Below are 115,343 nucleotides of genomic sequence, written 5' to 3' on the forward strand. Positions count from 1 at the left end.
CATTTTCAAACCATTGTTGGGAATACCGTCTGGTGTCCCCATGTCAGCAACAAAATGCGAGTTACTGGCCAAGTATTGCGCATTCAATAGAATTGTGTTGAGCAAGACTTGAATACTATACAGCTTGCTGTCCGTTATATAGATGAGCCCATTAAACCAGTCATTCCAATAATTGATCAATTGAAATAGGCCAACCGCTCCCAATACCGGGGTAGACAACGGCAGAACGATTCGAGCAAAAATTGTGAATTCGCTGGCGCCATCCATATAAGCTGACTCGATCACCTCGCTGGGAATATTCATTGTGAAAAATGTGCGAATCAAAATCACAAAGAATGCGCTTACAAGTAAGCCGGGAATCAGCAGGGCGAATAGCGTATTTTTGATCTGGAACACATTTGAATACATTAAGTAGGTAGGGACAAGTCCTCCATGAAACAGCATCGTGAAGAAGATAAAGAAAGAAACTGCGTTTCGAAGCGGCATATCTCTTCGTGAAATCGGATAAGCGAGTAACGTCATCACGATCAAACTAGTAACTGTCCCGATTACGGTTACGAAAATCGAGATGCCATATGCCCGAATCAGCATAGCCGGCTCCTTGAACAAGTACTTGTAGCTCTCCAGACTGAATTCTGTCGGAAACAACGTGTAACCGTTCTTGATAATCGAATTCTCGCTTGATATCGATGATGCAACAAGCAGGATGAAGGGCGTTAAACAAAGCAAGGAGATTACGATAAAGATACCATTCATCACCCATTGTTCCGTTTTCCTAGGCATCATTTCATCTCACTCCTTTTTAGAACAGTGAATTATCCGGATTAATTTTCTTAACGACATAGTTGGAAATCAGGATGATGATAAACCCAACAATGGATTGATATACCCCTGCTGCAGATGACATGCCGATGTCTCCGTTTTTGATCAGCGCCCGATAAACATAAGTATCGATAACATTGGTTGTTGGCATCAAGACACCGGAATCAAGGGGAACTTGATAGAACAGACCGAAATCTGAATAAAAAATACGGCCGATTTGGAGTAATGTCATGATGATAATCACTGGCATAATCAGGGGAATTGTAATTTGAAAAATTTGCTGCAGCTTATTGGCGCCATCGAGCGTTGCTGCCTCATAATACTCCTGATCAATACCGACTACAGCGGCAAAATAAACGACACTCAAGTACCCTGCTGTGCTCCATATCTTGACCAATGTTAAAATGTAAGGCCAATACTTGGGATCGTTGTACCACATGATTCCATCATGTCCCAGGAGCGGAAGGATCGTGTTGTTAATGAGTCCCGTTTCCATACTGAGCAACGAATAGACGAGATAACCAATAATGACCGAAGACATTAAATAAGGAAGCAATAGGATACTTTGATAAAACCGGGGTAAGAAACGATTTTTCAATTCATTCAATAATACGGCCAATGCGACTGCGACAGCCAGATTAAGGGCAATAAAGACAAGGTTGTACAAAATTGTATTCCTTGTAATGATGTAAGCATCTTCTGTTTTGAACAAATACTCAAAGTTTTTGAATCCGACCCACTCGCTGTTCATAATGCCCTTGGCGAAGTTAACATCCTTAAAGGCAATCGTGAGTCCGAACATGGGAACGTAATTATTGATGAGCAAATAGAAGACTCCCGGTATTAACATCAGATAAAGCATTTTGTATTTCTTCATCTTCTTTAAGTTCGCATTACTTACCCATGATGACATGGTTGTGGTCCTCCTTTCCGCAATGTAATGGTAATTTCGTTGCTTGTTAACATTGTAATCTTGGAGTCCCCTGCCGAGCCACTACTAAACTGACATGTCAGTAATACAATTCTGACCTTTGGGATTTACGATACTGATTTGGATTCATTTGTACCTCATGCTTAAATATCTTTGCAAAATAAGAAAAATTCGAATAGCCTACACTTAATGCAATGTCGCTTACGGACATATTGGTGGTCACGAGCAGCTCCTTGGCCATAGCAATTTTCTCTTCCACTATAAACTCCACAATGGATTTACCTGTCTCTTTCTTGAACCGTCTGGACAAATAATCCGGATGCAAATTGACATGTCGGGCAATATCCTCTCTAGAAATAGCCTCGTCAAGATGCTGCTTGATAAAGGTTAAGATTCTATCCATGACCGATTGGGTATCCTCCATTACATAACTAAACTTGATCGTCTGATCCAGCGCATATTTCACCCAGATCTGCAGATCAGTCACAGAACGTACAGCCTGCGACATTTGCTCGATCGATATCGCTTCCCCAAGAACCTGATAGGCTTGCCATTCTTTGAATTGAATAAAAGAATAAAGCATCTGTAAGAAATTCTGGAAAAATTGTTCCAGAACCTCTGCTTTCAATCCAACGACTTCCTTAAGCGAGTTCAAATAGCGTTCTGCTTCGGAAAGAATGGCGTCATAGGCGCCTTGCTCGAGCATCTTTAACCAGACGTTCATTTGCAGGACATCGATCGACTCCGAGCTCTTCAAATCCTCGCTCAAGAAAAAAACGTGGTTACTCCGATTCAGATTGCTATCCTTCATACAGATCAAGCTGTTGTATCTGGTCGCCATCTCATGGATCCATCCCTGCTCGCTTACATAACATGAAAGATCGCAGCGGAAAAATTTGTTGCAAGACTCGATGTAGATTTTACACAGCTGTCTCATATCCTCCATAAGATTCTCGGTCTGTTCACGTACAGGAAGGATCGCTACAAACATATCACTGCTCATGCGTACCAATTGGCCATGTTCATCGCCGTGAAGGATCATATGGTCCGCGGCATTCAGAAGCGCATATTCCATAAGCCTCTTATCTTGAGCATTCAACTTCTCCGCCCAGCGCTGAACGAAGATCAGAATCGGCAGGAAGGATTCCGTCTCTCGGATTGGCAGGTTTTTTCTGTGCAGTACATCCCGTATCCGCTCCGGGCTCGATAGGCTCTGATCCATCACTTCCTGCCAGAACCTCTCCATTAAAATAGATCGGTTCGTATGCCATAGATTGGCGAAATATTGGTTCTCTATCATGCTGACATGCTGTTCTCTTTTTTCACAAATCCTCTCTATCCCTCTTAGAACAACTGCTCGCAGTTCATTGAACTTAACAGGCTTGAGCATATAGTCAAGGCTTCCCAATTGGAGAGCTTCCTGCGCATAGGCAAAGCTTGAATGACAGGTTAAAAATATGGATTGCGTTAACGAATGTTGCTCTCTTACCCATGACAACAATTCAAGTCCGCTGCTCTGAGGCATCTCAATATCGCAAATCATAATGTCAATGGGATGTTCATCAAATATCCTCATCGCTTGCTTCGCACTATGAGCCACATGGATATGGGAGATCGACAGTTCTGCCCAATCCACTCCAGCTTGAACGGCTCTTACCGCATGAATCTCATCGTCAACGATCAGTAATTGATACATGTCATCTCTCCTCAGATCTCATTTTCAAGAACGAACGGGAGCCTTACCACTACCATTGCGCCCCCATCCGGATGATTGGATATTATCAATTTAGCCCTACTTTGGTATAGCAACCGTAATCGACGTCTGGCATTCCATATACCAATATACCCGTTGTTCTCATGGGCTAAGTCAACTTCTGACTGCCATTTGACTAACGCCTCTTCTGAGAATCCTTTCCCCGTGTCTCGGATTGTGATGCATAGATAGGGCTCCTGATCCTCGCATAGCTCCATGTCCACGGTTAACTGGATCGGTTCCTCCATCGTAATGGCATGTTTAATCGTGTTCTCTACGAAAGTTTGTATGATCAGCGGAGGAATCAATGCCTGGGAAAGCGATTCGTCACCGTTAATCTGATAAGTAAACCCCTCCTGAAACCTCATTGCCTGGATCTGCAAATAGTTGCGGGTGTGAGCGATTTCATCTTCCAGCTTGACGAACTCAAGATTATTCTGAAACATGAATCTCATATAGTTGATTAAGTACTCCGACATATCCTGTATTAATTGATAGTTTTGAAATTGGGCAAGGTTATAAATTGTGTTCAGCGCGTTCAGAAAAAAGTGCGGATTGATTTGCAGTTGCAAATATTTAAGCTCTGCTTTCTGTATGAACAGCTGCTCTTCATAGACGGTGATTTTTAATGCTTTGATCTCCGAAACCATGCTATTAAACACATCATTCATCAGTTCAAACTCAAAGGAAACAGGATATTGCTTAACCCGTTGGTCCAGATTGCCGTCGCGCACTCGTCTCATTACCTCTACGATCCGGTTAATGGGGAGTAAGATAATATGCCGCAGGAAGATATAAAAAATCGGCAAAATCATCAAGGCTCCTAAGATCACCAGGTACCAAAGGTGCTGAAGAAACGGGAGATGTTCCAAGATGACGCTATAAGGGATCAAGAACAACAGGGAGAAATTACCTTGCTTCGAATGTGTACTGACTTGTAAATAGTCATTCTTGTCAGTGATGGAAGCGTTGTCAATCATCGGTATGAGATTTTCTGTGACAAGCAGTGATTTCCCTTCAGGCCCTATATCCAGCAAGTCGAAAGGAATCATCAACTTCGATGCCTTCACCCATGCCCCAATATACACATCCCCAATTTTTTGTATTTTAACGATATAGTAATCTTCATTAATTTGATATGGAAACCATTTTTCGAAGTCCTTTTTCTGGAAACCCTCCCTCTCCCGAAGCATCTGAATTATCCCTGATTGGATCTTTTTTAGTTGTTCTATCGTCGCGTCGGATGGTTGATTCGTGATAAGTTCTTTATTGACCGATGAATAAATGAATAGATAATCCATCTCTTTGTAAGTATGGATATCTCTTTCCAATTTATTAAATAGATTGATTTTCGCCAAGAAATATTCGTCGCTATTCACTTTTGCAGATATATCCAGCTTAATTAAATCGTTCTCAAAAGCGACCATAGTTCGTAGATACTTATCAATCTCCTCTAAATTCCGGTCAATTTGATCCATGTATAACGCTACCAAATGGCGATTGGAATTGGCTACTTGCTCGCGAACAACTTTCATCCCGTAGTAATTATCGAAAATAAGCAGAAGCTGCAAAGGAATGACAAGCAGAAGAAAGCCCACGATCAGCTTGAATCGAATGGACTTATTCGAGAGTCTATGTATGAGTGTCATGCTTCATTAACCTCCAATATTAGTGTTACTCCAATTGTTCGACACTTCACCAAACATCCCTTTATTTACCATTTAAGATTCGAAATCCTGCATAAAAATAATAAAAGCTTGATTTCCCAAGCACTTCCCCCATATGGGGGATTTATTTTTCTTAAACTGCTGTGCTAAAATACCCTGAAAATGGATATTTACGTTGCAAGAACAGGAGTCGAATTAATATGCCGTATTATGAATTCAATGAGATCTGGACACCGCTTAAATTAATTGGAATAAGTTTTTATAGAGATGAAAATGGGAGGGCATGGGTCAAGTTCTTTCGAAAACCTAGGCGTTTACTTCATAATCGTCGTTAGACCCATCAGTCTGGACTCTTTTCACTCCTCAAAATAAAAAACCGCCATTATAGACGGTTTTTAATCGGACTATATTCTAGTCACACAAGTTTTATTTCAAGTAGATGTTAACCAACTGTGTTCCGCTGCAATTTCTTGATTCGTATAACCTCTCCCCAGCAAAGACACCACTTCTTTCTCCCGCTCGGCAACTAATGAGCCGTTCTTTTAACCTTCAGCACCGACCGGAAGATCAGCCTCAGAAGAGGCGGCACCGCAAAAAAGATAAACAACGTTCGGAACAACTGATAACAGGTAATCACCGATAAATCTGCATTTACTTCCTTGGCAATGAACGCCATCTGATCCATGCCGCCCGGCGAAAGACTAAGAAATGACGTGGCAGAAGTGATATCATGCAGCCGCGTCAGCAGCAGGCTTAACAACATTGAGCACCCGATCAGTGCCACTCCGTTCAACAGCGCGAGCAGTACAATTTTGACCTTATGCTGCAAGTTTTCCGGCTTCAGCAGCAGCCCGATGTAGCTCCCCAGCATTAGCTGCGAGAGGTTGAGTACGAATGTCGGCAATGAATGGCCTTCATATCCGGACAAATTCAGCAGTATTGTGCCGATCATCGGCCCAAGAAGGAATGCAGTCGGGAACTTGATTCTTTGTCCAAGGAGTGCTAGCAGTACGCATACGATTGCAAACAGCCATAAATGCGAGTACAAGACCTCCTGCCCTGTAGTTCCGGTGGAGTAAGTGGCTGTGGCACTGTTACTGCTTGTATTGTGAAACAGCGGGCTGAAGATGAGCAGCGGTACACAGAATATGATCATGATCAGCCGGGACACTTGCAAAAAGGTAACTATCGTCAGATCGATGCCTTTCATTTCTTCAGCCAGTGAAACCATTTGGCTCAGCCCGCCGGGAATGCTACCCATAAGCACGGTCGGAAAAGGAATACCGGACAGCAACGATATAATAAACGCGATGCCTCCAGCGCATACAAGTAATAGTGCAGTAAACAGAACCATCGTAGGCAATTGGTGCCCGATCTGCACCAGAGTCGACGCGGTGAACGACAGCCCCAACGTATAACCGATGATGATCATACCGGTATTGCGGATTGGACCAGGCCAGTAGAGCGTAAAGCCCCTCATTGCTTTGGAGCCGATTAGGACGAAAACCATCGAGCCCAACAGCCAGGGAATCGGCATATGGATCAATTGAAAGAAGAATCCGCCTAAGATGGCAATGGAACAAGTGACCAGAAACCGGAACCACCTATTCTGCTTCCATGTTAAGCTTTGAGGTGAATGACCATCGCCGTTCATTACAAACTCTCAGTCAATTCGTCAATCACGGCTTGGACATCACCTTGGAATAGGCCTCCATGATAGCAAATGACATTGTCGATCGGATAAGCTTTGAATTTGCGCAGCGACGCAAGTGCTGTACTCAGATCAGGCGTAACTGCCGGATTGGGTCCTTTAAGCTTTCCATTCTCGACGACCATTGCATCACCGGCAATGAGGGTTTTGCTGGACTCATGGTACAAGCTAATATGTCCCGGCGTATGTCCGGGCGTATGAATGACCGTAAGACCTCCGCCGAATGGCAGCTTCTCCCCGTCTGCCAGCAGTCGGGTCACATTTTTTACTTTTCCCGAAAAAGTGGTCTCGAATGCGGGCGCAAGGTCCTGAGGTAAAGACGCAATCAGCCCTTTTTTAAACTCTTCGCTTAACTTGATCATCGGTTTCAAGCCATCGATATAAGGCTGGTCGTCCACATGCGCATATACGTCCACGCCCTCGCTCTTGAACTCCGGTAAGCTGCCCACATGATCGAGATCCTGATGGGTAAGAATAATGGAATGGGGTTTCGTCGGTTCAATACCCGCTTGGGTCAAAAGTTCCATAATGGTGCCGCGACTTCCCGGCATTCCGAGATCCACTAATGCATAAGCGTGCTCGTCTCGGACGACGACTGGATGGATGACCATCTGGTTCCCACCAATCTGTAAAGTAATCTCCAACATTTCGATATGTTCATTAATTTTCATGTTATGCCAAAGCTCAGAGCCTTGGCTCACCTCCTTGGTTTTTGTGTATAAAACTCACAAGTTCATTATATGACTTTATAGTTTTTTGTGTCAATTCCTTTATTGACCATCAGGGTTAGACATGTCAGAATGTGTAGAGGTGGTGAAAATGGAAGAATTCAAAAGACAACAAATCGTTTATACGGCTATGCGCATTTTCAAAGAAAAAGGGTATTTTGCTGCCTCCATGCAGGACATCGCGGAAGCTTGCGGCATGGCCAAAGGGAGTATCTACAAAGTATTCCCCTCAAAGGAGGATTTGTTCACCGGGATCTTCGTCGAGGTTCACCGGACGTTCTTCGAAGAAGCCCGGGCGCTTGACCGGACACTTAGGTTGGAGGGGCATCCTCCTAAGGAAATTTTGCGCCGCAAGATCGTGTTTCAACTGCAATTTATGCTCGAAAATTACTTTTTCACAAGCGAATTCAAGGATTTGCCGATCACTAGCAACGACAATTTTCTGCATGAATGGCGTAAGAAACGTGCCGATCTGCTTGCCATGCACCACGAATGTTTCCATGAAGCGTATGGCGAGCCCATTGTCCCTTATCTAGGAGATACCGTGGCTATCTTCCGCGGCATGTTGAAGGAGTATTTAGCTCATGCGGTTCAAGCCGTGATTGCAGTCCCGATGGCTGATTTGGGCGGTTTCCTTACGGATCGAATAGATGCTATCGTCGGCGACTTGATTTCAAGCCGAGCGGAGCCTGTGCTCAAAGCATCGAGCGCTTATTTCAACGACATTAACCCGTTGGACAGCAGCACCCGTCAGATTAACATTGAAGCGTTTCTGAAATTCGTTGCCGTCAAGATCGAGGAACTGCCCCAGCCAGCACGCATTCGGGAGGATCTTCGAGAGGTCATCGATCTGCTTCAACGCGAGCTTGAACAACCTAAACCGAGCGGCACCCTCTTGCGGGTATATATCACCTTCCTTGATACGGTCAGCGATTTGAAACCTTATGTGCACCAGTTCAGCCTCATGCTGAACCATGCGTTAACGCAGTATGATAAATAAAATGTCGTTATCGCATCGCGACAATCAATCCCAACATTTTTTAAGGCCACCCTTTGCGGATGGCCTTAACTCATATTGACAATAACAAAATCGCTAGAGATAAAAAGAAACTATCGAAATCGTCCTCTCCAATAAACGTTCCCATATATTCAATTTATCAAAATAAGTATCAGAAACACGCATTGATATCCGAAAATCATCCTCTAACTTTTTCTGAATCTCAGCAATAATCGGTCCATCATAAATCGAGCATACTGATTCCTTATTCAGATAAAAGGTGCGAGTATCAAAATTAGGGGTGCCCGTCATCACATGCTTTCCATCAATGCTCATAACCTTTCCATGAAAAAAACCGTTTTGATATACATAAATTTCCGCCCCATGTTTCAAGAGTTCTCTTAAGTACGGGTATGCAGCTTGTTTTATCAAAGGGAAATCACTAGTAAGCGGAACTAAAATTTTTATAGAAACACCTCGTTTTCTTGCCTCCAGCAATTCATCCTCCATTTTCTTTCCTGGAATAAAATAAGGTGAGGCAATCACGATCGAATGACTTGCCTTCATGATCCAGTCTTGATACCGCTCCGCCAATCCTTTTCCGTCCGTAAATAAATACTCATAACGCGTATTTCCGTTTTTAAGGAATCTAGTATGGACAGGAAAACTGTCACCCGTGTTATTTTTCCAATCCAGCAAAAATTGTCTTTCCATTTCTTGAGCGCCGTCACCACTGATACGAAAGTGATAATCCTCCCAATGGCCCAATCGCTTATCTTGATTTAAATGTTGCTTTCCCATATTAAAACCGCCAATGTATGCGGTCGTCCCGTCAATCACAATAATCCGGCGATGATTCCGATTTTGTAACGTATAGAAGAGATGAGGCAACGTAGGCTTTCCGCTAAACGTAAATTGCACCCCAGCCTTTCGTAATCTTTCTCGCATCGATTTCTTAAATAGAAAGCTTCCCATTCGATCTGTCGATAACTTAACTTCGACCCCTTGTTTTGCCTTATCCTCCAATAAACCAAGAAATTTATTACTAATTTCATCGTTTCGGATGATAAAAAAATGTATATAAATGTACTCTTTCGACTTTTGAATATCGGAAAAGAGCGAATCATAGAAATCTTGTCCCTCGTTATACATCTGAAAATCGGCATAGAGGAAAGGAGTTTGTTTTGCCGTTGCAGCTTCTTTTACGCCTATTTCTATGTCAAGATAAACCCATCCTATGAGTAAAAAAAGTAACAAAGCTGCAAATAAAACCTTTTTCACGCAAAATTCTCCTTTTTTGTGATTACTATTATCCGGGGAGGGCATTTTTATACAACTTTGACCAATTCATGTCGGCGAATAGCTGTTATAAGCAATCGAAGCACAAATCGTTCGAATCACGCCCAAATAGTTAAAGTCAAGCATCCATTTATTACAATTCCACATAGGTTGATGTATCAAAATTAGGAGGAGATTGTTCAATGAGTTACAACCAAAACTATTATCCTAATCCTTATCATCCGCAAATGCATCATCAACCTGTTATCACTTACCCCATGCCATATCCGCATTACCAATCACATCATTATCCAATGCCTTATCATGGTTGGCACGGTGGGCAATGGCAAGGTGGTCACGGTCAAAGTGGTCAATGGCCAAGCCACCAAGGTGGAGGGTGGCAAGGTCAACATCAGCAAATGAATTCACGGTAACTGGCAAGGTGGACATGGAAGAGTACACGATAACAGATTTTTTTGCAGAGTCGTACGAATTTGCCGTGCGGCTCTTTTTAAGTTCCTCAATAATTTGTCGGTGCTCCTTATACCTTTTTTAAAATGCAACTTTTCCCAAGACGATACGTCAATACAGATTATGGAATATTAGAAGCAGTTTTTTACATATGACCAATAAAAAATTCTAATGAAATAAAAGGAGAACATCCATGAAACCAACAGTTCTTTGTATGTTTGGAGTAGCTTTCTTAGGATTTGCATTTGCAGGAAAGAATCTTTGGCCCTCAGCGCCTGCCTTTGGCTGGTTTCTTGCAATTTTCTTTTTTTCATGTTCTTTTTTTGTTGCCCTTAAAAGTCGAAAATAATATGAGGACCTGTGACAACGTAAAGCAAGTTAAAGGATTAAAACATCTGTGCTTCCTTTGTGCCATCACCAAGCCCCAATCTAGATTTGATGAAGGAGCGTTTGTAAATAAAAAAAGAGCCCTTTGGTGAAGGCTCTAAAAACATCATGCTACTATCTACTCTAATAAGGATGGTTATTTAGTTGTGGCATATCTGGGAGCTCATTAACGGAAATTATTTCAGCATCTTTCTTTTTAGGTTTTTCCCATAACTGTTCACTCCCAGGCAAATCATCAAACCAAGCAGCATCTTTAGGACAATCTAAGATCATAAATTTTCCGTAGTTCTCATCTCTGGATTGGTGATATTTTAAGTATGCTTTACCATCTTCAATTGCTAAAATCTCAATTTTACCAGAGGTATGACTCATGGATAGCCTCACTCTTTTTCCAAGACCCGAAGTTTTGGATTTTGCCTGCTCGACAATGTGATAAACTTTTTCTAACGGTAATACAAAATCACGATTTCCAGCAACGGGGCGATTGATAAAGAAATAATAAGGGGTTACTCCTGCCCAGGACAATTTATCAAGTAGTTCGGCGAGTATAGCCGGGGTGTCATTAATCCCCCTAAGCACAGGAGTTTGATTCACAACGATGGCGCCGGCATGATGCAAAGCTTCAAAAGCCAACCTTGCCTCATTCGTTATTTCTCTTGGATGGTTAATATGTGCCATTATATAGATGCGCTTCTCAACTGTAGAGTAACTTCGGATCAGCTCAAGCAACTCCGTGTCTTCATAAATCCTCATCGGATTAAAGACTGGAATTTTAGAGCCTAGTCGGATAATCTTCACGTGATCGATCTCTCGTAACGCTGTAATAATTTTTCTTAATCTGGATGTAGATAGGATTAAACTGTCTCCACCAGTCAGAAGTACGTTATTGATTTCGGGGTGAGCGGCAATGTAAGCTATTCCGGGGTCAACGTTAGCCATAGCTTCGTTCACATCATTCCGGAATAATCGCTTGCGAAAGCAGTACCGACAGTAAGCACCACATACTTCCGACACGAGTAATAATGCCGTTGTACGATATTTATGTTGACAGCCTGGAACAACGTAGTTTGTATCCTCATCGGATGCATCCCACCGTCCATACTCCGATAATTCACCTTCGTTTGGGATAATTAATTTTCGAATCGGATCGTTGCTATCATCCCAATTAATCAATTTCAAGTAATAATCATTCACACGAAATACGAACTTTTCCGTTATTTCCTTAAGCTTTTCCCGTTCCTGCTCAGGAATATCAAGAATTTTATCAATATCGGTTATATATTTCGGCTGTGCCATATATGATCCTCCTTGAATCCTTATTTTTGAATAAAATGAATAAATTCAATATATCCTCCCGTTTAAAATCCTCCTTTCTTTAGAAGTTTATGGATGGGTTTAAATAATCAAACAAAAAAGACCCGTAGGGCAAGGAATCGTAAGGAACAAATACGATCCCATTGCTTTAACGGGTCTAAAATTAAAAACCCGTTAATACGGGTCTAAAATGCAACTATTTGCATCATAAAGAAGCTTGACCCATCCACTGCTGACGAGGTTAGCTGCCGGGCTCGGGAAAGATGGTTCCCTACATAATGATTCGCCCCAAAAAATTGGTTCCCCCGCTTTCCAAGCTTTTACAAAAGCCGGAAATTAAGCGTAGCTTTATATTACACAATGGAAAAATTTACGTCAAATGATTATTCACATTTTTTTACTTTACAAATTTAATGCGTAAAATCAACATGTCACGCGCAATCTACTGCTGTTGGCCGATCAAGTAGAAGATAAATACGATAATCAGGATACAGAACAGAGTAAACAGCGTGATCTTCCAAGGGCTTCTCGGCACGCGGCCAGTGACGCTCCCCGTCTCTCCGTTCACCATGTAGCGGTACGTTTTGTTTTTGTACATGTAGGTCGCATTCCACACAGGCAATAATATGTGCTTGTAGGTGCGGTCGAAGTATCTGGTGCGGATGTCCAGGTTGCGGATTTCATCTCCGCCGATCGTACGCCGGATCTCGCTTTCCAGTTGGGCGTCAACATGGGTTTTCGCCTGGTTCCAGCCCTCCCGGAGGGAGACGGTATATCGCTCCGCAATAAACCCGCTCAAATACTCAGGCTTATAAGAGGCAAGCTGGTCGAGTTTGAAGTCATTCAGCTTGTTCAGCAGTGTGCTGTCGTATTGTCCGGAGGCCGGGATGAGCACGTCGTCGTAAAATTGTCCGTATGTGCCCTTGGTCCAGTGCCATACAGTGTAACGGACGGTTTCCGTATACGTTTCAGTCCTGCCGTTGACGACGCGGGTGCGCGTCTCCTGCCGATAGTGGTAGATGCCAACCTCCGCCGTATACGACGAATCCGTATCGGTATCGAACGTCCAGAACGGCACGTAGATGCCGTTCAGATTGGAATTGACGGACCGTTTCTTGAATTCGTTCGGGATGAACCACCTTTTTTTGCGCCATGCGTTGAAAGCTTTGGTGGCTTGGTCCCGGGAGATATGGAATGGAATGACGGATTCCGGACGGATGCTCCCCGGATTGCCCTGCGGCAGCACCTTGGGCGATCCGCAGAACCCGCACACGGCTGCGGTTTGGCTCGCAGGCAGCAGCATTTCGCCACCGCAGTTGCCGCATTTGATCATCTGCTGTTCCGTACCCCAATCCTTCAAAGAAGAGTCGTCTTCGTCGGAGAAATCGAGTTCGTGTTCCTCCGGCTCCTCCTCAGTGCCATCTCCGATAGGCTTCTCGCTGCCGCAATAGCGGCATTTCAGCGTTTGGCTGGCCGTGTCGAACTGCATCTGGCCACCGCACCCCGGACACGGGAAGGTAACCGTCTGTTCTTGCGGTGGTATTGGCTCATTGGCTCCCATCTCGAATCATCCTTTACAATTTGGTGCCGCAGCTGGAGCAGAACTTCGCTCCCGGAGTCAGCGCGCCACCGCATTCATGGCAGAAACGGTGCTCGGGGCGGGCGGTTCCGCACTCAGGACAAAATTTGTCGTTCGCCTTTAGCGAATGGTTACATTTGCCGCATTGCTCGGTATTGCCGTCTTTATCGGGTACGTCATGGGTCTGGGCCTGGTTCGGATTGTGAGCCTGAGCCTCTCCGCCAGGATTGGCCGAAACGGGCTGCTGCCCGGATCCAGTCATCATCTGGTTGATCATTTGTCCCATTGCCATGCCGGCGCCGAGTCCCGCCCCAGCTCCGGCTAATCCGCCACCGGGGTTGTTAGCCGCTTCGCGGATCGATTCGGCAGTTTGATACTTCATGTATTGATCAAGGTTTCCGGCGATGTTCATCGACGATCTGCGGTCGATCATCTTCTCGACCTCTTCGGGCAGGGAAATATTCTCTATCACGAAGCCGGTCAGTGCAAGCCCAATCGCTGCAAAATTCGACTGCAGCTTGGCGCCAGCCTGCGAACTAAGCTCATCGTAATGCATGGCCAGATCGATGATCGGGATGCCCGATTCGGCCAGCAGGTCGCTCACGCCCGAGACGATCATCGTTTTGAAGTAGCCGGATATTTGTCCTGGATTGAAATCCTCGTGCGAACCAAAAATTTCCCTCATAAACACAGCAGGATCCTTCACCTTGAACGAATAATTCCCGAAGCCGCGCGCGCGCACCATTCCGAATTCCTTGTCGCGCATAATGACCGGGTTCGTCGTACCCCATTTCTGATCGGTGATGTTGGTCGTATTGACGAAATATACATCCGCTTTGAACGGAGAGTTGAAGGCGTATTTCCACGACTTGAGCGCCGTCAGCACCGGCATATTCTGCGTGCTCAGCTCGTATTTCCCCGGACCGAACACATCGGCGATTTGTCCTTCGTTTACGAAGATCGCGGCCTGCCCTTCCCGTACCGTCAGCTGCGCCCCCATCTTAATCGCGTGGTCGTATGCCGGGAAATGGTACACGATCGAATCCGTATCTTCAATCCATTCGATAACTTCGATAAACTGGCCTTTAATAAATGAAAACAGTCCCATCGTTCATCCTCCAATCGAATCTTCTTTTTTCATGGCGGTATCGCTTTTCAATACTTTTCATTATACGGATATTTATATCGTAATTAAAGGTGTTCAGAAGGCTCAAGCTGAATAAAACTCAAATGTTTCATTCGGTTTATGACAGATAACACTTCATTCATTCTTGGTAATTCAAGCCATCTTTCGAAACCAGGAAAAAAGGAAGAAAATACAATATCCACTCCTTCTCTCTCCATATCTTCGAGAGCTTTTTTGATCTTTTCATGAAGAAAGATGTGGCGATCCGTATTACTTATAGCGATTTTTCGAATTAAAAAAGCAATAGCTGCAAGCTGGGCGTGTGATGTGATATTGTAAAGCCCTCTGATATCAATTTGTTCATCGCCTATCATCAAGTATCCCATGGTTGAAACCATCAGCTTTTCTGTACCACTGCCCTGAGGATAGCTCGAAAAGTGATCGGTGGTTATTTTTCTTTCTATCTCCCATTTTGTAAAGGGGATACGTTCGCGTGGTTTGTCGTGTTCACATAATTTTTTTGCTTCTTCGGTTACGTTTTTTGGCACAAAATTGTCCATCAGGATGATTTGATCGGCAACGGATAAAAATTCACCGCTACCTCCAATAACAAGAACGGAAGATACGCCGACAGCCTCGTAAAGCTCCCTGACACGTTCCGTAAAAGGTGTAATGGGTTCATGCTTGATTAATGATCGCATTTTGATGTCTTGAATCATGAAATTCGTCGCACTTCTATCTTCATCAATAAGAAGAAGCTTACACCCGACGTTGATTGCTTCCATAATATTTGCGGCTTGCGATGTGGAACCTGAGGCGTAGTCAGTCGAAAACTGTTCAGCCGAACTATTCGGTATCCATTTTATGAAAGGCGTAATATTAATATTTCTTATGGAACGGCCTTCCTCTGCCGATATTTCCATTGCACTTTGATCTGTAATCACAAATTCTCGTCCGTCGCCTATGCTGTGATTGTAAATCCCCGAATTTAGTGCATCCAGCATAGTGCTTTTACCCGAATAACCACCGCCGGTGATAACCGTCACACCATGTTTGATTCCCATTCCTCGTAAACCACAAATTTCAATCTCAATATCTTCCGGTGATGTAAAAGGCAAGGCACCCTCCAGTGGCCCGCTGTTGTCTTTATTTCTTGGCAAAATGCTTCCATTCGCAATAAACGCACAATAATCACTGGATTTGAGCCATTCGCGAATTCTATTTTGTTTTTTTACCAATTCATAGGCAGCATTTAATTTAATGAGATCCCACTTGGCAATTAACTCCTCCACTTCTTTTGGAAGCATTTTGCAGAGCATGCGCATAGCTTTATCATTATTCTTGAATGGAAGTTGAACTGTAATCATTAAGCATAGATACCATTTATCCGAGATGACTTCGACAAAGGATGCATTACGTTGCAACACCACATTGGTTGGACGAAAACAATAAAAAGCACCATTTTCTTTATCAGAACGTGACCGGTTATAAATCAATTCATTTAATGCCTCAATATGATCAACCCATGCTCTTAATGCAAAATCTGAAAGAACAACTTGATCCACATTCTCATCTAAGCCGAGACGATCAAAAGGTATTTTTATGGTGATACATGGTTTATCAAGAGTGAGTTTATGTGTCCGTTCAATGTAATAGGCAACATCATTATTCCAATAAGTTGGGTCAGATATCGTCCCCCCTTGATCATAGTATGAACCTTCATAAATCAGACTGTAAGATGACTGTCCGGATTGTAATGAGCGAAAATATTGAGCGAGTCTTTTAATAAAGCATCATCCTTTCAATTTTGTCCAAAAAAATAACAGCCACTCTGTAAGTGGCTGTCATACACCGGCAAGAAAACTTAAATGTTCCTTTTGCCTAAATAAAAAAAGCCCAGAGAATGGATCCCACCCTCAGAGCCTAGTGTATTCGTAAATAAATAACTAAAAAGCAATATGAGGATAAGACGTATATTTTATTGTTTTCATTGTCCTCACCTCGTTACGATTTATTTTTACAACAATAGAATAATAACATTAAGATCATTCACAATATAGGGAAAGATTAATTATAATTAACTCAATCCCATTCCAGATCAAATGAATCTTTTCAGTTCCTGACTAAGTCTGTTTGGATCGTATAAGTCATTACCGATATACAGTGACATGCCATGTTGAATAAGATATTTGGCAATACCACCGCGGTTATCGGATATGTTTTGCTGTCCTTTTGGAATTTTGGTGAAAATTAGCTCCTTATCGCTCTCAGAAGCCTTTTCAACCACATAGGACATTTGTACGCCTTTAATATCTTCTCCATTGATGTTTTGCGGGCTGCTTCTCTTCTTCATTAGAGCCGCGTAGCCTTTTCGCTGCGATTCTTTACCTTTGTCATACAATTTGTCCTCCAGCGTATCGATGTCCCATGCCACCTCGCGAAGCTGCAGAATGCCTTTCTCGTCGATATAGGAGACGTCTACCTCCTGCGGCTTGCCTTCCTCTTGCGGCTTATCTTTGTCCCATTCTTCTGTGCCGATTTTCACTGGTTTCGAATCGGGCAGCATGCTCTTAGTCGCCAGATTGGCATGCCGAATTTCAGCCAAATTGCCCTGAAAATTAAGATATTTTCCTCCCTTGCATAAGTCTTCCGTAAACATTTTCAGAGTGTCGTGATCAATCAACTTCCCTTTCTGCGCTATTTCCAGCTCCACGGCAACGTCAGACATCAATTTCGTCACCGCTTTTCTGTTGCCGGTTTCGAACACGATATTGCTAATATTTTCCGCTAACGTATCGCACATTTCTCCATTGCTGACAATCGCTTCAACAGCCGAGATGATATCCTGATAATCCTTTCTGACGGCATCAATCTTCAGCTGCTTTTCAATTTTGTTCTGCCCAGCTCGCTCATTTCTTGCCTTATTTCGTCCCGTACCGTTCTTTTCCCGCTCGTCGGCCTGATTTGCTTTCTCTGCCATCCCATCCTCTTGGTGAAGCGCCTCCCATTCTTCGCGGAGCTTCTTCATCTCAAGTTTGTATTCGGACTCATTTTCCGTGCGCCAGCGTTCATCCAGTACGGCCACCTTGCTGTCCTCATACTCGTCTTTATATTTCTCTTGGAGTGCTGCCTTGACCTTACTGTCGATGTATTCGCTGCGGTCTTTCATGGCTTTCACTTGATCCTGAACCATCTTCTTGACCGTCTCCATCTGTGTGGTCAGTTCCCTCTTGCGTTTCTCCTCGTTCTCCAGACTTTCCTTCTCTGTTGACTTCTCCTCTCCCCACTTTTTTTCCGCCTCATCGAGCTTATCCTCTTGCTCTTTCAGTTGCAGAGCCTGAGCGCCGAAAGCATTCTTCCAGCCTTCTTCATTCGCGTCAGCAGTATCCGTTTCCCTCTTCTTTTTGGAAATCCATTGCCCCCTCTCCTTTTTCAAGGCTTTAATGCCACTATCAGCATCTTTCACTCCTTCAAGACTCAGAATATACTCTTTCTTGATTTCTCCCCTGATCGAGATGACCTTCTCCAGCAATTGAATGCGTTCTTGGATATCCCTGGGATCGTCCAGGAGCTCGTCCTTTATCTCATCGGTTGCCGATTCCAACTTCTTTTTTGCCTCTATCAACTCTGCCACAAGGTTCCGTGCCTGCTTCTTTTTACCTACGGACGCTTCGGCCATCTTTTCCGCGGGGTCTCGCTTGTTCAACACATTTACTACATCTGAAGACTTGTCCCCGCCATAGGTGACATCCCCCGTTTCCTTATTGATCCTGTAATCGACCTGCCCCAGTTTAGCCGTAGTGACTTGCACAGAATCTACGAAAGCGTGTAAAGGCTTCTTGCGGAAGGTATTCTTTTTCAGCGAAGTCTCGATCAGCCCACGGATAAACTGAGCATCCTTCTCCATTAGTTCATTTCCCTCCATAATAACCAGGTCGGCAATCCGCACCGAATCCTTAATCGCTACCTCGCCATTTTGCCCGTCCAATTGCTTAACTGCCTTGATCAGTTCCTTTTCAAACGTTTCCAACTTCTCTCCTTCAATAACTTTGTGCTGCCTCGTTTCCACCGTATCCTTGCCCCAGACGACCGTGTCTCCGCCCCATTCATAACCGAGATCTATTGGGTCGGAAGCGATAGCCTCAGCCTCCTTATCCCGGCCCGATTTCTTCAGCTTATCAGCGAGCGGATCCGGGCCCATTGTACCGAATTGCACCTGGTTTCCGTCTTTGATTTGCTCTAAAGCAAACAGAATCTCCCGAATAAAACCTTTGCTGGACCTCGTGTTATCCTCTTTCGTATCTGTTTTTTTCTTGCCTGCCTTCGCCTTCGCATTAAATGCCGTAATTGTTTTATAGAAACCGTCAGGATTGAGAACGCGACCGCTGTTCGCCATTTCCTTGACTTCGCTTAAGAATCCGGTTTCCTCGGCGATACCTAGAATCGTATTCACATTCTTTTCCGTCTCGTGATAATTCTTATCCCCCTTTTTAACTTTATACATATTTTCCATCATGTCCTCTACGTCTGATTCTTCATAACGTTGAATCATAAGCTCATTCGACCGCTGCACCACGTGCTGTGCAGACTGATTGCCGAACATACGCTGCACTGCTTGATTTCCGAACATACGATGCAGGCGATGGATGCTTCCAGGGACGGAGGTAGATAATGCTTGTGTCAATGAACGGGTACTGGATTCCGTAGGTTTCGATTCGTTCAATGGTTTCGATTGGTTATGAATCGGTTGTCGGGGTATCACCATGAGATGAGCGCAGCCTCCTTGGAGAATGTAACGATGTCCCTCGGTCTTTAATTGGGTAATTTTTCCTCTTAAAGGGCACCCCTATTATCACATGGAAGTTTTCCATAAGCAACGTAAAAAGCGATATCAACATTACCAGTATTTGTAGGGAAAATAAAAACACCCTCGTCTGAGAGTGCTTATATCCCTTCATTACTGCTGATCTAGAAAGAGCTGTTTTTGCTTTATTCACGAATATAGATTCGCTCACCTGTATCTGGGTTGTAATAAACTCGCTGCTTCTCATGTGTAACGGGGTCTACGCTAACTTCCTCCGTGCGGATAAACCCATTGGGAATAACCCCAGACTTTCTTTTTTTGTAGCGTTTGTCATAGACAAGCACAGATAAGACAATGATTATCAGAACAATAACTAACTGAACGCCATAATAACCTAGGATCCAATTCATTCTCCATCTTTTTCAACCACTACGGCGGTGCCGTATGCTACGATTTCACCCATTGATTTTCCAATTTCCCCTGAATCAAAGCGGACCATCACAATGGCATTCGCGCCCATTGCCTGAGCGTTTTGTACCAAGCGGTCCATGGATTCTTTCCGGAGATCTTCTAGCAACGAAGTGAACTGTTTGATTTCGCCTCCCACCAAACCTTTGAATGCTGCTTTGATGTCAGCGCCAAGCCCGCGACTCCTAACAATCAGTCCAAAGCACATTCCTTTGAGTTCTTTGACTTTATATCCCGGAATGTTTTCGGTCGTAACGACGATCATGTGTATACTCTCCTTTAAATTTTCTTTCCATTATTTTAACACTTTAGTTCTGAAGTTATTAATAAGTTTCATTGCTCTAATCGGTCAGTCAGCACAACGAGGCTACCGATCCATGTCGGCAGCCTCGTGTCTCACCTCTTCTATTGAAGATGTAACTCTGGTAATTTTTATTTTTATCCCTAAAGGGTCAACTTTCCACCCCTCAACTACCAAAGAATAACCGTAATCTTTATCCGTTAGTTGAAAAAGAAGCCATGTATAGAGACAAATAAAATAAACAATGAAACTACAATACTTAAATACCCCCAAAATCCTTTTCTGTTTCTTTGATATTCGACTAATCCTGTCACCAACATAAATATCGCCAGTAATAACATCAAATAAGGCATTAATTCAAATTCCTTAGTAATTAGTAGATAACTGGAAATACAGATAATGATTACTGCTATAATAGCTTTGCTTATTTTTAACATAACGCTCACTCCCGTCAAGGTCGCCGAATACTTTTCCTCAGCAGCCTTCTATGTTAAATTTCATTTAACTTCCCCCGTTTTTGCCTTCAATACTTTTTGTGTTCTTTTTAACACATATTCGAAGTTATTAGGCCCAATTAGAGCCTCGCAAACGTGATGTAATCGACTTGGGCAGGCTCCGCCGATTCGATCCGAAGTGCCCGGTTGATCTGTCCACGGTGATATTGCCCATGTAAGAGGACTTGCAACAAGATGTCCCGGACGGACGTTTGAAACGGAACCCCGCTCTGGTTTGCATAGTCGATCATCTCGTCCAACTTGGATTCCTCGAGCCCTTCGATATAGACGCGATATTGCTCGGCGTTATCTTCGAACATCGGCCTGATCGCTGTCAGGTCCTCCGCTTCCTCCCACAACGAATATTTCGCGCTTCCTTTGCTCTGCAATCGGGACAGCCAGACTCGTTCCGCGACCGCGACGTGCCGAACCAGCTTCAGAAGGTCCTTGTTCTTCGTCTCACTCTTCTCGAGCGCGTCCAAGATACGTCCGTCCGCCCAGTACAGGTGGTCCATCATACACTTAATCGTCTTCATTTTGGTTTCCCCCTCTTCGTCTTAAAAATCCATGGAATGCTTACATATGATTGAATTTATCAATACTATCAAAAATTGATTTATCCAAGGAAGTAAAATGATCGCCCTCCATAAGAATAATGTCAACGTTCTTACCATTTTCTTTTGCTGTTTGAACGAAGGAGTAATTTTCTTTTAGGTGATCGTTATCCTTGTTACCGATATAAACAAATAATTTTTTTTGAATACTTTGCGTAAACTTATTCGGCGATCTCAGTGTCACTTCATTCGCATCTTTAACGTTAAACGGTGCAACCTCATCCCAGCCGCTTTTTAAAAATGTTTCTTGATCTGGTGCTGCACCATAACTCGAAATTGCTTTATATGGTGATGGCATCATAGATGTGAGCATAGAAATTGTTCCACCTGAACTATGTCCAGCTAGAAAAACTCGATCTGGATCCACTTCCTTTAATGTTAAAAGAAATTCTCCAGCCGAAATAACATCGTTAACTTCACCAAAAAAAAATTCAAAGTTTCCCGAATTTCCGTTCTCCCCTCTTAACATTGGGGCTAAAACTATATATCCTGCATCTTGAAATTTTTTTGCATCGATCCAATCATCCATCCCGAAAGCAAATCCTCCATGTACAATAGCAGGATGTTGCTCACTATCTCCAGGCAAATTAGATAACCAAGCTTTAAGGGTTAAATTACCTGACTTATACTTAATTTCCGATACACCTTTAGGAAGTGGATCGTTGATATATTCCTGAGGTGCTGGCCCCTTTGTAGAATCTACGATGTCCGATTACACTATCCGGAGCGATTTTTCAAAGTCTTAGAACCATATAATCCTCATCAAAATATTTACCGTTGTACTTTAAGGCTCTCTGTTCCACACCATATACCTTGAACCCTAAAGAATCGTACAGTTTTCTTGCAATGACATTTTCGGATATAACTGCTAGGTTAATTTGCTCAATCCCCTCGCAATCTCTTGCTTTACTAATCAGTTCAAGCATCAGTGATTTTCCCAAACCTTGCCCACTCTTTTCCGGTGCTACAAACATCCCAAAAACATTGCTTTTATGAGCAGTTTTTAAACCGCTCTCCCGTACAAAAGCTACGATTCCAACAAGCGAGCCACGATCATCAAAAGCCCCAAGTACAAACTTGTCTCTTGTTGGTTTTATTCGCTCAACAACAGTTTCAAGTGAAAATTCTACTTCTCGCTCATATGTAGAGCCAAAAGCCTCGGGGTTGATTTTCAAGGCACTTAATCGTAGTTCTTGGTACAAACTAGCATCGTGCTCATCCAAAACTCGAATATTCATAAAATTTTCCTCCTGTGTCTCTTTGGTTTCAATTCTAACATAAACGATAATCAACTTAACTACCGAATTAGTCTCCGTTAGAATTCCTACATTTAGGTAGAAGCCGTTCCAGGTAAACACTAAATGTATACCATAGTACAGGTGATTCAATCCATTTGGTTGGAGGTTGTTCGTGTGAAAAAGGTAAAATACAAAATGGGGAAATTAGGAAAGTACATTTTCATGAAGAAATATAAGATGATAAGCTCTTTTTTACCGGACACTCGAAAAGCAACTTTGTCTAACATAAAAACAATGCTGAGAATGTATGGCTCAGTCTACTTAAAACCTGATGAGGGAACAGGCGGACATGGGATATATAAAATTACTGAGGAAAAAAACAACTTTGTTTTTCACACCGGATCGAATGTACGTAATTATAACTCCTTAAATGTCTTAGTTAATTCGATTCAAAAGAAACTAATTAGGGATAAATATATTGTCCAAGAAAGAATTATTTTGTTGAAATATAAAAATCGTCCGTTTGATATCAGGGTTATGTTACAAAAGAATGAAAAAGGAACATTGGATGTTACTGGGATTATTGGAAGACAAGCAAAACGAAATAAAATAGTAACAAATTATCATTCGGGTGGAACTCCACTGCCTATAGATACCTTGCTCAAGCCACATCTGAATGACGAATCGCGGAAACAGTACATTCAAACCATTGAGAGTTTAGGGAAAGATGCAAGCGCTGTTCTTAGTAAAAGTTATAGAAGTAAACGAGCATTCGGAGTTGATATAGCAATTGATCATAAAATGAAACCCTGGGTCCTGGAGATTAACACACAGCCCGATATGAGCATCTTTAACACTTTGAAAAACAAAACGATGTACCAAAGGATTCTCAGATACGCAAAAATTAAAAGATGAGCAGTAAGTACCCGGGAGATGGTTCGTTTATGAATATTAAAAAACACCTGTTGGCAAAAGCCACCAGGTTCGAAACCCCTTTTTATGTCGTTAGCGGAAGCTCAAAAGGACAAACGATGATGATAACTGCCGGAGTTCACGGGAAAGAAATTGCCAGTATACGTGCAGCTAATAAACTTGTACGTCTACTGAAGGAAAACAGGCTCCAGATCAAACGCGGAACTCTGGTGATTGTACCGATAGTCAATCGTCAGGCTTATAAGAGGCGAATCAGGGGGATTCCCGATCTGAACCGGACATTTCCGCGAAAATGGAAAGATTCTGCCCGTCATCCGCTGTCTGCTTCATTATTTCAATTAGCTAAGCAATTTCAGCCATCGTGGTATGTTGATCTGCATGAAGCCAACGGCTTGTCCCAATTAAACCCAAAAGCGTTGGGACAGACATTGATTGCAAATCCTAATAGCACAGCAATTCCTACAATCAAGCGAGTAGCATCACATTTGAATCAATCTATTGTTCAAAAATCAAGAAAGTTTAAAGTGCGCTTGCGAAAATTACCTGGCTCAGGCCGCCATGCTGCATATCGATTGTTGAAAGCAAAAGCAGTTACCGCCGAAACGTGCTGGAGCCTGCCAATGGTGACCCGAGTAAAATTTCAGATGAAAATACTGGAATTCATATTAGCTGAAGCGAACATGATCAAATAAAAGAGAACAGGCCACCGTTGCAGTCTGCTCCCTGGTTTTTGTTGACCACTATCAATGCCTACAAACATTAAGCTCAATTCCGTTTGTAGGCGCGCACCGCAAATAGATAGGCGACGATCATTATCCCTAAGCACCACGCTAAAGCGACCCAGATATCATTGCCTACCGGTTGATTTGCCAATAGTGCACGGATGGTTTCTACGATAGAGGTCACCGGCTGATTTTCGGCAAAAGCCCGAACCACTTTCGGCATCGAGTCGGTCGGCACGAAGGCAGAACTGATAAACGGCAGGAAGATTAACGGATAGGAAAAGGCGCTTGCACCTTCCATCGTTTTTGCGGATAGTCCGGCAATGGCCGCGATCCAAGTCAAAGCCAGCGTAAACAGCACGAGTATACCGGCTACGGCAAGCCAAGACAGTACCCCTGCCGACGAGCGAAAGCCCATAATGAGCGCTACGAGAATGATGACGACAACAGAAATGACGTTGGATACCATCGAGGTCAGCACATGCCCCCATAGGACAGTGGAACGCGCAATCGGCATGGAGTGGAACCGCTCAATGATGCCCCTTTGCTTATCCATAAACAGGCGGTAACCGACGTAAGCCACCCCGCTAGCGATAGCCATAAGCAGTATGCCAGGCAACAGGTAGTTCACATAGTTATCCGTACCGGTTTCGATTGCGTCGCCAAACACATATACGAACAGCAGCATCATGGCAATCGGAGTTAGGCAGACCGTGAAAATGGTGTCCATACTGCGGAAAATGTGGCGCATGGAACGTCCAAGCATAACGCTCATGTCGCTGAAAAAATGTTTTTTTGCCGTCTCCATTTACATGGCCTCCTTTTTACCGATGATTGCGAGGAATACTTCCTCTAAAGTCGGCTGTTTTTCAACATACTCTACCTTCCCTTTCGGGAACAGCTTTTTCAGCTCCGTGAGCGTACCGCCGGCGATAATCCTGCCCTCGTGCAGAATGGCAATTCGGTCGGCAAGCTGCTCGGCTTCCTCTAAATACTGCGTGGTCAGGAATACCGTCGTGCCGCCGTCGGCAAGCTCCTTTACAATCTTCCAAACTTCGATACGCGCCTCAGGATCAAGCCCGGTGGTTGGCTCGTCGAGGAAAATGATCTGCGGTTTTCCCACAAGGCCCAGAGCAATGTCGAGCCTGCGGCGCATACCACCCGAATAAGTTGATGGCTTACGGTCAGCCGCGTCAGATAAGCCGAAACGTTTCAACAAATCGTCCGCAACTTGACGCGGATGATCCAGATGCCGCAGCTTGGCAATCATGATCAGATTTTCCCGCCCGGTCAAAATCTCATCCACCGCCGCAAATTGCCCGGTCAGACTGATCGCATGCCGTACATTCTCGGGTTTTGACGCGACGTCAAATCCGTTAACGAAGGCTGTGCCTCCGTCCTGTTTGAGCAGTGTGGTGAGAATTCTGACAATCGTCGTCTTGCCCGCTCCGTTGGAGCCAAGCAGGGCGTAAATTTCCCCCCGCTTCACTTCAAAATCGACGCCTTTTAGGACTTCTGTATCCTTGAAAGACTTTCGCAGACCTTTCACTTCAATTGCTTTTTCCATCGCGACGTCCCCCTTTTACTTTTTCTTATCCGAAACCTTTTTCATGGCTTTACTAACTTCTTGGCTAACAGATTCTTGATAGATATCAGCGTAAGTTTTTGAATCTTTGATTAGATCGTCGCAGAAAGCCGCTACGTCACTGCCCGTCACTTCGAGCACGCCTTTCCCCGAGGCCGCTCCCTCTTCAAAAAGATCGATAATCCCCGAGATCAAACCCGTCCCCTCGGTCAGCTCAAGAGGGCCGACCTTAAAGAGATATTTTTGCATCTCTTTATAAACAATCTGATAATCTTGCGGGAGCGCTTTGACACGCGCCACGAGCGCTCGCCACTCTTTTTTGCCTTCGATGATATCTCGTATTTTCATGTTATCCTCCTCCTATTTACCTAATTTTTTAGCGATATTATGGTTGAGTTGCTCGCGCCACTTGTCGCGAAGAGACTTCGCCCCTTCTTCGCCAGCCAGCGCTGAACAGAAGCCTTTGATATCGTCACCCAAAACCTCTTGGACACTCTGACCGTCCGCCGCTGATTCTTCCAGCAGGCCAAGCACACCGTCAAGAATTGGCATAAGATTGCGACCGGTGAAATCGGAGTGCGGCCAAAGATTGACATTAATTTTTTCCCATGCCGCTTGATAATCAGCCGGCAGCTTTTTAACTCGCGAATCAAAAGTCTTGAATTCTTTCGTCATGTCGCTGCCGGTGATTTTTTCCCAAAAATTCATTGTTCATTCTTCTTTAGCTCGTTAATTTTTGATGAAACGAACTCCCATTTTTCCCAGATCCTTCGCAGCTCTTCGCGCCCCGCATCGTTGATCGCAAAAAACTTTCGCGGCGGTCCCATGTCAGAGGGCTTCTTGGTGATCTCCACCAACTTGTTTTTTTCAAGTCGGATCAGGATGGTATACACCGTTCCCTCCACAACATCTGTGAAGCCGAGGGCGTTCAGCCGCCGCGTGATTTCGTATCCGTAGGTTTCTTTGCGGCTTATAATTTCAAGGACACAGCCCTCAAGCACGCCTTTGAGCATTTCTGTTAAGTTTTCCAGCACAATCACCCTTTGCTATTCTGTACGACTTGTATGCAGTATTACTGACTACTGATATAAAGTAACACGTAGTAGTTGCATTGTCAATAGCATATGCCCTGACATGGATATTAATATCAAAAGATGAGTCATTTACACTGAAAGCAATACACTCTTAGCAAAAATCAACCACTAGCCCTCGCTGGTGGTTTTTCACATTAAAAAAGCCGCTTCGTATGAGCGGCCTAACATTCCGGGCTTATTAAAGCTATTTTCACGCTTGTGGCGCCTTCTTTTTCCATAACGATCTCTTTTGCTTTTTCTACGATCTCCGACTCCACATCACTATCGATGTCGACTTGAATCGACCCTTTGTACATTTTTGTTGACCCCTGACCAGGTTTGGTAAAGTGATAATCAACCATGTAGATCATCCCTCATGCGCCTCCTAAAATTTGGTGTTTTTACATTATCGCATTCTAGACAATGAGAAGCAAACATGATATCCTTCTGATCGCAGCGGATACAGCCCCAATCGTCATAATGTCGTGGACGATGGCCGTTTAAGTATCAATCTTCATGAGCAAGAATGTTGATAAGCTTACCGAACGGGTCACGGACATAGAATCGTCGAACGCCCCAAGGCTCATCAACAGGTCCATATTCTATCGGAAATCCAGCTCTCTTCATGCCGTCTAATGTTGCATCGACATCATCGACTTCAATCGATAGATCAGGCGTAGGCGTTTCTGAGCCACCCTGTGAGGCGAAACTAATTTGAATGCTCATCTCCTCGTTTAAACCATAAGTTCTGATCCAACCATGATCCATCATCAAATCAAGTCCAAGCACATCCTGGTAAAAGCATTTAGCTGCCTCGATATCCTTCGTATTTATATTAGCGACGATTCGTTTGACCTTCATTTCAAACCTCCTAGATATAAGCAGACTTGTCCTTCAATATAAAAGAGAATCTATATTACTATCCTTCAACTAATTGATAGAATCGAATGTCCCCTCCATCTGTTTCAGCTATTAGTATGTCATTTCGCTCTTTAACACGAAAGATCTTTGTTCCGACTGCCAGTTTATTTGCAGTTCCGTTTTTAAATGCTTTACCATTATTACTTTGGTGAGTAATTTCAGTTACTTGTATGTCTTTGGATAATTTCAACTCGTCAACCCAAGGAATTCCTGCATTATATACGGTGTCCTTACACATAAAAATATTAGCATTCGGATCCATTTTTAAAACTTCTTGTACAGTTGGATTTCCAATTGTTTTAGTCTTTTCTGAAGTAATTAATATTTCATCTTTCGTGCACCCTGTTGTTGTAATGAAACACATTAACAAAAGAATAAACACAAGTATCCTCACGCACTTCCCTCCTTCAATAAAATGATGGGATAATTTTCTATACATAAGGACGCTAATATTATTCCGAATGTTGCGTTGCCCGTTACTTCAATAAAAAAGAGCAGTTGCCGGCCGCTGCATTCTGTTATTGAACTAACGTGTCCCGTTATGTTCCATTTTCAGGCTTATGCCTTAGTCCATTAAATTGGATGAAGTCCAAACGATTTTTCTATTGTTTAACATTCCATCATCCCACTTATCTTTAATCCAATTCAATTTTTCACCAAAACACATATGGAAGTACTCGGTAGACTTTTTTTTATGCTGACTGAACTTAAGTACCAAGAAGCATTCTTTTTGGGTGAGAATCACCCGTAGATACCCAAGATTATTTGAAAGTTTCATTAACAATATTTTTTCGGGGTTAGAAAATAAAGGCTTAATAACTGAATTACCGTTTTCATCAAAGCCAATCCACCGTTTAGGTGTAGATTGATCGTTAATATGGAAATATATATTCTCATCAGAAAGTATTGAACTAACACAATTCTGGATTTTTAAATTATTAAATTCTTCATAAAAACGAAAAAATTCGTCAAAACTTGTTTCTTCATCATAATTGTTCTTTTCGAAAATCATGTTGTACCAACCTGATGTGGACTCATGATAACCTAATTTAACCCGTACATATTCATGAAAAAAATGAAAAGGTAACGGAAATAAGTTCGAATACTCTTCAACAATCTTATAAACAAACTCTGCATGCGAAAAGCCATGAATAAATCCATGTAGTATTGTAAAGTTCTTCTTCCCTAAATACAAAGCAGGCTTTTCCTTTATAAAGTTCATTTCTGAAATGAAATTTGACATAACACCCTCCAAATCTTTGTTTGTTGGAGACGTTCAACCAGTCTTTGATGTTAATCTTAATTTCCACATTCTAAGTATATTTTTCCTGCTTCTGATCAACTTACTTCCTCTCCTCGGGTGCTTTGTCATTATTCATTTTTGCAAGTATCTTTTGCAAGGTTGAATTAATATTCAACAAAGCCATGAAAACAAATCCTAACATAATAAAAGTAATTATTTCTCGGGTGAAAATAGATATGCCAGCTAAAATAATTGCATAAAGTACGTATAACCCATTATTATAGAACTTCAATTCAAACACGCCCCTCCTAAAATGCAATCCATTTTTCATAATTTTACCATGTTATTATCTTGTTCAAGTAAGAATTTTACAATGCAATTGCGTTGTTCTGTCGAATCGCTTAATGACAAAAAGAGCAGCTGCCTCGGCGATCTGCTCCTTGGTAATTGCTAACGTTCACTGTTAGTTCAAAGATAACGTATGTATTTTAAAAGGAAAATCATATTCGTAGCATAAATCAGTTTATTTTCCATATCAGGTTTGGGTGAGTTATCAAGATTAATCCTTATTGAAATTCACTTTTCTTCTTTGAATTTATTTTTAATAGCTTCACGTACTTTCCTAGCTTCAATCCACTCTTCTGGAGGAGTAAAGTATTCATCATATTCTTTTAGTGCTTCTGAGGTTTGTTTCTTCCTCCACTCCGATAAATACATTAAATAGTCTTCTCCTGCTCCCATTCTCCAACCAATACTAAAAGGAAGGATTTCAGGAAAAGCAATCCATTGGGGTAGAAAAAACTCTGGAACATAGCCCTCTAAACTATTTCTGACTTCCATCAATAATTTCCCTAGCATATTTTGACCTTTAAAGTTAGCTCCATCTCCCCAATAAGAATCATTGATTGTATGTTCAATAATTGTGCAATTGCCCGTAGACAATAGAATCGATTTAATATTTTCGTGTTGATCAACTTTAGCAATTATAGCATCACGCATTATCTGTACCTTACATTCTTCCCAATCGTTTCGAAGAGGCTTTTTTCTGTCGCGTCCTAGCTTAGCCGCTTCCATAGGTGTGCTAGCCAAACGAATTTCTTCTTCATATTCAGTACCTACATATTTTTGAGCTTGAAAATAATGTTCATTTGTTGCCCACTCTTTGTTATTTATTACAATCGAATACTTCGCAAAATTCGAGAAACATCCATATGGCTTATTACTTTCATAAAACCTAATAAATCGTTCCTCTGGCTTCAGTTCTTTCATTCTTTTTTTATTTTCCTCAATCATTTTATTTATGATCTCCGGAATATCAATAGCACTCACCCCCAAAGAAATAATCCATATATATCCAACTAAAGATTAACATGATTGATACTGTTGGTCTACCAATAAAACCGATTCATAAAAATGTTGGTTTTCACCATTAATAAATACCATATTGCCACCACGCTCTACTGCCCGTTACTTCAACAGTCAAAGGCAGCCGATCGTTGTGCCGGCTGCCTTCATGTAGTCAATCAGAAATGATCCTCATAATTTAGTAATTCTCTTAGACCCTCAGTAAATTTCACCAAATACTTACTCAAGCCAATCAAGGATCTAAGAAGCTAAACTAGGGAAACTAACTCGAACACTACTTTGATTTTTTACGGTATCCTAGCGATTAGTTGCGAAACCGACCAATGTCAATAACGCGGAACGGCAGTGAGGATGATACGAAGTGTACAGATTCAGCCAATTTCGAAAAAGATGGTATCTGGCAATTTTAATGTGGATTTGTTCAAGTATAATTCACCTTTTAGGAGATACTTTTAGAGCATACATGCTGTGCGTACACTATTGAGGTTTTGCATTTAATAACAAAAATTCAATGGGCCTTTCCATCGTATGACAACAAAGACTACACTAAACATCGAGTACAGTAAACTTTCAAGCTTTTTTTCTAATTTTCATCATAAAGAATGCGAATAAAATGGATAATGAACCTATAATTTTTTGATCTACAGTAGATTGTATAAAAATAAATAGCAAACACGTAGCACTACAAGCTATCAAAACACCTTTATTGAAAAATTTAAATAATACAACCGCTGCAAGAATAGATAAGAGAAAAAAAAGTTTAGGAAACCACACAGCTCCTATAATTACTGCGACTAAGAAAAACTCAATCCATTTTTCTTTCGTAGCAATCACTCCTCTCTTAGCTAATTGCTCCATATAGTCTGTAGTCCTTTTGCAATTGTTTCATAGGCTCTAAATGCCCATTCACCTAATAAACCATAAGTCTAAGGGAACTGAATGATTAACCTAAGGTTTTAATTTCAAGTGGAGTACTAGGTCTTGCATTACAGTATAAACAGTCAATTTTACCACAATTGGGGGTTACCCATTCATCACAATACGCACAGAAGGTAGCATCATATCTATCATAGTAAAAGAGTCCATTATTCTAGAAAACACAAAAATTATTAGGCTCTGGAGCTCCACCAATATTAAAGTAATCATCAATAACAACAAGCCTTTCCTTCCTCAGTATCTTAACTTTCAACATACACCTCCTACAAAATTATTACCCTTATGTTACCACATCCTTTGTTACTAACCTGTCGTTAGCTTAACGCCTGCAGCCAGTCTACAACTTTATTTTCACGGTCTAATATTTTATTTTTCACATACAGGGTCCCCTAGAAAGACTACATTGGACAGTTATCGATGCATCGCCCAACATGGGAACATACTTTGAATCATTTTGAAGCGCATCCGATATCAGGTAAATGAGTTACTTATTTTCATAGTGTACTACGCCGTAGTTCATAAAAATACTGTACACTTGGATGTTTCAACATCATCATCTCGGTCATGTTTACAATTCTCTTTTTCCCGACTCGTCTGTCCACCAAAGCTAGAATGTTCAATAAGATCTCGTGGCTCTCTATGCTTTCATCTATAGAAATGGATAAGAACTTATTAGCTACTTCCATAAAATTTGATTTACTTAATGATGACTGTGCCGACAACATTTCCTTTGCGTATTCTGATATTTTTCTACTTCTTGCTATTACGATTAGACGATCCTCCGGAACTGTCCCCTTAGTATCTTTTCTGACTGCTTCAATTTCTTCATTGCTGATAGGAATTTGGATATTTGAATCATTCTTAATTTCCTGCTCCGTCTGATACCATCGGATTGAATTTGTTATATCACTCATATTGAGTACGTTCTTTTTATCGACCGCAATATAACAAATTCCAGCCTTATCAGGTAAATAACGGTAGCTGGTTGCGCGGTATACCACCCTTCCATTTAACGCGGGACACAGAAAACTCTCCAGATTTTGTTTCAATTTGCTCCAGGACATGTACTCCTCCTATAATCTATGTTGCATAAATGATTGAATGAATCAACTCAATTTCTTAATCAGTTTCTCCACTCGTTTTCGTTTTGTATCCTTTTCAATATCGTCGAGTCGTGAGTTAAGCGTCTTTATGAAAGAGGCTTTGTTTGTATCGTTAACGATGGATATGGCATTCTCCGCATACATGGGAAGTTGATTAGTCGGACATTTCTTAAGCTGTTCGATAAGCAATTCGAATGCATGATCCGCATAGGGTTTGACCGCACATAGTTTAATCAGAATATTGACTCCGTGATCTTTGGTGATTACCGATCCTTTGCCCGTAACGTCAACAATTTTTGCAAGTGCTGCATTTATGACTTCCGGATTTTCAAGAGTTATCGCATCTAATGCTGTCATAGCCCCCCAAACAAGTCGATTGTTCCCATGATCAAGTAATGTTACGAACTCTTTGCTGTATGCTGCAACTAAAGACGGTTTGAGACTTCCAATTTCATAGAGAACTTTAATACAATCGCTTTGAATGTTCTTGTCTTTGTTATGCAACAAGTGATCAACAAGTTCCTTCACAGCTTCTCTATCCTCTCTGTCAGCAATTTCTTTCGCCAGTTCCTGATTAGGAACTTCGTCTTTGCGGTTGAGTGACGTTGCTAATTTGTCGATTATGGTCATCGGTTTATCTCCTTCATAGTTGAGGCAACTCGCTTTATTAAATAACCTTATATGATTTAAGGTAATTGTGCTACATCAAATTACTCTCCACGATTTTTTTTCATAACCATCGAAGAAGCGGATGGTCTTTAGTTGTTTGGAACATATTGGGCTTCTACCCTCGTATGCCAATAATTTTTCAAGCACGCTCTAATGCCCGTTAGGTGAGATAAAGACTGCCATCATGCTGGCAGCCTTCCATTGTTGTGTATTAAACAAACGTTCTCAATTAGCTCAATGACGTATTGGTTATGATAAATAATACTCTAAAAAAAGCATTCACATTTAATTTTTTCTTTAAGATTCTATATTAAGGTATAAATAAATTTCTCCATTTTTTTTCTTAACTACATTGACTGAACCTAAATCTAAATCTCGAAGATCATGACCCCAGATACCGTATTTTCCGTTTGTTTCATTCCTGTTTTTAAGTTTGCCTCTCTCCATCACTGGAATTGTTTTAATGCTGGACGTATCCTCTTCTTCCTGATAAATATTATGATATATTTTACTGATCCGATTGATTAAGTCTGATCTTAATAATCTGGAATTATTTATTTCAAACACTGTGGGCTTTTTTAATGGGTAGTCTATGACTATATAGATGCTTTTATAATTTAAAACTACTTCGTTCTTTTTCCTCAATCGTGCAAGTTCATCTTCTGGTGATTCTATACTGATCCAAGGGATTAGTCCATTAGGGAAAGTATCTAAATCCTCTTGATTGGCTTTAACTTCGAATGTAATCTCCTTTAAAAATACTCCTTTATTTTCATCAAGCTCATTAGCCTTGTTGATGTAAGAGCCTCTTATTAATGATTTGAATTTTTTAATGTAATCTAACATTGTCTTACTTTCATTCATTTGTCTTTAACCATGCACCATCAACCAAGATTGAACCAAATACTAAGGTAGGTGTGCTTTCGTTTTTATCAACCTGCATAACGACCCATCCAGCATGTTGATTTCCAAGAATCAATTTTGTGGATATGGATGGACTTGGGGGAGTAACGAGTATTGGTCTATAGGTCTTTCCATTTGAAGAGACAAGCCGAAAATCATCATTGCTAATTTGAAGTGATTGGTTTTTATCAGAAGTACTCGTAAGCTTGATGGAGACTTTTGCAAGAAGAAGCTCTCTCTCTTCAGGATCAACGTTAGAGGGGTCCGATGTTTCAACCCAAACACCATGCTGCAAGTCTACTACTTCTTTCAACATACTAAGTGCTGTGTTTCCTCTCACAACATCATCCAAGCGGATGCTACCTTGGTACTGTTCAAATGGAGTAGACTTCTCAAAAATAACTTCTGTATGAATGGGCGCAGGGTTCTGAAAGGATTTACCCAAGGTCGAGGAGTCCTTCTTACCAATTAGCAACTCGCTTTGTTCACCATCCATCCAAGCATTTTCTTGCCCTAACCATTTAGCAACATCATCAATAGGAATATAGCTGCTTCCATCTACAAGCCTAACGTCCGTTATTACCTCTTTTCCATTGATAAAAAGTTTTATCCCCGGAGACGCAATGGCACCAACGGTAAAGCATGTTATTGATGCTAGGACAAATAAGCAAATTAATGTAATATATCTTCTCATATTCAAGCCTCCGATAGTGAGTTCATTTCAGCAATCGTTTTACAATTTAGTTCGTTTTCATATAAATAGGATCAGCTAAGTATGATTTGTATTCGATAATAGGCGCTTTATCATTTACGTCGACTTGAAGTACTACCCAACCAGTATTTTCTTCTCCAACGGACAAGTACGCGTCTACCGCGGGCCTCGGAGAAATGACAAGTAGACTCTCATAATTTTTACCTAGCGACGATACTAGCCTAAAATTAAGAAACCCAATACTTACCTTTTCGTCGTTGTCTGAGTTGGTCGTTATTTTAACAGTAATTTTAGCCAAGAGCAGTTCCATTCCCTCAAGGGGCTCATCATAATTTTTACCAGAGTAACCTTTGTTATATTCTTTTACTTCTTCCATAAGCTTCTTTGCTTCTGGTCCACGGACAACTTCAACGATGTGCATATCCCCTTGGTAAAATTCAAATGGTGTATTTTTTTCAAACATGACTTTGGAACCTATCGGGGCTGGAGTCTTTAGTGATTTTCCATTATCTGAAGCGTCCAAGTTACCTATATGGATCTCTCTATTACTATCATCCCATTCTAATCTTTGGCCTAGCCACTGAGCTACATCACGAACTGCTACATATCCTTTTCCATCAATCATTTTAATATTTGCCTGAACATTCTTACCGTAAATATAAAGCTTTATTTCAGAAGATGCATAGGCACCCGCTGCCGCAGATGCTATAGAGAGTGCGATCAAACCTAGTTGTAGTAATATCTTTTTTCTCATACATTTCCTCCGAAAATAGTCAATTATAATAAGTAACAATCGTGCCGTTGTACTTTTTTCAAAAAATTGTCTTATCCCAAACCTTATTTTACCATAACAGCCATCGATGAGTTGGTCAAATGAAAGCTGGCGTTAGTTGGAATTAAATTAATAACTGTGGCAGACAATTTCCACACCTTACATATGTATCCTTCCCGTTAGATGCGTAAAAGGCTGCCGATCATGCCGGCAGCCTCCCATAGCAGTATATTGAACAAACGTTCTGCATTAACTTTAATTAAAATATAGTCGGTACCATCCCCCCATCCATTCGGATAGGAGAGCCTTTGAACGCGGAGGCATAAGGACTGCAGATGAATGCGGCTAACCGGCCGATCTCCATCGGTCTTATGAACCGCTGGATCTCGGATTGCGGCAAGTTCTTGTTCATGAAATCCTTCTCTTTTGCCTCGAAGGTCATCTCTTCGTTCGAATACATGCTTTCGATGATCATTTGCACATTCTCGGAAAGCGTCGGACCGGGCATGATCGTGTTCACGGTGACCCCCGCCCCCTTGGTCAGCTTCGACAAACTCTTGGATAACGAAAGGAGCATCGATTTGGTAACGGCATAATGTGGCATCTGGCCAGAAGGCATTACGGCTTCCTCACTTGCGATAAAAAGAATGCGTCCATAATTGCCGCTCAACATGGAAGGCATATAGAACTTAGTCAGACTGTTCGCAGCAAGCACGTTCGTGCGGAAGTACTTCTCCCATACTGTATCGTCTACATTGTCATAAGACATGATCTCGTAGATACCCATGCTATTGACCAGAATATCGACTTGTGGGAACTTCTCGAGCAAAGCTTCTCTTTGCTGAGCATCCACTAGATCGGCTGCAGCATTCTGAGGCCGAGTGTCCGGAAATTTCGCCTGAATCTCCCTCACCGTGAGCTCAACCTCTTCATTGCTCCGACCATTTATGAGAACATGAACGCCTTCTCTGGCAAGTTCTAGTGCAATCGCTTTGCCAATCCCTTTAGTAGAACCCGTTACTAATGCTTTCTTATTTTTCAATCCCATATCCATATGCCTGCACTCCTTATGTTCAGTATAGGGATATGATAGCTCGTTTTCTCTATTCGGTAACTAGCGAGGAACGCCAATGTTCTTGCATTACGCGCCAATTAGCGGGAGTCTCCCCTTCCCACGAGCGGAATGCGCGGTAAAATGAATTCTGATCTTCGTAGCCTACGAGAAAAGCAATCTCTTTGATCTCTAGCGACGGGTCTGCTAAATATGCGAGCGCCTGCTCATGCCTGGTTTGCGCCAGCAACTGCTTAAAGCTTGCTCCTTCTTCCGTCAAACGGCGCTGCAAGGTGCGATCACTCAAGCCCAACTCGTTGGCTACAGTTTGAATGTCCATACGCCCCCTTGAAAGGCAACGGGAGAGAATCCATTTCACTTTATTGCTGATCTTGCGTTTACTACGTTGTTCATCCAAAGAACGATCCAAGGCGGGAGTCAGAATATCGAGAAGTTCTTCGTTATAAGAAACGAAAGGACGGTCCAGATCACTGCCGTGCAGCGTAAGCCGGTTGCCAGACGCACCTACCCGAACGGAGCAACCGAAATAAACTTCAAGTACTTCCGTGTTGCCCATATCGTGGGCGAACTCTACAGAATAAGCCGTGAGCGGCCGACCGGTTCCTCGTCGTCCTAGCTCTAAGAGATAGGCGAGTGTAATGCCTACCAATACAGGTGGTCCGGGCTCCGCGGCATGCTGCCAATCCAGTTCGACGACACCATGCTCTCCTTCTTCACGCAAACACAAGCTTTCGGGAGGGCACATTTGCTTATAACGAGTCATTCGCGTAAGAGCATCTCGGAAATCCCGGGCATGGAAGATCGCTAAGGCGGCCGGCGGGTATTGCGCCGTCTCGAATGCCGTGGCCAACTTGACAATTCCCGTGGCGGTATCGCCGACAATTTCGACATAGGCCTGCCAGATCGCATAGTATTGAGCGATCGTAACGACTGGGTCGTTGATAACGGTCAGGGGTAGATGGGCATGGCGTGCTACTTCTTGAGGGGATACCCCTAATAGACGTAAACTGGACCAGAACCCTGGTGCGAGCTTCACTCGATCGGCGGCTGTAGTTTTCATAATGGTATACCTCCCGGGGCAATGTCCAATGTCAAAAATGGCCCACGGCTGCCGTGGACCATTAAATTATAGCTTAACCATCAAGCAGCGTCACTTGTTCTTCTATCACTTATTTTTTGACACGAATTTCTTCATTAATTTGCCCAATAATCTCTAGGATACTTTTTGATCCAAGATCTCCTTCACCCCGTTTTCTCACAGAGACACTTCCGGAATTCTTCTCATTCTCACCGAGAACGAGCATATACGGTATTTTTTCGAGTTGGGCTTCACGAATTTTATACCCGAGTTTTTCATTCCTCACATCTACTTCAACACGAACCCCGGCCTCTTCTAGCGATTTCTTCACTTGCAAGGCATAGTCGATATAGTTCTCCGAAACCGGCAATAATTTCGCCTGAACAGGCGCAAGCCATAGCGGGAAAGCTCCGGCAAAATGTTCGGTTAACATACCGATAAATCGCTCAATAGATCCATAAATAGCACGATGTATAACGACCGGCCGGTGCTTCTGGTTGTCCTCGCCGATGTAAGAAAGATCGAATTTCTCGGGCATCTGGAAATCCAATTGGATTGTCCCACATTGCCAACTCCTTTTAAGCGCATCTAAAATGTGAAAATCAATCTTCGGTCCATAGAATGCCCCATCGCCTTCATTGACATGATACTCGATATCAAGTTTGTCCAGGACATTTTGTAAAGATTGTTCAGCCTGGTTCCATAGCTCCTCAGAACCCATTGAATCTTCGGGCCGGGTAGATAGTTCGACCTTGTATTCAAAGCCAAGTACTTGATAAACGTAATCAATCAAGGCAATGACACGGCTAATTTCATCCTCAATTTGTTCAGGCAAAACGAAAAGGTGAGCGTCGTCCTGGCAGAATGTACGGACCCGCATCATCCCGTTAAGGGCCCCGGAAAGTTCGTGGCGGTGCACGTGGCCAAATTCGGAAAGACGCATAGGCAATTCCCGGTAGGAACGCAAGCTGTTTTTAAAAATAAGCATGTGTCCCGGGCAGTTCATCGGTTTAAGCGCAAACTTTGTTTCGTCCACATTGGTGAAGTACATGTTATCTTTGTAATGCTCCCAATGTCCTGATTGCTCCCAAACCCGATTATTCATCATAAGCGGTGTACGCACTTCAGCGTAATCACGCTGTCTCTGTAATTCACGCGCAAAGTTCTCTAGCTCCGTACGGATCGTCATCCCTTTCGGAAGAAAGAAAGGCATTCCAGGTGCCTCTTCAGAGAACATAAACAATTCAAGTTCTTTCCCGAGCTTGCGGTGGTCACGCTTTTTAGCTTCCTCAAGAACATGTAGATGTTCTTCAAGCTGGGCCTTTTTCGGAAAAGAAGTCCCATAAATCCGCTGCAGCATCTTATTATTAGAGTCACCACGCCAGTAGGCACCCGCCACGTTCATCAGTTTGAACGCCTTGATCCGGCCTGTCGAAGGAAGATGTGGCCCCCGGCACAGGTCAAAGAATTCACCTTGATCATAAATGGTAATGACGGCATCTTCCGGTAGGTCGCGAATGAGCTCTAATTTTAAAGGTTCTTCGAGCTCCTCGAATGTCTTAATTGCATCTCTGCGGCTGACGACCCTGCGAACAATGGGCAGGTTCTCTTGGATAACTTTCTCCATCTCTTTTTCAATGGCAGCAAGATCATCAATAGACAGCGGTTTTTCTATATCAATATCATAATAAAATCCGTCTTCGATGACCGGTCCAATTCCGAGTTTTACTGCCTTATCTCCATAAATGCGTTTAATGGATTGGGCCATTAAATGTGCCGTACTGTGCCTGTATATCTCCAAGCCCTCTTTACTGTCAAGAGTAACAATTTCGACAAGACTGTTAGGCTCAATCGGTTGATTAAGATCAACGAGTTTGCCATTGATTTTTCCAGCTACCGCATTTTTCTTCAAACCTGTACTAATAGATTCTGCCACTTGTTCGATTATCGTACCTGGGGGATACCTCCTAACTGTTCCATCTGGCAATGTTACATTGATCTCCATGATTTAGCCTCCATTTCTAGTTTTCCATTATTTTTGAACGCAAAAAAACGCATCTCTCCCACCAAGGGACGAGTGCGTTCAGCTCGTGGTTCCACCCTAATTTGACCTGCAACATGTCAGTCTTTGGCTGTTCACCAAAGTAGCAGATGCAAGGTCCTTATTGGTATCCGGTATCGGGGATAAAACGGTGACGCTTACTGCCGCGACAAACGATCGACGGGTTCAACGACACGGCTACAAAGGGGTAATTTCACAACCGGTAACAGGAGAAGCTTTCAGCCTAAACTTCTCTCTCTGGACAGTTCGTGAAGGAAATCATGTCTTTGGTCAATGCCTTATTTATGTTTACGGGTATAATATTACATAGTCGCGCTCATAAAAGTCAAGGGAAAGAATTATTATAAAAAGTAAGGGGAGGAATCCTTTAGACTCCTCCCCCAATTTTATTACGTAATTACTCCAATATTTTCATCGCAACTGCTGTTAAGTCATCGATGTCTATGACACCGTCTTTATTCACGTCACCGGCTTTAAATTGATTCCAGTCACTGTCGGTCGACTTTTTGCCATACCCGGCTGCCACTATCGCCAAATCTCCGATGGCTACTTTGCCGTCACCGTTAACATCTGCGGAAATTCTGGATGATTCGAAGGCGGCAATGGCCAATGTTAAGTTGGTTACAGCTTGATCGATCTGCTGTTGAGTTGCCGAGGCTTGATCGACAACAGCTTGGGCTTGATTGATCACCGTTTGCAGTAATGCCTTAGATCCGGCGACATATTGACCATCGGCCTTGCCTTCTACTGCGGCATTGACTTTGGATTGCGCTGAACTAATTAATGTCTTAAGAGCAGCCGTATCGATAGGTTGAATCTGTACGTCGAATGTGAAGGCGGATCCCGGTATTTGTAATTCCTGACCCATACCGTTGGCAATGATCACATTGTCAATCGCTACTGCAGCTTTACTCGGTGCAGCGTTAGGTTTGGCAACGAATGTAAAATTAACGAAATTGCCATTGGCCGGAGTCACTTGGTCTTTAGCAAGCGCGGCTGTCAGGAATCTAATTTTACCCGGAGACAGCTCTTTCGACTCAATAACTTTTAAGCCTTCCGTCAGTGATTTCGCCTTTACGAATGTCAGTACATCGGGATCGAACTGTATCGTCAGATCTTGCGCAAATATTTCTTGATAAACGCTATCGGTCACTGCACTGATATTGAAACTTAAATCAAATGGCGTACCTGATACAACAGATGCCGGTCCGGTTAAAGACGCCGCTGCCGTTTCAGTCCCTGCTTCGTAAACAGCGATGGAATCCAAGTAAGTCGTCATAACCTGACCAGTAGTATCCTCAGTCAGGATGACTACATCAAGGAAAGCGATCGTGCCGTCATTCTTTGCAGGATCGTAAACAAATTCCAATGTTTGCTCAGCATTTGTAGCTTTATTCTTGTAGGTGACGTTTATCTTCTTAGCTGTCTTGTCCACAACTACGGTTACCGTATACCAGGCAAGTTTATCGCTGAATGTAGTATTTTTAACACTGGTGTAATTATTTTTCGGACGGGTGAGTTGAGCGTACGCACCCAGATTGGTGTTGTGTCTGTTTGTAAGCGCGACCAAGATATCGCCGTTGCCGTCCAATATACGCAGTTCGGCGCTTTTGGCCGTACTATTGTTCCTTGGCGGAGCGGGATACCAGTCAAAAACGACCATCATTTTGTCGTTATTGACTGGTTTAGGCAATGCCTTCCTCATGGCAAGGTTAACCACGTTGTTCGCATAAAGCTGAAACTTTTTGCTTGTGTTCCCGGCTATATCGCCATTATCGATCTGCGCGAAGATATGACCCGGTTCCGTTCTGTCAAATCCCCATAGGGAGCCGTCCTCAAAGTCGGTGTAATAAAGTCCTTTATAGCCCTCAACCGGAGGTACGGCACGGGAGAGATGATCCATAGCCTGCTGCAGAGTGTTCCTCGCCGCATAAACCGTATTCTGAGTGGCGCCAGCATTAGCTATGACAGCATTAGCTGCGTTCAGAGCCTGTGCAAAATCATTCCAATGATCGCGTTTGTAATCGCTTACACTGAATGCATTGGCCGTCGACACTAGCTCTTTAAGCGTTGTTTTGTTAACGCCGGAGCCATTCGCCACATTTCTGGCGCTGATGGTCAGCAATTCTTTATAGTCGCTTCCTACGTTTTGTGTATCCATTAGCGATATAAAGCCGGCAAGCGCACTGCTGAAGTTAGCGGCGTTAGTATCCAGGTAGTTATGGAGCGCAGTAACAGCGGAAGCTGTAATGTCGCCCGCACCCTTCCCGCTATTAACAAGTTGCTTGAGCGAATCAATATTGCCCTGTTCGTCTGTGGTCAACATAATGGTATCGTACATAACCGAACCGCGGTAGAATGGCGGCGGATTCGTGTCAATAATAAGGTCTCTCGACTTATTCGAAATGGTTATCGTGTTTGTACCATTTCTCAGCAAACTCCCGTCAAAGACGATATCCTCGCTGAGGTAGCGTCCGCTGCGGTTTGCGCTGCGATATATGGTCTGGTCGTTTTTGCCGACGTAGTTCAGCACTTTAACAACGGTTCCGTTGACCTTGATCTCCAGTATGGGCTGATTAGACACCGCAGCAAAGGCGACACGCAGGTGTGCGTCACCCGTATATGCTTTAGTTGAATTAAATTCAATCTTCCATGCACCGGTTTCGGCCCATGAACCGGTGCCGGGCCATGCTCCAAAAGCGTTCGCAGTCGATGTCCAAATATTGGGGCTGGAGCCGACGGTTTCGGTTTTTACCTGAGCGTAATACCAATCTTTTGTAACGCTGCTGTTCACGTTATAGGTTAAGTTCGCTGGTGCGTCGCGCATAAGCGAGTAGTTTCTCTTTTCGTCGCTGCCTCGGAAGCCTACCGTGGAATGGCTGGCCTTGCCGATTTGGAACAGATAGTTGTTGTCTATGGTAGGTGACCAGGTCAAGGATCCCAGTTCTTTTGTTGTACCTCCATCCGAAGCTCTAATATTTACGCCCTCATACTCAAGCTGGCCTATTATGGAACCATGCTGTGGGAACACATATAATGTATAGTCCCCTGGCCTCACATTAGGAATTCTGAAATTACCGTTCTTGTCGGCGTAAGCATAGAAGTAATAGCCATTTACCTGGCGAATTACCTCTACGCCTGGCTCGGAAAGGATCACCATGGCGCCTCCCAAGTCCCTGCCGTCGGAAGTTTCGAGCTTACCTGTAACGGTTGCTCTCTCGTCCGCCTTAGGATACAGTCCCGGAGTATTAGCAGTATCTGTTACGAAATTATAAGGCCACTTCGCTATTTCCGCAGCCGCTTGCCTCTTAGCGTCGGCTATCAGGTCGCCACCGTCGACGGAGGCAGCATCATTAAAATAAATCAGCCAAGGGCCATGAATCTTCTGCCAGCCGTTAGGCGGGTCCATATTAGCGCCGCCCATGTGGCCGCCTGTAAAGTAGTTAAGGATTAATGCATCATCTCCGTGTACCAGCAATTCCTGTTTTAACGGACCGCCGGAGAAGTACTCGGAGCTGGCATTAATCATCCAGGCACCGTAATTGTTGCCATAATGACCTACAAGAGGATTCTCGGCGTGATAACCCACAAAGTCGTATTTGGAGAAAATAGTGTCTGAATTGGGATCCTTCCATGTGGTATCCTGAACCACCGGCTTCCAGAGAGGTATTGCTTGGTTCATCTCACTATTATAGCCATTGGGAAGGAGGTCGTGGCTAAAACCATACAGCGTGCGCACTTCCGCCGCTCCGCCCCTTTGTTCCGGTGTTGACAGGATGACATAGTCATATAGACCATTGACACCCCTGCGCATGACAAAATGACGCTCCGCCTTGAACCTTTGGGTTGAAGCCGTATATGCGTATGTCAAAACGATGTGTACCTCGTCCGTAGTATTCAGAACATCCGTCACTTTTGTTACGGTAAAGCTGTCTATGTTATTAGTAATCGTAAACGGATAACTAGGTGCCGATAGTGATGCACTGCCGTTAATTTTAACATTACTTATTTGTCCGTTAGTAGTCGATATATCCATTGATAATGTACCGTTGCTTAGCCTCCACGTGTTGGCAATGCCGGGACTTTTATTCAGCACAACATCATTATTCAAAACAGTCGCGATCGTTTCCTTAGCCTCTCCATCTGCCGCCACTGCCGAAAACTGGACGAGGGCAAATGAAAGAACAAGCGCCAATAATAGCGCAAAAGACAGCCTCAACTTAGCCATTTTTTTATCCTCCTTCTAAAATTTTAGTATACTGCCAGATGTCTTGCCGACATTGGCCGCCTTTTTCCAAAGCTTCCTCCTCCTCTGGTTCAATAATGTAACTAATGTTTAATACATCCCTATTAAAACGATACGGTATGTATCGGTATAAAGCTAGTTTAAAAATCATACCTTTTTGTTCAAAAATCAGAGGTATCCGCCAAGACATAAAAAAAGCCTAGCCTGCAGGCTAGGTCTTTGTCTAAACTCGCACGTTGAAGCGTTTCTCTTACCCCGATTCAGTTAAAAGAGTCCTATGTCTCATCATGCTTCGGACGCAGCGGCCGTTATCTTTGCGAAAAGCGTCGTGTCTCTCAGCTGACGGACACCAGAGTCCTTATTTGCCAATTTCGCGGTAAAATCAGTCCCCAAGTGAGTACGTAACAGCGCTGGTGTCCGTCCCATGTTCGAAGAAGTTCTTTTTCATCGAACAAAGGCTACTCAGTCCGTTAGCGAGGACAAAAACTGCGTTAACACCATTACGTCTGCCGACCAGCTGAGTGATCAGAGGTTGTTCCTAACACTAAGCTCATTTTACAGCGTTAACTACAACCTTTTGTCCACTCCACCTACTTTAACGCTGAAAAACGATGTCTCAGCTAGAAAAACGAGGGAAACAGGGCCAGTTCCACAACTTTAAGCTTGTTTTACAGTGTTAACTTCAACCTTTTGCCCTCTCCGCCTACTTTAACGCTGAAAAACAACTTTTCAGCTGGCACATCGGGGGAACCATTCTGGACATTTCTAGTGAATTTAATTCTGTTTAAAAAGAAGCCTTGGTCACCAAGGCTTCCTTCATGTATTCGCGAAGCAAATCACATTGGAAAATCATGTGAAATTCTCTACTACTCTTTAGAATATGCGACTCTTAAGATATGGCATTCAGAATTAATCGTGCCAGAGCCGCAAGGTCTTCGATGTCGATTTTGCCGTCGCCGTTCAAATCAACATGCTTGTACAGATTCCAATCTGGATCAGCAGACGATTTGCCGTACCACTTAGCCATCACTGCCAAGTCGCCGATGCTGATTTTGCTGTCGCCATTCAAATCTCCCGGGATTCTCGTGTTGACTGTTGCAAGGAACGCCTCAACCGCACTGCTCAGATCAGACGTCGCTTGATCTACTTGCTGCTGGCTGGCAGATGCATTACCCGCCACTGCTTGCGCGCTGTCAATCGCTGCCTGCAATGCCGCTTTTGAACCTGCCGGATATTGTCCGATGCCGGTTCCTTCTACTGCCGCATTGTATTTGCTTTGAGCATCTGCAATTGCTGCATTGAGCGCTGACTTGTCAACGGTTACAATGATGACCGATGCCTTGAAAGCTTGCAATGCCGCATCAAGACCTGCATACGCTTGATCGATTTGTGCTTGCGTTGAAGATGTGTTAACCGCGACTGCTTTCGCGCTTTCGATAGCCGCTTGCAGAACCGCTTTCGCTCCCGCAGGATATTGGCCATTCCCATTTCCTTCTACAGCCGCATCATGAATACTTTGCGCGTTGGAGATGGCTTCATTAAGAACTGTTTTGTTGACATAAATAATTTCGATATTTGTCGGTATGTTTGTTCCTTCCGGTTTTGTTTCCCCGTTCGTTTCGCCATTGGCAACGGAGACGTCAGACAAGGTGAGTGTGGAGGATGTGGAATCGGTTTGCGCTAAAGCTTTCCACTGGATTTTCAGCAATGGACCATCCGAGTTCACCCCGTTGTCATGACCAAGACTTGCTGCAAGAATGCGAACTTTTCCATTCACTACCTTGGTGTCTACGACGACAAAATTGGCTCTCAGTGATTCTGCTGATAAGAATTGAACCTTGGCAGGATCAAAGCTGATCGTAATATCCTGAGCAAGAATGCCGTCTTTCACATGAATCAAGCCATAAATCGACTCGAACTTATCACCGGCAATGACACTTCCGTATACACTTAACGTTGCAGTAGTGTTTTTCGGAGCCTCAACTGTTACGTTCGCTTTCGCTTTAATCGAAGTGCCTGCAACCGTTCCGTTAATTGTGAATGTTCCGGATTGCGCATATTGCGACGGAGCTATAGCATCCCATACAACCGGTACTATCGCCGTCGGGCTATTGCTGTATACTACACTCACTGATTCAGGCATCATGGGGTAAACCCCGGACACAGTTGTCACTGCAACATCGGGTATACTTGTTATAGTCAGTGCTTTGATTTGATCAGCACTTAATGCGCTGTCAAATATAGAGAATTCATCTACCGTCCCGTTCAAGTATGGATCCGCGGAATATTGTGACTTCCCGATGTAGTTGTTTTTGGTCAACCCCATGTCGGAAGGCTTAAAGGTCATGTTGGTATTTGTGGCTGCCAAGTTGCCGTTAATGTACATCCGTGCGGTATTCCCTGATTTTGTGATTGCGATATGATACCAGGCATTTGCTGAGAGCGTCATCGATGTGGAAGTAAGTGTCTGTTCAGCAGAGCCATTCACCTTGATTGCAAACCTTGGCAAGTTATTTGTGGCCGTTCTCAGCGTGAGGAACATGTACGTATCCTGATCTTTACCGAAATCAAATATTCTGGCCCATGTCGCCATCGTCGCCGGATTTACCCATAAAGCGACTGTAAAGTCGTTAAGATCCGATACAATTCCTTCAGGCAGATTTGCATACTGACTGCTTGCGGATTGCAGCTGCAGCGCATTGCCTAATTTTCCGGACACTCTGTTTCCAGTAGCCCCGATGATGGTGGCATTATTACCTTTAACTGAGTCAATAGCCATAGCCCCGCTTGTTTCGTCAAACTTGTACCAGGCTGCGTTGCCTCCTCCATTCGGAGCGCTATTGACCGTCACCGTTACATTCGCCGAACCAGTAAGTTCGCCATCTCTAGCAATAAGCTTGAATGTGTATTCGCCTAATTCCGTTACAGTAACTTTCGTATTCATTGCGTTTGGATTTTCAAAAATCACGCTGGCTGGTCCGCTGACAAGGCTCCAGGCTACCGTAACCGGTTGTCCTTGCAAACCGTCGTTCACCACATTGCTTTTTAGATTGATCGTCGGCAAAGTGGATTGCGTGCCTGAAGTGATCGTGACTTTCGGAGCAATTTTCTCTACCTCGACAATACTTTCCGCAGTCATCCCGTTATCAGCAGCCGTGGCGGTAATAACAGCCGTTCCCTGTGAAACAGACTCAACGGTTACGCTGGCAGTTCCTGCCGCCGGATTGTAAGTGATACTGGATACGGTTGCAACCGCCGGATTGCTTGATACAACCCTCAGCATTTTATTGTCGGCATCTAATGGCTGTAACGAAACCGTCAGCACTTGAGTCGCCTTACCTTGAAGGGAAATCTTATTTTTGTCCAGAGATATGGCAGTCACAGCGATACGCGGAATAACATTTACGTGACTTTGTGCTGTAAATGAGCCATCTACTGTTGTTGCCGTAATGGTTGCTTCTCCTACCGATACGCCTGTCACAACGCCTGTATCACTTACGGTCGCAACAGTTGGGTTGTCGCTCGTCCAAATTATCCGCTTGTCGTAAGCATATTTAGGAACGATAGATGCAATTAACTGCTTGGAGAATGTTTCTTTCACCGTTAATGTGCTTTGGTCCAGTGTTACACCTTCCACTGGATAAATACCATATTCAAAATTCAGATAGTCGATATCGAGCAGATTCTGCGTTTCGGTTCCGACATATTTGAAGAAGACGTCGTGTGTGCCGAAGATGGTATCTATTTTCGCACTATAGTCTTGGAATGTCTTTCCGTCGCCTGCCGGTACGATCAGTTCGCCAACCTTAGGGCCGTTCAGGCTGTCTAAGTGGAGCTCGATGGTCCCGCCAACGCCAGAGGCAATTCTTGCGTTGAACGATACAGCACCTTCACTGCCAAAAGCCAGCTTGCCGAGGGCGTGCCATGAACCGTTGGTCACGTTGGTCAGCGCCATGTTGACGACTTCGCCCCGTCCTGAGATAACCTTCGTCGAGATGCCGCCCGAGTTCCAGCCGATGGTTTCGCCTTCGATTCGTTCAAACGGATTCATCGTCTTCAGTTGACTGACGCCTTGGCGTTCCATCTGAAGCGGTGTAATCGTTCCGTCGGCATTTATGTTGATCTGGGTGATGCTTGGGGAGCGGTAATCCCGGTTGCCGGTCTTCCCGGTGGCTAGCCGCTGGGCGATGTTGACCTGGCGAGTATGGTAGATGATGTACCACTTGCCTTTATACGTGAAAATCGCGTGATGGTTGTTGCCGCCGTCGCCATTACCAAATACGCCCGGTCCAGGCAGGATAGGACCGATATACTTAAACGGTCCCAGAGGACTGTCACTGACCATGTAGGCGATGGTGCCGGTAGGCGGATAACCCGCTCCATTCGTACCGCTGAAGTTCGAGCAATAGGAATAATAGTACTTGCCATTGAACTTATGAATACCTGAATCCTCAAAGAGCCTCGGAGCGTCGATTTCCTGCGGTGTCCCAACAATGCTGATCATATCGTCGCCCAGTTGTACCGCGCGGGCTGACTTAGGATTGTTGGCATCCAATCCGCCTATGCCACCACCGTAGTATAGGTACGCCTTACCGTCATCGTCTACAAAGACCGCCGGGTCGAAGAGCCACGGTACCTTTACCGAATCGCTGTTTGGCGTGTTTCTGCTAATGAGAGCTTTTCCGAGAGGATCATGGAATGGTCCGATCGGAGAGTCTGCCTCCAGCACACCGACGCCGTTAGCGCTGTCGGCGAAGTACAGGAAGAATTTTTCTTTACCATTAATTGTCTTGTGCGCAGCTGCAGGCGCCCATGCGTTGCTCGCCCAGGTAGTCAGACCGTCTGCAAGTTGTCTGCCGACAGGCACCTTGCCGTGGTCGGTCCAGTTCACCATATCGTCTGAAGAGATGATTAAGACGCTGCGACAGTTTGTGTAGCTGTTTGCCGTATCCGGCGTCAATTCCCATTGAGCCTGGTCATCCGTCATATAGATGTATATTCTGCCGTTGTATTCCATGACAAAAGGATCAGCGCCGTACTTGTGGGTGATCAGCGGGTTAGAATAACCCGGTACCTTCGCCCATGCGCTGCCGCTTTCCGTCGCCAACAGTCCGAATGACGCAGATACGCCGGTCACATCATAAACCGATTTGCCGCCCTTCACCTTCACATAGTCGAGCGTGGCAGTGACCGTTTTGGCTGCAGCCTGCAGATCAGCCACTTCCAGTTTCACGGTGGCAAACAAGCTCCTGCCGCTGCCATTGAAGCTCACGTTGCTACCTGTTACGTCCACGGTCAGTTGGTTGCCGACTTGGTTCCATGAAACTTTACCGGTTACTGCGCTGCTGAGAACCACATCCTTCGCCTTGAGCTCACTCGGAATGCTGAATGACGCGGAGATTTCGGAGTAAGTTCCTTCGGGCAGAGGATCCAAATTAAGTGGCATATCCACTTTCGTTCCGCCTACGCCGGCGATGCCGGTTGCACCAGACATTGCGGCGCCGAGAGGCGTCTGGGCTGTGGCGCCCTTCAACTCGTCGCTGATCCGGAAGTAATCGAAGTCCACATAGCCGCCTAAGGTCGTCGTTGCGTAGTTATACAGTGCGAATCGATAACCCATGAAGTGGTTGGTGGTGCTGTAAGACATCTGTTGCGTGTTGCCAAGTTGGGTCCAATTCAAACCATCAAGGCTGTAGTAGAAATTGCCTTTGTCCGTCTGATTCCGAAAGTCGGCGTCGACCTTCAGATAGACCTTGCTGCTACTTAGCGGAATGCTTTGCACGTCAGTGTGAGATGTCGTTGACGAGCTATTGACCATGACTAGTGTCTTGGCGTCGTTATCCATCCGCACCTCGATGGTGCCGTACCGGGCTGTGAAGAGTGACAGGCCGGCTCTATCGCCGTTTTTCATTTTGGACACATCCAGCGCGGTTTGTGCGGAGGACGTCGGACCGAAAGTCCGCTGGGTCAGCGTGTTCCGTGCATTCAGGAGGTTTGTGGCCATCTGCCCTGTGGTCAGACGCAGCCAACCCGTACGATCCGTCAGGGACCAGAAGCGGTTATCCGGATTGTGATTCCACTGCCAGGCCAGGTTCAAGTTAGAACCATTGTACCCATACTCTGGGAGAGACATGCTCAATTTTGCATCGTTGTATGTCGGCTTCTTCGCATTGTTATAAAACTCATCGGAGTACACAACGCTTTTCAAATCAAAGCTGCCCTGGATCGGCTTCGGGCCGCTCCGCGTCAGATGCAGGCCGGTATCGTCATCGCCGAACATCGGCCAACCGTTTGACCACTGGATGGGCATCACCCATGGGATTCGGCCCACGGAGCCGCTATCACGGAAGAGAATGCCGTACCAGTTCCCCTTACCGTCGTCCACGATGTTGCCCTGAGCAGGGCCGCCGCCGTTGATATTTTCCTGAGCGACCGTCTTGGCTTCAAAGGGGCCATTCAAGCTGTCACTGCGGTGGACGACCTCCGTCCGAGGTTTGCCTGACGGCCATGTGATACAGAAAATGTAGTATTTACCGTCGATTTTCTGAATATGAGCGCCTTCAGCAAGCCCGCTGGTAGGCGTGATGCCGGTAATAGGATCCGGCGCGTGGATGTTGCTTAGAATCACCCGAGGTGTGGCGCCCGGCTTGATCCCCGTCACCGTTTCATTCATCTCGATGATATAGAGCGGGTTGTTTCCGTAAACCAGCCAGTTCCTGCCGTCGTCGTCCAGCAGCAGACTGCAGTCATGGTAACGAGTATTGATCTCATACTTGCGCCAAGGCTGATTTTCCGGATCTTCGGTCTGGAAGATGTAAGTCTTGCCTGTCGTCGGAGACGGAACTACTACATAGAAGGTCCCGTTCTTATACCTCAGACTGCTGGCCCAAGTGCCATTAGAATACATATTTTGGTTGTTCTTAAGCGTCGTAGAGTCCATGTCATCCATGATCAAATAGCAATAGCTTATGGTCTCCCAATTGATCAGGTCGTAGGACTTCATGATGGGCACGCCCGGGTTCATATGCATCGTCGTGCTGGACATATAGTAGGCATCACCGACCCGGATCACATCCTGGTCAGGCACGTCCGCCCAAATGACCGGGTTCGTATACGTCCCATCGCCCTTATCAGATGAAGCAAGAGGCGTGTCCGCAAATGCTTGTTGAAAAAATGAAAAGTTGCCTACTAATGTAAAAATTAATAAGAATGCCATTAGTTTCTTAAACATTTTTTAATCCCCTTTCCAACAAATTAAAATTTCTTTCACTCCCAAAAGAGGGCCGCAACGGTTACTCTCTTTTGTTGTTCGAAACGTTTTGTATCATAGAATATACATGTTTTCCTAATCCAGCATTTTCATAGCTACAATCGCAAGGTCCTCAATGTCGATCTTGCCGTCGTTGTTCAAATCCAAGTTCTTATATCTGGACCAATCCGGATCAGATGAGGTTTTGCCATAGGCTGCTGCCACGATAGCCAAATCACCAACGGAATATCGACCATCACCGTTCACATCACCTGGTTGAGTACGAACAACTGAATCAACAAACGCTTGCAATGCTGAACTTAATTCATTCAGTGCCTGCTCTACCTGCTGCTGAGTCGCAGCCGTATTAGTTGCAACAGCTTTCGCTTGGTCAATAGCTGCCTGCAGCACTGTTTTAGAGCCCGCTGGATACTGGCCTGCACCCGTTCCCTCTGCAGCTTCATCATGCTTGTTTTGAGCATCGGCTATTAATACAAGGAGTGCAGTCTTATCAATGACGACGTTGCTAAGCTGAACCGTGTGAGAGCTGCCGCCTAATTCTTTTTCAAAGCCGGCTTCATCGGCAATTATAACTTTAGATAAGGAGATAGTAGAAGCGGAAGCTGGGGTATCCGATTTCACTTTCCAATGAAGCTTCAAAAGGTTACCGTCAAGACGGGCGTTTTGTCCGAGAGTAGCTGCAATAAATCGAACTTCCCCTTGTTTCTGAGCTTTGTCGAGAACCACTACTTCATCCGGCTTCGTAGACTCGACAGATACGTATTCCAGTTGACTCGGATCATACGTAAACGTTACGTCCTGAGCGTAAATATTTTGAGTCATGCCGCTTAGGCCATAATTCAGATCAAAGGCGGCTCCTTTTATAGCTTCTGATGGCCCTTGAAGAACGACACTCTCAGGTAATGTCACCGTGACCTGCGATTCTGCCGTTTTACCCGACCCATCTTGTGTCGCTGCCGTGATCGTTGTCGTACCGGCGCCAATTGCCGTTACGTTCCCCGATTGATCAACCGTTGCGACTGCATGATTGCTGGATGCCCATAGCAAATTCTTATTGGTTGCATTCTCAGGAGCCACTGTTGCAGTAAGCGTTCCGGTGCCCCCGGTTTTCAAATTCAATGCTTGAGGAGCTATCGTAACGCTTGTTGCCAGTACCGATGTTGGTGCAGTCGTGTCAAGGAAAGAAACATCATCGACATAAAAATCCATTAGATCATTAGTTGCACTAGGTGATTGAACCCAAGATGTCTCAACGAAAATTGCAGGTCTACTAAATTTAGCATCAGCTGGGACTGTAACTGTCCCTTCAATTGTTCCCCAGACACCTTTCGTTATCGTTGCACGCCCAAAATCTTTATACTGCCACCAGGATGTGTCTGATTCAGACATATTTACAGGATCTTCATTTCTAATCGTGAGATTAAACTGTCTTGTAGCAGGACCGGAGTCATATCTCACCTTAGCGGAATACTTATAGGTCACACCAGCCTTCACTTTTCCGTCAACGGATTGTTTGGGACCGGAACCTGTTGTTTTTCTGCCGGTGACATATAGACTATGTGAGCCGCTGTAATAAACTTGATCCGATACTGAAAGAGTTGCTGTATCATTAAAAGTCCATGGGGCTAGTCCAGCTTCAAATCCCCCGTTTTCAAGCAGTTCAGTCAGTTTTGTAACTGTTATCGTTAATTGAGTTGTTACAGTGTTACCCAACACGCCCTTAAAGCTTACAATAACATTCGTTATACCGTTAGATTTAGCCGTAATCTTACCGTTAGACACCTCTGCAATTTCCGGATGGGGATTGCTGTAGGTTGCGGTATTTGTTACGTCTTCTGTCCGGCCATCAAAATACTCTGCAGTTATGGAGAAGTTTTTCGTACCTCCGGTCCACAGTGATACGGAGCTGTTATCAGCCGTAAGTTTCTTTACTGTCAATTCACTATTCAAGTCTTTTACAAGCATATTCAGTGTATCTGTTTTACCGCCATAGCTTACAGTAATGCTTGTTGAGCCATATCCCACACCGGTTACAGCTCCGTTGCTGACACTTACAATGCCGCTTTGTGCCGGTATTGCAGTTGCCTGAGCAGTAACATCTTCACTGGTTCCATCGGTGTATATGGCAGTAACCTTCATGCTTGCCTTGTTAGTTCCGGAAACAATATCAAGCTTATGTTTATCGATGGATGCGTTGATGGCAGCAAGATCATGAGCTGCGCTCTTTTTCCCAAACTGCCAATAATCTACCTTGAAGAGATTACCTGTTGATGCTCCCCTGTATACCATGTATAGATCATGGATACCTGCAGCACCGGAAACACTTGTTGTTTTTGTACGCCAACTATTTTCACCGCCTGTGTTGGAAACGGGAAGTGTCCCGATCAATGTGCCGTCAGCACTGTCAAGGCGCAATTCGATGTTTCCACCGTCCGTACCGCTTGCCACATTAGCTGTAAATGTTCCAGCACCAGCAGCACCAAAATCAACTTTGGATACCGCTGTCCAGTCCCCATCGTCTATATTGCTGACAGCCAGATTGATGCTGCTTACCATTCCTCCGGGTTCGGTAATCCTTTCAGTGGATATTCCTCCATTCCAACCTATGGTTTCAGCCTCAGCCCTTGTATAGGGATCAAAGTTTTTGATCTGCGGAACACCTTTATAATCGCCAGTAATATTCTGGATGACACCGTTCGCATCAAAACTAACCTTATTGATGTGCGCGTTACGATACCCATGTGGTTGTCCTCCCAGTTGTGGTACCGTCCCACTTTCTGCCATAGCCTTTGCAAGGGTCTGTGCATGGTATGTGATATACCATTGACCGTTGAATTCAAAGATACCATGGTGGTTGTTACCTCCGACACCGAAGAAGGTAGCAGGGTTAGGCAATATCGTTTTGACAAAGGTAAATGGGCCCATCGGGTTGTCGCTAACCATATAAGCAATAGCACCTGTAGGTATATCCGCCGGATGTCCACTAGAGAAATTAGTACAATAGGAGTAATAGTATTTCCCGTTGTATTTGTGGATTCCCGCATCCTCAAACAACCATGGCGGATTCATGCGTACGAGAGTTCCGCCACTAGCAGCCAGATCCAAGCTGATCATATCCGCTCCAAGTTTTGCAATACGTGCTGTTCCCGGATCAGCATCCTTACCTGTCGGAATACCGCCGCCAAAATATAAATAACCGCTTCCATCATCATCAACTAGCACCGCAGGGTCAAACAGCCATGTAACATCACTAGCCCCAGGAGTACTTCTACTTACCAATTGCTTTCCAATTGGATCTGTAAATGGACCGATCGGACTATCCGCTGTGAGCACACCAATTCCACTTCCATTATCTGCAAAATAAAGGAAGAATTTCTCCTTGCCATCAATTGTTTTATGTGCAGCTGCCGGAGCCCAGGAATTATTAGCCCATTTTGCCGCACCTTGTGGACCTGCTGCAGGTATTTCTCCGTGGTCCGTCCAGTTGATCATATCATCGGATGAAACAACCGTAATCTTATTGATCTTACCGTATCCGTTATCTTTAATTGTCCCGTCCGTATTATACTCTAGTACATCATTTGTCATGTAAACATATACTCTGCCGTTATAAACCATGGCAAATGGATCGGCACCAAACTTTTGCGTAAATAATGGATTGCTATTGCCAGGCGTTTTCGCCAATGCTGGCGTGACAGAAGCTGACGCAGCCTCCACCCTTGCCGTAATTGGGCTTGAAGTGAGTGCTAGACTTAAAGCTATCGTCATAACAACCAATTTACTCCATATCTTCATCGAGCAACCTCCATCTTTTATTTGAAACAATTAATAAAACGCTTACATTTTAGATGACACTTGTAGACTATCGCCGCCTTCCTCTACCTCCTCTTGTTATTACTTGATTTGCTTTCTCCTAATAAGTTAGCTTCCTCTCCTCAGCTAATTCATCATCAGTATATCTTTCATAAAGTGGAAGTTGAATAGAATAATTTAGTATTAAAGTCGAATATTTTGGCTTGAATCACAAGACGCTTCGTCGTTTGCGAACGCCAAAATCAAAGTTTGTTCGTTAGGTGAATCAAATACTGGATGGTCTCCTCTGTAGAACGGATTGTTTGGATGCAATTTCTTTTTATTAAAGTTGGTTTTTTTGGTGGGCATTTGCATAGGGGGACGAGGATCTCACGATGTATGGAAGCGTATTCAACAGACAAATTAATCATACTTTACGACATAAAAACAAATGACGGTAACTTCACCCATGCCAAAAGTATGGTTTCCTCTAAATCATTTGTTCAGCCTCATTTCGCTCCATGACAAAGAGGGTACTTTCCATATTTCCATTTTTTTTGAATTCCTTGGTGGTCATTCCCGTAATACGTTTAAACAGTGTGGAGAAATAATGAGAGTCGTTATAACCAACGAGAAAAGCGATTTCAAACGATTTGAACGAGGTCGTCTTAAACAGCTCCATCGCTTTACGTATGCGAAAATGTGTCAAATACTCAATAAATGTACGACCTGTTTCCTGACTGAATACTTTGCTTAGATGGCTAGCACTCATCTTGACATGCTCTGCCGCATCTTGAAGCGAAAAGGTATCATTGTTGTAATTAGCATGGATATACGCCTTGACACTCCTGAGCATTTCACCATACTTGTCGTTCGTTTGCGAACGCCAGGTCCAGAATTGATTCGTAAGAATGGTCAAATACTGGATTGCATCATCTGTTGAACGGACTTTTGTAAGAATTTGCTGCAACTGCTGGAGTGTTTCTTCGGGCGCATCCCGATGCCGGTACATGTCCTTAGCGGAACGGAAGACCTCCAATGTCAAATCATTAAGAATATAATAACCAATAGAGGTCGAGGTCCACTTCATTCCATTCAATGCCGATGCGATTTCCTCAATGAACGAAGGCAATTGCGAAGGTGATCCTACTTTAAGAAAATTCACAAACCCAGCACGGTCCAAGAAAACGTAATGCTCCCTAGATTCGGAGATCGATTCCCACAGCGTGACACGGTTTTGCCTTAACAAACGCCGCCAGTGCATATCCTCAACGGCTTCCAGGAAGGAAAGGTGAATATTCATAAGCCGTTCCTGTACGCTTCCGATACCCAAAGCGATCGATACCGTGGAGGCGGGACCCTGCTCAGTACTTAAATGGAGTATTTCCTTGAAAATATCCAGCTCGTTCCTGATTTGTTCCAGCGTATCTCCTTTGATCAACCAGCAGATCTCGGTCCGGCTTCGCTTGAATTGTAACCATTCCTTGTGATCAAGGGCATGCTGAAATCGCTGAAGTAGATCATTTTCTACTTGATTTGCTGCAAGGAGTTCCGATAGTGGCCCATCTTCAATCGTTCGAACGTCTGAAATGACGGCAGCATAATACCTTGCTTGCAAATTAAGTGATACTGCTGCTCCGAGCTGAATGGCCTCAACCGTAGTGATAAAACCGCTGCACAGATCATTGAGCAGCTTCTCGCGCAAAATTTCCGTTTTCTCCCTCTCTCTCTGCTTCAGTCTGTCAATGCTTGCCTTAATTTCACGTTCTTTGTCGATCAGTTCGCTGACGGTACGCAGAAGCTCGATGAGATCTGAGGCACGGATCGGCTTCAGACAATAATCGTGGACTCCCATTCGCAAAGCCGTTCTCGCATAATCGAAATCCTCGTGTCCCGTTAAAATAATAATTTTCACGTCCGGATATCGTTCGCGCAGGATTGCGCTTAATTCCAGTCCGTTTATAAAGGGCATCATGATGTCGGTAATAACAATGTCGGGGCGTAATTGCTCGATTAAAGTTAGCGCCATTTCCCCATCGGGGGCTTCTCCGCAACAAATAAAGCCCTCTTGCTCCCACTGGATGCAATCCCGGATCGTTTCCCGGATCAGAATTTCATCGTCTACTAGCATGACCTTTTTCATGACGTCTCACCTATTTTCATTGGAATGAGAAGGGGGACTTTATACCGAACAAATTTTCGTTTTTTTGCCATTCTATCGGATTTGATTTGCATAACGGAAGAAGTCAAAGTCGGCATAACCTCCACTTTCCTTCGTGGCATAGTTGAACAGTCCGATCCGATAACCCATGAAATGATGAAGTGTATATTTCATCTGCAAGGGCTGGCCGATGGACTTCCATACTTCCCCGTCATTTGAATAATAAAAATGAGCCGTATCCGCGCTTTCTACGAAATTAAAATGGATTTTCAAATAGATCTGGCCGCCCTCATACACCAGGCTCTCAACCGTTTCCTCGCAGCCATCCTCCCCTTTGACGCACATGGCGACTCGGCGCTCTCCACTCTCATCTGCCTGAATGCAAACGGTACCGAAATCAGATGCCAGTGCCACCAGTCCGGCGCGGTCCCCCGGCTTCATCCCCTCCAAATCGATCATTGTCGAAGCGGTGCATCCGGGGCCTTCCGTCCGCTGTGTCAACGTATTTCTGGCGTATTCAACGCTGCTGGCAAGATGACCCGTCTTCAGGCGCAGCCAGCCCGGCCGCTCCGTCACGGACCACCGAGCGTTGTCCGGATTATGGTTCCACTGCCAATTAAGGACTAGCCTATTGTCGGTATACATGAAATCGTCGCTGACCACGAGCGATTTAGGCATTGAACCCGGAAGTGCCACTTCAAAGGACACGTTAGCTTTTCCATCCACACCGATGGCCGGCCAATCATTCTCCCAGGAAACGGGCAGCACGCATGGAGCTCGACCTACTGCATCGTGGTCCTGGAACAGCACGGCATACCAGTCGCCGGCAGGTGTGCTGACGATCCCCCCCTGTGCGACGCCTTTGTTATGGTAACCCATGTCGTCGTCAAGAAGCACCCTGCGCTCATAGGGTCCCAGAAGCTCCCGCGACCGATAGACCAACTGTCTGCGGCGGTGGTTGCCCGTGTTCGGCCATTCGATGAAGAACAAGTAATAAAATCCGTTCAGCTTGTACGCATGGCAGCCCTCGCACCGGAGTCCAATTCCGCTGCGTTCCGTCTCGAACAACAGTTGATTGATACCGCCGGGCTTGAGGGCTGTTGCATCGGCCGTCAGCTCCGTAATACGGATATCGCCGTTTCCGTGAAAAATAAATACGCGATTGTCGTCGAACAGCAAACTCGGATCATGGTGAAGCCCCTGAATGGTGAATCGTTCCCACGGTCCGTCCTCGATATTATTCGTCCGATACACATAGTAATTGTTCATATCGTTGCTTGAGAAGCTGACGTAGTACAGTCCGTTATGATAACGCAAACTTGCGGCCCAGGAGCCTTTGCCGTAGATGCCTTTGCCGTCCAACAAATTGTGGGAGTCGTTGTCTTCGAACGTCTCGAAGACGTAATTTACAAGCTCCCAATCCATCAGGTTTTCCGATTTCATGATCGGACAGCCTGGCATCGAGTGCATGCTAGTGCTGACCATATAATAAACGTGTTCTACCCGGATGACGCTCGGGTCTGGAACATCCGCCCAGATGACTGGATTCGTTATGATCGTCTTACTCATTGGCAACTCTCCCCACCACTGAACTTATTTCCTTAAAATTTCCCGATATTCCAAAGGCGTAACACCAGTTGATTTCTTGAAAAAACGAGTAAAAGAATGCGGAGCCTCGTACCCCACCTGAGCACCCACTTCGCCGATCTTCAGCCCGTCTTGCTTAAGCAAATCTTTGGCTTTATCCACTCTAACTTCATCGATGTACTCTGATAAATTAACGCCGCTTTCCTGTTTAAAAAGTCGTGATAAATAGGAGGGGTTGAAATGTATCACGCTGGCTAAACGTACGAGAGACAAGTCCTCGCCAATATGCTCGTCGATATACGAACGGACTTTCTCAATCACTGCAGCTGCCCTATTGCGTTCAACGCTCACTCGGAGATCGAACAAGGATTCTGCAATATTCTGCAAAAACTTGAAACTATCTTGCCAAGAAGTATGCAGATCTCTTTGCATAAGACCCGTTGTTCCAACCTTATCATGCAGCTCCCAACGGTTTATATACGATAGAAGGAGCAGTGCGATTGTATAATAAAGTTCTAACAGAAAAGGCCCCCCGTTTGCGGGTTCATCGAAAGCCGTTTCCTTCAGCTCATTAAACAGATGGAGGAATCCTTCTCTACCTCCTCCTTCAAGATAAATCGCCAAAGACTCCGCCTTCTCTCTTAGTGTTCTCGAATGAGCAGCAGTCTCGATCGGTTCAAAGCTAACCGTTTGTACCATCTGAACACCGTCGCCCGCTCGCCAATACTGTTGACTTCTCACTCGGTCGTATACCTCGTTAAGCTGTATCCATTGGCATGGGTCAGCGCAAATCGTAACGGCAAACGTGAGTCCCATAGATTCCATACAAGCTTGCTGCATCAGCTCAAATTGTCCTTCTAGAAACATTACTGTACGAGAATAGCTTTCGTCAGATCCCGTACCATTGCCATACGTCTGCTGAATGAGCCAGACAAGGCCGCCATAACGGTCAATGATACCAAGACTATTCGTTCGTTCCGCAAGGAACGTCTCCGCCAAAAATTTTACAGCAAGAGCTGTCTCCTGACTTTCGGCAAACGAATGGTGCATGTCTGTACGCTGCAGGTCACCTACCGCCACAAGGACAGGCAAAGATGGATCAAGAGCAATGCCCAGTTTACGGAAATCTACCTCTAGCTCCTCCACCGCTCGTGCCCCCTGCAGCAAATACCGGAAATAATTGCCTTGAGCGAGTGTTTCAAGCGTAGTAAGCTTCTCTCTCGACTGCTGTATGAGATGATGAAACTTTAAACTATTTTCCAGTTCATGAATGGCATCGGTTACCACCTTGATAATCCTGTCGTATCCTTCGCTCTTTAGGAGATAACTCACCCCCTGTGTTTGAGTCGCTTCATAGATATAATCGAAGTCATTATAGCCTGTCAAAAAAATGATTTTGCAATGCAGCCAAGTACTCCGAATGCTTTTCATGAGCTCGAGACCGTCCATTCCTGGCATACGGATATCAGATAACACGATGTCAACTCTCGTTTTATTCATCCAATCCAGCGCTTCTTCGCCAGAGTAGGCTTTATATAAATCAAGATCCAGATTCAATTGGCTAAATACATCAAATAGCCCGTCCGTAATGATCTCTTCATCATCAACGATCAGCATTCTAATCACGAGCGGCACCCCCTTTCAAGGGAAAACAAATCATTACTTTCAATCCCCCGAGCTCACTTCGATGAACACGCAGACCGTATGTTTCACCGAACGTAATCTTCAAACGGCGGTGAATATTCACCAAACCTGTCGTCTCCATATAATCATCACCGTTATCCAAGGAAGCCGAAATAAGCTGCAATCCATTGTCCGTTAAGCTTTCACCGTTATCTTCCACCACGATCCGGATCTCTGTCTCTTCGATCTCGAATCGGATGACAATACATCCGTTCTGTTTCATTTGTTCCAAACTGTGTTCGAATGCGTTTTCAATAATGGGTTGGACAATCAATCGAGGCAATGACACCTGTTCGATTTCCTGCGGAAGGGAATCGAATTGCACTCGGATGCGCCGCGAGAATCGTAACTCCTGAATCTCTGTGTACATTCTGGCATGGTGAATTTCTTGTTTCAGTAGAACCTCATCGGATGCATTGCGGGTCACAAACTGGAAATATTCGCCTAGTTGTGTTGTAAAGTGCTCAATTCGTTCAACGTCTCCAATTTTCGCCATCGTTTTCAGAATAAAGAAACTGTTGTATAGAAAATGCGGGTTAATTTGCGATTGAAGCTGCTTCAGTTCCGCTCGTTGCGCCATAATTTTCTGTTTATAGACTTGATCGATCAAGGAACGAAGATTTACGACCATTTGGTTGAAACGACTATATAAGTAACCGAATTCATCCTTAGATTCATGTTGGATGTTAACGTCGAGATGACCATTTTCCATACGCCGGAAACTTTTGACAAGTGTTAACAGCGGTTTATGAATAAATTTGTAGGTATAAAATGCATAGCCCCCTATAATAACAATGGCTGCAAAAATAAACAACCAGGCCCACATATAAAACTTGCCCAGTGGCTTCTTAAACAATTGTTCCGGAATGAATCGGTAAATGGACATTTTCAAATAATCAGAGCTTGCAACAGCCGTATTATAACGGCTTCCCGAGATCGTAATTGTTCCTGTATGATATATTTGAGATTCTTTTGTTTGTTGTACGGCAGCAGTCATATCCAGCTGCAAGTGCTCTATGGATCCACTCTTCAGAATGAGACCGGTTTTATCCGATATCATCAATGTTCCGCTTCCGGTGTATGTGTTAAACTGGCTTAGCGCCTCCTGAAGCTTTTGTTGATCAAGCTCAATTTCAATAATGAACAGCGGTGGATTTCCATAGGTTGCACTTTGCTTCGCCACGCTTAAGTATAGTCCTCCATTCCACTCAATAATCCCATTGTTTCGGCTGTTTAATTCTGAAGGAAGACCATAATAACGATTGGTATCGAGCTCACGAGGACCCGTGGCGGACGAAATTGTTTTGGATAACGGATAGATATGTACACTCACATTTTTGATATATGTAGAGCTGTTTTCAATCACGTAGAGCCGTTTTCGCAACGAATTAATTTTTTCAGTGCGCTTGAACACATCCATTGTATCCCAGGTCAGTGACATCTCATTGAGATCCTCATCCTCAAGTATGCCATACTGCAGCAGCTTCATCCGTTCTACCTCGTTCTCAAGATCGGTAAGATAGAAGGTGATCTGGGAGATTGCTGTTTTGGAAATGTCTTCGCTTGCCGTCTGAACGATCCAGTGATACAGGTAGACGCCAAATAAAATAATAGGCAATATGATGATCAAAAAAGTACTGAGCAGCCGAAGGAAAATCGTGTTTCGCAGTGAAAACGGTTGACGGTTAATCAAGGACCAAGCCTCCAACTTTTTTCTTTCATTATAGCTTGAAATAATGAAAGCTTCCTAAAGCATTTTTGTCATGGATGCAGCCTGCCACTTTTACCCCTTAACACTACCAAGTACAATCCCCTTCACAAAATACTTCTGCAAGAACGGGTACGCCAAAATAATGGGAAGCGAGCCCAGGAATATTTGAGATGCTTTCAGTGTTCGGTCGGAAATAAGAGCCATATTGAGCGCTTCGTCACGTGACATATTCGTTAAATTTTGTTGAATGACAATCGTCTGAATATAGCTTTGAAGCGGGTAATGACTAGGGTCCCCCATAAGAAGAAGGCCGTCAAACCAACTGTTCCAATGCTCCACCATGGAGAATAAGGCAAGCGTTGCAAGAGCTGGTTTTGAAATTGGCACATAAATTTTCCACAAAGTCGTCCAGTAGCTCGCGCCGTCCACGACAGCCGCCTCTTCCAGTTCTTTCGGCACCTCTCGAAAAAAATTCAGCAATAGGACAACACTGAATATGGGAACAGAGCCTGGCAGGACGAGCGCCCAAATCGTATCTAGTAGATTGTACTGTTTAAGAGTGGCGTACCAAGGAATTAAGCCGCCGTGAAAGAGCATTGTCATGAAGAAGATCCAAGCGTAAACCATTCGCATGCGGAATGTTGTCGATTCTTTGGACAAAGGAAATGCAACGAGGATCGTTAAAAGTAAATTTAATGGCGTACCGATCGCAATACGCTCCAAGGACACCAGCATGGATTGCCAGAACGCCTCCCGGCTAGCCGTATAAGCATAGGATGCCAATGTGAAATCGACCGGCCACAGTTTTACATGACCTGCTGCTGCTGCAGTGCTAGAACTAAACGAGACGGCGACGATATGGACTAAAGGAAGGATACAAATCAACGATACCACTATGAGAAAGAAACTATTCAGAACGGAAAACCACTCGAGCCGCTTTCGACTTTTGGGTACCCGAATATATGCGTCCGACGCTGATCTTGTTGATGGCTGTACCATAGTTTTCCTCCTCCTAGAAAATTCGATATTTCGCGAATCGATAAGCAACAAAGTAAGAACTAGATATCAGAATGAGTGAAACCAGTGATTTGAATAATCCAACCGCTGTTGCGACACCGTACTGGGCATCCAACAAACCGATCCGATATACAAAAGTATCAAGAATATCGCCGCTTTGATAGACTTGGGGACTATACAAATTAAACACTTGATCGAATCCCGCATTCAGCAGTTGTCCAAGGCTTAAAACAGACAGCAGAACGATTACCATACGCATTCCGGGAATGGTGATATGCCAAATTTTATGCCAACGGTTAGCGCCGTCAATCGTAGCAGATTCATACAAACCGGGATCTATGCCCGTTATTGCCGCTAAATAAACGATCGTCCCATACCCAAAGTTTTTCCATATATCCGAAGATACGAGAGTGAACGGAAACCAATGATTGTCCCCAAGGAAAAATATTTTCTTAAAGCCAAACGCACCCAACAATTCGTTAACAATTCCGTTGGAAGGCGATAAAATATCGATAAGTATGCCGCCCAGGACGACCCAAGAGAGGAAATAGGGCAAATAAATGGTCGTTTGAACACTTCTCTTGATTACCTCATTCTTCAATTCGTTGAGAAGAATGGCAAATACAATCGGCACGATCAAGCCTAGAATAAGCTTAAGACTTGAAATAAACAGGGTATTCCACAGAACCTGAGCAAAGCTAGGCAGATTCATAACATAATTGAAATTATCCAAGCCGATCCATCGCTGATGACCGAAGAGGCCTTTCGCTGGAATGAACTTCTGAAATGCGATAATAATTCCTGCCATGGGGACATACGAGAATAGAACAATTAGTACCAGTCCCGGCAATATCATCAGATGCAGCGGAAGTTCTCTCCATATTTTCCTCGTTCCCATATTCATCCTCCATCATTTGAAGCAAAATAAGCAGAGGAAGGAAGATTAATCCTCCTCTGCCCGTTGCTACTTCTTCGTTGTCATGTACCAGTCATTTACTTCTTTCGTCATTTGCTCTCCGCCTAATTTCGCCCAATCTTTTGCAAATTTATCAAATTCATCGATAGACGCGCCCATGATAATCTTGGTATATGTCTCATTCATTAACTTTTCCAAAGTCGATTTACGTTCGACCATCGTAGGCGTAGGTGCACCCACAAACTTATCCATCAGGAACTGATTGTTTTTGTCGTATTGATCAACAATCCCTTCAGAGCCTTCCGGGCCATAAATGCGTTCCCATCCCCACAGCGCAAACCCTTCTTTCGATCCCGAATTGAAAGCTTCTATCTTCTCTTGAATGGTCTTGGCTTCCCCTTTCAATGTTGAGAAGTTGCCAGCTTTTCGGGCCGCATCGATCGCTCTAAACGCCTCTACGTTCTTTTTTACCGGAGAAGGCGTTACCGGAGACAGCTGCCACACGCTCTCAGCTTCCGGCGGTGCGTAGTATTTGTCAAACTCGGCCGTTGCGCCAAAGTTTTTTTCCAGATGCATATTAAACAGCTTAATAACGGCTTCAGGATGCTTGAATCCCTTCTTAACCGCAAAAAACTTTGTCGTACTGAACTTCAGAGGCACCTTGGGCATATCGCCTGATTCAGAAACGATCGGATATGCCCGCCATTGTGCATTAGGGTCGTTGTTCTTGTTCAACTGAAGCGGCCAAATGGAATTCCACTGTTCGCCGTATTCCATTCCGATCTTTCCAGCGGCGATTTGCTCAGATACCTTGCCTCCGTCTTTAATGCCGAACTCCTGATCCAGCTCTCCGTTCTTGAACATGCTCTGCAGAGTTTGAAGCGCTTTCTTCACTTCCGGTTGAACCCCGCCAAAAACCAATTTACCGGATGCGTCGGAGAGCCACATATTCGGATAAGCCTTGTACCCGGCCATGAACCCTTCCAATCCCATGGCTCCGCCCCACAAGCCTTTGTTTAATCCAAGGCCAAAGGTATCTTTTTTCCCGTTACCATCAGGATCGTTTTCCGCAAAAGCTTTCGAAATCGCCTGCACATCAGCCATCGTCTTTGGAGGCTGTAGCCCTAACTTTTGAAGCCAATCCGTACGGATCCAGATAAACATGGCGCGTTCGACCGAAGAATCAACCTGTGGGATCGCCATCAGTTTGCCGTCGATTGTAGCAGCATCGAAAGGACTACTCCCCTCTTGCGATAAGATTTCTTTGGTTAGCGGGGAAGAATATTTCTGATATAAGGCAGTCATATCTTCAATTTGGTCGGAATCCGCCAATTGCTTCAATTGCGTTGCATTGACTGGAATAACATCAGGCAAATCGCCGGAAGCTAAAGTTACATTAAGTTTCTGCAAGTATTGATCTGAAGTATCGCTTCCCTTTACGACCCAACTGTTTTTAATATTGATGCCCAGCTGTTCCTTGTATAAACGGCTCCAACGGTTATTATCAAACGTTTCACCCTTTAGCACACCGAGCACATTATTTTCCACGACATCACTGAGATTTCGAACAAACGTCACGTCGATCGGCGGATCATACTTACCAAGCGGGTCTGCATTTGCACCCTTCATATCATTAGTTCCGGCAGTGCTCACCGCTTCTTTTACAGCCTCTTTCTTCCCAGTACTCGTCGATTCGTCTTGGCCGTTGCACGCCGACAATAGCGTAGTCATTACTAAGATTGAAACGGATAACGCTTTCACTTTGCGCTGCTTTTGTTTCATGAACATCCCCCAATTCCTAGTCTTTAAAAATATCATCACAGCGATGCTGTGCTATATTTTTATTATAGATTTCACACAAGAACCGAACAATGTGCAACTCTTTACTTTCCTTACCCACTGTTGTCATTGTGTAAGCGCAATCATCTTGGGTTGCAGAATGGGAATCACCTACAAAACTAGGAACCCTTGCAATACAAGAAGAACCTAGCCTGCGGCATGGTCCTTGTCTAAAATCATTTGTTTGAACATGGGGAGGGAATTGGTTACGGGAATGTTATGTTTCTTCGCGCTTCGGACACTACAGCCGTTATCTTTGCGAAAAGCGTCGTGTCTTTCTGGTAACGGACAGCGGAGACTGTATGTGCCGATTTCGGGTCGAAATCAATTCACAAGTACGAAAGTAACAACGCTGGTGTCCGTTGCATGTTCGAAGAGGTTCTTTTCCATCGAATAAGGGCTTCTCTGTCCGTCTTCTCTACTTCTACCTCTACCTCTACCTCTACCTCTACCTCTACCTCTACCTCTAATTTCACTTCACTCCTACTCCTACTCCAACTTCTCTCCCACACTGCGCTCTCTTACATTCCCCCACTTACCTTAACGCTCTGCAGCACCCCACATCCCACACTAGTACCCAAACACGCTAGAAGTTAGTCGCCTACTAGCTCTCATTGGATGAATTCCAATGAAAACGCATTGAACTCGTGTTATTTCCTTATTACATTGGATGAAATCCAACGAGAGCAGCTTAAATAGCGCTAAAACTTGCCAATTTCATCACTTCGTTGGATTTTGTCCAATATGATTGCCATTTAGGCATCCAAAATCGCATTTTCGTTGGAATTCATCCAACGAGACTTTGTCTCCTCTTGCGTAGCCCCCCCACTTCGCCCCAACTCAATTAGAAAAACCGTCAGTTAAGCGTTATCGTAGCTAGCCATTTAATCCAATTTGGAGTATAGCGGGCCTGAAATATTTCCCTACCTTCTCAAGCTCATTCATTACGTATCTTATTCTATTTTCATCTAGAAACCAGTTATCCTTGGAAGTACCTGTCTTGTCAATCACTGGACTTACATAAAAAATTGTCTCCCTTGGAAAAATTATTTGATAGGTTAAAAGTGCTCTACGCGCGTGATAGTTTTTACAGACCAACACTACTTTTTTAGGGTTTAACCCTTTATCTTGTAATACTTTTAAAGAGAATCGTGCATTTTCAAAGGTATTCGTTGCTTTATCTTCTTGAAGTATTGCTTGTGGTGAAATGCCTAACGACACCCCTACATTTCGCAAAAACTCCCATTCTGTGGTTTCAAAATGTTGAGTGACACCACCAGAAGGCAGGATCAACGGAGCGATGCCTTGTTGATATAACATTGCGGCTCTTTCCATTAATTGAGGATGTCTTGAGCCTGGAACTAATATTACATCTGAATGACCCAACTCGGTTTCGAAAAACATAAAATCACTAATACAGTCAAATGGAAATGACATATAAAAACCTCCCTTCTAACCATACGAGATAGATTAATTTATAAATCTTGCTTAATCACTCTATTTCACAATATGAAATATTTCAACAAACGTGAGTTACCCATGGAACACAGATTACACAACTATCAATTTCTTAGCGCGATCCGTCGGGAGTGTCAAAATAACATAAAATGAAAAAGCCGCATCACATGCGACTTTTAATGAAGCTTTATTTCAAGCTACTTATGGCTCCTCAAAGGGGTAACTCAATACTATTTGCTCGCATCAAAATGATAAATTAGTTGTACAACGCCTGAGGAGAACGTTCTGGTATTAACCATTTTTAAATTCAACCTCTGTTTTATATCCACAAAAAGCGGCTTCCCTTCTCCCAAAACAACAGGGTGAACAGATAATCTAAATTCATCAACAAGCCCTAAATTGATAAAAGTTGTAATCAAACTTGCTCCACCATATAGCCAGATGTCTTTACCAGGCTTATTCTTTATTATATTTACTTCTTCGAGAATATGATCATTTATGAATACCGCTTTATTATCAGCACTCTTTTGCGTCCTGGAAAACACATATTTTTCTTTACTATGAACCCCTTCCCATAATTCTTTTTCAAAATCCGTAGGTTCGACTTCCGGCGTAAATTGTCCCCATAAATCATAGCTTTTTCTTCCGTAGAAAATGGTATCAATTTGGTTTAAAAAATTAGTAAACCCCAGCTCAGAGTCCATAATGCACCAATCAACTTCACCATTTTCCCCTTCAATAAAGCCATCTAAAGTAACCGCTAAATCTAAAATAATTCTTCGTTTCATGATCCATTTCTCCTTTCTTTTATCTATTACCCATAATAGACCTCAAATACGTCAACTTATGTCATATTAATAAAAGAGAGGAGATTTTTTAAACTATCCGTTGTTCCGTAGTGATAAAAAAGAAATAAGAGCATTATCGTACTCAGCAGCGTGCTTTCCGATCCAAATGAGGTGGCCCCACGAATCAAGCATACATATTTCCGAATTAGGGATGAGAGCTTTCGCGTTTTCCGGATGGATTAGGGATACCGAGCTATCATTTTGGCTGTGCATGATCAACGTTGGAGCTTGAATGGCCGCCAGTTCCGTTGAATAGTCACGTTGCGTTTGTTCCAAATCAATAAAAAAAACCGAATATGAACGCTGACGGTTATTCATTTTGCAAAACGCTTCAACGGCTTGGGCATCAATGCGTTTTCGAACCTCCGAATAAGGAAGTTTAGAGAAAGAAGATACCATCATTCTAAATGTTAGTCTCGGCAGAAGGCTATTTATCGTCGCAAGTATCCTCCACGTTCTTTTTTCGGCTTCCGGATTGAAAATACGACTTGCTATTTTGTATTCTTTATCCTCTGTTGTCAGCCACGGTTTTGTTACCGCACTCTGGAGCGTGAAACTTGCAACCCGATCGGGAAACATGGAACAAAACATGATTCCTGTAGGTCCACCAGCGGAAACAGCAATAACGTGAACTTTCTCGATGGCCAGATGATCTAATAATAATTGATAAATGTGACAGGCTTGCACCAAATCTGTCATTCGGGAAGTACTGCCGTACCCTGCCCGGGAAGGTGTGATAATTGAATATCCTGAAGCTAGTAACTTCTGATAACCGAATTCCTCATTACAGCTCGAATGACCGCCATGGAACAACAAGATGGGGCGTCCCTTTCCGATAACCGAATATTCTAAAATGGTATAACCGGAATTGTATGTACTAATTTCCCTGTACATTGGATAACGTACCTCCCCTATTTATTTGAATATTCAGCTGGTGAAAAAAAGACAAGGGTAGTTAGATCCTCAGTTATATCATAAAATCTATGTTCTTTGTTTGCTTCTACGAATAGGATGTCTCCTTTACTAATTTCAGTAAATGTATCTCTATTCTGAAATGAAGCTTTACCTTCAATTATCACATAAATCTCGTCTTCTGTATGTGGCTTTTGGTTATCCTTTTCACCTTTACTCAGTTTATAGAGCCCTACACTCATTGATGGTACCTTCAGAAATTCATAGTATGAGGTGTTTTCCAAATTTTTGAGCTCATTTAAATGGTTTTGTAATTCAACTAAATTAAAATTCAAAGTATAATCCCCTTTCTACACACGCTTATAAGGACACCAATACAAATAATTAAGGCAGCTTTGACAACTACTGTACTATTAGAGGAAAGGAGATTGGGTTGTTCATGACAACAAAACGAAGTACATTTTCAACCGGTATCTTGCGCAGGCCTACGAAAACTAAATTTGCATTTTTTACCCCGCAAGTAGGAGATACCGTACTCCAACGAAGTTTAATAAGAATCAGATAACAATTTGACCTATAATCAGTATCATTAAAAAGCGACAGCTAGTGACTTGAAATATAGTTCAAGACTGCCGCTTTTTATTTGCATACCATTAAAAGATTACCATCAGGGTCCTTAAAATTGAACCACTGACCGCTCTCAATTCCAGTTGTTAATTGCACATTCTTTGCTTGCATAAATTCATAGGCTTGATAGATATCTTCTGTACGAAATTGAAATGCTGGAACTTTATATATATTCTCTGGAGAAAAAATTTTGCAATCCAATACAACATCTGGTCCTTCCATCGGAAGAACGTATATATGACCAAAAAATATATCGCCATCTGCTGGCAAGCCTAAAATGTCACAATACCAATCACGTGCATTCTCAATGTTACTTACTGGAATAAACGCTCCACCGATTTTATTTGAAATAGGATTCATAACATTCCTCCGCAATGAAATTTTGCATAATTAATTCGGCAAATGTTATATAATTCCTGCTTGGGAAAAATTTTGAGCAAAACGGCTATAAAGGGATAATGGCCAACCCAGAGGCTAAGCGGCCAACAGTTATAGTGTCAATAACCTTGTTCTTTTTGATTAAAATAACAGAAACTGTGTTTTCACCAAAATTAGCTACATACGCGTATTTGCCATCCTGAGTTATGGCCACGATTCCCGGCTTCTTACCAACTCGAATTGTAGCAATCACCTTATTTTTTGCAAGACTAATAGCTGAAACCGTATTATCACCTTCATTCCCAACATAGGCAAATCTGTTGTTTGGGGTTATGGCAATTCCGATCGGCTTAAGACCAACCTTAATTCTCTTTAGAATTCTCCTGCTCTGAGTGCCAATGACAATGACATCGGTATCTGTAGTCACATAAGCAAGTCTGGCATTCCTCGTAAAGGCAATTTGATCCGGACCTACACCAGCGGGAATTGTTTTAACAACCTTATTACGCTTCACGTCCAATATAGATATTGTATTGCTATCATGGTTGCTTACATATCCAAAACTTTTATTGCCGCACTTCCTGGTTGCAGTTGTCACACCCACGGGGTCTTTTCCGACTTTTATGGTGTCAACAACCTTTTGTGTCTTTATACTGATTACAGATACTGTATTGTCCGCCGCATTCGTCACATAGATGAACTTTTTCGAAGTGCCTACATCCGATGGGCTTTTCCCAACTCGAATGGTGCGGATAATAGTATTCGTTTTTCTATTGATCACTTGAGCTGTATGATCTAGATTATTGACAACATAAGCATATTTCCCTTCAGGAGTGACGGCGATTTCAAAAGGTCCTCTGCCTGTCTTGATGGTCGCCTTTACTTTTCTTGTTCGGGTGTCTATGACTGAAACCGTATCATCTTCGAAATTTGTGACATATGCGAAATGAAATGAGGGTGTATGTTTACCTGTGGTCATGCGAATCCCCTCCTTTTTATCGTGAACTTCTTAAAGACTACTCGCAAGCAAGCCGTTTTTTACAGTTGTAGATGGGGTGGAAAGTGGAATGTACCGTCTACGACAAATACCCTTTCCCCTTTCTGGAACTGTCTTATTATTGTTTTTTTCATACCACTGACAAGCAGCTCAATAGTTGCTTTGTTCGCAGTCGAAATGTAAACTACATGACCATTCTTCACTCTTTGCCTTTTCCAACTTTTACTGAAAGTCGCCAGTAATATCCGATTAGAAACAGTGTGATTGACAACCAATGGCATATAAAGTCCTCCCTCCTTTATGTCATTTGTAATCATTAATACGTTGGATGACGCGGGAATGAAAGGGACAAATGTTGAATGAAAATTAAATTATTCTAGTATTAATTTCCCATCGAACTTTTTATAATCATTAATTACTCTTTCATGATGTCTTGCAAAAAGATCACTTGAAGCTTCTGGAAGACTATCCAAAGGGTAAAAAGCGGCATCTAAACTTTCGTTTGTCTCCTTTTCAAGGGTACCTGCCCAGTTGTCCACTCGAAATAAATATTCGATTACATGATGTTCATTTCCCCAACGGTCGGTGAATGTTTGCGTTTTAGGAGAGGAATAAATTGCGATTAATGTTGCCTGGTGAACATCAAGCCCTGTTTCTTCTTTGACTTCACGCTTCATGGCATCAAACACAGATTCCTCTATTTCCATTGCCCCTGCGGGCATACCCCATTTGTTATCACCTTTACGCTTTATAAACAAAACACGACCTTCATTATCAAGTAGGATCGCCCTTACTGAGTTTACAATTATCTTTTGAGTACCAATGATTTTGCGAAGCTTCCCTATATACGAATCATGCCAACCACTGCTCATAATTCTTCCCCTTTGGGTTATTTGGGATGTTTTAAGAGTATCCCATATAATATTAGATTGATTTTGTAGTGGAATCTATAAGCACTGTTCTATCGTCTTCGTTAGCATAATAAATGTGCAAAAGGTTAATAAAAAGCCTGCTCCCGACATATCGTCAAGAGCAGGCTATGATATCAGCATTACAGTTTTACAACATTCTCCGCTTGAGGTCCACGTTGGCCTTTAACAACATTGAATTCAACACGTTGTCCTTCGTCCAAAGATTTGAAACCTTCACTTTGAATGGCTGAAAAATGAACGAATACATCTTCACCGTTCTCCCTTTGAATAAAGCCAAACCCTTTTTCTGCATTAAACCATTTGACAGTGCCTGTTTCCATTAGTAAATAACCTCCAAAGTTTACAACGTAATGTCCCCAACAAAACGGGGCTACTCATTAGTATATCTGATAACAGACGCAAAATCTGTTGTAATTTGTCTTTTAATATTTTTAACCTTTTAATTGAAATAACTCCCGTTACTTCAACGACAGAAGGCAGACTGTCTGGCCGACTGCGATTGTGTCTTTATTGAGCTCCCAGTTAGCTTAAATAATCATCGTGTCTTTTGCAAAAATTCACTTTTTCGAATAGTTATATAAGATGTATCCTGTGTACTTTATGTAAAATCCATTTTGAATAAGTTTTTGATCTTGAGGTTGTATGCCAAAAGAAAAATCAGCACCTGGTCCGTAACCATGCTGTCCCAATGGTATTTTGTTTCTATCTTTATCATAAATGGTTATTTCTCCTGGTGATGGAGTTGAAAAAGTACCATCTTCATTAAAAATTCCATTATACAAAAATTCTCCCGAGTTGTATCTCAATTTAATTTCTGCATGAAAACTAAAGTAACTGCAAATAATTTTCTTCTTGTATTCATGCCTCCTCCTCCTATATTAATGTCCCTATTCAGATGAAAACACTTCAATACCACAACATTTCCAATTATACCCTATACGTCATTACAATGAATTTGTTGCGGGAATCTGCCCGTTAGCTGAGTAAGAAAAAGGAATTTGCATCTTATCTTTTATTCACTAATTTTTCTCTAATCAAATTTACAATGCTTACATAAAATGAATTTTCATGTGGCACAAATTCACTTTTCCCAACATTCTTATCAATCAAAACCTTTTTTCCGACCTTATTTATTTCAAAGCCCTTAATTCTAACTTCTTCTTTGTTTCCTAACCAAAACTCATAAAAATCATCAAATTCAACTCGTACAATCCCTGAAACTTCTTCTTTTTGCAGTGTAAAATCATCAAAAGTATTATTAGTTTCATATAAAAACACGTTAGCTAATTCATTGTCGATAAAGTTTTCTTTTATTATGCAGTATTCAATAATTCCTAATAACACTAACTCATTAAAACAAACTTCAATTCCAATTTCTTCTTTAATTTCTCTTATCCCATCATGTACTGTTTCATGAGCTAATAAATGTCCAGCAGCAGTAATATCCAATAGATTCGGATAATCTTTTTTCATATCACTACGAAGTTGAAGATAAATATAATCTACTTTATTTTCTCTACTGAAGAACCAACAATGGAATGCTTCATGCCAATGTCCTACTCTATGTACTTCTTCACGTGTAGCAACACCTACTTGTTTTCTATCTTTGTCAAATATTTTTAGTTTCTCATTTTCCATAATGTATTTCACCTCTAAGTAGTATTTATTACTTCTTCAACAAAACTGCCCGTACTTCAATGGATAATTCCTCGTTATTTAAATGTGGTAGTCGTACTTTATTGGGTCAATTTAATAGTCGTTCTAAGCCCTCAACTAAGCTCACTCTATTCTCCTATACATAGTTAAATAAGCTAACAAATATATTATCGTCATCACGGTATAAGTATAAATTATCAGCTTCAGAAGCAATTTCATTTAATAGGTCCGAAACATTTTTGTCATGAGTAAGTGAAGAATTTGCGACTTGATATTGAGATAAATTACTGAGTTTTTCCCTCAAAGTATTAGTTCCAATTCCGTTTGAAAAGAGTAAAAATTTGATGTTTTTCATTGCTTTAAAATCTTTTATTGCATTAATCCTGTAGAGTGCCTCAATTGTTTCTTCGAAATAGTTACCAGTTGAATTTTCTAAAAAACCAATAATCCCGCTCATTTGCAATTCAATATCAAAGTCTATAATTAGTATTATGTCCTGCAGTACAACCGGAAGATTTACAAAGAATTCTTTTTCCCGTAGCTTCAAAAAATCGCTTTCAAAAATATTCAATGCAATTTGTTCAACAATAGCTTTTGAAGATAATGTATTTAGCTCAACTGTAGGAAGTAAATCCATAACAAGTTTCTTAACTTTCTCCATGATCTCCCGCCAATACTAAATATACTTTAATCACTATTTTAACATAATAGTTTGGTTCATCCAGATATTAATCAATCATGTAGTGATACTGCACATTAGCGGAGTGACGGGTTGCCACGCGGTAGGCCTTCATATGTTAGCTATAGTTTTCCGCTAGTTTAAGGACCACGAACATAAATAAATGCCCTACTTTGTCCTTTCTGTAATTTCATTTAGCTTATCAATAATTATTTTATCATTCTTTAATTTGAGCTTTAAGCTTCTGTCAATGCTAACTAAGCCAGTTACAACCATAAACATAAAAATAATTAAAAGAATGTCAATGATAAAAACAACCTCCTCTAAAGAAAACGATTAACCAAATCGTACTAGCGAATATACTTATATCCACGTTTGAAACGATTTATTAACCATCTTTACATTGTTCTTTTTTGACCAACTCTTTAAATCCGAGATAGCTCTATCTTCATTCCTGGAATACCTAAATTCCCATGGGACGATCTTCCTCCTGTAAGGCAATATTCCAATAACAGGTTTAAAGTACCCCTTGGTCATTATTACTTTAATATCTCCCGAATTAATTATAGTCCCATTTAATATGATTTGGTCATTGGACAGGCATAACTCGATTGGTTTCTTGAAGAATGTTCTATACAATGCGAGTAACAGTACAACTACACAGTAACTCAGAAGAATCACCGTTAACGAAGTGTAGAAAACACCCATGTGATCCCATGATCTCACTAAAAGAATAGATTGACTACATATTATAGCGATCATACCTATAATGGTTCCAATCCTTGAAGGACTCTTAACTTGATACTTCACTTCCCTCAAAATATCCCCTCCCTTAATCAAATCCCTATGCCGAGTATACCATATATTGGAATTAACCTGCCCATTACTTGAATCTTTAAGCTTCGATTGCTCCCCTATCACTCAAAGAATGCCGCCGTCGGGAACGAGATAAGGCTCTTGCTACCCGTCACCTTTGAAAAAAACAAATGAAAAGACACCGCCATTTCGAAGGCGATGTTAATGTTTTGCCGATTATACACTTCGGCTGTTTTGTTCCAATGAAACATTTCTCTGTTATCAATTTCAATGAGATTCACGGATCTTGCTTGGGTGCTCCTGCGCATCCAGTTCGCGCATCGAAAGCTTGGCCCCTATGGATCGGAAGCTGCTAATAACGTCCTCATAGCCGCGCTCGATGTGCTCGACGCCTGTAATACACGTGCTGCCCTCAGCCGCTAAACCGGCCATCAGCAAACAAGTGCCTGCACGCACATCTGTTGCATGCACCCAGCCGCCATGTAATGGTCGTCCTCCGCTTATAAACGCACTTTCTTGCCGTAACTCTATCTCTGCGCCAAGCCTCCGTAGCTGTGGAACGTGAGCGAACCGATTTGGATAGACACGTTCTGTAACTATGCTCTTGCCTTTGCCTTGCAGTAGAAGCGCGGTCATTGGTTGCTGTAAATCGGTGGCGAAGTTCGGATACATGCCTGTGCGAATACGCGTCGCTTTCAGCGAATTCGTGCCAAAAGCGGTAATTTGGCTCTCTCCACACTCCACATACATCCCAATTTCCTCCATCTTAGCTAGACATGAGCCAAGATGCTCGGGGATGACGTCCATGACAGTAACCTGACCCCCATGGAGCCCAGCCGCCATCAGAAAAGCTCCGGCGATCAGCCTGTCTGGAATAACCGTGTGCGTTCCACCGTTCAAATAGGAGACGCCTTCAATTCGAATAAATTCCGTTCCCGCCCCGTAGATTCGTGCACCCAATTGATTAAGGAAGTTTGCCGTATCGCATACTTCCGGATCTATAGCTGCATTGCGCAGTTGTGTCCGCCCTTTTGCAAGCACAGCCGCCAGCATCGCATTAATGGTCGCGCCAGAGGTAATTGTGTCGAAATAAATGTCCGCTCCCTTCAGCTCGGCAGCCTCGACTTCGTAATAATCTTTGAAGAGATGTACCTGCGCTCCGAGCGCTTTAAATACCTTGATATGCTGATCAATCGGTCTTGTAACGAAATCGTCACCGCCAGGTAATCCGATCGTAACTCTGCCGAATTTGGACAGTAACGCGCCGGCAAAATAATAAGACGCCCGATAGCTTGAAGCTTTACCTGGATCGATCATGGAACTATGAATCCACCGCGGGTCAATGATGACTTGTCCACCTTCCTGTCTAAGCTTCATGCCGATATCCCGGCCGATATCTGCGATAATACGGACATCGTCTATACGTGGAATCCCCTCTAAAGTTACTATATTGTCCGCCAGACAAGCGGCGGCAAGTAAGGCAAGGGAGCTGTTCTTCGCTCCTGGTATATGTACCGTTCCGATCAGCGGTCCTGAGAACTCAGTCTGTATATACTTCAAGAAGTGTCCCTACTTTCGTTATGACGATTTCAATTCAGTTTCGAGTATGTAGCCACTGCCGCGCACTGCACTAATCAGAAAGGTAGCTTTTCCGTATTTTTTTCGCACCCGGTAGACCAGGGTATTCAGTTCGTCCAGAGTCACATCTGAGAAGCCTTCTGCTCCCGTTGACCTTTCCGGCCAAACCTTAGATTTAATTTGCTCGAGTGGAACGAGCCGATTTGCATTTTCATGTAGCACACGAATCAGTAAATATTCTTTTTCGGACATTAGGATTCGCCTGCCTTCCACGACACATTCTCTTTTCTCCCAATGAATCGTGAGTGGCAATTCCGGAATTTCCAGATGTCTGGTGATACTGAGCGGTTCGATTTCTAGGGTCTGATCGGCAAACATATAAGAAAAGTGGATGACGGTCATCCCTTTAGATAGCTTAATGATATCAAAATTGTTCAAAGTATATGGGGTGTGTGGTGTTAGCAATACGCCGTTGATCTCAGTTCCGTGGCGACTCCCTAAATCATATAGCACCGCCATGTCTTGTTCTTTGCGGATGACGAAATGTTCACGGGAAATAAATGCGTTCGTAAATGCCAAATCCGGAGTTAACTGATTGGATACCCGGCCGACCAGTGTTACATCCTCGCTTAGATTCACGCAGGTGCCCGATCGATATGGTTCGCCGCGTACAATGTATAAGCATGCAAAGTTTTCCAGTTTTCTCCCCTCCATGTGATGATGCATCTTTCCCCCTTCTAATGGGAAGTAACCCCAGTCATCATCGTAACTCAAACTAAGTGAGAATAAAACCCCCTGACACTGACGCCTTGCTCACATTTCAGTAACATCAATACTTTTGAAATTTAGATTAGGTGTTATGAAAACATCAGTTCCCAAAGTTGCGTTACAACGATAATGCCTTCAAAATTGGTTCTCGATATTCAAAATCTTTCTCATTTATTTCAATTAAGTTATCTTTCAAGTTAATGTTTAGATAGATCTCTGCATATTCATCCTCTTCCCCACTTTCAAAAAACAATTTGTATTTCCTGTAATCGCTGGTACTTTCTAAAACAAAATCGGTAAATTTCACTTCATCTTTCATCTGAACACTACTAATTTGTTCTCCATAAAGTTCTCTTAAGGCTCTAATAAAATTATTCGATTCTTCTCCAATTTGTGATAGCTCTATTCCGCCCTTATTAAATCCTGCTTCTTTTGTATTGTTAATTGTAACCTTTAAGCCAACTGTAGTTTGATCATACATTCCTTTAATAACGTAATATTGAGTATTCCCTTTGGTTTCAAAACTAGTTATTTGAAATGTAAGATCTATAAAATTATCCTTATCTTTAGTATTAGTAATTTGATGTAAATCGTTTGTATTCAATCGTTTCAGAGTTTCTCTTTCTCCCCGACTATTACAAGCAGAACAAAAGAAAATAACTAGTATTAGTGAGATAAGAATAGATGATTTGATCATGTTTTTTCTCTCCTATTTTGCTAACCTCGTAAAATCCGTCGCACCTAAGGCATTCGTGAAGTAATTACACTATACCTTCAATAAAGCAGGGAGCAGCGGCCGAATTTGGCGATCTGCTCTCTGTTTCCTAAACTAACGTTTCCTGTTAGCTTAGTGCTTACTTGTATTGTCCTTCATCATTTTTTTTGCTAATGCTCGAATGTTTTTAGCTTCTGATGCTTTCATCGTGAAGCTGTTTCATTAGTGTCTCCACATCGATATCTGCCTTCGGATACGAGAGGTCCAGTTTCTCCATTGAGCGCAGAATAATCCTGAGCACCAAAAAGTCGCGGAACCAACGCTCATTGGCCGGGACGACATACCAAGGGCAGTGCTTGGTTGCTGTGTGCCGGAAGACATCTTCGTAAGCGGTTACGTATTGATCCCAATAGCGCCGCTCCTCTAGATCACTCGGGTCGAATTTCCAAAGCTTCTCCGAGTTGTCCAGCCGTTCGCGGATTTTATCGAGCTGAAATTCGGGGGAAATATGCAGGAAGATTTTGATCAGCTGCACTCCGCTATCCGTAAGCAGCTTCTCGAAATGCCGGATATGGTCCAGGCGAACCGCCGCTTCATCATCCTGAATCATGCCGTGCACCCGAGTAATCAGGACATCCTCATAGTAAGACCGATTAAAGGCGGTGATGTACCCTTTGGCAGGGACAACCTTATGGGTCCGCCACAAGAAATCGTGGGAGGACTCCTCCGGGGTCGGCTTTTTAAAACTCTCCGCACGAAAGCCTTGCGGGTTCAGGTTGGAAAGCACCTTCTTGATGACACCGTCCTTACCGCTGCAATCCATGCCTTGGAACAGAATGAGCACGCCATTCGTCTTTGAAGCAAACAGCTTGTCCTGTAGCTCACGAAGCTTACGCTCCATGCGTTCAAACGCGTCTTGAATCTCTTCCTTGTTCTTGAAGCCGCCTGTGTCGTTCGGATCGAAGCGGCCTAGCCCGATCTCTTCTTCTTTATTTAGCCGATAGGATTTCAGCATGGGAAAACCTCCAAAATAGCGTTTTATAATTTTTTTGCCATTACGATGCTCGTTTCTTTATAGCCTATCTTTTCATATAAACCACGAGCAATTTGATTATGAGCAAAGACATGAAGTCCTATACTCTTGATGCCAATTTCTCTAGCCACCTTTTCTATATCTTCCATCGCTTGCTTACCAAATCCTTGCCCTTGATAATCTTCCTTAATTTTTATATCGTAGATAAACCCTCTGTTGTTTGGTTTCAGTGCAAGCCAAATCATTCCAACCTCTTGGCCCTCAGAACGAATTGTAAATAGTTTGTTATCAATGGTTTTCTCGCCGTCAGGCAAAAGGTTTGCATATTGTTCTGTTGCCTTACGAATAGATTCCTGTTCGTTCCAATTCCCAGATTGAACGTTGCTTTTTGCATAGCTATGAATTGCAGAATTAAGGTACTCCTGGAATTCAATCGAATTCATTAAATCTAATGTAATCATTTTTATCCCTCGCTAAAAATATCCTTTTTGTCTTGTAACCTTACTATTCAAAAATAAATCTTGCTAAATCATATGGTATATTTTAACACATGCTAGGTACTCATTAAACCCATTAACTGTCCTTGAATCCTTTCCATATTAAGAATGACATAAAGCCCGATACCTCCCCACACTGATGTGTGAGATATCGGGCTTTTCGGTAATTAATTCGAAGCTGGCTGAAAGGCCCAGGAAAGCGCCTCTTCTAAACATGCAAACCTCCAACTAATCGAGGGCTATGACGATATGGCCCAACAGGGATTTGGATCAGGCTGGTTATTCCTTGCGAAGTCATCTTATAAATCTCATCACACAATCTGGCATCGAATCCAAGGAGCGGATGTCCCCCTATCCCGATTGCGGATGCCGCGAGCAGTAAACGCTGCACGAGCATCCCCGCTTCCATCTGTTGGATGCGATATCCCCTATACCCCAAGGCTGTTGTGAGATGACCTTTGTCCCCTGCCACATGAAAGATTAGCGGAACTTGGGACAGATTCACGTTGTCGGAAGGCATCCCCTGCTGCAGCTTGAGTCGATGATCCCCCTGACGTATCCACCGCAATGTATGAGCAGCGCTGTCATAACGGTAAGCGCCGTCCGGGATGCCTTCAACGTTATACAAACAAACGTACAGTGAGACGCGGGAAACGGGGTTCTCATGAGCTCCATCCAAATCATTCCGATACCTGAAGGAGGCCGTTGCCTCCTGTAACAGATAAGCCAACTGCTCTTGGCTTATCTTGGCCATTATAAAATCACCATCCGGCGAAAATCTATTTCGGCTTATCGTCGCCAGATCATATGACAACCGTTTTACTTGGGGCAGAGCCACTGCTAGATCCTCGCTGTCAACGATCATCTCTTCGCTAATTTGCCGTATTGGCCGAAGCCATTCCAAGAGGGATGCTTCGTTCATCTCGATAAGCATTGGAAATTCCTTGACTTTCCGGGACCGGACGTAGTAATCATGCTTAACCTTTGGCAGCTCCCGACATAAGTCAGTGGCGGAGCACTGCTCTCCCTCATTCCGACCTGCAAACCATTGAAACGCAGGCTCCGTTGACAGCGGAATCACCGCATACACGCTCTCCTCTCGTTCCGATATCCCAAGGAGATCATTCACGGCCCGATCAAGAAACTGGAAATATACGCCAGACGCGAAGCCGAACCGTTTCGCCACATCCAAGAGCTGCCCGATTAACGTACCCGCATCCAATCCTTGCAGGCGGTAGGAAAAGTTATTGTATTTAAAGAAGTTTTTCCAAAACAGGGTCGATACAAAAACAGTACCAAAACAAGCCGATAAGTCACATCGATTGCCAAGCGCCCGGGCTACATAGGCATCGAAGTTGCCTTTGCGCAGCAGCACTAAGCGGTGGTGTGCCACATCATAATGATATACACCCTCGGGCAAATCCTCCAGCTTCAGATATACATATAACTCATTAGGATATAACGCTCCCCCGGAGGGCACAAACCGCCGGTACATTTGCAGCAGACCCATGTTTTGTACCATGGAATTCGACGTAGGGACGGACTGGGAAAATTGAGTGAGCCCGAATATATACCATAGAAAATGACCGATTTGTCGAAGGTCAGGCTTCACTAGCGCTTCCCCGCCGTCGAGCGTCAGCGGTACTTCCGAAGATAACGGAACCACTTGCAAACCGCGGTAGAGCTTATACGCAAGCGGTCCGTCTTCCCAATCCACCACCAAGTCCGGCGGTTTGGTCTTATCAATGTCATAATGCAGATTGTGCAGAAATGCCTCCAGATTCATGCTTCTCCCTCCTGCTATGGAAATGGATGCGGGTATGGATTGAGAAGTTCCAGCCTCAGCGGCTGTTTGGCATACCCAAGTTCCATCGGTACCCTCAACACCCGCTTAAGCCCCTCCACGCGGGTAAACTGATGACCGAATGTCATCGGCAGCATCCCCGGGATCAGCACTTTCACGCAATGAAGTCCATTTCGAATGATTTCCGGCGCTGACTGATCAACGACGATCACATCCAGATTCAATCGGCGGAACGCCTGAAGAACATCTTTCAGATCGTCCGTTAAATCAGCATGCCGGGCTTCACGCTTGAACTCCTCTTCAAACGTTCGCATGGGGCGATTTTCATCCAGCAGAAATTGCAAGCGCTCCTCCGCTTGCGGCAAAGCGTATAACAATGAATGATCCTCCATCTGCCGCACCTGGGAGGAATCGTGAAGCATCCGTACATACGCCTCACGGTTCTCCTCGAATTTCTTATCAAGATTCAGCACCATGCCGGCCAACTCGTGAACCGCACCTTTCACCGCCCGTACCGGATCAGGATGAGCTCCGGCCGCACAGATGAGATTCACTCCATTTTGTTTCCTGTTTTTTGCTATCCCCCAAACGCTTGGAATCCCGTTCTCCATCGTCGAGTTGTAGAAATATACATCAAACCCCGCCACAACTCGTAAACGATCGATCATCATCCGCAATTCCCGGTCGTTTGCGGAATAAGGGTCAATACGTGGGAGAGGCAGCTGCGCATACCAAGCCATCAGAAACGAATCTCGCTCCACAACTTCCATTATTCCGTAAAAGATAGCTTCCTCCAGGCTTCCGCCTAATGCGCATCCGTTGGAAGATTCGGACACGAAACCATGTCCGCAGCCCATGCCGTAATAAGCGAGCTGTTCCGGAACGAGAATCGGACGCTCTTGCAAAAACGAATACCCCCATACCCAATCGATGTGGCGGTCAGGATCGAACGTAGTGAACGGATATCCCGGCTGTGCGTACTGTTCCTTCGCATGCACCCCTACCTTGACGGGGTCGAGCGCTTGATCTTCCAGATCGCGGAAGCTGCCATGGACTACCGTTCGTTTGCCTCGAGGCACCATACCGCAGTACCGCTCCAATCCCTCCAAAATGGCGGTCAACTCGCTCGCCGCATAGGAATGAGTCCGACCTGCCGTCCCTACGTCCTCAGCGATCAACGGTAAATTCACGCTTACATCGGCAAATGGCGACGCAAGATCAATCATTTTCTCATTCATAAAGCCGGTCCGGCTATCCAAATAGTCTTTGGTCAAGACTTTTTTCAAATCATCCATGGGTCGAGAGCGGTAACTGTCCAAGCTAATCTTAGGACTTGGCTGCAGTGAAATGCGGGCTGATGCCGACGAATCGTCAGGCAATCGACTGCAAACCGGACATAGCGGGTCAGGGAGAAAGAAGTGAACTGTACTCTCCAGCGTTTTCAGGTTGATCATAAGCACTCTCTCTGCTAAATGACCCGGTTTGTCTTGCAATATCCTCCGTGCCTCCGCCACTAGCAGATGGGCTACTTGGAAGAGTCCCGTACGCGAAGCCCATGCATCGCGTGATATTCCCCCGTGCGCCGCAAGACTCTGCTGCAGCGCACGCATCTCCCTACGGTCGCGTCCCGCCATGAGGCGTCGTGTATCCGCACATTGGGAGCACCCTTGTGAGCCCGGTGTAACCAGAGGTCCGATCACGCCCTCGCCAAATGCAACGAAGCCGCGCAACCAAGGGATACCGGCTGGCTGCAGCAGCTCTTCCGCCTTTTGATGAACGTAAGGATGCCAAGCATCGTGCAGCACTAGTGCCAAATCCACCGTTTCCGGCACTCCTGCTTCGAAATCCATTTGACGTACGATCTTGAATTGGGCTGATAGTTCTTCATTTACGCAGTCCGCCAATTCCCCGTCTCCCACAATCATAACGATGGCGCTCACCGGGCTCCCTCCTCTCGCAGCAACACGCCAAATACTCCTGCCATTTCCTCTTTCAAAAATGGTTCTACTGCCAGATCGAAGACCAAGAGCCGTTTATGGTTCCGTTTTAAGACTTGGAAGGCGGACTGCAAAACATCCGATTCTATCGTAGCTTCACAGGATGGGATCTCAAGGTTATGCGGAATCTTTTCTGCGAGACGCACAGACGAAACCTCCAACACTTGCGATGTGTAACTAGCCGGTTGGTTTTGTAACATCAACAGAGCTTGTTGTAAAGCAACCCGCAATGCAAATGTTACATTCAAACCTACACCGCCATACCAGCGGTCATCCGTACCGACCCAAACCACAGGGAATCCGCAAACGGTCTCTCCCAAACCAATCATCGGCTCTCCCTTCATCGTCGTCAAAGCCTGCAAATAAAACTGGCAGCGTTTATCCTCTATGGCAGACAAATGTACTCGAGAGACAGACGGCACCTGACTCGCCAATTGCTTGCCCATCTCCTCAGCCAAACACCTAAGCAACCCCCGACCTATGCCTTCCGCAAACGTTTCTCCCGCTCCGATGCCGATAAATTCCTGCGGTTCTGAAACGAAAAGGGATGCCATTCGCGACACATACGCTTCAATTCCGGCCAACCCTGCTGCCCGCCGAGCTCCCTCATGAGTCAGATCGGTACAAACAATGTCCGACAGCAGCGTAGCCGGCCCTTCGGATAATGGATCGATTGCCTGAACTCGACACTGAGAGAGAGGCAGTTGTTTTAAGTCCCCCTCCTCCCAAATATGAAAAATTCCGGATTCCGCAGATGTCAACCGGCCAAAGTAAGGAAGCAATCCGGTCTCACTTTTGCTTGATTTCCGCTCGAGCTGCAATTCGAAATCATGAATCCGTTCAACAGCGGTACGCCCGTTCACAAGCGGATGGGGTACGAACAAATGCCATTTTCCTTCCAGAGTCTCTAGATTAAGCAGATAGAACGGATCACTTTGTTCCGAATCGTTCAATCCACTAATCTTTTTTAATAATTCAAACACGATCACGTTCGCCAACAGAGCTCCCGCTGTGGAAGAAAAGGTGTGCAGCTCCGGGTCTTTAGAAATCGCAGATTCGTGTACGCTGCGCCACGCTGATTCCCAGCAGCCCTCAGAGTCCGGATGTACAAGAGGACCCGCCATACCCACCTGCTTCAGACAAACAGCGGGAAGAAACACCTTCTTCTCCTCCCTGCACACCGCATGAAGAGCCCGCAGCTCCTCGATATCTCCCTGCTGTGACACAAATAAAACCGATTCAAACGGCCTTACAGCCTCCCGCCAATTACGATTCCCCTCCGTTTGCAGAGTAACCTCCTCGATGACAACCTCGGGGTCCGTTTTACGGGCATGTGCCGCCAGTTCTAGCATCCGTTGCCGATCGGTTGGCTCTGAGCCCGAGACCAGCACGTGTAACTTGGGCAAACCGGATTCAAGCAGCGCGGAAATGACCGAGATCAGAAATGGGCCAGAACCGACCGTCAATACCTTGGACTGCCGATACGACTGAAACCGGTACGCACCCGAATTACCGAAATGGTCCAAAAATTCAATTTGAGAAGCGTACTTTTGAAGGATCTCTTCAGACAACTGATGTGGACTGTCTTGGCTCGTATCCCGAACAAACCCATTACGATACAACATTTCTGCAATTCCATATACCTGCTTCCGGTGTTGGTCCGGCAATCCGTCTGTCAAATCCTTCAACCTATGCTCCCCATTGAATATTGGTATCAACTTTTCAATCCACCGATCGATCCCTGCGCCTTCCATGCGGAACGAACTTACGTTGTTTCGAAAATACACACTACCATTTGGATCAGGGAGAAAAAACGTATCCCTTTTCATCTTCAGTCGCATCGAAGGGTTCAAATTTGCCATTCTACTCCTCCTCCGGAAGCTGTGTTCTCAATCTGCTCAAACTCTTCACATGTAATCTTATGTACAGCTAATTGTCCCTCATGTCTTATTCTTTAAGAAAGCCCCTGCAGCAATGGCCTAGTTTGCTGTAGGGGCTTTACTCTATCGGCAAGAAACAATTCAATATTCTTAACGGTGGCAGTTATGGCAGCCATGACAGTTGTGACAGTTATGACAGTTCGAGCATCGGAAGCAACTGGTGCAATTAGAACAGTTAAAGCAATTCGTGCAGTTAAAGCAATTGGTACACGTAAAGCAATTGGTACAGTTCGTGCAAAAGAAGACGCATAACCTAGCATCTTGCTGGCTTTGTACGTTCCAAGGTGTCACCTCACTTGCTGTGAACTCGGAAACCGTCAAATTCTGAAGATCATTTTGGAATTCATTCATTTACAAAAACCTCCGTTTAATAGATAGTTGTGTCGGCATCATACTCTTTGTGAATTCAGCCAATTATTCGACTACTCCATGACAACATATGAACTCAGCTCCGCACTTGTTACTGATTAAAATGCCTATTTTATCGTACATTTGCAGGACAAAAAGGAGCCTAGCCAAGTTCAATTGGGCTGAGCTCCTTTTGCATTTCGTTTTTGTTGATTTAACTTAGTCTACTTGAAATAATTTGATTTACAGCTCGTAACGCTGAAGAGATTGCACCTTCGATCCAACCGGGAAAAAGACTCGTATTATCCCCAGCAAAGTAAATTCTACCTTGTTCGGCAGACAGTGCTGGGAGCATTCGAATCATCTGTTTCGGCTTATACCACGCATATGCGCCTCGGGAGTAAGGATTATGATCCCATGAAAAGACCGTCCCACCTTCATAATGATGCGACAATTCAGGAAGCACCTGTTTGACTTCTGATACGGCTGAATGAAAGTTTTCCGCTCTAGATAGTTCTCGCGCCGATTCACCAGAGGAGTACGAACAAATTAACCCCCTCTTTGATGTCGTTTGAGTGAATGTAGCATCAAGCAACCATCCAATTTTCAGATCCGTATTTACGGTAGTAAAGGAACTTAAGTTGTTCCAGAATCTAGTTCGGCTTTGTATGACGGTACGCGTAACGGAAGTGGAAAGTTGGTTTTGAATGACATCATTTTTTTCTTTGCTAAGTGGCGGGGAAAAATGAATTGTACGCAGGACTGTAGAGGGAATGGCCACAATGACCCGATCACAGCAGATCGTGAACACTTCGCCAGAATTAGTAAATTGGATAGTTACCCCTTTATTACTATGTTCAATATGCGTCACAGCACATCCATAGCTGATATTAGAACCAATTGTAAGGGCAAGCTTTTTGGGTAATTGATCCATGCCACCTACTATCGTCTGTGTATTTCTTCCGGAACCAGCCATTTTTAGATCAAGCAGTCTTTGTAAGGCAGATACTTTGCGAATACCATCACCTAACATCTGCATATATCCAATTTCAAACAGCTTAATCGCACCCGAAGATGCACCTTGGCTTTTAAGATATTCTTCCATTGTCATTGAATCAAGCAGTACCGCTTGTTTTGTGGGCCAGCCCGGCATAAAAGGATTACCCGTCGCGTTAAGCCCCGGCTTGAGATACTTTTCCAGCATTCCTGCATATCCTAACCTTCTTTCCTCGGCTGTAAGTGAAACAGGCCACCAGGCAGGTTCAGCCGGCGAATCTATGATTAATCTCCCATCGATATAGGACAAACTTCTATTGGGAACTGGTATATTTATTAATTGAACCCCGGCTTGCTGGGCATAACGCAATGTGAGAAAATGATGTGCTCCAATGAACGCAGCTCCCATTTCGCAATACAAACCGTCAGCAAATTGATCCCGCATTGTGTATATGCGACCACCCGGTTGACTATTTGCTTCTAATAAACGCACGTTATATCCTTGTTTCATAAGCTCCAAAGTACATACCAAACCCGCCATCCCTGCCCCAATTACTACAATGCGCTCAGGAAAACGACCTATTGCCATAGAATCCGATTCCTCCAAAAATAACTTTTATAAATATCATATTATTATTCTATGCTGTCCGTTCTCAGTAAATAAATTGACTATTATTGGACTTTCTCCAGGGACAAGTTAAAATAAAAAAGCTCCCGTCTCTTATAAGTAAGACGAGAGCATGAATCCAATAGTAAATCTCCGACAATTTATTTTCGTGAACCTTCTCATTCGAAATGAACAGGTTCACATAATCATCTACAACCTCAACTTCAGCCTCAATCATCATTGTCCTCATCCTCCAAGAAAGGTTAGTTTGTCAGTTCTACAATCTTTGTCGCGATATTCTTGCAAAACTCGCTGTCATGCTCCACGAATAGAATGGTTGGGTTATACTCAAGCAGCAGTTCTTCGATTTGCATACGCGAGATGACGTCAATAAAGTTAAGCGGTTCGTCCCAAATATGCAAATGCACTTGCTCACTCAAACTTTTGGCGATCAGCACCTTTTTCTTCTGGCCGCCGCTAAACGCCGACATATCCTTTTCAAACTGAGATCTCGAGAAATCAAGTTTCCTAAGAATCGATTTAAACAAACTTTCGTCAATTCCTTGCTCCCTAGCGTAGTCCGACAAATTGCCACGAAGGTGGGAAGTATCCTGCGATACGTACGATATGCGAAGCTGACTATCCTTCCGTAAGCTTCCGGTGTAGCTTAGCCCCTCGCCACATATCAGCTTGAGAATCGAAGATTTTCCTGAACCGTTCGGGCCTATTAGTGCAATGGATTCGCCAGGCTCAATCGCAAAGCTTACATTATCGCATACCTGTCTTTCCCCGTAATAAATCGAAACCGCATCCAGCTCCACGAGTTGAGGCTTGTGATAAGAGAGCTGCGTAATCTCCAGACTTTCTGAGCTTTCAATATTTTTCAGAAGCTTGGATTTCTCTTCGATGGCCGATTGCTGCCTTTGTTCAATCGACTTCGAGCGCTTCATCATTTTGGCGGCTTTGTGGCCTACATAGCCTTTGTCGATTTTAGAGCCGGAATTTCTTGTGCCGTTTTTGCTTCTTTCTACTGCATGCGCCCAATCTCCAGTACGTCTGGACGAAACGGACAACCTTTTGATGTCCTTACGGAGTTTTTCGTCCGTCGCAAGTTCGAACTGATCCTGCCTCATCTTATTTTCCCACCAGCTCGAAAAATTGCCTTTCTGGATCTCAATATTGGTTTTGTTGATGGAGAGAATGTGATCGACGCAATGATCGAGAAATGCTCTGTCATGCGATACAAGAATGAACCCGCTCTTTGATCTCAAATATTGGCTTACAAGCTTCCTCGCATTCATATCTAGGTGGTTTGTCGGCTCGTCAATGAGCAGGAAGCTGTTTTCCTTAATGAACAAGGTCGCTAGCAGCACCTTAGTCTGTTCTCCGTTGGACAACGAATTGAAAGGGCGATACAAAACGTCCTCGGACACTTTTAAGAGCGAAAACTCCCGTATTAATTGCCAGTGCTCATAGTCCGGGTAAATTTCTTCAATGACTTCATACGTAAGACTTTCCTTGCGCTCCACATGGAATGGAAAATATTCAAACTCTACCTGCGACGAAATATAGCCGCTGTATTCATGCTTTTCGAGCAATAGTTGGAGAAACGTCGTTTTCCCCCGGCCATTTCTCCCTGTAAATCCTAATTTCCAGTCCGTATCCATCGTGAAACTGACATTTTCAAAGATATTGTCATAGCTGCCTTCATAGGCAAACGTTAGGTTTGATACGTTAATAGTAGACACTCTGATATCCTCCTTTGTCGAAAAAAAAAATTGAGCTGCAAGAAAGTTACCTTTCTTGCAGCTCAAAAAAATACGACAAATTCAACCCGTGCCAGGGTATGAAAAAGGATATATTTTGAGTGAAAAGAATAAGGTAACTTTCTTGCCAATAAGAAATAAAACATACGCTGTTCTATTCTTAGTAAAAGGGCAAGAAATATTACATTATCCTCTTCAACTCCAATCGTTAAATGTAGCTGAATTTTAACATATTCTTTTCATTGTTGCAACTTCCTTTAGGAAGTCTCAATTGCGACGAGCCGTTCGCTCTATGCCATATGCTTCCCCATAGAATCGTCAAATATAAGCAGCTATGTGAGGCATTACGTCGTATGTTTGCCCAGGCGCATTTTTAACATTTGCATACTTTAATTCAAAATGGTCATTGAAGAATAGTTTGGTTGTTGAGACGGGAGTGATAGTTATGAAATGGCGCGATTCCCTAGGTGGATATAGGTCCTACATTAGTCTGGGTTCCACATGTCAAACAGCATATCAGCTTAAAAGACTAGGCTTACGAAAATATGCGGGTCCCTTAGATTGGTTTGTTTCAGATTCGATTGGCGGAGTGATTCGTTTGATAGATCATCGTTTCAAGGGATTTATGGAACTTAGCCAGCTTGAACTCATTGGCACTACCAATGAATGTTTTGTTGTAAGAGATAACGCAAATGACGTTATATCTTTTCATGACTTTCCTATTTATCTCACCGCGGAGCATTGGAGTGATGCTTACCCCGCGTTTAAACAAAAGCTCAATCGACGCGTAGATCGGTTTTTGAGAAAAATACAAGGTCAACCGACTCTTTTTATTAGAACCAATTCGAATAGAAAGGAAGCGCAGAAGCTGCACGCAGCATTAAAACGGCTGATGCCTGGAAAGTTCCAACTTCTGATCGTGAATAACCACCAGGATGATCGCAAAGACGTGATTTACGAGGATTGGGGGATGAGTGGAATTAGCTCGGTGCTCCTTCCGAAAGGTGAAGACTGGAGAGGATTTAACCAAGCTTGGGATACGTGTATGAACGGCTTCAAATTGAAAGCTTCGTCCATTCGTTGAGTTTAACTCTTTTTTGATTTTCCCTCCTGATGATCTACGACGATTATTGAGGATTTACCGGAGTCGGAACGGCTGGCTCATTCTCCCCTCCCATACGGCGGCGCGACGTCTCCATTTTGCCAACAGCCGGAATATGCTCCGACACCTTCGCAAGACCAAACACCGGCATATTGCCGTATACGCACTCATACTCGTCAGCTCGGATCTTAAACGTTTCATGGTAGATTCCGACTGTTCCATCCGTTCCGACCTTGCGGTTGAAATTTCGCCATGCGGTAAGATGCTGCCCTCCACGGGCATACGCCTCCAGTTGCTCATACGAATCCCAATACTGCAGCAGATGGACGCTGCGCCAGCCCAGCATGAACTCCGTACCACGGAAGCCAAGTTTGCGATTGGTGTAAAGTTCCCGCAGCATGGGTCCCATGGCCATAAACACCGGCAGCCATTTGTGTACGGCCCAGAGCCGATTGACGCGCATGCCAATTAGGAATACGACGAAATCCCCCTCCATACGAGCTGTGTATCTTCCCGGTATTACTTTCGCCATTGAGATTCATCTCCCTCGACTATTCATTAATTAATTAGGTTATTCCATCTCACAGTAAGGTGAAAGCTCGGGCAGCTCCAGTATCTCTGACATTACCGCAGCCATCCCGAGGCCAATGAAGCTAGACGCCTGCAAGCTAGGCTGGGGAATCTGAGCTTCCTCGAATTTTTCCTTTACCACCTGATGAATATGGGCAAAGCCTTCCTGAACCTTTTGACGAATGATCGGCTCAGCCGTCGTGAACGCCTGCATCGACAGAAGCGTTTCATCTCGGTGAGTTTCCAACAGATCATAGAACGCTGTGCCCATTTGATCCATCAGTTGCTCCGCCGGCGCCTCAACTTCCCGGAAAATGCCTGCTATACGCTGGACGGACTGCTCCAGCACTGCGATAAAAAGATCTTCCTTCGTCTTGAAAAAATGAAACACATACGGCTGCGTAATCCCCACTGCGTGAGCGATATGTGCGGTCGTCGTCTTGTAATATCCCTGCTTGGCGAAGACGGTTACGGCTGCTTCGACAATTTGCTGTTTGCGGTCTTCTTTGGCCACTTCTCGATGCCCTCCTGATTTATTAATTACTTAATAAATACATGATCCAACGAAAGCTGTCAACATTTTTTTCCAATATATCGCCATAGTCGTTTGAATAAAAAAGATCGAAAAATGTTCGGTTACCAAATTAACCGGACGATTTTCGATCTTTTAGTTTTATTGATCAGTAGTGTCTGAGTGATTAATAAGTACTTCAGAAATTTTATCCAAATATGCTTGAAGAACCTCTGGTTTAAAAATTAAATTCATGTATTTTCCTTCACGTATATTTTGTATCAGACCCGCAACTTCAAGCTCTTTAAGATGATGTGAAATTGTAGCGGCGCTCACGTTATGAGTCTCATGCAAAGCGCTGCAGGGAAATGGTTGATTAGCCTCTCTAATTTCTTTAAGCATCTGAAAGCGCCTAGGTTCAGCAAGTGCACGAGAAATTCTCGCAAATTGTGATTCTGTCATGTCAGACATTGGCGTTCTCTCCTATCTTATCTTTATATAAGTATATATCCATCTAATTGTTTTTCGCAAGTAGTACTCTCATATATAGGGACTTGACGAAAGGGATGCTCAGTAATACACTTATACAAGCATCTAACTATTATTGAGGAGGATGAACCTTTTGGTTTTTTTATTATGGTGTCATTAGCTGTATTTATTTATTAGTTAACTAATTCATCTAAAGATAAATACGAGAGGATGACCACCGTTGAATAAAACATTGTTAATTTATATATTAGCACTTGGTATTTTTGGAATTATAAACACTGAGATGGGTGTTATCGGTCTTTTACCACAAATCTCTGAACAATTCGGCGTTAGTGTCTCAACTGCTGGTTTACTTGTCAGCTTATTTGCACTCGTCATCGCTATTTCTGGCCCTTTTATGCCATTATTCTTTTCTGGTATTAACCGAAAAAAAGCAATGTTGTTTGTTCTAGCTGTCTTTGTCATCACAAACTTATTTTCCGCATTTTCACATAGCTTTACCATGCTTCTGATTACTAGAATAATTCCAGCGTTTTTGCACCCTGTTTACTTCTCCTTAGCTTTTGTTGCTGCTGCAAGTTCTGTAAGTAAAGAACACACGGCTAAGGCAGTATCTAAAGTATTTATGGGTGTCACAGCGGGTATGGTACTCGGCGTCCCGATTACATCGTTCGTTGCCGATATCATTTCCTTACAAGCAGCTTTGTTGTTTTTTGCTCTCGTCAATGCAATTGCCTTTATTGGAATCCTTCTTTTTGTACCTTCGATGCCTGTAAATGAAAAATTATCATACGGTAAGCAATTAAGCGTCTTGAAAAAGCCAGTCATGTGGTTTAGTATGGCTGCTGCAGCTTTTATTTTGTCTGGGATGTACGCCGTATATAGTTTTTTTGCTGAATATCTGGACAAAGTTACGCAAATGTCCGGCAAAGAAATCAGCGCAATGCTTGTCTTATTCGGAGCAACCGGTATATTAGGTAACTTAGTAGCTGGCAGATTTCTTAGCACCAATGCCGTAAAAACAGCACTCGTATTTCCGTTTAGCCTCGGCATTGTTTATTTGCTTATGTATTTCATCGGCACCTTAAACATTCCAATGATGATTATTATCTTGGTTTGGGGGATACTCTTTACCCTCGGATTAAATATTTCACAATATTGGATTACATCGGCTGCAACTGATGCCCCGGACTTTGCTAATGGATTGTTTGTAGCTTTCGGGAACTTAGGTGTCACGATTGGGACCTTTATCGGGGGTATCTTTATTACCAATATGGGAACACAACATGTAATTTGGGGTGGACTTCTCTTTTTAGTCTTAGCATTATTGGCAATTGTTATGCGTACGACGTTCTATAAACAATCTGTTTAATAGTGTATGCTAAACTCTAATTCACAGCCTCGAATCGGGTATGAAATCTCGAATCGAGGCTTTTCTAATTCTTATATACTTATTTTTGAATGCCTGTCTCAGTAAGATTCATTTTCACATTTAGACTAACATTCAGTGAACGATATTGTTGACGCCACTCATCTTCGTTCCAGTTTCTTGTCCTGCTTCTTACAAAATCGCCTAATCCGAGGGGGTCCACTCCCTCTTTTTTAAACAATCGGATAAGATCCATACATGCTGTGGTAATATCGTTCTCAAAAATCTCTTTCAATCGCTGGATCTCTTGACTTGGGAATATAACCCCCTCTGATTCTGTAATTTGGCTGTTGATAGATAGGTTTATTTTTACAGTTGTGTTTTTCGTATCTTTCTCAATCTCATAGTTTACCTTTGATCCGACGTTTGTCACAACAACATGAGAACCGTCTTCCAATTGAGCTTCAAGAGTTCCCTGTTTTACATTGTTATGAAGCAGTTTAAAGAGATTCATTTGTTTCACGTTAAGCGATGTTACATACTTGTCATCTTTAAATAAAGCTAAACCTGAAATAGTTACTTGATCTCCTTTTAGTTTAAGAAGAGGCAAAACAGGATCCATGCCTTTGTTCGTAAGGGAGTATTCAAATTCATGAAGGTTTTGACTTGGAACAATTCCTTTCTTCACATTCGTTTCAAGTAAATTCACTAAAAACATTCCTTTTTCATCATCAAAACTGAAGTTCGATTGCAGCAATTCCTTGGCACTTCCATCGACAACGGCCAGGTACATCAATCGTGAAGCTTGAGCGTCCCTCCATGCCACATCCAATTCTTTCGAGAGTCCTTTTGTGGCAAGGTTTTTTCCAAATAAGATAAGTGAAATCTTCCCAGTATTTATAGGTTGGTTTAATTGCAGATTCATTAATGACTTAATATCTGCACTCGTTTGGCCAACCTTCGAAAGGACGATATTTGTAACGGAACCAGGATTTTTAGTTTTATATTTAGGGGTGGATATTGTGAATTCAATTTGATTATTTTTTACTTCATCGAAAGCACAGGCGATAAATATAGTGATTTCATCCAAATTTTGTTGTTTAATACATGCCGTTAATATTACCAAGAGGAAGGACAGTAACAAAAATAATAATCGTTTCATCATGTTCTTTTCACTTTCAATTTCATTCGGATTATGTCATATAAAAAAAGAAATGGTATGTACACATAAATGATGTAGAAACCAATTCGGGATAGCATATTTTGGATACCTTCAATGCTTTGTCGATCTGGTATCAGGCATACGGCAATGAAGATCACGATTAAAAAGAACGGCAGGACAGTTAATTGTTTTACATTAAATATGTTTTTTACCACCCGGCTTGATACCCACATCTCTATGCATACAATGGGAAATAACCCAAAAATCAAGAACGAAGCTCCTATAAAATCAAAACGTTCAATAAAGGGAAAATGTACAAATTTATATTTAGTAAACGCCGGCCATATTTCTTTTGAAAGTTGGTCGAAATTGAACAGTAGCAATGAGAAGAAAATAATGAGCAGATAAAAGAACGTTGTAATAAGGTTCCCTAAATGCGCCCACTTTTGCGATTTTTGTGGCGTTTTGATGAAGGTATAGCAGAACATGAGAATTTCAACACCTAAATAAGGAAATGTTAACTCTTTTGATGCTTGAATGATGTCGTGTAGTGAATGATTCATTATCGGTAACAAATTATTGTAGTGATAAAACGGTGCCGTAAAAAACATGGAGAAAATGAGGGTATGCTGTGCCAAACTAAGCATACAAATCCCCATAATGACACGAAATCCACCGGAAACTATGTAATAAACAAGCAAAAGCAGAACTAAAGCCAGTGGCCAAGCCTTTAATTCGGGAAATAACCAAACCTGAATGATTTCAATAAATAATCGCAGTTGAAAACTTGAATTGAGCAGGAAGTAAATAACAAAAAAGAAGTTAAGCCCCCCCCCAATCCATTTTCCGAAATGAATATGATGAATGCTTATCAGATCTGACTCATTACGATCTAAAATTTGATAAATCATCCAAATGACTACATGAAAGCTGATGCCGGTAAGAAGAACGGACACCCAGACATCTTGGCCAGCCCATTGAATCGGCTTGATCGCCATTGATAGATAGCCTAGTCCGTACTGTATCGAGTGTATCAATACGAAAACTAAATATGGTGACACTGTAAGCCGAGGATTATTCAATGAGTTCAATAGTATCACTCCCAAAACAGGCTCATTCATCGATATCTTTATTTAATTGTGCTTTTTCTTTATTGAATCTTATGGAATTCGGCGATCTAAAAAAACTAAATCGACGGGAAAACATAGAATACGGAGTACGAATTACACTATCATAAACGTCGGATTTGCGGAAAGGATAAAATGGAATAAGATAAGGCATTCCAAATGATGTTAATCGTAACAAATGTGTAAATACCGTAATGGCGCAGATTAAAATTCCTAATAAACCCCATATTTGCGCGGCGAGGATAAATGGAAAACGCAAAACTCGTATCGTTGCACTCATTCGATAAATAGGCGACGTAAATGATGCGAGAGCCGACAGGGCCACAATAATCAGTAAGAGGTTACTTGTAATGGATGCTTCAACTGCTGCGGTTCCCAGAACAATACCTCCGACAATTCCGATGGTTTGTCCGATTTTAGTAGGCAATCTAGCGCCTGCTTCCCGCAATAATTCAATTACAATCTCCATAATTAGCACTTCTACAACAGGAGGAAAAGGTACACTTATCCTGGAGGAAATAATCGTGGGGAGAAATGTATTCGATATGGCGTGACCATGATAAGTCATAACAGCGACATATAGGGGTGTTGCAAAGACGGAGAACAAAATAGACAGCATACGTATCACACGTATTACACTGCCAATGATCCAAGGCAAATAATAATCTTCATAAGATGTGAAAAATGATCCCAAATTTACTGGTGCAAACACCGCCGTTGGAGATCCATCAACTAGGATACAAAATTGGCCTGAAGTTAACGCCCATGCGACATAATCCGGTCTCTCGGACCCTACCATTTGAGGAAAAATGGAATTTGAATTATCTTCGATCATTTGCTGTACCAAAGTGATATCGCTGATTTGATTAAATTGCAATTCTTCTAAGCGCTGCAAACATGTGTTCAAGTACTGCTTATTCATAATTCCTTCTATATAACAAACTGCTACTTTAGACTTTGATGTGCTTCCTATGACAATCTCTTTTATACATAACTCGGGAATGGGAAGTCGTTTTCGGATCAGGTTAAGATTAATGGCTAAAGACTCAACAAACGCTTCTTTTGCACCTTCAACAGTGAATTCGATTTCAGGTTTTGTTACGTCACGTCCCTTAAATAAAAAGGCGTTTACCAATACACAATTGTGAATTTGTTCCCCACGTTGAATAACCACATAACCTTGTAACAACTTATCATGGATATATTTCGCATCACTGGATAATTCCTTTTCGGCAATTGGAATTATATTATACAATTGATTAATAGAAATGTTTGGATCCTTGTCCAGAAAATCAAGTATATGGTTGTGTAAAATTTTCGGATCAACCAACGTTTTAAAATACCCAATAAAATATTGATCAGAGTCCATTTGGTGTTCGTAACAAACAAAATCTGCGGATTGTTGATATTCCTTCCATTCTAAAGGAATTGAATTCATTTTTTCACACATCTTTCACTTATGTATTTCTTAAGTGTCATTATCTCATTACATGGAAAAAATTATTCAAAATATCTTAAGCAGGATAACTCAAAGATACTGGCTGTTTAAATATTTATTTTGGGCGTGTTTTCATTATAATTATTTACACCCAATGCTTTATTTTTCCAAAAAATATCTTTGATCAGTTCATCACTTTCCTCGGAACATCTTACCATTAAAAAAACTTCTGTTGACTTTATTCGACCAAACAAATCAATCGTAGGCATCTTTTTAATGGCAATTAACTTTATTACAAATCCCAGGACTCCTCCTGCGACGAGTCCAATTAATGCCCATATAACTGGACCAAGTTTAAGGAGAAAACCGTATATCCCACCTAAAAGCATAAAGATACACCCTAAAATTGTTGCAAGATCGATAAAGCTTACTCCATCCGAGTAATGGGCATTATCGAAGACTTTTGTCTTTTTATTTCGAACTTGCAGTGGCAGGGCGAGAATATCCGACTTCTTTACACCATTTTGCTCGAGTTCAGTTAAAGCGATTTCTACGGAAGCCGAATGTTCAAAAGATGCGACTATATACATTTCATCAGCCTTTCTCTCTAAAAGAAATGGAGTCTCGAATGATTTGCTTTGATACTCAGAAACTAGAAATTGTGCCTGGGACAGTTTATATTGTTTGTTATATTTAACGGCTTCCCAGTAAGCATAATACAGATAACCACCATAAATTGAAGGGATAAACAAAAACCACTGGGGATCAATAACTTCTTTGGCTACAGAAAAATCTCCTGTAAAACTATAAAATAACCCCACGTAGAAACGGGATAACGCAATGGTTACTGACCAAGTTATAATACTAAAGAAAAAGGAAAACACACGGTTCAAATATAATGAACCTAAGCCTGGCATCATCATTTCCCAAAATAACGATACGGAGGGGCTTACCTTAGTAAATGCGTTTACATTAAAAGTGGACATCGATGTTACTTTCGTTGTTTCCGTCTTTCTGTAAGATAAGACATAAGTATTATTTAAATCGACTGCTCTTCGGTAGGAATCAAACATAGTAAATATATAAACACCTATGTACATATAAAAAAAACGCAAATCAATGACGTTTATAGCATTTTGAATATCCCCAATCATTGAATAATAAATAGCTTGATTTACTTTCGCCAGATTGTTAATGGTGAACTCAAAGATAATTAGGCAGTAACCGATCAAATTGCTATTCATTATACAATGTCCATAACCAGGGAACGCTGCTGACCACCATAAGGGTATCCAGGGATTTAAAGGGTGTATAATGTTAGAATTATATGTTGCACTTTTTACTAATCGTGGATATTTAATCACGAAATGAAGCACCCCATTTTACAGGTTGGTTATATTAGGTATTTTTATCGAATACACCCTTTTTTATTCTATTTCATTTACTTTCATTGGCCGTTATCGGCACGTAACCCGTACACTTCATAACTGTAATAAATGCGAGAAGCAGCCGATTACCGGCTGCTTTCTTGTGTGTTGATCATTGATTTATTATACTGTCTTACACCGCAGTGGCGGATTGCTCTTCGTGAAGAGCGCAACATACTTATTAATAGATAATGTTCTCAAACCCTCGTCTGATCGGCTACGCTCAATTTTTGTTCCACTATAGCAGATCTACGACGCATGGATAAAGAAAAAATAGCTGGGATGAGTCCAATTGCGACACCAACTCCACCAAACCAACCGACGGCTGTTAGAGAGATGTTTTCTACAATAATGCCACCGATTACAGCACCAACGGCCATGCCCAACTGCACGATTGAGCTGTTCAAACTGAGGATGATCCCCGAAGCCTGAGGAGCCATACCGATTAAATAAACTTGTTGAACCGGCCCCGTCGACCAAGCGAAAAAGGACCATAACATAAGCAAAGGCAATACCATCATGGACGAATGGGAGAACGCCGCCAGTAATAATAATATGCCAGAGTGAAAGATCAAGCCTCCAATCATCGAACGCGGGATCCCCCATTTATCAACACCGAAACCGCCAGCTTGGGAGCCTAGGAGACTAGCCAGCCCAAATGCAAACAACCCGATGCTAACCATCCGTTCGCTCATGCCCGTAATGTTCAGAAGAAACGGCGTAATATAGGTGTACAGAATCATATATCCCAATATCCAGAAAAAACCGATGGAAAGCGCGACAGAGATTCGGGGACTTTTTAACAAGGCGAGCTGTTCCCGAATAGAAACGGGAGTCTCTACTTCTGATCTCGGAATTGTCAGCATAAGGACCAACATAGCGATCAAACTGAGGACTCCGATCCCCGTGAATATGATTCTCCAATCAAACGACCCAGCAATAATCCTTCCAAGGGGGACGCCTACAATAAGCGCTACGTTAAATCCCAATAAAACCTTAGCGATAGCGCTACCCTGTTTTCCTGGTTGAGATATTTTGGCTGCAACGGTCAGGGCGACGACCATAAATACCCCCGTGCTTATTGCCATAATAATTCTTGCTCCGATCAGCATACCGTAACCTGTGGTTGTGACGGTGATCAAGTTCCCTACGAAAAATAATCCCAAAGCCGTCAGCATAAGCTTTCTTCGATCCATTTTTGCTGTAAGTGCAATAAGAATCGGGGTGCCAATGGCATAAGCAAGCGAATAGACCGTAATCAGCTGTCCTGCCCCTGCTAACGACACGCCAACATCCCTTGCGACCATATCCAAAATGCCGGCAATTACGAATTCCGAAGTACCGACTAAAAAGCTGATAATGGCGAGAATATAAATTTTCAATGAGTCTTTCATCTGTTTCTCTTCCTCTCGTTTCTATAGTTCTAAATATATAGAAATAATGATTAAAAAAATAAGTTCCCCGTTTTACTTCTGACGAGCGAGCTCCTTACGCACAATCGGTGCTACTTTGGTACCGAGAAGCTCAATCGTCCGTAGTAAGTCGCGATGCGGCAACGTACTGAAATCGATATACATCATGAATCGAGTTAATCCTAAGTTCTTATGCAACAATACGATCTTCTCTGCGACATATTCGGAGTCCCCGACATAAAGAGCACCGTGTAGGCTTCGGGCTGCATCGTACGTGTCACGTGTATAAGGAGACCAGCCTCGTTCCCGTCCAATCTGGTTCATTTGAGAGGCCATGACCGAGTAATACCGTTCTGTTGCATCTTGTGTCGTATCTGAAATAAAGCCATGCGAATGCGTAGCAATTTGCAACTTATTCGGATCGTGACCTGCTTTCACCGCGGCTTCCTTATATAACTCCACCAAGGGTGCGAATCTCTCCGGTGGCCCCCCCAGTATGGAAAAGACAATCGGAAGTCCCAGCAAGCCGGCACGAATAGCCGATTCTGGGTTGCCACCTGTGCCGATCCAGACAGGCAAACGTTCCTGTTGTGCACGAGGATAGATGCCCATGCTGTCAATCGCCGGACGATGACCGCCGCGCCAAGTCACCTTTTCAGAATCGCGAATCTTCAACAGCAGTTCTAGTTTCTCTTCGAACAATTCCTCGTAATCTTGGAGGTCATAGCCGAATAGCGGAAACGATTCAATGAACGAACCCCGTCCGGCCATGATCTCCGCTCGCCCATTCGATAGACCGTCTAGCGTTGCGAAGTCCTGGTATACCCGCACCGGATCATCCGAAGATAACACCGTCACAGCGCTCGAGAGACGGATCCTCTTCGTTGTAGCGGCAGCGGTGGCCAGAATAACGGCTGGCGACGAGCTTGTGTAATCAATTCGATGATGCTCTCCGATGGCATAGACGTCAAGGCCGACTTGATCTGCCAATTGAATCTCTTCTATCGCTTGGCGCAGCCTTTGAGGGTGCGGTATACCACCATTTCCGGGATTTGCATGGAGAAATGTGCTCATTCCAATTTCCATCGTATTAACTTGACCGCTCATAGTTATTCTCTCCTTTGTTATGTTTGTAAAAATGCTTGTTAAAAGTCATCACATTATTTCGTGGATGCATACCTCCAATGAATTCTACAGTTCTAAATATATAGAATTGATTTTCAAAAAAAATTACGTAAGCAGATAGGGCGCATATTTTTCCGCTATTTCTCGATTGACGTTATAGTGAATGAACGATCCATTTTTACGAAAATCAATCAAACCAGAGTCCGTCAATTGCTTCAGATGATGCGATAGGGTCGATCCTGCAACCGATTCAAGCTTTTCACCGATGGCGGTAAAACATAAATTACTCTCTTTCACAAGCAACTTAGCGATTTTCAGTCGGGTAGGTTCCCCCAAAGCTTTATACAATTTAACCGCTTGCCTCATATCTTCTTGATTTTCTCCCATCCTTATCACCTCCCCGAATCTCTTCAGTAATTCTATAACTGTCGAAATCAATATTAGCACCTCACCGAATAAAAGTAAAGGGGGATTCAGGGCTCCTTCGTAACGACGAATCGCTCATCCAATCCCTAATATCCCCCACTATGTTTACGCTTTTCCGGCGGATTAATGTTCATGATAATGCACATAATAAGCGGCAGCAGCGGCTAATTCACAGACTAACGTTCTGAGTTAGTGCGACATTGTTTCAGTCAAAATTTTCTCCGCTCCATTGCCAATCAACAATTTTGCTACCTCTTCACCCACTTGAACAGGCAATTCACCAGTATGGGTTTCTCTGAGAATAATTGAACCGTCCGATTTCCCTACCATACCCGTTAACGTTATCTCCTGTAGAGCATGTTCCGTTGCTTCTGCTTCTCTATTTGGAGCTTGATTCAATACAGCAAATGCACCAATTGGCACGTGACATCCACCGTTCAATACCCCGAGAAATGTTCTCTCTGCTGTTACCTCCAAAGCTGTTTGTGGATCATTATACAAATTCAGTAGCTTCCTTAACTCAGCATCATCTTCACGACATTCAATACCGAGAGCGCCTTGTCCTACAGCAGGCAAGAAAGTTTCTGGTGATAAAATTTCTGTAATGCGGTCCTCCCAGCCCATCCTATTAAGCCCTGCGACTGCTAAGATTATCGCGTCAAATTCACCATTTTCTAACTTACGAAGACGTGAGTCAATATTCCCTCGGATCGGCTCAATGATAAGATCAGGTCTTAGTGCCGCTAACTGGCTCGATCTCCGCAGACTGCTCGTACCTACACGCGCACCGTACTTTAAATCCTTAAGTCCAGCACCGCTCCTAGAGATCAGACAATCACGTGGGTCTTCACGTTTTGGAACAGCACCATTAATAAGCCCTTTAGGAAGCTCGAAAGGCATGTCCTTTAGACAGTGCACCGCCATATCGATTTCTTTATCAAGCATGGCCTGTTCAATCTCTTTTACGAAAAGACCCTTACCCCCAACTTTAGACAAAGTTACATCCAAAATCAGGTCACCCTTGGTAACTATATTTTTTAACTCGAACGTAAAATCCATTCCGTGCTCTTGGCTAAGCAGCGTCAAATCGGAAATGACTTGTTCCGTTTGTGTCACCGCAAGTGCACTCTTTCTGCATCCAACCACAATTTTCCTCATTTGTATACTCCCAATCATGTTTTTGAGTCACCATTAAAAACGAGCGCCTCATCCAGGAGGACGTTCTACAATGAAGTTTAAATGACAAGATAAGCAAAATCAACTTTTAGAAATCATGTCAGTCTTAACTCTTTTTGATGGGGATCCATATTTCACTTTTAAAATTTGGCGATGTGATATCTTTGTGCTCATTCCAAAGAATTTCAGGCCCGTTACTTAGCTCATATCCCGATGATGGAAACCATTCCGAATATATTCGTCCCCAAATCTAGACTCAAGTATTATTTTGAACCTTGAACTTTAAAGATTTTGACCAAAAATACATTCCCATACCGAATAGAGTCATCATACCGCCTAAGAACTGAAATAATGAAATTTTTTCACCTAGTAACAGATAGGCAAGAATAATGGCAAGAACAGGTTCTCCAATTATACCTACCGATACAGTTGTCGCTCCAATTGATTTTAACAATAAATTAAAAATACATTGACCAAAAATAGTTGGGATTATTGCAAGCAGCAAAAAATAAGTCCACTCTGATGAGTTGTATTCAATGAAAGAGTAATTATTTAACAAATTGTAGATGAGCATGACGATACCACCAATAAAAAATACGAAAATACTGTACACATTTGCATCCATTTTGCGGCTTACTTTTTGCCCTGCCAACAGATATGCTGAAACGAAGATTGTGCCTATTAATGATAAAACATCTCCAATTAGCGCTTCTTTCGAAATCCCTATGTCTCCCCATGCTATAATGATTGAACCAAAGAGAGCGGCAACCAAGCAAAATACGGTGAACAGATTAGCTTGTTCCTTGAACAAAAAGTATGAACCGATCATTACAAATAAAGGCTGTAACGACAATATGACCATGGAGCTTGCAACTGAGGTATAAACCAATGACTCCATCCAAAATAAAAAGTGTAATCCTAGAAAAAGACCGGCTAAAACAACGATACTCCAATCTTTTTTATTCATATCTAGGGTGCGAAACATTTTCCAAGGTATAAAAGGGAGCAAGATTACTACGGAAATAAACAATCTGTACATTCCAGCCACAGAAGTAGGTGTATTAGAAAATTTTATCATAATAGACGAGATTGAAACGGACAGTATGCTGATGAATAACAAAATAAACGGATGAGATGTTAGAGAAGGTTTTTTAAATTTCATCATTATTCCTCCAAGCTGAGACAATTACCTGTGCACAGAAATTGTAATGGTAAGCCGAAGCTGGATATAATAATATCATCATTAAAGTTTATTTTGTGTAACTATATCATTCATTTATATTGAAATATCGTCAAATAAAGGGGCACATGTACGTTGAAAAAACAATTGCATGAAATCATTCAGTATCCTGACGAAGCATTTCCATACATTATGTATACCCATACTAATCAAGGATCTACTCCTGAAGGGAGAGGAGTTAACGATCTACATTGGCACGAAGAATTACAAATTACTTTAGTGACCAATGGAAAACTAACTATACAAATAAATGGAATCGATTATCATTTAGAAAAAGGGCAAGCCATTTTTATCAATAAGAGCGTCCTTCACGTGGTTACACACCTAACCCATGACGGTCAATATGTCAGCTTTAACTTCCCGGAGAAGCTGCTCGCCTTTTATTCAGAAAGTGTCATGGAAAAAAGCTATGTACTTCCTTATACGAATTCTTTTTTATTATCATTAGAAATCAAAGGAGATGCGGAGTGGCATAAACAAATCTTGCAAATACTCTGGTATATGAAGAATGAATTTGAAATGAAAAAGAACTGGGGATGGCAGTATGAGGTTTCCATCAAAACCGTGCAATTGTGGCTAATACTAATATCTAATATATCCCTTACTTCAGATGAGTCCTCTAAACATAACAGACTCCAACAAGAAAGACTGCAATTAATGCTCAGCTTTATCCATCAAAATTATTCAAACAATATTACTTTAAAGGAAATTGCTGAGGCAGCTCATTTGAGTGTCTCGGAGTGTACCCGCAGCTTTAAAAAAAGCATTCATATGACTCCTTACTACTACATGGTTAAGTACCGTATTAAAAGGAGCGTCGAGCTGTTAGAAACTACTGACTATACGATAACCGAAATTGCCCATCGAGTAGGTTTCAATCATGCAAATCATTTTATCCAGTCTTTTAAAAAGCATCGGAACATTACACCTAAGGAATTCCGCAAAATTAGAAATGAACTGACAACATAATAAGCCTCCGCGATTTGCTCATTTTCTGCATTAGAATTCAAAATTATCGTACCAATACTATTAGGTTTAATTGCCTTTTATACACGAATTTACCCAACTATCATTTCCAATTCACTTAGTTCAGCAAAAATATCAATGTTCCGAGTATTCTGTAGTTTTACTTTTATTAATGTCAAGATTTCTTCGGGATTTAGAATTTCAAATTGAACCAGTAACTTTAATGCTGAAAGATGTGTTTGTTCATAATCAAATCCAGAAGCTAAATGTATTAATTCTTCATCTAATTGTCTAACAAGATCTTCAGACCAGTTTTTTAATATACATTCTATAATCCAATATTGCCAAATCGCATCGTTAGTTTTAAGTGCTTCTCTAATAAATGGTATTAATGGCTCTTTTATTGAAAATAATAGCTCTGATATTTTGATTGCTCCTGGCCAATTCATATCCATTATCCATTCTAAGAGCCCAGAGAGTATAAACTTTACTCTCGGATACCCAATCTCTATCAATAGATCTGCCGCGCTTTCCCAATGCATCTTATCTAATGGTTGAACAAGGAGTTTAAGTTCCAAATCCTGTAATTGTTTTAATTGCTCTTTAGCAAATTGATGTTGATCATGAGGAGTATCCCTCCTCAAATAACTTAATAATTGATTTACATCATTCAAGATCTCACCCCACTCATGAGCCAATTTATTTCATGTAACCTCGAGCAAATCTAGGAGCTTTTCCTCCTTAGCGTGATACAGTGTTAGCTGATGGGACTCCCTCTTTCATTTATAAAGGCAAAAAAATATTTATTAATTTATTTAGAGAATTCACCTGATCTTTCCTATAAGCTCCTACTAAAATACTTTGACCTAGGTCTGAATAATAAAATCTTCGTTCGCTTCCTTGTTCTTTTAGTATCTCTGAAAAAATCTTAAAAATGTTAAGATCTAACCAGTCGTCCATGAATTCTAATTCATAATTATAAAGTTTCTTGTTAATGGAAAAAGAAATCTTGACTTCTTCATTCTCAAGATTAACATAATCTTTAATTTCATTTATTGAAATCTCGTCCTCTAGTAGTTCAGCTATTCTTTTAATAACTGAACTGTAGTCTCCATGATTTTCAATACATTCACTATCAAAATGCCATATGTCTTTACTTGGAAAGGTAAAGATACCACTTGTAAGTTCTATTTCAGAACCCATATCTATAAGAAGTAATAAATACGGCTTTTCTTCATATTTGCTATGCTGCGAATCACTAACTATCTGATCCAGTTCTATTTCATTGAGTCTAATTCCAATATTCTTTAAACTCTTGTATTGCTCAGCAATTTTCTGTTTTTTCTTAAACCTACTGAACAAACTGATCGCATCCTTTTAAGATATTTAATATTCCTTGCTATATTTTCATCTAACCTTCTCCGTATTCACGATTCCGAGAACATTCCTGACCAAATTATCACAATGAAAAAATCAGGCTTCATAAAATTATTAGCACGCCTGATTTCATCCATTGCATATATTTTCTTTTATGTCATTCGCATCATTTAATCATCTAGCATCCAATAAATCAGTAGCAGCCTTTGGTACGTGAAGCGTATCCACAATGTAGTCGGATATATTCTTCAAATCCTCTAATGCCAAAGGCAGGTAGTGCAGCTTAAACATTTTTCCCATCGGCCTTATCGGCAAGCCTTGCCCTTAATTCCGAAAACACTTCTTCATGCGAATATCGTTTATCCGTAGACTTTGCTTCAAGTTCAGCTTCTTTAAGTTTGAAATAAATTTCACTTTCAAATTGCTTTCGCTCATACGCTTCAATACTCATCACAACCATATCGCCATAACCATTCTTAGTCAAAAATACGGGTTCTGATGTTTCGTGTACAACCCTTGAAATTTCAGCGAAATTATTGCGCAAATCCGAAATGGGTCTTATATGTGGCATGTCATCACCCCTAATTAATGTGACATAATTTTATCATAATTATGCTAAATCATAAATGAGACTGCTGTTCATGATTGCCCAAACACAACGGGGAGACGAGCGCCTCCTCTGAATTTTTTCTCAACCTAATTAGTTACTTTACTCTCATCAAGTTGCGAAGCGGTGACGCTTTCCGATGCTGAGGCCGCTTTTCTGGCCTCCACAGGTTCACATACTTCTTGACCATATCTTGCAAGGAATGCCCCATGAGATCGTGCAAGCTATACGGATTGTTTTCAGAAGATGAAATACTGGCATAAGCGAATTCTATATACGAGGTAGTACGCGTAGTGGTAAATTCCTTTGCTCCAATTAAGTTTGCTTTTGCAAATACATTGTTACCTCTCAAGATAGGGGATAAATTAACTTCCTATAAATGTCTGTATATATTTGATGCTAGATAATGCTACACCTCCAGTCACTCCTTGTAGGTCTTCCGTTCCTTTCCAATATTCACATTGGGACAATTCTTTATAATTAAATATTCGCTCCCAGCTTTCTTCTTTACTCATACTTAGGTTGCCTGACTCGACCAACTGGTCTTCTTCTTCTGTTAGGCTAAGAAACTCATTACATAACACAAGGTGCCATGCTTGAAAATCGGATAATAATACGTCTTCTACTTTCATATCTACACTTAGTAAAACTGCCTTTTCCCCCTTGTTAATGTATCCTGAATATCTCAAATCAGGTCTTTTCGGCCACAACCAAATAGGATACTCCCCTTGATAATTGGGCAGTCTCTTTCGCATCTGATCCATCATCCATTGGTAAGGTTCTAAAAAATCTTCCCAAATGAAATTAGGGTTCCCGATTAAATGTCCTAAAGCAAGAGCCTCTTCCCAAGCCTCATAAGTTTGTATTGTCCAAAACCTCATGATCCACCTACATTTATAAATAATCACTTTTATCTCGCGCATACATATACTTCGTGAAGTATGATTAATAACCTGCCCGTCCCTCGGGTTTGAGCGTGCGGTAACAGTGAAAACCCAACAACCTTTCCCTAAATCTTACTCCGCTGCACGATTATTCCACGAATAGTCTGGAGGTATTCCAACCCCTGGCTCTACGGTTCTAAGCCCTTTTCGGACAGAAACCCGCTCCTCCGTGCTATCTTTTTACAATCCTGCGTATGAGTCAATATATATTTTACTAATAGTTACTTCGTCCGTTGTACCGTGAAATCTTGTTGCCATAAGATCCTATTGCCAATCTCGAGTTTCGCTCGTAGCTGGTTAGGCCCGACTTTCAGTGGTTTGATAGCATCGTATTGGAACTGAGCTATGTCCCATTGCAGAGGTGCGATCCATTTCGCATAAGTATGGACGGCCTCTGTCGGCGGGGCTCCGAGCTCTTCGACTGTCAGTCTAGGCCTTTCCTCAGGTGAAGCATTGACGGGAAGTTGCTGTATATTGTCTTTAAAGGACACATTGAGCGTTATTCGCTCTGACTCGACCGATGCAGGGATGGTAAGAGCAGTCACATTGTACGCCGGAAGCGTAAAGGTAAGAGAATTATCAACCTTAGCGATGAGCGAACCAAACAGATTTCGTACATCAGCTTCTTTTAGATATAACTCCCCGTCAGATGAGATCTGAGGCGCTGCTGTTAAGCTAACCTGCCCAACTTCTTTGCCTTCCCAAAGCGTTAATGCCTGCTGTGTGCCGGGTTGAATACGGAAGCCATAGCTGAACTTGCTTTGATACGTGGTCCAGCCATTTGACTCACTCTGAGCGTAACGAAAGCCCTCGGATAAAAATGGAACGGATACGAACCAAGCGTTATCTTGGGTATATCCAACTTTTCGGTCCAGCATTTTCAGTTCGTTACCATCAATTTTCGCACTGTTGTAATACAATGTGTAAAATGACATTTCTATAGCAGGATCAGGTCCTAGACCGATAATGCGATCAGAGTAAGGATTCAGTTTTAACCAGACAAGACCGACATAAGAATTGATCTGGTACCATCGGTTTCCTAATTCATCATCCCAGTAGCGAATTGGGTGAAGGATTTGCGGTGAAGCTTGTGCGAACTTATACCAGGTACCCGAGGTCGGATAGCTCATAAGCTCTGCATTGGAGTTCAGTTGAATGGTCACATCGGTCGGCTTGGCATCGATAGGATCGGCGAACTGTTTATTCACCCAGCCATCACCTGCCGAGGTATGGACATGATACCAGACTGGTTCTTTTGTCGTATTCCCATATGGATTGTTATCAATCCGCTCGAACACTTCCGAACTTTGAGGTTCGAGAATCGCTACCTCTTCCCCATTAGAATGCGGTTGTGCAAAAAGGGTTGTTCTCATATCAAGATTTATGGTTTCATTCGATACTTTGATCTCCGCTCCTCGAGTATTTGCCCATCGAACGCCGTTCTCTGTCTCCACTCGATAGGTAGTGCTGTTGAATGGCGATATGAATTCACCGGTAATTTCTCCCGTGCCTTGCGGTATACTCGTATCGTACATGAAATATGCCTTTTGTGGTTGAATACTCCGCAATTTCCCAATGTGATTCAGTGAAATATGAATCCACTGATCGCCAAGCCAGGTTGTATGGACTTGTAGCCATGTCATCGTGCTGCCATCGTACGTTTCCATTGCAAACCAATGTTTCATTGCAGCAACCACTTCGACATCCTGTGGTGCCAGCGTCCCTGTTGATGGTGTATTCGTATTTGGGCTGGCGTACATTAGCGTATTATCTAAGAGTGATACTTGCGTGGGAGGAGCTACTTCTAATGCGCTTGAAGGAACATTAATCCACTTATCTCCGAGCCATGTGTGTACTTTCCACCAAGTATGCTCTAGCGACCAAGGCATACCGGCCTTGACTACTTGCACCTCCTGAGGAGCCAAATAGCCCTGAGGAGTGCCACCAGAATCCTCATACTTATCGTAAAATGGGATTCTGCTTAGCAACCGAATGACAGCAGGTACTTTACCTGATTCGGGTATATCTGAAGGAAACATCTCGTATTGAATTTCTGGCTGCACGCTAGGTATGGGCTTCCAAACAACTGTTGCTCCTTCCGCTGGTGCATGGATTGCTCCTGTCATGATGAATTGCGTTCCCACCACAGCCGCGATGACTATTCTTCTCCAGCTCATCGGATCACATCCTCTCATTCCTCACAATTTAAATGATTACAATTGGTTATACTCGGTATTTATTCCAAAGTTTTACTTTTAATGTAAACTTCACGTAAAGCGATAACCGCAATTGCAGGCAAAATTCATTCACGATTATGCACCTATGTTTGTAGCTGACCAGTTTTTTTGTTTTTTGCGGTGTCGTCGTCGTTGTCGCCGTCCCCAAATTTAACTCCCTTATCATCAAGGAATGTGATGGTAATCTTAGCATCCGGTGAAACATCAGCTTGATTTATTGTAGAAAGAAAACCTCTTACAAGTTACTACTTAAATATACTTAAAAATAACTTTAATATACTTAATTAATATGATAAAGTTACTTATAAGAGGTGAGAACAATGTATCAAGAAGAACGATTACTGAAAATACTCGAATATATTAATAAGCACCATGCTATGAGTGTTATGGATATCTGTACTCTTCTAAATGTATCTAGGGATACAGCTCGAAGAGATATTGTTAAATTAGTACAAGAAGGGGTCGTTATTCGGACACATGGAGGCGTCGCACTGCCTCAATTGCAGAAGGAAATTGCCTCTTATCAGGAACGATTAATTGACGAAACAGACAGTAAAAGAAAAATCGGGAAGTTAGCAGCTAAACTGATTCAAGATCGGGAAACCGTCATTTTAGACGTATCAACTACCGTACAATCTGTAGCAGAACAAATTTCAGCTAAAAATATTACAGCTATCACACATTCCATTGACATTGTAGGGATTCTATCAGGTAAGGAAGATCTGCAAGTCTATGTGCTCGGCGGCTATTTACATGCCAAAAATCGGTTATTATTTGGACCCTCCGTCATCGATAAGCTAAGAGAATTAAGAGCTGATAAGGCATTTATCGGAGCTTCAGCTATACGAGCCGACGGGCTTTACTTTCCATACGAAGATGATGTTTCTGTTAAAAAAGAGATGGCCCGCCGATCGGATCAGGTCATTGTTGTGGCTGATTTTACGAAGTTTACAAGCAAATCTGTTTATCGTTTAGATTTTGACTTTGTAGACATTTTGATTACCGATCAAGAGGTGCCAATTGAAATAAGAGAAGTACTTGATAATAAAAATATAACGATTATTCAATGTGAGGAGAAAGACAAATTCGAGGAGGAAAACAGAGATGAGTCTTAAAATTTTACACAATGTAAACGTGATTCATGAAGATAACTCTGGTCAATCTGCAACACTTTGGATACGAGACGAAATTATTGAAAAGATAGAAACTGGCCTATCTCCTCTTCCTGAGGGTGCATATGAACTTATAGATGGTCAAGGTCATTTGTTAATACCAGGCATGATCGATGTTCATATTCACGGTGCCAATGGGTTCGATATGATGGATGGGAGTGAGATGAGTATTCAGGAGGTTTCTCGGGCTTGTGCAGAAACGGGATGCACATCGTTTCTAGTCACTTCCGTCAGCTCTACGATTGAAGAATTATTATCCATGATTCGTAGTGTGAAACGTGTAATAGGCCATGAAGTCGGAGCCAAAATTGCAGGGATTCATCTAGAGGGTCCTTACTTGAATCCGAAGCGTAAAGGTATGCAAAACGAACGATTTTTACGTCATCCGAATCTTAATGAAATGAAAGATATTTTTAACGAAGCAGATGGACTGATTAAGATGGTTACAATAGCCCCCGAATTACCTGGCGGGATGGAACTCATCTCTTTTCTGAAGGAAATGGGAGTAGTTATCGCCGTCGCGCATTCGGATGCCACATACGAGGAGGCCAAGCAAGCTTTTGATGCAGGAGCGAGTCATGTTACACATTGCTTTAATGGCATGCGTCCGATTCATCATCGGGATCCCGGTCTGGTTGTAGCCGCCTTTGAAGCCGAACATGTAAGCCTCCAAGCAATTGTAGATGGCATTCATTTGCACCCTGCGATCGTTCGAATGATGCATCGTCTGAAAGGAGCAGATGGCATGGTGCTTATCACAGATGCTTTGCAAGCCATGGGGCTAGGTGATGGGAATTATATGTTCGGTGGCCATCATGTTACGGTTTCCGAAGGTGTAGCTCGCCTAGAGGATGGGACTTTAGCCTCCAGTACGGTTACGATGAATGAGGCACTGCGTCTAACCGTAGAAACCGGCATTTCTTTAATAGACGCAGTTAACATGGCTTCAAGATCACCTGCACGAATACTTGGCCTTGATACAATAGGTAAGATCTCCGAGGGTTCTGAGGCTGATCTTGTCTTGTTAGATGAACATTTTCAAGTTCAATGGACAATGATTAAGGGTCATATCGTTTAATACCATTGGAAAGAAGTAGTGGCTACAGACCGTTATTGTGCGGTCAAAATAATCGGACCATCCGCAGTAATGGCGATCGTATGTTCGTACTGTGCGGAAAGCGAGCCGTCAGCGGTTCTGGCGGTCCATCCGTCGGCATCAATCGTCATTCTCGCTTTTCCGGCATTTAGCATCGGCTCGATCGTAAGAACCATCCCTTCCTTCAAGCGAAACCCTTTGCCCGGATTCCCGAGGTGGGTATAGTTAGGTTCCTCGTGCATCTCCCTTCCTACGCCATGACCGAGCAGGTCGCGCACCACCGAGTATCCGTTGCTCTCGGCGTGGGTTTGAACCGCATGCATCACATCGCCGATCCGGTTTCCTACAACAGCTTTTTCGATACCAAGATATAAGCATTCCTTCGTTACCCGCATCAGAGTACGGGCTTCTTCCGACACCTCGCCGACCGCATAACACCAAGCTGAATCGCCGATCCAGCCATCCGCTTCCGCGACGATATCGATTGTGACGATGTCGCCTTCCTTGAGCGGCTTCCCGTTCGGAAAACCATGCGCAATGACGTCGTTGACAGACGCACATGTCGCGAACGGATAGCCGTTGTAGCCTATCGTATACGCCTTGGCGCCATTCTCCTTCAGGAACTGCACAGCGAACGACTCGATCTCGAGCGTCGTAACACCCGGCCGGATCATACCTGCGATTGTTTGATGAAAAGCAGCGACAATGCGGCCGGCTTTTCTCATTTCTTCAATTTCTGCTCTCGATTTCAGGATGACCATTCCATTCATCTCTCCTTTGACTTTATGCCTGAAAAAATCATATCGACAATCCCATCTACATCGATCTCGTTCCGCATATTGTGGTGGATGTTAAGTGTTGTGCAGCCAACAAGCGAGCCAAATATCAGATTAGCTGTTTTCTCCGGTGATTTGGAACCTATTCCTTCACGAATCATTGCCACAAACGGCAAATAGATCCGCACTTGAAATTCTTCAAACAGCTTGATGAACCGATTTCCCGGGAAGTGATGAAAATTATCCGCAACCGTTTTAAGCAAAATAAATACGGATGGGTCCTGGATGCACTTCTGTAGGAGCAGCCTGGAGAACGACTCCGCTTTAAGCAAACTGCCACCCTCCTCCGTCAAAGCGGGCAGTACGGCCGACTCCGCTCGATTCAGGGCATCCCACAGTAAATCTTCCAAAAGCATGTGCTTATTTTTGTAGTAATGATACACGGTTCCGTAACCGAGCTCTGCCTTGACCGCAACATCGCGTATTTCCAATTGAATACCCTTCTCCAAATATACTTCAGCAGCCGCTTGCATAATTTGGTCCATCCGCATCTCCCGGATCGCATCATTCTGTTCTTTGGTACGTGGTGACATGGCTCCTCCTTTTTTTGACCTACTGTAATGTCAATGTAAAAACAATATACATCATTTAGAAGTAAGGATCAAGCGTGACAGATCCGAAACGGTAGAAAAAAATGCCTGGTCCATGGACAGGCAAAGTTGTGGGAACTACAGGGCGCTATTTAAGCTAAATAGGCTGCTTATTGGTTGCAATTGGAACTACAGGGTCTTATTTGCCGTAAAATGCTCCCATTTTGGGAGAATGCGTGAAATAAAGGATCATAGTTCCCACAAATTTTCAGAAGTCTCGACTTTATGAAAAATAGCGGATCATAGTTCCCACTCCTGCAGACAACTACACAATGTAGTCCCACCCAGCGTCCCGAATTTTGCTAATTTTCGATAACAAAAAAACAGCTCAATCATGGCAGTATCCAACCATAATCAACCTGTTTGTTGTAACATAGATTCGTTATTTACGTCCTCTTCTCACTCTACGAATGAATCGTCTATCAATATAGAAAGCAGTTAGCAATGCAGCTAAACTAAGCAAAACGGGTAAACCAAAAGCTTCATAGGAAAATGGGTTTCCTTTGAATGTTAGATTAGTCGCACGATATTCCAATCGCTTGGCCCCATATTTAGCGGTGAGGACGTCCTCCTGCTTCGCTAAATCTTCGAGTGGAGCATCAAACATGAATCTGTCATGGGAGCCGCTATGAATGAACTCAGGAACCACTTTACTGCCCCTTGCGTTCCACTGCTTGACTTCTCCCGCAGCTAGAGACTCGGCCTCTACTCCCGGAACGAACAATCGGTCTAGCTTCGGCGTATTCGACATTTGATATCGGGTGACAAGGTTAAGGTGATACTTCGTAACGATAGGCTGCTTGACATCTGATATGGTGTATACTCTTGATGTTCCGGAAGCGGCATAGGTATCAAAAATGGTTGTAAGTGCTCCGTCATCCATCCCGTTATACAACAATACCCCTGATCTTTTTTTGTTCCATTGGAATGCTTGGTTAAACGTAAATATCCATTCAGTTCGATCCAAATAATAAGGGTCTATCTTCGGATTTTTTACGAAATGATAGAATGAGTAGTTCAGCTCTTTCGCTATTTTCTCCGCCATAGGTTCGCCTAATTGCTGGGAGATCACATAGAGGACGGCATCGATTCCTGACGTGAGAGCCGCTGAAGCGACGATGTTCCCATCCGCGACATAACGCACATCCCTTCTCCAATTTGTTTCGGGATATTTATCGACTTCATGATAATCAAAACTTTTCCAGTCCGTAGTTGCTTCTTTCCCTTTTAATAAACCTGTATCAGCCAAATTAAGCGCTCCAGCGCAAATGCTTAACAACTTCGTATCAGCATGTTTTTGTATCCATTCGCGGACAGGTTTATACTTTGCTTCGTCAACCATCGGCATAGCCGGTATCACAATAAGGTCGGGACTTTTTCCTAATAATCGATCCAGTTCATCAAAAGAATAGTGAGGCATCAGATCCAAACCGCCAGTAAGTGTTTTCATGTTTTTGTCCGGGGCAACGGCATATACGTTATAAGACTCCGTCATCGCAAAGATTTCATACGGAACCATAAAATCAAACACTTCTGTC

General features: G+C 43.1%; 101 protein-coding genes, 1 pseudogene and 1 riboswitch (2 of these 103 cut by a window edge). Of the genes and pseudogenes, 10 read left to right on the plus strand and 92 right to left on the minus strand.

Annotated features, from left to right (window positions below; genetic code table 11):
* The 6 genes from GC097_RS00795 to GC097_RS00820 form a co-directional block, all read right to left on the minus strand.
* Nucleotides 1-786, minus strand: partial view of a carbohydrate ABC transporter permease gene (locus GC097_RS00795; protein ID WP_312875588.1) — the 5' portion only. 99 nt of this gene lie to the left of the window's left edge; the window shows 786 of its 885 coding nt (coding positions 1-786); the start codon lies at nt 784-786; its stop codon lies beyond the left edge, outside the window.
* A gap of 16 nt (nt 787-802) precedes the next feature.
* Entirely contained in the window at nt 803-1,735 is a 933-nt protein-coding gene (locus GC097_RS00800) for an ABC transporter permease (RefSeq protein ID WP_246293865.1), read from the minus strand.
* A gap of 97 nt (nt 1,736-1,832) precedes the next feature.
* The gene (locus tag GC097_RS00805) at nt 1,833-3,449 is read right to left on the minus strand and encodes a response regulator transcription factor (RefSeq protein ID WP_171681446.1); all 1,617 of its coding nucleotides are present in this window, start codon (nt 3,447-3,449) and stop codon (nt 1,833-1,835) included.
* An 11-nt stretch (nt 3,450-3,460) separates the two neighbouring features.
* Nucleotides 3,461-5,155 (minus strand): sensor histidine kinase, encoded by a 1,695-nt coding sequence (locus tag GC097_RS00810; protein WP_171681447.1) that lies wholly within the window; start codon nt 5,153-5,155, stop codon nt 3,461-3,463.
* A gap of 544 nt (nt 5,156-5,699) precedes the next feature.
* Entirely contained in the window at nt 5,700-6,827 is a 1,128-nt protein-coding gene (locus GC097_RS00815) for an AbrB family protein (RefSeq protein ID WP_171681448.1), read from the minus strand.
* Nucleotides 6,827-7,555, minus strand: coding sequence for an MBL fold metallo-hydrolase (locus tag GC097_RS00820; protein WP_171681449.1), 729 nt, complete (start codon nt 7,553-7,555; stop codon nt 6,827-6,829). Before GC097_RS00820 ends, GC097_RS00815 begins: the two co-directional genes overlap by 1 nt.
* 148 nt (nt 7,556-7,703) lie before the next feature.
* Between GC097_RS00820 and GC097_RS00825 the strand changes: the two genes are divergently transcribed.
* Nucleotides 7,704-8,612, plus strand: coding sequence for a TetR/AcrR family transcriptional regulator (locus GC097_RS00825; RefSeq protein WP_171681450.1), 909 nt, complete (start codon nt 7,704-7,706; stop codon nt 8,610-8,612).
* A 93-nt stretch (nt 8,613-8,705) separates the two neighbouring features.
* Here GC097_RS00825 and GC097_RS00830 read toward each other — a convergent pair whose 3' ends face one another.
* A complete protein-coding gene (locus tag GC097_RS00830; RefSeq protein WP_312875589.1) occupies nt 8,706-9,890 on the minus strand; it encodes a phospholipase D-like domain-containing protein in 1,185 nt (394 codons plus the stop codon).
* Nucleotides 9,891-10,090: 200 nt separating this feature from the next.
* Here GC097_RS00830 and GC097_RS00835 point away from each other — a divergent pair, with 200 nt between their 5' ends.
* The gene (locus GC097_RS00835; protein ID WP_171681452.1) at nt 10,091-10,321 is read left to right on the plus strand and encodes a hypothetical protein; all 231 of its coding nucleotides are present in this window, start codon (nt 10,091-10,093) and stop codon (nt 10,319-10,321) included.
* A 230-nt stretch (nt 10,322-10,551) separates the two neighbouring features.
* On the plus strand, nt 10,552-10,707 hold the full coding sequence (locus GC097_RS00840; RefSeq protein WP_171681453.1) for a hypothetical protein: 156 nt from the start codon (nt 10,552-10,554) through the stop codon (nt 10,705-10,707).
* A 161-nt stretch (nt 10,708-10,868) separates the two neighbouring features.
* Here the strand turns inward: GC097_RS00840 and GC097_RS00845 are convergent, their stop codons facing one another.
* From GC097_RS00845 to GC097_RS00895, 11 genes are all read right to left on the minus strand, one after another.
* Entirely contained in the window at nt 10,869-12,041 is a 1,173-nt protein-coding gene (locus GC097_RS00845; protein WP_171681454.1) for a KamA family radical SAM protein, read from the minus strand.
* A 233-nt stretch (nt 12,042-12,274) separates the two neighbouring features.
* Nucleotides 12,275-12,412, minus strand: a riboswitch (cyclic di-AMP (ydaO/yuaA leader).
* Between the two features lie 89 nt (nt 12,413-12,501).
* Nucleotides 12,502-13,548 carry a TFIIB-type zinc ribbon-containing protein gene (locus GC097_RS00850; RefSeq protein ID WP_246293866.1) on the minus strand — a complete coding sequence of 349 codons (1,047 nt, stop codon included), beginning with the start codon at nt 13,546-13,548 and terminating at the stop codon, nt 12,502-12,504.
* An 85-nt stretch (nt 13,549-13,633) separates the two neighbouring features.
* Entirely contained in the window at nt 13,634-14,746 is a 1,113-nt protein-coding gene (locus GC097_RS00855; protein WP_171681456.1) for an SPFH domain-containing protein, read from the minus strand.
* 83 nt (nt 14,747-14,829) lie between these two features.
* On the minus strand, nt 14,830-16,329 hold the full coding sequence (locus tag GC097_RS00860; protein ID WP_171681457.1) for a P-loop domain-containing protein: 1,500 nt from the start codon (nt 16,327-16,329) through the stop codon (nt 14,830-14,832).
* 533 nt (nt 16,330-16,862) lie between these two features.
* The gene (locus GC097_RS00865; RefSeq protein ID WP_171681458.1) at nt 16,863-19,529 is read right to left on the minus strand and encodes a hypothetical protein; all 2,667 of its coding nucleotides are present in this window, start codon (nt 19,527-19,529) and stop codon (nt 16,863-16,865) included.
* A gap of 224 nt (nt 19,530-19,753) precedes the next feature.
* Nucleotides 19,754-19,978, minus strand: coding sequence for a hypothetical protein (locus GC097_RS00870; protein WP_171681459.1), 225 nt, complete (start codon nt 19,976-19,978; stop codon nt 19,754-19,756).
* Entirely contained in the window at nt 19,975-20,301 is a 327-nt protein-coding gene (locus GC097_RS00875) for a YbjQ family protein (protein ID WP_171681460.1), read from the minus strand. Before GC097_RS00875 ends, GC097_RS00870 begins: the two co-directional genes overlap by 4 nt.
* 236 nt (nt 20,302-20,537) lie before the next feature.
* Nucleotides 20,538-20,774, minus strand: a complete 237-nt coding sequence (locus GC097_RS34900; protein WP_171681461.1) for a DUF3953 domain-containing protein — start codon at nt 20,772-20,774, stop codon at nt 20,538-20,540.
* A gap of 137 nt (nt 20,775-20,911) precedes the next feature.
* Nucleotides 20,912-21,367, minus strand: a complete 456-nt coding sequence (locus GC097_RS00885; protein ID WP_171681462.1) for a DinB family protein — start codon at nt 21,365-21,367, stop codon at nt 20,912-20,914.
* A gap of 40 nt (nt 21,368-21,407) precedes the next feature.
* The gene (locus GC097_RS00890) at nt 21,408-21,974 is read right to left on the minus strand and encodes an alpha/beta hydrolase family protein (protein ID WP_171681463.1); all 567 of its coding nucleotides are present in this window, start codon (nt 21,972-21,974) and stop codon (nt 21,408-21,410) included.
* A gap of 205 nt (nt 21,975-22,179) precedes the next feature.
* On the minus strand, nt 22,180-22,683 hold the full coding sequence (locus tag GC097_RS00895) for a GNAT family N-acetyltransferase (RefSeq protein WP_171681464.1): 504 nt from the start codon (nt 22,681-22,683) through the stop codon (nt 22,180-22,182).
* Between the two features lie 174 nt (nt 22,684-22,857).
* On the opposite strand from GC097_RS00895, the gene GC097_RS00900 reads away from it, so the two are divergent.
* Complete coding sequence (locus tag GC097_RS00900) at nt 22,858-23,598, plus strand: YheC/YheD family protein (protein ID WP_312875590.1); 741 nt, start codon at nt 22,858-22,860, stop codon at nt 23,596-23,598.
* Nucleotides 23,599-23,627: 29 nt separating this feature from the next.
* Nucleotides 23,628-24,308 carry a M14 family metallopeptidase gene (locus GC097_RS00905; RefSeq protein ID WP_171681465.1) on the plus strand — a complete coding sequence of 227 codons (681 nt, stop codon included), beginning with the start codon at nt 23,628-23,630 and terminating at the stop codon, nt 24,306-24,308.
* A gap of 73 nt (nt 24,309-24,381) precedes the next feature.
* Here GC097_RS00905 and GC097_RS00910 read toward each other — a convergent pair whose 3' ends face one another.
* The 53 genes from GC097_RS00910 to GC097_RS01180 form a co-directional block, all read right to left on the minus strand.
* Nucleotides 24,382-25,146 carry an ABC transporter permease gene (locus GC097_RS00910; RefSeq protein WP_171681466.1) on the minus strand — a complete coding sequence of 255 codons (765 nt, stop codon included), beginning with the start codon at nt 25,144-25,146 and terminating at the stop codon, nt 24,382-24,384.
* Nucleotides 25,147-25,905, minus strand: a complete 759-nt coding sequence (locus tag GC097_RS00915; RefSeq protein WP_171681467.1) for an ABC transporter ATP-binding protein — start codon at nt 25,903-25,905, stop codon at nt 25,147-25,149.
* A gap of 15 nt (nt 25,906-25,920) precedes the next feature.
* Nucleotides 25,921-26,271, minus strand: a complete 351-nt coding sequence (locus GC097_RS00920) for a DUF1048 domain-containing protein (protein WP_171681468.1) — start codon at nt 26,269-26,271, stop codon at nt 25,921-25,923.
* Nucleotides 26,272-26,283: 12 nt separating this feature from the next.
* Entirely contained in the window at nt 26,284-26,631 is a 348-nt protein-coding gene (locus GC097_RS00925; protein ID WP_171681469.1) for a DUF1048 domain-containing protein, read from the minus strand.
* Nucleotides 26,628-26,936: a PadR family transcriptional regulator gene (locus GC097_RS00930; RefSeq protein ID WP_281364221.1), complete on the minus strand. Its 309-nt coding sequence runs from the start codon at nt 26,934-26,936 to the stop codon at nt 26,628-26,630. The genes GC097_RS00925 and GC097_RS00930 overlap by 4 nt, the downstream gene beginning before the upstream one ends.
* A gap of 242 nt (nt 26,937-27,178) precedes the next feature.
* Nucleotides 27,179-27,367, minus strand: coding sequence for a hypothetical protein (locus GC097_RS00935; RefSeq protein ID WP_171681470.1), 189 nt, complete (start codon nt 27,365-27,367; stop codon nt 27,179-27,181).
* Between the two features lie 136 nt (nt 27,368-27,503).
* Nucleotides 27,504-27,857: a VOC family protein gene (locus tag GC097_RS00940; protein WP_171681471.1), complete on the minus strand. Its 354-nt coding sequence runs from the start codon at nt 27,855-27,857 to the stop codon at nt 27,504-27,506.
* 58 nt (nt 27,858-27,915) lie between these two features.
* Nucleotides 27,916-28,311, minus strand: a complete 396-nt coding sequence (locus GC097_RS00945; protein WP_171681472.1) for a hypothetical protein — start codon at nt 28,309-28,311, stop codon at nt 27,916-27,918.
* A gap of 171 nt (nt 28,312-28,482) precedes the next feature.
* Nucleotides 28,483-29,160 (minus strand): hypothetical protein, encoded by a 678-nt coding sequence (locus GC097_RS00950; RefSeq protein ID WP_171681473.1) that lies wholly within the window; start codon nt 29,158-29,160, stop codon nt 28,483-28,485.
* 576 nt (nt 29,161-29,736) lie between these two features.
* A complete protein-coding gene (ybiA, locus tag GC097_RS00955; RefSeq protein WP_312875591.1) occupies nt 29,737-30,489 on the minus strand; it encodes a riboflavin biosynthesis intermediates N-glycosidase in 753 nt (250 codons plus the stop codon).
* A gap of 606 nt (nt 30,490-31,095) precedes the next feature.
* Entirely contained in the window at nt 31,096-31,383 is a 288-nt protein-coding gene (locus GC097_RS00960; protein ID WP_171681474.1) for a hypothetical protein, read from the minus strand.
* Between the two features lie 572 nt (nt 31,384-31,955).
* Nucleotides 31,956-32,525, minus strand: a complete 570-nt coding sequence (locus tag GC097_RS00965; RefSeq protein ID WP_171681475.1) for an SF0329 family protein — start codon at nt 32,523-32,525, stop codon at nt 31,956-31,958.
* A 42-nt stretch (nt 32,526-32,567) separates the two neighbouring features.
* On the minus strand, nt 32,568-33,194 hold the full coding sequence (locus GC097_RS00970; protein WP_171681476.1) for a hypothetical protein: 627 nt from the start codon (nt 33,192-33,194) through the stop codon (nt 32,568-32,570).
* Nucleotides 33,195-33,530: 336 nt separating this feature from the next.
* Entirely contained in the window at nt 33,531-34,097 is a 567-nt protein-coding gene (locus tag GC097_RS00975) for a hypothetical protein (protein ID WP_171681477.1), read from the minus strand.
* Nucleotides 34,090-34,830 carry a DUF4352 domain-containing protein gene (locus tag GC097_RS00980; RefSeq protein ID WP_171681478.1) on the minus strand — a complete coding sequence of 247 codons (741 nt, stop codon included), beginning with the start codon at nt 34,828-34,830 and terminating at the stop codon, nt 34,090-34,092. Before GC097_RS00980 ends, GC097_RS00975 begins: the two co-directional genes overlap by 8 nt.
* A 46-nt stretch (nt 34,831-34,876) precedes the next feature.
* The gene (locus tag GC097_RS00985) at nt 34,877-35,602 is read right to left on the minus strand and encodes a DUF4352 domain-containing protein (protein ID WP_171681479.1); all 726 of its coding nucleotides are present in this window, start codon (nt 35,600-35,602) and stop codon (nt 34,877-34,879) included.
* 277 nt (nt 35,603-35,879) lie between these two features.
* Nucleotides 35,880-36,674: an SDR family NAD(P)-dependent oxidoreductase gene (locus GC097_RS00990; protein WP_171681480.1), complete on the minus strand. Its 795-nt coding sequence runs from the start codon at nt 36,672-36,674 to the stop codon at nt 35,880-35,882.
* A 49-nt stretch (nt 36,675-36,723) separates the two neighbouring features.
* Entirely contained in the window at nt 36,724-37,752 is a 1,029-nt protein-coding gene (locus tag GC097_RS00995) for a helix-turn-helix transcriptional regulator (RefSeq protein WP_171681481.1), read from the minus strand.
* Between the two features lie 109 nt (nt 37,753-37,861).
* Nucleotides 37,862-39,775, minus strand: a complete 1,914-nt coding sequence (gene thrS / locus GC097_RS01000) for a threonine--tRNA ligase (protein ID WP_171681482.1) — start codon at nt 39,773-39,775, stop codon at nt 37,862-37,864.
* Nucleotides 39,776-40,229: 454 nt separating this feature from the next.
* On the minus strand, nt 40,230-44,060 hold the full coding sequence (locus GC097_RS01005) for a polysaccharide lyase family protein (protein WP_171681483.1): 3,831 nt from the start codon (nt 44,058-44,060) through the stop codon (nt 40,230-40,232).
* 907 nt (nt 44,061-44,967) lie between these two features.
* Complete coding sequence (locus GC097_RS01010) at nt 44,968-51,309, minus strand: family 43 glycosylhydrolase (protein ID WP_171681484.1); 6,342 nt, start codon at nt 51,307-51,309, stop codon at nt 44,968-44,970.
* 114 nt (nt 51,310-51,423) lie between these two features.
* Entirely contained in the window at nt 51,424-55,143 is a 3,720-nt protein-coding gene (locus GC097_RS33805; protein WP_216625609.1) for a carbohydrate-binding protein, read from the minus strand.
* A 487-nt stretch (nt 55,144-55,630) separates the two neighbouring features.
* Entirely contained in the window at nt 55,631-57,283 is a 1,653-nt protein-coding gene (locus GC097_RS01030; RefSeq protein ID WP_171681485.1) for a response regulator transcription factor, read from the minus strand.
* Between the two features lie 72 nt (nt 57,284-57,355).
* Entirely contained in the window at nt 57,356-58,870 is a 1,515-nt protein-coding gene (locus tag GC097_RS01035; RefSeq protein WP_171681486.1) for a glycoside hydrolase family 43 protein, read from the minus strand.
* Nucleotides 58,871-58,894: 24 nt separating this feature from the next.
* Nucleotides 58,895-60,505, minus strand: coding sequence for a response regulator transcription factor (locus GC097_RS01040; RefSeq protein WP_216625617.1), 1,611 nt, complete (start codon nt 60,503-60,505; stop codon nt 58,895-58,897).
* Nucleotide 60,506: 1 nt separating this feature from the next.
* Nucleotides 60,507-62,264, minus strand: a complete 1,758-nt coding sequence (locus GC097_RS01045) for a sensor histidine kinase (RefSeq protein WP_216625610.1) — start codon at nt 62,262-62,264, stop codon at nt 60,507-60,509.
* Between the two features lie 90 nt (nt 62,265-62,354).
* Complete coding sequence (locus GC097_RS01050) at nt 62,355-63,281, minus strand: carbohydrate ABC transporter permease (protein WP_171681488.1); 927 nt, start codon at nt 63,279-63,281, stop codon at nt 62,355-62,357.
* A gap of 13 nt (nt 63,282-63,294) precedes the next feature.
* The gene (locus GC097_RS01055) at nt 63,295-64,197 is read right to left on the minus strand and encodes an ABC transporter permease (RefSeq protein ID WP_171681489.1); all 903 of its coding nucleotides are present in this window, start codon (nt 64,195-64,197) and stop codon (nt 63,295-63,297) included.
* Nucleotides 64,198-64,263: 66 nt separating this feature from the next.
* Complete coding sequence (locus GC097_RS01060; protein ID WP_171681490.1) at nt 64,264-65,997, minus strand: extracellular solute-binding protein; 1,734 nt, start codon at nt 65,995-65,997, stop codon at nt 64,264-64,266.
* Between the two features lie 933 nt (nt 65,998-66,930).
* A complete protein-coding gene (locus GC097_RS01065) occupies nt 66,931-67,491 on the minus strand; it encodes a YdcF family protein (RefSeq protein ID WP_171681491.1) in 561 nt (186 codons plus the stop codon).
* Nucleotides 67,492-67,742: 251 nt separating this feature from the next.
* On the minus strand, nt 67,743-68,300 hold the full coding sequence (locus GC097_RS01070; RefSeq protein ID WP_171681492.1) for a dihydrofolate reductase family protein: 558 nt from the start codon (nt 68,298-68,300) through the stop codon (nt 67,743-67,745).
* Between the two features lie 93 nt (nt 68,301-68,393).
* Nucleotides 68,394-69,254 carry an alpha/beta fold hydrolase gene (locus GC097_RS01075; RefSeq protein WP_171681493.1) on the minus strand — a complete coding sequence of 287 codons (861 nt, stop codon included), beginning with the start codon at nt 69,252-69,254 and terminating at the stop codon, nt 68,394-68,396.
* A 17-nt stretch (nt 69,255-69,271) separates the two neighbouring features.
* Nucleotides 69,272-69,607 (minus strand): cupin domain-containing protein, encoded by a 336-nt coding sequence (locus GC097_RS01080; protein WP_171681494.1) that lies wholly within the window; start codon nt 69,605-69,607, stop codon nt 69,272-69,274.
* Nucleotides 69,608-69,911: 304 nt separating this feature from the next.
* Nucleotides 69,912-70,259, minus strand: coding sequence for a VOC family protein (locus GC097_RS01085; RefSeq protein WP_171681495.1), 348 nt, complete (start codon nt 70,257-70,259; stop codon nt 69,912-69,914).
* Between the two features lie 85 nt (nt 70,260-70,344).
* Entirely contained in the window at nt 70,345-71,256 is a 912-nt protein-coding gene (locus GC097_RS01090) for a YVTN family beta-propeller repeat protein (protein WP_171681496.1), read from the minus strand.
* Nucleotides 71,257-71,645: 389 nt separating this feature from the next.
* A complete protein-coding gene (locus GC097_RS01095) occupies nt 71,646-72,146 on the minus strand; it encodes an NUDIX domain-containing protein (protein ID WP_171681497.1) in 501 nt (166 codons plus the stop codon).
* A gap of 179 nt (nt 72,147-72,325) precedes the next feature.
* Nucleotides 72,326-72,526: a cold-shock protein gene (locus GC097_RS01100; protein WP_171681498.1), complete on the minus strand. Its 201-nt coding sequence runs from the start codon at nt 72,524-72,526 to the stop codon at nt 72,326-72,328.
* A 237-nt stretch (nt 72,527-72,763) separates the two neighbouring features.
* Complete coding sequence (locus GC097_RS01105; RefSeq protein ID WP_171681499.1) at nt 72,764-73,012, minus strand: hypothetical protein; 249 nt, start codon at nt 73,010-73,012, stop codon at nt 72,764-72,766.
* A 199-nt stretch (nt 73,013-73,211) separates the two neighbouring features.
* Nucleotides 73,212-73,844: an NUDIX hydrolase gene (locus GC097_RS01110; protein WP_171681500.1), complete on the minus strand. Its 633-nt coding sequence runs from the start codon at nt 73,842-73,844 to the stop codon at nt 73,212-73,214.
* A 154-nt stretch (nt 73,845-73,998) separates the two neighbouring features.
* Nucleotides 73,999-74,523, minus strand: coding sequence for a DMP19 family protein (locus GC097_RS01115; RefSeq protein WP_171681501.1), 525 nt, complete (start codon nt 74,521-74,523; stop codon nt 73,999-74,001).
* 935 nt (nt 74,524-75,458) lie between these two features.
* Entirely contained in the window at nt 75,459-75,608 is a 150-nt protein-coding gene (locus tag GC097_RS01120; RefSeq protein ID WP_171681502.1) for a hypothetical protein, read from the minus strand.
* A 16-nt stretch (nt 75,609-75,624) separates the two neighbouring features.
* Nucleotides 75,625-76,917, minus strand: coding sequence for a UDP-N-acetylglucosamine 1-carboxyvinyltransferase (murA, locus tag GC097_RS01125; protein ID WP_171681503.1), 1,293 nt, complete (start codon nt 76,915-76,917; stop codon nt 75,625-75,627).
* 18 nt (nt 76,918-76,935) lie between these two features.
* Complete coding sequence (locus tag GC097_RS01130) at nt 76,936-77,709, minus strand: FHA domain-containing protein (protein ID WP_246293869.1); 774 nt, start codon at nt 77,707-77,709, stop codon at nt 76,936-76,938.
* Between the two features lie 112 nt (nt 77,710-77,821).
* Nucleotides 77,822-78,400, minus strand: a complete 579-nt coding sequence (locus tag GC097_RS01135; RefSeq protein WP_171681504.1) for a hypothetical protein — start codon at nt 78,398-78,400, stop codon at nt 77,822-77,824.
* 205 nt (nt 78,401-78,605) lie between these two features.
* Nucleotides 78,606-79,433 (minus strand): PPK2 family polyphosphate kinase, encoded by an 828-nt coding sequence (locus tag GC097_RS01140; protein ID WP_171681505.1) that lies wholly within the window; start codon nt 79,431-79,433, stop codon nt 78,606-78,608.
* A 23-nt stretch (nt 79,434-79,456) separates the two neighbouring features.
* The gene (locus GC097_RS01145) at nt 79,457-79,912 is read right to left on the minus strand and encodes a GNAT family N-acetyltransferase (RefSeq protein WP_171681506.1); all 456 of its coding nucleotides are present in this window, start codon (nt 79,910-79,912) and stop codon (nt 79,457-79,459) included.
* 244 nt (nt 79,913-80,156) lie between these two features.
* Nucleotides 80,157-81,734, minus strand: coding sequence for a SagB family peptide dehydrogenase (locus tag GC097_RS01150; RefSeq protein ID WP_171681507.1), 1,578 nt, complete (start codon nt 81,732-81,734; stop codon nt 80,157-80,159).
* 14 nt (nt 81,735-81,748) lie between these two features.
* The gene (locus GC097_RS01155; RefSeq protein ID WP_171681508.1) at nt 81,749-83,692 is read right to left on the minus strand and encodes a TOMM precursor leader peptide-binding protein; all 1,944 of its coding nucleotides are present in this window, start codon (nt 83,690-83,692) and stop codon (nt 81,749-81,751) included.
* Nucleotides 83,689-85,611 (minus strand): putative thiazole-containing bacteriocin maturation protein, encoded by a 1,923-nt coding sequence (locus GC097_RS01160; RefSeq protein WP_171681509.1) that lies wholly within the window; start codon nt 85,609-85,611, stop codon nt 83,689-83,691. Before GC097_RS01160 ends, GC097_RS01155 begins: the two co-directional genes overlap by 4 nt.
* A 168-nt stretch (nt 85,612-85,779) precedes the next feature.
* A complete protein-coding gene (locus GC097_RS35150; RefSeq protein WP_171681510.1) occupies nt 85,780-86,040 on the minus strand; it encodes a heterocycloanthracin/sonorensin family bacteriocin in 261 nt (86 codons plus the stop codon).
* 211 nt (nt 86,041-86,251) lie between these two features.
* Nucleotides 86,252-87,622, minus strand: coding sequence for a flavin monoamine oxidase family protein (locus GC097_RS01170; RefSeq protein ID WP_171681511.1), 1,371 nt, complete (start codon nt 87,620-87,622; stop codon nt 86,252-86,254).
* Nucleotides 87,623-87,686: 64 nt separating this feature from the next.
* Nucleotides 87,687-87,881 (minus strand): hypothetical protein, encoded by a 195-nt coding sequence (locus tag GC097_RS01175; RefSeq protein WP_171681512.1) that lies wholly within the window; start codon nt 87,879-87,881, stop codon nt 87,687-87,689.
* A gap of 22 nt (nt 87,882-87,903) precedes the next feature.
* Nucleotides 87,904-89,388, minus strand: coding sequence for an Lsa family ABC-F type ribosomal protection protein (locus tag GC097_RS01180; protein WP_171681513.1), 1,485 nt, complete (start codon nt 89,386-89,388; stop codon nt 87,904-87,906).
* Between the two features lie 463 nt (nt 89,389-89,851).
* Here GC097_RS01180 and GC097_RS01185 point away from each other — a divergent pair, with 463 nt between their 5' ends.
* Complete coding sequence (locus GC097_RS01185; protein ID WP_171681514.1) at nt 89,852-90,490, plus strand: DUF1796 family putative cysteine peptidase; 639 nt, start codon at nt 89,852-89,854, stop codon at nt 90,488-90,490.
* A gap of 43 nt (nt 90,491-90,533) precedes the next feature.
* On the opposite strand, the gene GC097_RS01190 is transcribed toward GC097_RS01185, so the two are convergent.
* The 3 genes from GC097_RS01190 to GC097_RS01200 form a co-directional block, all read right to left on the minus strand.
* Complete coding sequence (locus tag GC097_RS01190) at nt 90,534-91,040, minus strand: DUF4188 domain-containing protein (protein ID WP_171681515.1); 507 nt, start codon at nt 91,038-91,040, stop codon at nt 90,534-90,536.
* Nucleotides 91,041-91,079: 39 nt separating this feature from the next.
* A complete protein-coding gene (locus GC097_RS01195; RefSeq protein ID WP_171681516.1) occupies nt 91,080-91,592 on the minus strand; it encodes a TetR/AcrR family transcriptional regulator in 513 nt (170 codons plus the stop codon).
* A gap of 159 nt (nt 91,593-91,751) precedes the next feature.
* Nucleotides 91,752-92,060, minus strand: coding sequence for an ArsR/SmtB family transcription factor (locus tag GC097_RS01200; RefSeq protein WP_171681517.1), 309 nt, complete (start codon nt 92,058-92,060; stop codon nt 91,752-91,754).
* A gap of 238 nt (nt 92,061-92,298) precedes the next feature.
* Between GC097_RS01200 and GC097_RS01205 the strand changes: the two genes are divergently transcribed.
* The gene (locus GC097_RS01205) at nt 92,299-93,450 is read left to right on the plus strand and encodes an MFS transporter (RefSeq protein ID WP_171681518.1); all 1,152 of its coding nucleotides are present in this window, start codon (nt 92,299-92,301) and stop codon (nt 93,448-93,450) included.
* 79 nt (nt 93,451-93,529) lie between these two features.
* Here the strand turns inward: GC097_RS01205 and GC097_RS01210 are convergent, their stop codons facing one another.
* From GC097_RS01210 to GC097_RS01255, 10 genes and pseudogenes are all read right to left on the minus strand, one after another.
* Nucleotides 93,530-94,609: a Ger(x)C family spore germination protein gene (locus GC097_RS01210; RefSeq protein WP_171681519.1), complete on the minus strand. Its 1,080-nt coding sequence runs from the start codon at nt 94,607-94,609 to the stop codon at nt 93,530-93,532.
* On the minus strand, nt 94,609-95,730 hold the full coding sequence (locus GC097_RS01215) for a GerAB/ArcD/ProY family transporter (protein WP_246293873.1): 1,122 nt from the start codon (nt 95,728-95,730) through the stop codon (nt 94,609-94,611). The genes GC097_RS01210 and GC097_RS01215 overlap by 1 nt, the downstream gene beginning before the upstream one ends.
* Nucleotides 95,723-97,174 (minus strand): spore germination protein, encoded by a 1,452-nt coding sequence (locus GC097_RS01220; RefSeq protein ID WP_171681521.1) that lies wholly within the window; start codon nt 97,172-97,174, stop codon nt 95,723-95,725. Before GC097_RS01220 ends, GC097_RS01215 begins: the two co-directional genes overlap by 8 nt.
* Nucleotides 97,175-97,281: 107 nt before the next feature.
* Nucleotides 97,282-98,418, minus strand: a complete 1,137-nt coding sequence (locus tag GC097_RS01225; RefSeq protein ID WP_171681522.1) for a hypothetical protein — start codon at nt 98,416-98,418, stop codon at nt 97,282-97,284.
* 380 nt (nt 98,419-98,798) lie between these two features.
* Complete coding sequence (locus GC097_RS01230; protein WP_171681523.1) at nt 98,799-99,995, minus strand: MFS transporter; 1,197 nt, start codon at nt 99,993-99,995, stop codon at nt 98,799-98,801.
* A gap of 72 nt (nt 99,996-100,067) precedes the next feature.
* Nucleotides 100,068-101,120, minus strand: coding sequence for an LLM class flavin-dependent oxidoreductase (locus tag GC097_RS01235; protein ID WP_171681524.1), 1,053 nt, complete (start codon nt 101,118-101,120; stop codon nt 100,068-100,070).
* Between the two features lie 123 nt (nt 101,121-101,243).
* Nucleotides 101,244-101,525 carry an ArsR/SmtB family transcription factor gene (locus tag GC097_RS01240; protein WP_171681525.1) on the minus strand — a complete coding sequence of 94 codons (282 nt, stop codon included), beginning with the start codon at nt 101,523-101,525 and terminating at the stop codon, nt 101,244-101,246.
* A gap of 228 nt (nt 101,526-101,753) precedes the next feature.
* Nucleotides 101,754-102,722, minus strand: a complete 969-nt coding sequence (hemC, locus tag GC097_RS01245; RefSeq protein WP_171681526.1) for a hydroxymethylbilane synthase — start codon at nt 102,720-102,722, stop codon at nt 101,754-101,756.
* 124 nt (nt 102,723-102,846) lie between these two features.
* Nucleotides 102,847-102,990: pseudogene (locus GC097_RS01250) on the minus strand (GyrI-like domain-containing protein); the annotation flags it as partial.
* A 6-nt stretch (nt 102,991-102,996) separates the two neighbouring features.
* Complete coding sequence (locus tag GC097_RS01255) at nt 102,997-103,902, minus strand: DMT family transporter (RefSeq protein ID WP_171681527.1); 906 nt, start codon at nt 103,900-103,902, stop codon at nt 102,997-102,999.
* 153 nt (nt 103,903-104,055) lie between these two features.
* On the opposite strand from GC097_RS01255, the gene GC097_RS01260 reads away from it, so the two are divergent.
* Nucleotides 104,056-104,949, plus strand: coding sequence for a helix-turn-helix domain-containing protein (locus tag GC097_RS01260; RefSeq protein ID WP_171681528.1), 894 nt, complete (start codon nt 104,056-104,058; stop codon nt 104,947-104,949).
* 89 nt (nt 104,950-105,038) lie between these two features.
* Here GC097_RS01260 and GC097_RS01265 read toward each other — a convergent pair whose 3' ends face one another.
* From GC097_RS01265 to GC097_RS01285, 5 genes are all read right to left on the minus strand, one after another.
* Nucleotides 105,039-105,620, minus strand: coding sequence for a DUF5071 domain-containing protein (locus GC097_RS01265; protein ID WP_171681529.1), 582 nt, complete (start codon nt 105,618-105,620; stop codon nt 105,039-105,041).
* 109 nt (nt 105,621-105,729) lie between these two features.
* The gene (locus GC097_RS01270) at nt 105,730-106,308 is read right to left on the minus strand and encodes a hypothetical protein (RefSeq protein ID WP_171681530.1); all 579 of its coding nucleotides are present in this window, start codon (nt 106,306-106,308) and stop codon (nt 105,730-105,732) included.
* 298 nt (nt 106,309-106,606) lie between these two features.
* Nucleotides 106,607-106,894, minus strand: coding sequence for a type II toxin-antitoxin system Phd/YefM family antitoxin (locus GC097_RS01275; RefSeq protein WP_171681531.1), 288 nt, complete (start codon nt 106,892-106,894; stop codon nt 106,607-106,609).
* Between the two features lie 401 nt (nt 106,895-107,295).
* The gene (locus GC097_RS01280; protein ID WP_171681532.1) at nt 107,296-107,811 is read right to left on the minus strand and encodes a DUF3841 domain-containing protein; all 516 of its coding nucleotides are present in this window, start codon (nt 107,809-107,811) and stop codon (nt 107,296-107,298) included.
* Nucleotides 107,812-108,095: 284 nt separating this feature from the next.
* On the minus strand, nt 108,096-110,051 hold the full coding sequence (locus GC097_RS01285; protein WP_171681533.1) for a hypothetical protein: 1,956 nt from the start codon (nt 110,049-110,051) through the stop codon (nt 108,096-108,098).
* Between the two features lie 380 nt (nt 110,052-110,431).
* Here GC097_RS01285 and GC097_RS01290 point away from each other — a divergent pair, with 380 nt between their 5' ends.
* On the plus strand, nt 110,432-111,226 hold the full coding sequence (locus GC097_RS01290) for a DeoR/GlpR family DNA-binding transcription regulator (RefSeq protein WP_171681534.1): 795 nt from the start codon (nt 110,432-110,434) through the stop codon (nt 111,224-111,226).
* Nucleotides 111,216-112,361: an N-acetylglucosamine-6-phosphate deacetylase gene (gene nagA, locus GC097_RS01295; RefSeq protein ID WP_171681535.1), complete on the plus strand. Its 1,146-nt coding sequence runs from the start codon at nt 111,216-111,218 to the stop codon at nt 112,359-112,361. The genes GC097_RS01290 and nagA overlap by 11 nt, the downstream gene beginning before the upstream one ends.
* Nucleotides 112,362-112,393: 32 nt before the next feature.
* Here the strand turns inward: nagA and map are convergent, their stop codons facing one another.
* From map to GC097_RS01310, 3 genes are all read right to left on the minus strand, one after another.
* On the minus strand, nt 112,394-113,140 hold the full coding sequence (map, locus tag GC097_RS01300) for a type I methionyl aminopeptidase (protein WP_171681536.1): 747 nt from the start codon (nt 113,138-113,140) through the stop codon (nt 112,394-112,396).
* 5 nt (nt 113,141-113,145) lie between these two features.
* A complete protein-coding gene (locus GC097_RS01305) occupies nt 113,146-113,748 on the minus strand; it encodes a TetR/AcrR family transcriptional regulator (RefSeq protein ID WP_171681537.1) in 603 nt (200 codons plus the stop codon).
* Between the two features lie 439 nt (nt 113,749-114,187).
* On the minus strand, nt 114,188-115,343 hold the 3' portion of the coding sequence (locus tag GC097_RS01310; protein ID WP_171681538.1) for a DJ-1/PfpI family protein. The gene runs 203 nt beyond the window's last position; only the last 1,156 of its 1,359 coding nucleotides appear in the window; its start codon lies beyond the right edge, outside the window; the stop codon is at nt 114,188-114,190.

This window comes from Paenibacillus planticolens (assembly GCF_013141725.1).
GTDB classification, from domain to species: Bacteria; Bacillota; Bacilli; order Paenibacillales; family NBRC-103111; genus Paenibacillus_E; species Paenibacillus_E planticolens.

What these genes read in the sequence shown, in the direction of transcription:
- GC097_RS00800 (WP_246293865.1), bottom strand. Translation starts at nt 1,735, where the DNA reads ATGTCATCATGGGTAAGTAATGCGAACTTAAAGAAGATGAAGAAATAC.
- GC097_RS00805 (WP_171681446.1), bottom strand. Translation starts at nt 3,449, where the DNA reads ATGTATCAATTACTGATCGTTGACGATGAGATTCATGCGGTAAGAGCC.
- GC097_RS00810 (WP_171681447.1), bottom strand. Translation starts at nt 5,155, where the DNA reads ATGACACTCATACATAGACTCTCGAATAAGTCCATTCGATTCAAGCTG.
- GC097_RS00815 (WP_171681448.1), bottom strand. Translation starts at nt 6,827, where the DNA reads ATGAACGGCGATGGTCATTCACCTCAAAGCTTAACATGGAAGCAGAAT.
- GC097_RS00820 (WP_171681449.1), bottom strand. Translation starts at nt 7,555, where the DNA reads ATGAAAATTAATGAACATATCGAAATGTTGGAGATTACTTTACAGATT.
- GC097_RS00825 (WP_171681450.1), top strand. Translation starts at nt 7,704, where the DNA reads ATGGAAGAATTCAAAAGACAACAAATCGTTTATACGGCTATGCGCATT.
- GC097_RS00835 (WP_171681452.1), top strand. Translation starts at nt 10,091, where the DNA reads ATGAGTTACAACCAAAACTATTATCCTAATCCTTATCATCCGCAAATG.
- GC097_RS00840 (WP_171681453.1), top strand. Translation starts at nt 10,552, where the DNA reads ATGAAACCAACAGTTCTTTGTATGTTTGGAGTAGCTTTCTTAGGATTT.
- GC097_RS00845 (WP_171681454.1), bottom strand. Translation starts at nt 12,041, where the DNA reads ATGGCACAGCCGAAATATATAACCGATATTGATAAAATTCTTGATATT.
- GC097_RS00850 (WP_246293866.1), bottom strand. Translation starts at nt 13,548, where the DNA reads ATGCAGTTCGACACGGCCAGCCAAACGCTGAAATGCCGCTATTGCGGC.
- GC097_RS00855 (WP_171681456.1), bottom strand. Translation starts at nt 14,746, where the DNA reads ATGGGACTGTTTTCATTTATTAAAGGCCAGTTTATCGAAGTTATCGAA.
- GC097_RS00865 (WP_171681458.1), bottom strand. Translation starts at nt 19,529, where the DNA reads ATGGTGATACCCCGACAACCGATTCATAACCAATCGAAACCATTGAAC.
- GC097_RS00870 (WP_171681459.1), bottom strand. Translation starts at nt 19,978, where the DNA reads ATGAATTGGATCCTAGGTTATTATGGCGTTCAGTTAGTTATTGTTCTG.
- GC097_RS00875 (WP_171681460.1), bottom strand. Translation starts at nt 20,301, where the DNA reads ATGATCGTCGTTACGACCGAAAACATTCCGGGATATAAAGTCAAAGAA.
- GC097_RS34900 (WP_171681461.1), bottom strand. Translation starts at nt 20,774, where the DNA reads ATGTTAAAAATAAGCAAAGCTATTATAGCAGTAATCATTATCTGTATT.
- GC097_RS00885 (WP_171681462.1), bottom strand. Translation starts at nt 21,367, where the DNA reads ATGAAGACGATTAAGTGTATGATGGACCACCTGTACTGGGCGGACGGA.
- GC097_RS00890 (WP_171681463.1), bottom strand. Translation starts at nt 21,974, where the DNA reads ATGGATGATTGGATCGATGCAAAAAAATTTCAAGATGCAGGATATATA.
- GC097_RS00895 (WP_171681464.1), bottom strand. Translation starts at nt 22,683, where the DNA reads ATGAATATTCGAGTTTTGGATGAGCACGATGCTAGTTTGTACCAAGAA.
- GC097_RS00905 (WP_171681465.1), top strand. Translation starts at nt 23,628, where the DNA reads ATGAATATTAAAAAACACCTGTTGGCAAAAGCCACCAGGTTCGAAACC.
- GC097_RS00910 (WP_171681466.1), bottom strand. Translation starts at nt 25,146, where the DNA reads ATGGAGACGGCAAAAAAACATTTTTTCAGCGACATGAGCGTTATGCTT.
- GC097_RS00915 (WP_171681467.1), bottom strand. Translation starts at nt 25,905, where the DNA reads ATGGAAAAAGCAATTGAAGTGAAAGGTCTGCGAAAGTCTTTCAAGGAT.
- GC097_RS00920 (WP_171681468.1), bottom strand. Translation starts at nt 26,271, where the DNA reads ATGAAAATACGAGATATCATCGAAGGCAAAAAAGAGTGGCGAGCGCTC.
- GC097_RS00925 (WP_171681469.1), bottom strand. Translation starts at nt 26,631, where the DNA reads ATGAATTTTTGGGAAAAAATCACCGGCAGCGACATGACGAAAGAATTC.
- GC097_RS00930 (WP_281364221.1), bottom strand. Translation starts at nt 26,936, where the DNA reads ATGCTCAAAGGCGTGCTTGAGGGCTGTGTCCTTGAAATTATAAGCCGC.
- GC097_RS00935 (WP_171681470.1), bottom strand. Translation starts at nt 27,367, where the DNA reads ATGATCTACATGGTTGATTATCACTTTACCAAACCTGGTCAGGGGTCA.
- GC097_RS00940 (WP_171681471.1), bottom strand. Translation starts at nt 27,857, where the DNA reads ATGAAGGTCAAACGAATCGTCGCTAATATAAATACGAAGGATATCGAG.
- GC097_RS00950 (WP_171681473.1), bottom strand. Translation starts at nt 29,160, where the DNA reads ATGTCAAATTTCATTTCAGAAATGAACTTTATAAAGGAAAAGCCTGCT.
- GC097_RS00960 (WP_171681474.1), bottom strand. Translation starts at nt 31,383, where the DNA reads ATGGAGCAATTAGCTAAGAGAGGAGTGATTGCTACGAAAGAAAAATGG.
- GC097_RS00965 (WP_171681475.1), bottom strand. Translation starts at nt 32,525, where the DNA reads ATGTCCTGGAGCAAATTGAAACAAAATCTGGAGAGTTTTCTGTGTCCC.
- GC097_RS00970 (WP_171681476.1), bottom strand. Translation starts at nt 33,194, where the DNA reads ATGACCATAATCGACAAATTAGCAACGTCACTCAACCGCAAAGACGAA.
- GC097_RS00975 (WP_171681477.1), bottom strand. Translation starts at nt 34,097, where the DNA reads ATGAATGAAAGTAAGACAATGTTAGATTACATTAAAAAATTCAAATCA.
- GC097_RS00980 (WP_171681478.1), bottom strand. Translation starts at nt 34,830, where the DNA reads ATGAGAAGATATATTACATTAATTTGCTTATTTGTCCTAGCATCAATA.
- GC097_RS00985 (WP_171681479.1), bottom strand. Translation starts at nt 35,602, where the DNA reads ATGAGAAAAAAGATATTACTACAACTAGGTTTGATCGCACTCTCTATA.
- GC097_RS00990 (WP_171681480.1), bottom strand. Translation starts at nt 36,674, where the DNA reads ATGGATATGGGATTGAAAAATAAGAAAGCATTAGTAACGGGTTCTACT.
- GC097_RS00995 (WP_171681481.1), bottom strand. Translation starts at nt 37,752, where the DNA reads ATGAAAACTACAGCCGCCGATCGAGTGAAGCTCGCACCAGGGTTCTGG.
- thrS (WP_171681482.1), bottom strand. Translation starts at nt 39,775, where the DNA reads ATGGAGATCAATGTAACATTGCCAGATGGAACAGTTAGGAGGTATCCC.
- GC097_RS01005 (WP_171681483.1), bottom strand. Translation starts at nt 44,060, where the DNA reads ATGGCTAAGTTGAGGCTGTCTTTTGCGCTATTATTGGCGCTTGTTCTT.
- GC097_RS01010 (WP_171681484.1), bottom strand. Translation starts at nt 51,309, where the DNA reads ATGTTTAAGAAACTAATGGCATTCTTATTAATTTTTACATTAGTAGGC.
- GC097_RS33805 (WP_216625609.1), bottom strand. Translation starts at nt 55,143, where the DNA reads ATGAAGATATGGAGTAAATTGGTTGTTATGACGATAGCTTTAAGTCTA.
- GC097_RS01030 (WP_171681485.1), bottom strand. Translation starts at nt 57,283, where the DNA reads ATGAAAAAGGTCATGCTAGTAGACGATGAAATTCTGATCCGGGAAACG.
- GC097_RS01035 (WP_171681486.1), bottom strand. Translation starts at nt 58,870, where the DNA reads ATGAGTAAGACGATCATAACGAATCCAGTCATCTGGGCGGATGTTCCA.
- GC097_RS01040 (WP_216625617.1), bottom strand. Translation starts at nt 60,505, where the DNA reads ATGCTGATCGTTGATGATGAAGAGATCATTACGGACGGGCTATTTGAT.
- GC097_RS01050 (WP_171681488.1), bottom strand. Translation starts at nt 63,281, where the DNA reads ATGGTACAGCCATCAACAAGATCAGCGTCGGACGCATATATTCGGGTA.
- GC097_RS01055 (WP_171681489.1), bottom strand. Translation starts at nt 64,197, where the DNA reads ATGGGAACGAGGAAAATATGGAGAGAACTTCCGCTGCATCTGATGATA.
- GC097_RS01060 (WP_171681490.1), bottom strand. Translation starts at nt 65,997, where the DNA reads ATGAAACAAAAGCAGCGCAAAGTGAAAGCGTTATCCGTTTCAATCTTA.
- GC097_RS01065 (WP_171681491.1), bottom strand. Translation starts at nt 67,491, where the DNA reads ATGTCATTTCCATTTGACTGTATTAGTGATTTTATGTTTTTCGAAACC.
- GC097_RS01070 (WP_171681492.1), bottom strand. Translation starts at nt 68,300, where the DNA reads ATGAAACGAAGAATTATTTTAGATTTAGCGGTTACTTTAGATGGCTTT.
- GC097_RS01075 (WP_171681493.1), bottom strand. Translation starts at nt 69,254, where the DNA reads ATGTACAGGGAAATTAGTACATACAATTCCGGTTATACCATTTTAGAA.
- GC097_RS01085 (WP_171681495.1), bottom strand. Translation starts at nt 70,259, where the DNA reads ATGAATCCTATTTCAAATAAAATCGGTGGAGCGTTTATTCCAGTAAGT.
- GC097_RS01090 (WP_171681496.1), bottom strand. Translation starts at nt 71,256, where the DNA reads ATGACCACAGGTAAACATACACCCTCATTTCATTTCGCATATGTCACA.
- GC097_RS01095 (WP_171681497.1), bottom strand. Translation starts at nt 72,146, where the DNA reads ATGAGCAGTGGTTGGCATGATTCGTATATAGGGAAGCTTCGCAAAATC.
- GC097_RS01100 (WP_171681498.1), bottom strand. Translation starts at nt 72,526, where the DNA reads ATGGAAACAGGCACTGTCAAATGGTTTAATGCAGAAAAAGGGTTTGGC.
- GC097_RS01110 (WP_171681500.1), bottom strand. Translation starts at nt 73,844, where the DNA reads ATGGAAAATGAGAAACTAAAAATATTTGACAAAGATAGAAAACAAGTA.
- GC097_RS01115 (WP_171681501.1), bottom strand. Translation starts at nt 74,523, where the DNA reads ATGGAGAAAGTTAAGAAACTTGTTATGGATTTACTTCCTACAGTTGAG.
- GC097_RS01120 (WP_171681502.1), bottom strand. Translation starts at nt 75,608, where the DNA reads ATGTTTCATTGGAACAAAACAGCCGAAGTGTATAATCGGCAAAACATT.
- GC097_RS01135 (WP_171681504.1), bottom strand. Translation starts at nt 78,400, where the DNA reads ATGATCAAATCATCTATTCTTATCTCACTAATACTAGTTATTTTCTTT.
- GC097_RS01140 (WP_171681505.1), bottom strand. Translation starts at nt 79,433, where the DNA reads ATGCTGAAATCCTATCGGCTAAATAAAGAAGAAGAGATCGGGCTAGGC.
- GC097_RS01145 (WP_171681506.1), bottom strand. Translation starts at nt 79,912, where the DNA reads ATGATTACATTAGATTTAATGAATTCGATTGAATTCCAGGAGTACCTT.
- GC097_RS01150 (WP_171681507.1), bottom strand. Translation starts at nt 81,734, where the DNA reads ATGAATCTGGAGGCATTTCTGCACAATCTGCATTATGACATTGATAAG.
- GC097_RS01160 (WP_171681509.1), bottom strand. Translation starts at nt 85,611, where the DNA reads ATGGCAAATTTGAACCCTTCGATGCGACTGAAGATGAAAAGGGATACG.
- GC097_RS35150 (WP_171681510.1), bottom strand. Translation starts at nt 86,040, where the DNA reads ATGAATGAATTCCAAAATGATCTTCAGAATTTGACGGTTTCCGAGTTC.
- GC097_RS01170 (WP_171681511.1), bottom strand. Translation starts at nt 87,622, where the DNA reads ATGGCAATAGGTCGTTTTCCTGAGCGCATTGTAGTAATTGGGGCAGGG.
- GC097_RS01175 (WP_171681512.1), bottom strand. Translation starts at nt 87,881, where the DNA reads ATGATGATTGAGGCTGAAGTTGAGGTTGTAGATGATTATGTGAACCTG.
- GC097_RS01185 (WP_171681514.1), top strand. Translation starts at nt 89,852, where the DNA reads ATGAAATGGCGCGATTCCCTAGGTGGATATAGGTCCTACATTAGTCTG.
- GC097_RS01190 (WP_171681515.1), bottom strand. Translation starts at nt 91,040, where the DNA reads ATGGCGAAAGTAATACCGGGAAGATACACAGCTCGTATGGAGGGGGAT.
- GC097_RS01200 (WP_171681517.1), bottom strand. Translation starts at nt 92,060, where the DNA reads ATGTCTGACATGACAGAATCACAATTTGCGAGAATTTCTCGTGCACTT.
- GC097_RS01210 (WP_171681519.1), bottom strand. Translation starts at nt 94,609, where the DNA reads ATGAAACGATTATTATTTTTGTTACTGTCCTTCCTCTTGGTAATATTA.
- GC097_RS01215 (WP_246293873.1), bottom strand. Translation starts at nt 95,730, where the DNA reads ATGAATGAGCCTGTTTTGGGAGTGATACTATTGAACTCATTGAATAAT.
- GC097_RS01220 (WP_171681521.1), bottom strand. Translation starts at nt 97,174, where the DNA reads ATGAATTCAATTCCTTTAGAATGGAAGGAATATCAACAATCCGCAGAT.
- GC097_RS01225 (WP_171681522.1), bottom strand. Translation starts at nt 98,418, where the DNA reads ATGAATAGCAATTTGATCGGTTACTGCCTAATTATCTTTGAGTTCACC.
- GC097_RS01230 (WP_171681523.1), bottom strand. Translation starts at nt 99,995, where the DNA reads ATGAAAGACTCATTGAAAATTTATATTCTCGCCATTATCAGCTTTTTA.
- GC097_RS01235 (WP_171681524.1), bottom strand. Translation starts at nt 101,120, where the DNA reads ATGAGCGGTCAAGTTAATACGATGGAAATTGGAATGAGCACATTTCTC.
- GC097_RS01240 (WP_171681525.1), bottom strand. Translation starts at nt 101,525, where the DNA reads ATGGGAGAAAATCAAGAAGATATGAGGCAAGCGGTTAAATTGTATAAA.
- hemC (WP_171681526.1), bottom strand. Translation starts at nt 102,722, where the DNA reads ATGAGGAAAATTGTGGTTGGATGCAGAAAGAGTGCACTTGCGGTGACA.
- GC097_RS01255 (WP_171681527.1), bottom strand. Translation starts at nt 103,902, where the DNA reads ATGAAATTTAAAAAACCTTCTCTAACATCTCATCCGTTTATTTTGTTA.
- GC097_RS01275 (WP_171681531.1), bottom strand. Translation starts at nt 106,894, where the DNA reads ATGCCACATATAAGACCCATTTCGGATTTGCGCAATAATTTCGCTGAA.
- GC097_RS01280 (WP_171681532.1), bottom strand. Translation starts at nt 107,811, where the DNA reads ATGAGGTTTTGGACAATACAAACTTATGAGGCTTGGGAAGAGGCTCTT.
- GC097_RS01285 (WP_171681533.1), bottom strand. Translation starts at nt 110,051, where the DNA reads ATGAGCTGGAGAAGAATAGTCATCGCGGCTGTGGTGGGAACGCAATTC.
- GC097_RS01290 (WP_171681534.1), top strand. Translation starts at nt 110,432, where the DNA reads ATGTATCAAGAAGAACGATTACTGAAAATACTCGAATATATTAATAAG.
- nagA (WP_171681535.1), top strand. Translation starts at nt 111,216, where the DNA reads ATGAGTCTTAAAATTTTACACAATGTAAACGTGATTCATGAAGATAAC.
- map (WP_171681536.1), bottom strand. Translation starts at nt 113,140, where the DNA reads ATGGTCATCCTGAAATCGAGAGCAGAAATTGAAGAAATGAGAAAAGCC.
- GC097_RS01305 (WP_171681537.1), bottom strand. Translation starts at nt 113,748, where the DNA reads ATGTCACCACGTACCAAAGAACAGAATGATGCGATCCGGGAGATGCGG.